The 112,521-nt window shown below is 66.8% G+C and carries 104 protein-coding genes, 1 tRNA gene and 2 pseudogenes (2 of these 107 running past the window's edge); 46 read left to right on the top strand and 61 right to left on the bottom strand.

Going from position 1 to position 112,521, the window contains the following annotated elements; all coding sequences use genetic code 11:
* Positions 1-106, top strand: partial view of a glycosyltransferase family 2 protein gene (locus WH5701_RS14820; RefSeq protein WP_006173322.1) — the end only. Its footprint begins 866 nt before the window's first position; 106 of the gene's 972 nt are visible here — the last part of the coding sequence; its start codon lies beyond the left edge, outside the window; its stop codon occupies positions 104-106.
* Here the strand turns inward: WH5701_RS14820 and WH5701_RS14815 are convergent.
* Positions 64-564 carry a hypothetical protein gene (locus WH5701_RS14815; protein WP_006173321.1) on the bottom strand — a complete coding sequence of 167 codons (501 nt, stop codon included), beginning with the start codon at positions 562-564 and terminating at the stop codon, positions 64-66. The genes WH5701_RS14820 and WH5701_RS14815 overlap by 43 nt on opposite strands.
* 92 nt (positions 565-656) lie before the next feature.
* Between WH5701_RS14815 and WH5701_RS14810 the strand changes: the two genes are divergently transcribed.
* The 3 genes from WH5701_RS14810 to WH5701_RS14800 all read left to right on the top strand — a co-directional run bounded on the left by WH5701_RS14810 (position 657) and on the right by WH5701_RS14800 (position 4,624).
* On the top strand, positions 657-773 hold the full coding sequence (locus WH5701_RS14810; protein ID WP_037981685.1) for a photosystem I reaction center subunit VIII: 117 nt from the start codon (positions 657-659) through the stop codon (positions 771-773).
* A 47-nt stretch (positions 774-820) separates the two neighbouring features.
* The gene (locus tag WH5701_RS14805) at positions 821-1,312 is read left to right on the top strand and encodes a photosystem I reaction center subunit XI (protein WP_006173319.1); all 492 of its coding nucleotides are present in this window, start codon (positions 821-823) and stop codon (positions 1,310-1,312) included.
* Positions 1,313-1,489: 177 nt separating this feature from the next.
* Entirely contained in the window at positions 1,490-4,624 is a 3,135-nt protein-coding gene (locus tag WH5701_RS14800; RefSeq protein ID WP_006173318.1) for an efflux RND transporter permease subunit, read from the top strand.
* A gap of 70 nt (positions 4,625-4,694) precedes the next feature.
* Here WH5701_RS14800 and psaB read toward each other — a convergent pair whose 3' ends face one another.
* Both psaB and psaA read right to left on the bottom strand, forming a co-directional pair.
* On the bottom strand, positions 4,695-6,914 hold the full coding sequence (gene psaB, locus WH5701_RS14795) for a photosystem I core protein PsaB (RefSeq protein WP_006173317.1): 2,220 nt from the start codon (positions 6,912-6,914) through the stop codon (positions 4,695-4,697).
* A gap of 21 nt (positions 6,915-6,935) precedes the next feature.
* On the bottom strand, positions 6,936-9,239 hold the full coding sequence (gene psaA, locus WH5701_RS14790) for a photosystem I core protein PsaA (protein ID WP_006173316.1): 2,304 nt from the start codon (positions 9,237-9,239) through the stop codon (positions 6,936-6,938).
* A 409-nt stretch (positions 9,240-9,648) separates the two neighbouring features.
* Between psaA and WH5701_RS14785 the strand changes: the two genes are divergently transcribed.
* Positions 9,649-11,046, top strand: coding sequence for a hypothetical protein (locus WH5701_RS14785; protein WP_156776777.1), 1,398 nt, complete (start codon positions 9,649-9,651; stop codon positions 11,044-11,046).
* Positions 11,043-12,842, top strand: a complete 1,800-nt coding sequence (cobJ, locus tag WH5701_RS14780; RefSeq protein WP_006173314.1) for a precorrin-3B C(17)-methyltransferase — start codon at positions 11,043-11,045, stop codon at positions 12,840-12,842. Before WH5701_RS14785 ends, cobJ begins: the two co-directional genes overlap by 4 nt.
* 37 nt (positions 12,843-12,879) lie before the next feature.
* Here cobJ and WH5701_RS14775 read toward each other — a convergent pair.
* A tRNA-Pro gene (locus WH5701_RS14775) sits at positions 12,880-12,953 on the bottom strand.
* Positions 12,954-13,037: 84 nt separating this feature from the next.
* Between WH5701_RS14775 and lipA the strand changes: the two genes are divergently transcribed.
* On the top strand, positions 13,038-13,907 hold the full coding sequence (lipA, locus tag WH5701_RS14770; RefSeq protein WP_037981680.1) for a lipoyl synthase: 870 nt from the start codon (positions 13,038-13,040) through the stop codon (positions 13,905-13,907).
* Between the two features lie 7 nt (positions 13,908-13,914).
* Here lipA and WH5701_RS14765 read toward each other — a convergent pair whose 3' ends face one another.
* Genes WH5701_RS14765 through WH5701_RS14755 form a run of 3 tightly spaced genes read right to left on the bottom strand, consistent with a single transcriptional unit; the run spans position 13,915 to position 16,249 of the window.
* Entirely contained in the window at positions 13,915-14,928 is a 1,014-nt protein-coding gene (locus WH5701_RS14765) for an RluA family pseudouridine synthase (protein WP_037981177.1), read from the bottom strand.
* On the bottom strand, positions 14,921-15,679 hold the full coding sequence (locus tag WH5701_RS14760) for a response regulator transcription factor (protein WP_006173311.1): 759 nt from the start codon (positions 15,677-15,679) through the stop codon (positions 14,921-14,923). The genes WH5701_RS14765 and WH5701_RS14760 overlap by 8 nt, the downstream gene beginning before the upstream one ends.
* 45 nt (positions 15,680-15,724) lie before the next feature.
* Positions 15,725-16,249 carry a hypothetical protein gene (locus WH5701_RS14755; RefSeq protein ID WP_037981674.1) on the bottom strand — a complete coding sequence of 175 codons (525 nt, stop codon included), beginning with the start codon at positions 16,247-16,249 and terminating at the stop codon, positions 15,725-15,727.
* Between the two features lie 63 nt (positions 16,250-16,312).
* On the opposite strand from WH5701_RS14755, the gene WH5701_RS14750 reads away from it, so the two are divergent.
* On the top strand, positions 16,313-17,443 hold the full coding sequence (locus tag WH5701_RS14750; protein ID WP_006173307.1) for a cysteine desulfurase family protein: 1,131 nt from the start codon (positions 16,313-16,315) through the stop codon (positions 17,441-17,443).
* A gap of 77 nt (positions 17,444-17,520) precedes the next feature.
* On the opposite strand, the gene WH5701_RS14745 is transcribed toward WH5701_RS14750, so the two are convergent.
* Positions 17,521-18,069, bottom strand: coding sequence for a DUF456 family protein (locus WH5701_RS14745; protein ID WP_006173306.1), 549 nt, complete (start codon positions 18,067-18,069; stop codon positions 17,521-17,523).
* Positions 18,069-18,968 carry a 16S rRNA (cytosine(1402)-N(4))-methyltransferase RsmH gene (rsmH, locus tag WH5701_RS14740; RefSeq protein ID WP_006173305.1) on the bottom strand — a complete coding sequence of 300 codons (900 nt, stop codon included), beginning with the start codon at positions 18,966-18,968 and terminating at the stop codon, positions 18,069-18,071. The genes WH5701_RS14745 and rsmH overlap by 1 nt, the downstream gene beginning before the upstream one ends.
* Positions 18,969-19,014: 46 nt before the next feature.
* On the opposite strand from rsmH, the gene WH5701_RS14735 reads away from it, so the two are divergent.
* Both WH5701_RS14735 and WH5701_RS14730 read left to right on the top strand, forming a co-directional pair.
* On the top strand, positions 19,015-20,199 hold the full coding sequence (locus tag WH5701_RS14735) for an NAD(P)H-quinone oxidoreductase subunit H (RefSeq protein WP_006173304.1): 1,185 nt from the start codon (positions 19,015-19,017) through the stop codon (positions 20,197-20,199).
* Entirely contained in the window at positions 20,196-20,636 is a 441-nt protein-coding gene (locus tag WH5701_RS14730) for a DUF2752 domain-containing protein (RefSeq protein WP_369791644.1), read from the top strand. Before WH5701_RS14735 ends, WH5701_RS14730 begins: the two co-directional genes overlap by 4 nt.
* An 18-nt stretch (positions 20,637-20,654) precedes the next feature.
* On the opposite strand, the gene WH5701_RS14725 is transcribed toward WH5701_RS14730, so the two are convergent.
* A complete protein-coding gene (locus WH5701_RS14725) occupies positions 20,655-21,794 on the bottom strand; it encodes a cyclopropane-fatty-acyl-phospholipid synthase family protein (RefSeq protein ID WP_006173302.1) in 1,140 nt (379 codons plus the stop codon).
* A 315-nt stretch (positions 21,795-22,109) separates the two neighbouring features.
* Here WH5701_RS14725 and WH5701_RS14720 point away from each other — a divergent pair, with 315 nt between their 5' ends.
* Positions 22,110-22,625, top strand: a complete 516-nt coding sequence (locus tag WH5701_RS14720; RefSeq protein WP_037981672.1) for an acyl-CoA thioesterase — start codon at positions 22,110-22,112, stop codon at positions 22,623-22,625.
* Here the strand turns inward: WH5701_RS14720 and WH5701_RS14715 are convergent.
* The 6 genes from WH5701_RS14715 to menA are packed head-to-tail and all read right to left on the bottom strand — an operon-like array spanning position 22,622 to position 26,837.
* On the bottom strand, positions 22,622-22,843 hold the full coding sequence (locus WH5701_RS14715; RefSeq protein WP_006173300.1) for a hypothetical protein: 222 nt from the start codon (positions 22,841-22,843) through the stop codon (positions 22,622-22,624). The two genes, WH5701_RS14720 and WH5701_RS14715, sit on opposite strands and share 4 nt — an antisense overlap.
* Positions 22,843-23,121 (bottom strand): TM2 domain-containing protein, encoded by a 279-nt coding sequence (locus WH5701_RS14710; RefSeq protein ID WP_006173299.1) that lies wholly within the window; start codon positions 23,119-23,121, stop codon positions 22,843-22,845. The genes WH5701_RS14715 and WH5701_RS14710 overlap by 1 nt, the downstream gene beginning before the upstream one ends.
* Positions 23,122-23,144: 23 nt before the next feature.
* The gene (locus WH5701_RS14705; protein WP_006173298.1) at positions 23,145-24,422 is read right to left on the bottom strand and encodes an AMP-binding protein; all 1,278 of its coding nucleotides are present in this window, start codon (positions 24,420-24,422) and stop codon (positions 23,145-23,147) included.
* A 17-nt stretch (positions 24,423-24,439) separates the two neighbouring features.
* Positions 24,440-24,745, bottom strand: a complete 306-nt coding sequence (locus WH5701_RS14700; protein ID WP_037981667.1) for a hypothetical protein — start codon at positions 24,743-24,745, stop codon at positions 24,440-24,442.
* A gap of 17 nt (positions 24,746-24,762) precedes the next feature.
* Positions 24,763-25,845, bottom strand: a complete 1,083-nt coding sequence (locus WH5701_RS14695; RefSeq protein ID WP_006173296.1) for an enolase C-terminal domain-like protein — start codon at positions 25,843-25,845, stop codon at positions 24,763-24,765.
* Positions 25,842-26,837 (bottom strand): 2-carboxy-1,4-naphthoquinone phytyltransferase, encoded by a 996-nt coding sequence (menA, locus tag WH5701_RS14690; RefSeq protein WP_006173295.1) that lies wholly within the window; start codon positions 26,835-26,837, stop codon positions 25,842-25,844. Before menA ends, WH5701_RS14695 begins: the two co-directional genes overlap by 4 nt.
* 75 nt (positions 26,838-26,912) lie before the next feature.
* On the opposite strand from menA, the gene WH5701_RS14685 reads away from it, so the two are divergent.
* Entirely contained in the window at positions 26,913-28,304 is a 1,392-nt protein-coding gene (locus WH5701_RS14685; RefSeq protein WP_006173294.1) for an isochorismate synthase MenF, read from the top strand.
* Between the two features lie 6 nt (positions 28,305-28,310).
* Positions 28,311-29,180 carry an ion transporter gene (locus WH5701_RS14680; RefSeq protein WP_006173293.1) on the top strand — a complete coding sequence of 290 codons (870 nt, stop codon included), beginning with the start codon at positions 28,311-28,313 and terminating at the stop codon, positions 29,178-29,180.
* A gap of 44 nt (positions 29,181-29,224) precedes the next feature.
* Here the strand turns inward: WH5701_RS14680 and gshB are convergent, their stop codons facing one another.
* Both gshB and grxC read right to left on the bottom strand, forming a co-directional pair.
* Entirely contained in the window at positions 29,225-30,238 is a 1,014-nt protein-coding gene (gene gshB, locus WH5701_RS14675) for a glutathione synthase (protein ID WP_006173292.1), read from the bottom strand.
* A gap of 2 nt (positions 30,239-30,240) precedes the next feature.
* Positions 30,241-30,510, bottom strand: a complete 270-nt coding sequence (grxC, locus tag WH5701_RS14670; RefSeq protein ID WP_006173291.1) for a glutaredoxin 3 — start codon at positions 30,508-30,510, stop codon at positions 30,241-30,243.
* A gap of 98 nt (positions 30,511-30,608) precedes the next feature.
* Here grxC and prfB point away from each other — a divergent pair.
* The 6 genes from prfB (at position 30,609) to WH5701_RS14640 (ending at position 34,606) form a co-directional block, all read left to right on the top strand.
* Positions 30,609-31,734 (top strand): peptide chain release factor 2 gene (gene prfB, locus WH5701_RS14665; protein ID WP_156776820.1). Its coding sequence is split into 2 segments (ribosomal slippage): positions 30,609-30,683 and positions 30,685-31,734, totalling 1,125 coding nucleotides; the frame shifts between segments, so codons are not numbered across the junction.
* A 17-nt stretch (positions 31,735-31,751) separates the two neighbouring features.
* Complete coding sequence (locus tag WH5701_RS14660; protein WP_006173288.1) at positions 31,752-31,973, top strand: DUF3285 domain-containing protein; 222 nt, start codon at positions 31,752-31,754, stop codon at positions 31,971-31,973.
* Between the two features lie 56 nt (positions 31,974-32,029).
* Positions 32,030-32,578, top strand: coding sequence for an rRNA maturation RNase YbeY (ybeY, locus tag WH5701_RS14655; RefSeq protein WP_369791643.1), 549 nt, complete (start codon positions 32,030-32,032; stop codon positions 32,576-32,578).
* Positions 32,579-32,676: 98 nt separating this feature from the next.
* The gene (locus tag WH5701_RS14650; RefSeq protein ID WP_232201995.1) at positions 32,677-33,099 is read left to right on the top strand and encodes a diacylglycerol kinase family protein; all 423 of its coding nucleotides are present in this window, start codon (positions 32,677-32,679) and stop codon (positions 33,097-33,099) included.
* A 23-nt stretch (positions 33,100-33,122) separates the two neighbouring features.
* Entirely contained in the window at positions 33,123-33,755 is a 633-nt protein-coding gene (locus tag WH5701_RS14645; RefSeq protein WP_037981169.1) for an aminodeoxychorismate/anthranilate synthase component II, read from the top strand.
* A gap of 65 nt (positions 33,756-33,820) precedes the next feature.
* Complete coding sequence (locus WH5701_RS14640) at positions 33,821-34,606, top strand: MBL fold metallo-hydrolase (RefSeq protein ID WP_006173284.1); 786 nt, start codon at positions 33,821-33,823, stop codon at positions 34,604-34,606.
* Here the strand turns inward: WH5701_RS14640 and WH5701_RS14635 are convergent.
* Positions 34,590-35,756: a histidinol-phosphate transaminase gene (locus tag WH5701_RS14635; RefSeq protein WP_006173283.1), complete on the bottom strand. Its 1,167-nt coding sequence runs from the start codon at positions 35,754-35,756 to the stop codon at positions 34,590-34,592. The genes WH5701_RS14640 and WH5701_RS14635 overlap by 17 nt on opposite strands.
* Positions 35,757-35,839: 83 nt before the next feature.
* Here WH5701_RS14635 and WH5701_RS14630 point away from each other — a divergent pair, with 83 nt between their 5' ends.
* The 5 genes and pseudogenes from WH5701_RS14630 (at position 35,840) to WH5701_RS17795 (ending at position 38,998) form a co-directional block, all read left to right on the top strand.
* On the top strand, positions 35,840-36,676 hold the full coding sequence (locus WH5701_RS14630) for an integron integrase (RefSeq protein ID WP_006173282.1): 837 nt from the start codon (positions 35,840-35,842) through the stop codon (positions 36,674-36,676).
* A gap of 173 nt (positions 36,677-36,849) precedes the next feature.
* Complete coding sequence (locus WH5701_RS18875) at positions 36,850-37,071, top strand: AbiJ-NTD4 domain-containing protein (protein WP_198005213.1); 222 nt, start codon at positions 36,850-36,852, stop codon at positions 37,069-37,071.
* A 109-nt stretch (positions 37,072-37,180) separates the two neighbouring features.
* Positions 37,181-37,297 (top strand): annotated as a pseudogene (locus WH5701_RS18870) (hypothetical protein); the annotation flags it as partial.
* A 110-nt stretch (positions 37,298-37,407) separates the two neighbouring features.
* On the top strand, positions 37,408-38,388 hold the full coding sequence (locus WH5701_RS14625) for an IS5 family transposase (RefSeq protein ID WP_006170153.1): 981 nt from the start codon (positions 37,408-37,410) through the stop codon (positions 38,386-38,388).
* Positions 38,389-38,542: 154 nt separating this feature from the next.
* Entirely contained in the window at positions 38,543-38,998 is a 456-nt protein-coding gene (locus WH5701_RS17795) for a hypothetical protein (RefSeq protein ID WP_156776776.1), read from the top strand.
* A 1,239-nt stretch (positions 38,999-40,237) separates the two neighbouring features.
* Here WH5701_RS17795 and WH5701_RS14615 read toward each other — a convergent pair.
* Positions 40,238-41,086 (bottom strand): NAD(P)H-binding protein, encoded by an 849-nt coding sequence (locus WH5701_RS14615; RefSeq protein WP_006173280.1) that lies wholly within the window; start codon positions 41,084-41,086, stop codon positions 40,238-40,240.
* Between the two features lie 106 nt (positions 41,087-41,192).
* Here WH5701_RS14615 and WH5701_RS14610 point away from each other — a divergent pair, with 106 nt between their 5' ends.
* The 3 genes from WH5701_RS14610 to WH5701_RS17005 all read left to right on the top strand — a co-directional run bounded on the left by WH5701_RS14610 (position 41,193) and on the right by WH5701_RS17005 (position 43,057).
* Positions 41,193-42,137, top strand: a complete 945-nt coding sequence (locus tag WH5701_RS14610) for an AraC family transcriptional regulator (RefSeq protein ID WP_006173279.1) — start codon at positions 41,193-41,195, stop codon at positions 42,135-42,137.
* A gap of 342 nt (positions 42,138-42,479) precedes the next feature.
* Positions 42,480-42,728 (top strand): AbrB/MazE/SpoVT family DNA-binding domain-containing protein, encoded by a 249-nt coding sequence (locus WH5701_RS18545; RefSeq protein WP_071934311.1) that lies wholly within the window; start codon positions 42,480-42,482, stop codon positions 42,726-42,728.
* On the top strand, positions 42,722-43,057 hold the full coding sequence (locus tag WH5701_RS17005) for a type II toxin-antitoxin system PemK/MazF family toxin (RefSeq protein ID WP_071934310.1): 336 nt from the start codon (positions 42,722-42,724) through the stop codon (positions 43,055-43,057). Before WH5701_RS18545 ends, WH5701_RS17005 begins: the two co-directional genes overlap by 7 nt.
* 324 nt (positions 43,058-43,381) lie before the next feature.
* On the opposite strand, the gene argS is transcribed toward WH5701_RS17005, so the two are convergent.
* The 7 genes from argS to grrP all read right to left on the bottom strand — a co-directional run bounded on the left by argS (position 43,382) and on the right by grrP (position 51,969).
* On the bottom strand, positions 43,382-45,214 hold the full coding sequence (argS, locus tag WH5701_RS14605) for an arginine--tRNA ligase (RefSeq protein WP_006173277.1): 1,833 nt from the start codon (positions 45,212-45,214) through the stop codon (positions 43,382-43,384).
* Positions 45,215-45,332: 118 nt separating this feature from the next.
* The gene (locus WH5701_RS14600) at positions 45,333-47,450 is read right to left on the bottom strand and encodes a protein kinase (protein WP_006173276.1); all 2,118 of its coding nucleotides are present in this window, start codon (positions 47,448-47,450) and stop codon (positions 45,333-45,335) included.
* Positions 47,447-48,376: a PhnD/SsuA/transferrin family substrate-binding protein gene (locus tag WH5701_RS14595; protein WP_006173275.1), complete on the bottom strand. Its 930-nt coding sequence runs from the start codon at positions 48,374-48,376 to the stop codon at positions 47,447-47,449. Before WH5701_RS14595 ends, WH5701_RS14600 begins: the two co-directional genes overlap by 4 nt.
* Positions 48,376-49,320 carry a DUF3365 domain-containing protein gene (locus tag WH5701_RS14590; protein ID WP_006173274.1) on the bottom strand — a complete coding sequence of 315 codons (945 nt, stop codon included), beginning with the start codon at positions 49,318-49,320 and terminating at the stop codon, positions 48,376-48,378. The genes WH5701_RS14595 and WH5701_RS14590 overlap by 1 nt, the downstream gene beginning before the upstream one ends.
* Positions 49,321-49,430: 110 nt before the next feature.
* The gene (grrM, locus tag WH5701_RS14585; protein WP_050751568.1) at positions 49,431-50,576 is read right to left on the bottom strand and encodes a cyclophane-forming radical SAM/SPASM peptide maturase GrrM/OscB; all 1,146 of its coding nucleotides are present in this window, start codon (positions 50,574-50,576) and stop codon (positions 49,431-49,433) included.
* 8 nt (positions 50,577-50,584) lie between these two features.
* On the bottom strand, positions 50,585-50,989 hold the full coding sequence (gene grrA / locus WH5701_RS14580) for a GrrA/OscA1 family cyclophane-containing rSAM-modified RiPP (protein ID WP_006173272.1): 405 nt from the start codon (positions 50,987-50,989) through the stop codon (positions 50,585-50,587).
* 65 nt (positions 50,990-51,054) lie between these two features.
* Positions 51,055-51,969 (bottom strand): extracellular substrate binding-like orphan protein GrrP, encoded by a 915-nt coding sequence (gene grrP, locus WH5701_RS14575; RefSeq protein WP_232201949.1) that lies wholly within the window; start codon positions 51,967-51,969, stop codon positions 51,055-51,057.
* Positions 51,970-52,351: 382 nt separating this feature from the next.
* Here grrP and ggpS point away from each other — a divergent pair, with 382 nt between their 5' ends.
* Both ggpS and WH5701_RS14565 read left to right on the top strand, forming a co-directional pair.
* Complete coding sequence (gene ggpS, locus WH5701_RS14570; RefSeq protein WP_006173270.1) at positions 52,352-53,830, top strand: glucosylglycerol-phosphate synthase; 1,479 nt, start codon at positions 52,352-52,354, stop codon at positions 53,828-53,830.
* Between the two features lie 13 nt (positions 53,831-53,843).
* The gene (locus WH5701_RS14565; protein WP_006173268.1) at positions 53,844-55,505 is read left to right on the top strand and encodes an alpha-amylase family protein; all 1,662 of its coding nucleotides are present in this window, start codon (positions 53,844-53,846) and stop codon (positions 55,503-55,505) included.
* Here the strand turns inward: WH5701_RS14565 and WH5701_RS14560 are convergent.
* The gene (locus WH5701_RS14560) at positions 55,451-57,031 is read right to left on the bottom strand and encodes a glycerol-3-phosphate dehydrogenase/oxidase (protein ID WP_006173267.1); all 1,581 of its coding nucleotides are present in this window, start codon (positions 57,029-57,031) and stop codon (positions 55,451-55,453) included. The two genes, WH5701_RS14565 and WH5701_RS14560, sit on opposite strands and share 55 nt — an antisense overlap.
* The gene (locus WH5701_RS14555; RefSeq protein WP_006173266.1) at positions 57,028-58,569 is read right to left on the bottom strand and encodes a glycerol kinase GlpK; all 1,542 of its coding nucleotides are present in this window, start codon (positions 58,567-58,569) and stop codon (positions 57,028-57,030) included. Before WH5701_RS14555 ends, WH5701_RS14560 begins: the two co-directional genes overlap by 4 nt.
* 55 nt (positions 58,570-58,624) lie before the next feature.
* Here WH5701_RS14555 and WH5701_RS14550 point away from each other — a divergent pair, with 55 nt between their 5' ends.
* Positions 58,625-60,088 carry a glycoside hydrolase family 13 protein gene (locus WH5701_RS14550; protein ID WP_037981645.1) on the top strand — a complete coding sequence of 488 codons (1,464 nt, stop codon included), beginning with the start codon at positions 58,625-58,627 and terminating at the stop codon, positions 60,086-60,088.
* The gene (stpA, locus tag WH5701_RS14545) at positions 60,085-61,353 is read left to right on the top strand and encodes a glucosylglycerol 3-phosphatase (protein WP_050751602.1); all 1,269 of its coding nucleotides are present in this window, start codon (positions 60,085-60,087) and stop codon (positions 61,351-61,353) included. Before WH5701_RS14550 ends, stpA begins: the two co-directional genes overlap by 4 nt.
* On the opposite strand, the gene nadC is transcribed toward stpA, so the two are convergent.
* Together nadC and mnmE are read right to left on the bottom strand one after the other, a co-directional pair.
* Positions 61,332-62,234, bottom strand: coding sequence for a carboxylating nicotinate-nucleotide diphosphorylase (gene nadC / locus WH5701_RS14540; RefSeq protein ID WP_006173263.1), 903 nt, complete (start codon positions 62,232-62,234; stop codon positions 61,332-61,334). The genes stpA and nadC overlap by 22 nt on opposite strands.
* 39 nt (positions 62,235-62,273) lie before the next feature.
* Positions 62,274-63,626: a tRNA uridine-5-carboxymethylaminomethyl(34) synthesis GTPase MnmE gene (gene mnmE / locus WH5701_RS14535; protein WP_037981163.1), complete on the bottom strand. Its 1,353-nt coding sequence runs from the start codon at positions 63,624-63,626 to the stop codon at positions 62,274-62,276.
* On the opposite strand from mnmE, the gene WH5701_RS14530 reads away from it, so the two are divergent.
* Positions 63,607-64,137, top strand: a complete 531-nt coding sequence (locus tag WH5701_RS14530) for a DUF2062 domain-containing protein (RefSeq protein WP_006173261.1) — start codon at positions 63,607-63,609, stop codon at positions 64,135-64,137. The genes mnmE and WH5701_RS14530 overlap by 20 nt on opposite strands.
* On the opposite strand, the gene WH5701_RS14525 is transcribed toward WH5701_RS14530, so the two are convergent.
* A complete protein-coding gene (locus tag WH5701_RS14525) occupies positions 64,098-64,283 on the bottom strand; it encodes a hypothetical protein (protein ID WP_006173260.1) in 186 nt (61 codons plus the stop codon). The two genes, WH5701_RS14530 and WH5701_RS14525, sit on opposite strands and share 40 nt — an antisense overlap.
* A gap of 290 nt (positions 64,284-64,573) precedes the next feature.
* A pseudogene (locus WH5701_RS18865) lies at positions 64,574-64,980 on the bottom strand (protein adenylyltransferase SelO family protein); the annotation flags it as partial.
* 40 nt (positions 64,981-65,020) lie between these two features.
* On the opposite strand from WH5701_RS18865, the gene WH5701_RS14515 reads away from it, so the two are divergent.
* Both WH5701_RS14515 and WH5701_RS14510 read left to right on the top strand, forming a co-directional pair.
* Positions 65,021-66,640: a hypothetical protein gene (locus WH5701_RS14515; protein WP_006173257.1), complete on the top strand. Its 1,620-nt coding sequence runs from the start codon at positions 65,021-65,023 to the stop codon at positions 66,638-66,640.
* 72 nt (positions 66,641-66,712) lie between these two features.
* Positions 66,713-68,311, top strand: a complete 1,599-nt coding sequence (locus tag WH5701_RS14510; RefSeq protein WP_156776775.1) for a hypothetical protein — start codon at positions 66,713-66,715, stop codon at positions 68,309-68,311.
* On the opposite strand, the gene WH5701_RS14505 is transcribed toward WH5701_RS14510, so the two are convergent.
* Positions 68,308-70,647 carry a bifunctional (p)ppGpp synthetase/guanosine-3',5'-bis(diphosphate) 3'-pyrophosphohydrolase gene (locus tag WH5701_RS14505; RefSeq protein ID WP_006173255.1) on the bottom strand — a complete coding sequence of 780 codons (2,340 nt, stop codon included), beginning with the start codon at positions 70,645-70,647 and terminating at the stop codon, positions 68,308-68,310. The two genes, WH5701_RS14510 and WH5701_RS14505, sit on opposite strands and share 4 nt — an antisense overlap.
* A gap of 105 nt (positions 70,648-70,752) precedes the next feature.
* Here WH5701_RS14505 and WH5701_RS14500 point away from each other — a divergent pair, with 105 nt between their 5' ends.
* Together WH5701_RS14500 and WH5701_RS14495 are read left to right on the top strand one after the other, a co-directional pair.
* Entirely contained in the window at positions 70,753-72,372 is a 1,620-nt protein-coding gene (locus WH5701_RS14500) for an ABC transporter ATP-binding protein (protein ID WP_006173254.1), read from the top strand.
* On the top strand, positions 72,345-73,694 hold the full coding sequence (locus tag WH5701_RS14495; RefSeq protein ID WP_006173253.1) for a chloride channel protein: 1,350 nt from the start codon (positions 72,345-72,347) through the stop codon (positions 73,692-73,694). The genes WH5701_RS14500 and WH5701_RS14495 overlap by 28 nt, the downstream gene beginning before the upstream one ends.
* 27 nt (positions 73,695-73,721) lie before the next feature.
* Here the strand turns inward: WH5701_RS14495 and WH5701_RS14490 are convergent, their stop codons facing one another.
* From WH5701_RS14490 to WH5701_RS14480, 3 genes are read right to left on the bottom strand one after another with little or no spacing between them, the layout of a single operon-like run.
* Positions 73,722-74,669: an RluA family pseudouridine synthase gene (locus WH5701_RS14490; RefSeq protein ID WP_006173252.1), complete on the bottom strand. Its 948-nt coding sequence runs from the start codon at positions 74,667-74,669 to the stop codon at positions 73,722-73,724.
* A complete protein-coding gene (ylqF, locus tag WH5701_RS14485) occupies positions 74,666-75,577 on the bottom strand; it encodes a ribosome biogenesis GTPase YlqF (RefSeq protein WP_006173251.1) in 912 nt (303 codons plus the stop codon). Before ylqF ends, WH5701_RS14490 begins: the two co-directional genes overlap by 4 nt.
* Positions 75,577-75,960 (bottom strand): universal stress protein, encoded by a 384-nt coding sequence (locus tag WH5701_RS14480; RefSeq protein ID WP_006173250.1) that lies wholly within the window; start codon positions 75,958-75,960, stop codon positions 75,577-75,579. Before WH5701_RS14480 ends, ylqF begins: the two co-directional genes overlap by 1 nt.
* A gap of 137 nt (positions 75,961-76,097) precedes the next feature.
* Between WH5701_RS14480 and pgk the strand changes: the two genes are divergently transcribed.
* Positions 76,098-77,303: a phosphoglycerate kinase gene (pgk, locus tag WH5701_RS14475; RefSeq protein ID WP_006173249.1), complete on the top strand. Its 1,206-nt coding sequence runs from the start codon at positions 76,098-76,100 to the stop codon at positions 77,301-77,303.
* Positions 77,304-77,309: 6 nt separating this feature from the next.
* On the opposite strand, the gene WH5701_RS14470 is transcribed toward pgk, so the two are convergent.
* Positions 77,310-77,759 (bottom strand): hypothetical protein, encoded by a 450-nt coding sequence (locus tag WH5701_RS14470; protein WP_006173248.1) that lies wholly within the window; start codon positions 77,757-77,759, stop codon positions 77,310-77,312.
* 71 nt (positions 77,760-77,830) lie between these two features.
* On the opposite strand from WH5701_RS14470, the gene WH5701_RS14465 reads away from it, so the two are divergent.
* Positions 77,831-78,733 carry an NAD(P)-dependent oxidoreductase gene (locus tag WH5701_RS14465; RefSeq protein WP_006173247.1) on the top strand — a complete coding sequence of 301 codons (903 nt, stop codon included), beginning with the start codon at positions 77,831-77,833 and terminating at the stop codon, positions 78,731-78,733.
* Here the strand turns inward: WH5701_RS14465 and WH5701_RS14460 are convergent.
* Complete coding sequence (locus tag WH5701_RS14460) at positions 78,723-79,472, bottom strand: hypothetical protein (RefSeq protein WP_006173246.1); 750 nt, start codon at positions 79,470-79,472, stop codon at positions 78,723-78,725. The two genes, WH5701_RS14465 and WH5701_RS14460, sit on opposite strands and share 11 nt — an antisense overlap.
* A gap of 72 nt (positions 79,473-79,544) precedes the next feature.
* On the opposite strand from WH5701_RS14460, the gene WH5701_RS14455 reads away from it, so the two are divergent.
* Complete coding sequence (locus tag WH5701_RS14455) at positions 79,545-80,624, top strand: glycosyltransferase (protein WP_006173245.1); 1,080 nt, start codon at positions 79,545-79,547, stop codon at positions 80,622-80,624.
* Here WH5701_RS14455 and WH5701_RS14450 read toward each other — a convergent pair.
* Complete coding sequence (locus WH5701_RS14450) at positions 80,614-81,735, bottom strand: histidinol-phosphate transaminase (protein WP_006173244.1); 1,122 nt, start codon at positions 81,733-81,735, stop codon at positions 80,614-80,616. The genes WH5701_RS14455 and WH5701_RS14450 overlap by 11 nt on opposite strands.
* Before the next feature lie 207 nt (positions 81,736-81,942).
* Here WH5701_RS14450 and WH5701_RS14445 point away from each other — a divergent pair, with 207 nt between their 5' ends.
* Positions 81,943-82,209 (top strand): hypothetical protein, encoded by a 267-nt coding sequence (locus WH5701_RS14445; protein WP_037981158.1) that lies wholly within the window; start codon positions 81,943-81,945, stop codon positions 82,207-82,209.
* A gap of 25 nt (positions 82,210-82,234) precedes the next feature.
* Entirely contained in the window at positions 82,235-83,056 is an 822-nt protein-coding gene (locus WH5701_RS14440) for a pentapeptide repeat-containing protein (protein ID WP_006173242.1), read from the top strand.
* A 12-nt stretch (positions 83,057-83,068) separates the two neighbouring features.
* Here the strand turns inward: WH5701_RS14440 and WH5701_RS18535 are convergent, their stop codons facing one another.
* The 6 genes from WH5701_RS18535 to WH5701_RS14410 form a co-directional block, all read right to left on the bottom strand.
* A complete protein-coding gene (locus tag WH5701_RS18535) occupies positions 83,069-85,792 on the bottom strand; it encodes a secretin N-terminal domain-containing protein (protein WP_232201946.1) in 2,724 nt (907 codons plus the stop codon).
* Between the two features lie 82 nt (positions 85,793-85,874).
* Complete coding sequence (locus WH5701_RS14430) at positions 85,875-86,678, bottom strand: hypothetical protein (RefSeq protein ID WP_006173240.1); 804 nt, start codon at positions 86,676-86,678, stop codon at positions 85,875-85,877.
* Positions 86,675-87,388, bottom strand: coding sequence for a PilN domain-containing protein (locus WH5701_RS14425; protein WP_050751567.1), 714 nt, complete (start codon positions 87,386-87,388; stop codon positions 86,675-86,677). Before WH5701_RS14425 ends, WH5701_RS14430 begins: the two co-directional genes overlap by 4 nt.
* Complete coding sequence (gene pilM / locus WH5701_RS14420) at positions 87,385-88,359, bottom strand: type IV pilus biogenesis protein PilM (protein WP_006173238.1); 975 nt, start codon at positions 88,357-88,359, stop codon at positions 87,385-87,387. Before pilM ends, WH5701_RS14425 begins: the two co-directional genes overlap by 4 nt.
* A gap of 95 nt (positions 88,360-88,454) precedes the next feature.
* Positions 88,455-89,654, bottom strand: a complete 1,200-nt coding sequence (locus tag WH5701_RS14415) for a quinone-dependent dihydroorotate dehydrogenase (protein WP_006173237.1) — start codon at positions 89,652-89,654, stop codon at positions 88,455-88,457.
* The gene (locus tag WH5701_RS14410; RefSeq protein ID WP_006173236.1) at positions 89,651-90,427 is read right to left on the bottom strand and encodes a ribonuclease H; all 777 of its coding nucleotides are present in this window, start codon (positions 90,425-90,427) and stop codon (positions 89,651-89,653) included. The genes WH5701_RS14415 and WH5701_RS14410 overlap by 4 nt, the downstream gene beginning before the upstream one ends.
* Before the next feature lie 77 nt (positions 90,428-90,504).
* On the opposite strand from WH5701_RS14410, the gene WH5701_RS14405 reads away from it, so the two are divergent.
* The gene (locus WH5701_RS14405) at positions 90,505-91,215 is read left to right on the top strand and encodes a DUF3747 domain-containing protein (RefSeq protein WP_006173235.1); all 711 of its coding nucleotides are present in this window, start codon (positions 90,505-90,507) and stop codon (positions 91,213-91,215) included.
* Positions 91,216-91,459: 244 nt separating this feature from the next.
* Here WH5701_RS14405 and rplL read toward each other — a convergent pair whose 3' ends face one another.
* The 8 genes from rplL to gloA form a co-directional block, all read right to left on the bottom strand.
* On the bottom strand, positions 91,460-91,843 hold the full coding sequence (rplL, locus tag WH5701_RS14400; protein ID WP_006173234.1) for a 50S ribosomal protein L7/L12: 384 nt from the start codon (positions 91,841-91,843) through the stop codon (positions 91,460-91,462).
* Between the two features lie 64 nt (positions 91,844-91,907).
* Positions 91,908-92,438, bottom strand: a complete 531-nt coding sequence (gene rplJ, locus WH5701_RS14395) for a 50S ribosomal protein L10 (protein ID WP_006173233.1) — start codon at positions 92,436-92,438, stop codon at positions 91,908-91,910.
* A 286-nt stretch (positions 92,439-92,724) separates the two neighbouring features.
* Positions 92,725-93,432: a 50S ribosomal protein L1 gene (rplA, locus tag WH5701_RS14390; protein WP_006173232.1), complete on the bottom strand. Its 708-nt coding sequence runs from the start codon at positions 93,430-93,432 to the stop codon at positions 92,725-92,727.
* Between the two features lie 129 nt (positions 93,433-93,561).
* Positions 93,562-93,987 (bottom strand): 50S ribosomal protein L11, encoded by a 426-nt coding sequence (rplK, locus tag WH5701_RS14385; RefSeq protein ID WP_006173231.1) that lies wholly within the window; start codon positions 93,985-93,987, stop codon positions 93,562-93,564.
* Between the two features lie 123 nt (positions 93,988-94,110).
* A complete protein-coding gene (gene nusG, locus WH5701_RS14380; protein WP_006173230.1) occupies positions 94,111-94,791 on the bottom strand; it encodes a transcription termination/antitermination protein NusG in 681 nt (226 codons plus the stop codon).
* 63 nt (positions 94,792-94,854) lie between these two features.
* Positions 94,855-95,103, bottom strand: a complete 249-nt coding sequence (gene secE / locus WH5701_RS14375) for a preprotein translocase subunit SecE (protein WP_006173229.1) — start codon at positions 95,101-95,103, stop codon at positions 94,855-94,857.
* Positions 95,104-95,171: 68 nt separating this feature from the next.
* A complete protein-coding gene (locus tag WH5701_RS14370) occupies positions 95,172-98,060 on the bottom strand; it encodes an ATP-dependent Clp protease ATP-binding subunit (protein WP_006173228.1) in 2,889 nt (962 codons plus the stop codon).
* Positions 98,047-98,451, bottom strand: coding sequence for a lactoylglutathione lyase (gloA, locus tag WH5701_RS14365; protein WP_006173227.1), 405 nt, complete (start codon positions 98,449-98,451; stop codon positions 98,047-98,049). Before gloA ends, WH5701_RS14370 begins: the two co-directional genes overlap by 14 nt.
* A gap of 139 nt (positions 98,452-98,590) precedes the next feature.
* Between gloA and eno the strand changes: the two genes are divergently transcribed.
* Entirely contained in the window at positions 98,591-99,886 is a 1,296-nt protein-coding gene (gene eno / locus WH5701_RS14360; RefSeq protein ID WP_006173226.1) for a phosphopyruvate hydratase, read from the top strand.
* Between the two features lie 44 nt (positions 99,887-99,930).
* On the opposite strand, the gene WH5701_RS14355 is transcribed toward eno, so the two are convergent.
* From WH5701_RS14355 to WH5701_RS14325, 6 genes are all read right to left on the bottom strand, one after another.
* Positions 99,931-101,349 (bottom strand): NAD(P)/FAD-dependent oxidoreductase, encoded by a 1,419-nt coding sequence (locus WH5701_RS14355; RefSeq protein ID WP_006173225.1) that lies wholly within the window; start codon positions 101,347-101,349, stop codon positions 99,931-99,933.
* Positions 101,350-101,609: 260 nt separating this feature from the next.
* On the bottom strand, positions 101,610-102,155 hold the full coding sequence (locus WH5701_RS15895) for a hypothetical protein (protein WP_232201944.1): 546 nt from the start codon (positions 102,153-102,155) through the stop codon (positions 101,610-101,612).
* 443 nt (positions 102,156-102,598) lie between these two features.
* Positions 102,599-104,272, bottom strand: coding sequence for an alpha/beta hydrolase (locus WH5701_RS14340; protein WP_156776772.1), 1,674 nt, complete (start codon positions 104,270-104,272; stop codon positions 102,599-102,601).
* A 9-nt stretch (positions 104,273-104,281) separates the two neighbouring features.
* The gene (locus WH5701_RS14335) at positions 104,282-104,947 is read right to left on the bottom strand and encodes a MarC family protein (RefSeq protein ID WP_006173220.1); all 666 of its coding nucleotides are present in this window, start codon (positions 104,945-104,947) and stop codon (positions 104,282-104,284) included.
* A 52-nt stretch (positions 104,948-104,999) separates the two neighbouring features.
* Positions 105,000-107,639 (bottom strand): arylsulfatase, encoded by a 2,640-nt coding sequence (locus WH5701_RS14330; protein ID WP_006173219.1) that lies wholly within the window; start codon positions 107,637-107,639, stop codon positions 105,000-105,002.
* Between the two features lie 3 nt (positions 107,640-107,642).
* Entirely contained in the window at positions 107,643-108,635 is a 993-nt protein-coding gene (locus tag WH5701_RS14325) for a formylglycine-generating enzyme family protein (protein WP_006173218.1), read from the bottom strand.
* Between the two features lie 122 nt (positions 108,636-108,757).
* On the opposite strand from WH5701_RS14325, the gene WH5701_RS15890 reads away from it, so the two are divergent.
* The 3 genes from WH5701_RS15890 (at position 108,758) to WH5701_RS14310 (ending at position 111,740) form a co-directional block, all read left to right on the top strand.
* Positions 108,758-109,801, top strand: a complete 1,044-nt coding sequence (locus WH5701_RS15890) for an AraC family transcriptional regulator (protein WP_006173217.1) — start codon at positions 108,758-108,760, stop codon at positions 109,799-109,801.
* 219 nt (positions 109,802-110,020) lie between these two features.
* Positions 110,021-110,983, top strand: a complete 963-nt coding sequence (locus tag WH5701_RS14315; RefSeq protein ID WP_006173216.1) for a hypothetical protein — start codon at positions 110,021-110,023, stop codon at positions 110,981-110,983.
* 277 nt (positions 110,984-111,260) lie between these two features.
* Complete coding sequence (locus tag WH5701_RS14310) at positions 111,261-111,740, top strand: hypothetical protein (RefSeq protein ID WP_006173215.1); 480 nt, start codon at positions 111,261-111,263, stop codon at positions 111,738-111,740.
* 28 nt (positions 111,741-111,768) lie between these two features.
* Here the strand turns inward: WH5701_RS14310 and WH5701_RS14305 are convergent, their stop codons facing one another.
* Positions 111,769-112,521, bottom strand: the 3' end of a protein-coding gene (locus tag WH5701_RS14305; protein ID WP_006173214.1) for an AarF/ABC1/UbiB kinase family protein. The gene runs 921 nt beyond the window's last position; 753 of the gene's 1,674 nt are visible here — the last part of the coding sequence; its start codon lies off the right edge, out of view — the gene reads right to left on this strand; its stop codon occupies positions 111,769-111,771.

The following is a 112,521-nucleotide window of genomic DNA, read 5'->3' as shown; positions in this document are numbered from 1 at the left end:
CTGCTTCGGGCTGCTGGCGGAGCTGCAGATGCGTACGTATCACGAAAGCCAGGGCCGCCCGATCTACCGGGTGCGGGCCACGTTGCGGGGCAGCCTGGCGGGCTGAGCGGCTGCCGCCGCCGTCCGCCCCCGGAACGCCGAGATCCCTTCGGCGGCCAGGGCCGCCACGCGTGGGTCGGGATCGAAGCGAGCCCTCTTCAGCAAGGGCAGACTGGCCCGATCGCCCCAGGCCAGGCAGGCGGCCACGGCCGCCAGACGCTCGCCAGCGCTGCCCGTTGCAGCGGTGCGAAGTTCGGCGCGGACCTGCCGCCGCCGGCGTGGATCCAGGCGCGCGCCGGACTCAGGGCCGGGCCGCCAGGCGAAGGCGGGGGCCGCCAGGGCCGGAACTGCCGAGGGGACGGCTGGGGCGGCTGGGGCGGCTGGTTGAACGAGCCGCTCGAGCTGGGCCCGGTTAACGGCGGCGACGGCACTGCCGTCATCGCCGGATGACAGGGGATTTTTACGGCGCCGCAGCAGCCAGAACACCAGCAGGAGGGCCGCGGCGGCGGGAATGGCCTGCTGCATGGGATTGAACTTTTATGTCGCAACAGCAGGCCGACAAGGCCTGCCCTGCAGTGATCTTTACAGTACCGGCGGTTGCTGTATTGGCCCTCGCCATGACTGGAGAATTCGCCGCCGCCTGGCTGCCATCGTTGTTAGTCCCCGTGGTGGGGATCCTCGGCCCTGCCGTGGCCATGGCCCTGCTGTTCAACGTGATCGAAGCGACCGACTGAGCGCCTCGCCCGTTCTTCTGCCTTTCGTTCCCACCACGAGCCCGCCCATGACCGTGCATCCCGTGGCCGACCCCACCGTCGGCAATCTCGCCACCCCCATTAACAGCAGCTACTTCACCAAGGCGTTCCTGAACGCTCTGCCCGCCTACCGACCGGCGCTGTCCCCCAACCGCCGAGGACTTGAAGTGGGAATGGCCCACGGGTTTTTCCTCTACGGGCCCTTCGCCCTCACCGGCCCCCTGCGGCACACGGAATACGCCACCACCGCAGGCCTGCTGGCCACGATCGGCCTAGTGACAATTCTCACGATCTGCCTGTCGATCTACGGCACCGCCGGCACTGGCCCCAACGTGCAGCCCCCCGACGCAACGATCGACAACCCGCCCGCTGATCTGTTCACCAAGGCCGGCTGGGCAGAATTCGCCAGCGGTTTCTGGCTTGGTGGCTGCGGTGGCGCCGCCTTCGCCTGGTTCCTGGCCAGCACGGCTCTGGTTTCCCCTCTGGTCGACCTTGTCGGTGGCGGCTGGAGCGGTGGCTGAGTCGCAGCCCAGAACGGTCTGATCTCACAACCTGGCAAGCACACTCTCTGGGTTGGCACTGGCCCCGCTTCAGCGGGGCTTTTTCATGGCCGCAGCCCCTGGTGATCGCTCCAGGGGGGCCCAGCTCCATTGGCAAAGCCGGCAGACTCCTCGGGCGTGTCCCGAGCAGACGTCTCGATGTCGGTCTCCGATCCTTTCCTGCGCCGGCCGGTGCTCACCCTGGTGGTGAGCCTGCTGATCGTGATGGCAGGCCTGCTCAGCCTGCCGGGCCTGCAGGTGGAAAACCTGCCCCCGATCGCGCCGGTGCGGGTGAACGTGCGCGCCACCTATCCAGGGGGCGGAGCCCTGGCAGTAGAGCAGGGGGTCACCACTCCACTGGAGCGGCAGCTGAACGGGCTGGATCGGCTGGAGAGCATCCGCTCCACCAGTTCCGCCAACGGCAGCTCGATCACCCTCACCTTTGAGGGGGGCAATCCCGAGCTCAACCAGATCAATGCCCAGAACGAAGCCGTTCTGGTGAACCGCCGGCTGCCACCCGAGGTGGCCCGCCTTGGCGTGCAGGTGCGCCGCAGCTCCGACGACCTGCTGATGGTGATCAGCTTCAGCACCCCGAAGGGGATGTACAGCGACGCCTTCCTCAGCGGCTGGCTCGACCAGCGCCTCAGAGATGAGCTGCAGCGGGTGCCCGGAGTCGGCAACGTGGCCGTCGCCGGCGGCAGTGAACTGGCGTTCCGCGTCTGGCTGGATCCGGTGGCCCTGGAGCAACGCAGCCTTACCATCACTGACATCGAGGACGCGCTGGAGGAACAGAACGTCCTCGCCGCCCTGGGCCAGGTGGGCGACGCCCCCAGCCCAGCCGGTCAGGAGATCACCCTGCCCCTGGAGATGGAGGGGCGGCTGCGCACCTCTGGCGAACTGGAGAGCCTGGTGGTGAGCCGGGCCAGTAATGGCGGAGTGGTGCAGCTCAAGGACGTGGGGCGGGTCGAGCTCGATGAGGAGAGTTTCGAGAGCACCGCCATGAACCTGGCCGGACAACCCACCCTGGCTGTGCTGATCTTCCAGCGTGACGGCAGCAACGCTCTGGAGGTGAGCAATGCCGTTAACGCTGCGCTGAGCCGGCTGGAGCCCGACTTCCCGCTGGGTGTGGAGCTGCAGCGCATCGTCGATGTGGCCGACAGTGTGCGCGAGAGCATCCAGCTCACCTGGGGCAGCCTGCGCGATGCCGTGCTGCTGGTGCTGCTGGTGCTGTTGCTGGCGCTTGGCAACAGCCGCCTGGCAGCCATCACTGCGGTGGCCGTGCCCGTGGCCCTGGTGGGCAGCTTCACGATCCTGCGCCTGACAGACAGCTCGATCAACACCCTCAGCCTGTTCGGCATGGTGCTGGCCACGGGCCTGGTGGTGGATGACGCCATCGTGGTCAGCGAAGACATCGGCCGCCGGCTCGAGCTGGGGGAACCACCCTGGCGGGCTGCCCATAACGCCATGCAGGAGCTGGGCAGTGCCGTGATCGCCACCTCCCTGGTGCTGGTGGTGGTGTTCCTGCCGGTTCTGGCAATGCCCGGCAGCGTGGGCCGGCTTTACCAGCCAATCGCGATCACGATCAGCGCCACGATCCTGTTCTCCACCATCAATGCCCTCACCTTCACGCCGGTGACCTCCAGCTGGCTGCTGCAGCACGGCTGGAAGGAACCGCACTGGCTGCGGAGGCTGCTGGATCGGCCCCAGCGCTGGATCCATCGGCTCGGGGATCAGTATGGCCAGGCCCTGGATCGCAGTTTTCGCTGGCGGCGGCGCATCCTGCTGGGGTTGCTGGGCGGCCTGATCCTGGCGGGCTGGGGCCTGGGCCAACTGCCCACTGCCTTCATTCCCCAGGAAGACGACAGTCAGATCCGCGGAGTGGTGGTGCTGCCTGGCGGGGCTTCGATCCAGCGCACCGAAGCGGTGATGGAGCAGGTGCGGGAGCTGGTGACCAGCGAGCCCCTGGTACGGGTGGGCAACTTCTACTCCGGCCGCTCCTTCGGCGACAGTGCCCCGAACCGGGGAATCTTCTTTCTGCGCTTGCAGCCGCTGCGCGAGCGCGGCTCCCGGGCCGAGGACAGCAGCGAAGCGGTGGCCGAGCGGCTCTCGAAACGGCTGCGCAGCACCATCAGCGACGCCACAGTGCTGGTGAGCGTTCCACCGGTGGTGAGGGGCTTCAGCAGTGAGGGGGGACTGGAGCTGGAGCTGCTGGATCTCAGCGGCGGGCGACTCAGCCTGAGCGAATTCGAGCAAGCCACCCGCGAATTCATCGCCGCCGCCAACGCCACGGGCGACTTCGAGCGGGTGGGCACACGCTTCAGTGCCGATTCCCCGCAACTGCGCCTGGAGCCCGACCGACTGCGCATGGCGTCGCTGGACGTGGACCTCGACACGGTGGTGAACACCATTGGTGCCAGCTTCGGCAGCAGCTATGTCAACGACACCTTCGAAGGCGAGCGGGTCAGGCGGGTGATCCTGCAACTGGATGGAGCGTTCCGGCGCACGGCCGAGGACGTGCTCGCCCTTGAGGTACGCAGTCGAGCAGGAAACCTGGTTCCCCTGCGTGAGCTGGTGTCGCTGCAACAGGACAGCGGCCCGACAGTGATCAACCACAGCCGGCTGGCCCGCTCGATCACCGTGCAGGCCCTGCCCAAACCAGGACTGAGTACGGGTCAGGCGATCCAGAAGCTGGAGGCTGTGAAACAGGAGCTGGCCAATCCCGTGATCGCCCTGGAGTGGGTGGGACTGGCCAAGGAGGAGCGCCAGGCGGGAGGGCGCACCTGGCAACTGTTCGCCCTGGGAATGGCGGTGGTGTTCCTGGTGCTGGCCGGTCTCTATGAGAGCTTTCTCGACCCACTGATCATCCTGATCACGGTGCCCCTGGCCCTGCTCGGCGCCCTGCTCGGCCTGGCTGGCCGAGGGCTCTTCCTGGATATCTACGCCCAGGTGGGCATGCTCGTTCTGGTGAGCCTGGCCGCCAAGAACGGCATCCTCATCGTTGAATTCGCCAACCAGCGCCTGAAGGAAGGCCAGGGCCTGCGCGAAGCGGTGGAAGAGGCCGCCATCAGCCGCCTTCGCCCGATTCTGCTCACGGCCCTCTCCTCCCTCGCCGGATTCCTGCCCCTGTTGCTGGCCACCGGCGCTGGTGCCGCCAGCCGAATCAGCATCGGCACGGTGGTGTTCTTCGGGCTGCTGGTGTCCACCGGCCTGACGTTGTTCGTGGTGCCGGTGGTGTACCTGGAGATGAAACTGCTGGAAGGACGCCACTGGTGGCCCCGGAACAAGGAGTCATGAAAAAACCCCCGGAGAATCTCCGGGGGTTGATTGTTGGAGGTGCGTCCCTCGGGGTAGCTGATCGCAGGGATCAGCCAAACTTGCCTGAGGTGGAAGCGATCAGGAAAGCACCGTAGGTGAGGATGTAGCCCACGGTGAAGTGAGCCAGACCGACCACACGGGCCTGCACGATCGACAGGGCCACGGGCTTGTCACGCCAGCCAACCAGGTTGGCAAGCGGGGTGCGCTGGTGAGCCCAGACGATGGTTTCAATCAGCTCCTGCCAGTAACCGCGCCAGGAGATGAGGAACATGAAACCGGTGGCCCACACCAGGTGACCGAACAGGAACATCCAGGCCCAGACGGCCAGGTTGTTCGAGCCGAACGGGTTGTAACCGTTGATCAGCTGGGAGCTGTTCAGCCAGAGGTAGTCACGGAACCAGCCCATCAGATAGGTGCTGGATTCGTTGAACTGAGCCACGTTGCCCTGCCAGATGGCGAGGTGCTTCCAGTGCCAGTAGAAGGTGACCCAACCCACGGTGTTCAGAGCCCAGAAGACCGACAGGTAGAAGGCGTCCCAGGCTGAGATGTCGCAGGTGCCGCCACGGCCGGGGCCGTCGCAGGGGAAGGAGTAGCCGAAGTCCTTTTTGTCGGGCATCAGCTTGGAACCCCGGGCATCCAGGGCACCCTTCACCAGGATCAAGGTGGTGGTGTGCAGTCCGAGTGCGATGGCGTGGTGGACCAGAAAGTCCCCGGGGCCGATCTGCAGGAACACATCCGTGCTGCCGTTGATGGCATCCAACCAGAAGTGATCTCCAGGAATGTTGGCCGAAGCCAGGCTGGCGGCACTGGCCGGGTTGGAGAGCAGCACGTCAAAGCCGTAGATGGCTTTGCCGCTCGCGGCCTGCACGAACTGGGCGAAGACGGGCTCCACCAGAATCTGCTTCTCGGGGGTACCGAAGGCCACGACCACATCGTTGTGGACGTAGAGACCAAGGGTGTGGAAACCAAGGAACAGGGAGACCCAGCTCAGGTGGCTGATGATCGCCTCTTTGTGCTCGAGCATCCGAGCCAGGACGTTGTCCTTGTTGGCTTCGGGGTCGTAGTCACGGATGAAGAAGATCGCACCGTGGGCGAAGGCACCGCACATCAGGAAGATGGCGATGTACTGGTGGTGGGTGTACAGAGCAGCCTGTGTCGTGTAGTCCTTGGCGATGAACGCATAGGACGGCAAGGCGTACATGTGTTGCGCCACCAGACTCGTGATCACCCCCAGGCTGGCCAGGGCCAGACCCAGTTGGAAGTGCAGGGAGTTGTTGATCGTGTCGTAGAGACCCTTGTGACCTGCACCGAGTGCACCTCCGAAAGGAGTTCCCTTCGGGGGGTTGTGAGCCTCGAGAATCTCCTTGATCGAGTGACCGATCCCGAAGTTGGTGCGGTACATGTGGCCGGCGATCACGAAGATGCAGCCAATCGCCAGGTGGTGGTGGGCGATGTCGGTCAGCCAGAGCGCCTCGGTCTGGGGGTGGAAACCGCCCAGGAAGGTGAGGATCGCAGTACCGGAACCCTCCGAGGTGCCGAACACCTGATTGAGAGTGTCGGGATTCTCGGCGTAAACGCCCCAGTTGCCGGTGAAGAACGGAGCCAGACCGGCGGGGTGAGGCAGCACATTCAGGAAGTTGTCCCAACCAACGTGCTGACCGCGGGCTTCAGGGATAGCCACGTGAACCAGGTGACCGGTCCAGGCGATGGAGCTGAAGCCGAAGAGAACGGCAAGGTGGTGGTTGAGGCGGGATTCAGCGTTCTTGAACCAGGCCAGGGAAGGCCGGAACTTGGGCTGAAGGTGGAGCCAACCGGCGAAGAGTGCCCAGGCTGACAGGATCATCATGAAGATGGAACCCTGATACAGCTCGGCGTTGGTCTTCATGCCGATGGTGTACCACCAGTGGTACAGACCGGAATACGCAATGTTGACGGGGGAGGTGGCTCCCGCCTGGGTGAAGGCGGTGATGGCCCCCTGGCCAAAGTGCGGATCCCAGATCGCGTGAGCGATGGGACGGACGTGCAGTGGATCGGCGACCCACTGCTCGAAGTTGCCCTGCCAGGCGATATGGAACAGGTTGCCCGAAACCCAGAGGCCGATGATCGCCAGATGACCGAAATGGGTGGAGAAGAGCTTTTGGTAAAGCTTCTCCTCCGTCATTCCGTCATGGCTCTCGAAGTCGTGAGCCGTGGCGATGCCGTACCAAATACGGCGGGTTGTCGGGTCCTGTGCCAGACCCTGGCTGAACGAAGGAAATTTCGTTGCCATTGGGAAAGGTCAGGTGTGAGGTCAGCCGACCGCTATGAGTCGGGAGAGGAAGAAGGCCCAGGTGGTAGCGATACCGCCCAGGAGATAGTGGGCAACGCCAACGGCGCGACCCTGGACGATGCTCAGCGCACGGGGCTGGATCGCCGGAGCCACCCTCAGCTTGTTGTGAGCCCAGACGATGGACTCGATCAGCTCCTGCCAGTAGCCGCGGCCACTGAAGAGGAACATCAGGCTGAAGGCCCAGACGAAGTGGGCGCCGAGGAACATCAGGCCATAGGCACTGGAGGACGAGCCGTAGCTGTTTATGACCTGTGCGGCCTGTGCCCAGAGGAAATCACGCAGCCAGCCATTGATGGTGATGGCGCTCTGAGCGAAGTTCCCATTCGTGATGTGCTGGACGCTGCCGTCCGCATTCACGGTTCCCCAGACATCGCTCTGCATCTTCCAGCTGAAGTGGAAAATCACGATGGACAGGGAGTTGTACATCCAGAAGAGGCCGAGGAACACGTGGTCCCAAGCCGAAACCTGGCAGGTACCGCCACGGCCGGGGCCGTCGCAGGGGAAGCGGAAGCCCAGGTTCGCCTTGTCGGGAACAAGCCTGGAACTGCGGCTGTAAAGGACACCCTTCAGCAGGATCAGCACGGTGACGTGGATCGTGAAGGCGTGGATGTGGTGGACCATGAAGTCGGCCGTTCCCAGGGGGATCGGACCGGCAGCCACCTTGCCGCCGACGGCGACAACGGCACCGTTGAACACTTCGCTCACTCCGGCCAGCGCATTGGGTGCGGTGGAACCGGCGGCGGCGGCATGCAGACCCTGGATCCATTGAGCGAAGACAGGCTTCAGCTGAATCGTGGTGTCGCTGAACATGTCCTGGGGACGTCCCAGGGCACGCATGGTGTCGTTGTGGATGTACAGGCCGAAGCTATGGAAGCCGAGGAAGATGCACACCCAGTTGAGGTGGCTGATCAGGGCATCACGGGCTTTGAGCACGCGATCCAGCACATTGTCCACATGCTGGGCGGGGTCGTAATCGCGGATGAGCGCGATGGCCGCGTGGGCACCGGCGCCAACGATGATGAAACCTCCGATCCACATGTGGTGGGTGAAGATCGACACCTGCGTTGGGTAGTCGATACCGATGTAGGGATAGGGCGGCATCGCATACATGTGATGCGCCACGATGATGCTCAGCGAACCGAGCAGTGCCAGGTTCACGGCCAACTGGGCATGCCAGGAGGTGGTCATGAACTCGAACAGGCCATCGTGACCCTTCGGAGCCGGGAACAGCAGGGGATCACCCTTCTGGCCTTCCAGGATCTCCTTGATGCTGTGACCAATACCCCAGTTGGTGCGGTATTGGTGGCCGGCGACGATGAACAGCACCGCGATCGCCAGATGGTGGTGGGCGATGTCGGTCATCCAGAGGCTGCCGGTGACAGGATTCAGTCCACCCTTGAAGGTGAGGAAGTCGCTGTAGGCGGCCCAGTTGCCGGTGAAGAAGGCGGAGAGGCCCGCGCCGAATCCTGGGTAGAGCTGGGTCAGCAGATCCAGGTTCAGGAATTCGTGGGGCAGGGGAATGTCCGCCACCGAGGCGATGGTCTTGCCGTCGAGCACCAGCGGCTTGCCGGCGTCGATGGCATCCATCAACTGGGTGGTGGGCAGGGACACGTGCAGCAGGTGCCCGGTCCAGGACAGGGAGCCCAGGCCCAGCAGGCCAGCCAGGTGGTGGTTGAGCATGGACTCAACGTTCTGGAACCACTCGAGCTTGGGAGCTGCCTTGTGATAGTGGAAGACGCCGGCATTCAGCATCAGGCCAGCCATCACCAGGGCACCGATGGCGGTGCAGAGCAGCTGGAACTCACTGGTGAAGCCCCAGGCTCTCCACACATGGAAGAGGCCTGAGGTGATCTGGATGCCGTGGAAGCCGGCACCCACATCGGCGTTGAGGATTTCCTGGCCGAAAATGGGCCAGACCACCTGGGCACTTGGTTTGACGTGCAGGGGGTCGGCCAGCCAGCCGGTGTAGTTGGAGAAGCGGGCACCGTGGTAGAAGGCGCCGCTCAGCCAGATGAAGATGACGGCCAGATGGCCGAAGTGAGCGCTGAAGATCTTCCGGGAGACCTCTTCGAGATCGCTCGTGTGGCTGTCGAAGTCGTGAGCGTTGGCGTGGAGGTTCCAAACCCAGGTGGTGGTTTTGGGACCTTTGGCGAGGGTGCGATCGAAATGCCCGGGCTTGCCGAACAGCTCGAAGGTGGCCGGGTTGTTCACCTGGTCGACCTGGGCCTTCGCCGTTTTCCCACGCTCTGGTGGGCTAATGGTCATCGAGACGTTCCTCGAGGGACGGAGTCGAGGTGGAGGTCCACCCCTCCGGACCGGGCCGAAAGGCCAGGCCGGTGGGCCTCACGGTTCCGTGGATCGAGATCCTTGGAACCATGGGCACCAGTGCGGAGTGGCTTCGGAAAAGACCGAAAGCCGCTGCCAGCACTGGAGCTGGGGCCCCGATGAGGGGACCGCTGGCGGAAGTATAAGGGCGAGTTTCAAGCCCCTTGGGGGGTAAGTAACAAAGGTTCAATCCGGCGCCACCCCTGTCTGGAACAGGGCTCTGACCCAAGCTCCCTATCACTCATCGGTGGCGCGATGCTGCGCTTTCTTTATCCAATTCCCGGCGGATTTGGGGATACATTCGGCATCATTTTTTACGGATCCGAGGCACGCTGGGCAAACTGTCCCCATGGTCCCCGGCACCAGGGCCGAGGACCGACATCGATCAGGAGCGATGCGCATGCTGGCGGCGGGGCTTCGAGGCCTGGGGGCAGTACTGCTCTGCCTGGTCGTGCTGCTGAGCGGGGGCTGGAGCCTGCGGCCCAGGCCCCAGGAGCCGCTGGTCACGAACAACAGTCCGGCCACGTCCGGACGACTGCGGGAAGTGTCCCCACCCAAGGGCAGCCAGGCCTTGCGGTTGCGCCTGGCGGAGCATCAGCCCCGTCTGCGGATCCTGGCTCCAGCCGACGACACCGTGCTCCCTCTGGCCCCCTGGTCGCTGGAGCTGGCCCTTGAAGACTGGCCATTGGCCGATGCCGGCTCCCTGGGTCTTGGCGCCCACCTGGTGGTGCAGCTCGATGACCAGGAGCCCCTGCGCCTCGGTCCCGACGTCGCCAAGGCGCCCCTTACTAAGGACAGCCGGCTGAGCCTGACGATGGCGCCACTTAGCCCGGGCAGTCACCGCCTCACCGTCTATGCGGCCCGGCCCTGGGGTGAAGCGGTGAAGGATCCGGGCGCCGCCGTGCAGATCCGCCTCCATGGCCTGGCCGCCAACCCCCTCAGCCAGCCTCGGCGAGGGACCCCCCAGCTGGTGAGCAGCACCCCCAGCGATCTGATCCATCACGAACCCGTGCTGATCGACTGGCTGCTGATTGACGCGCCTCTGCAGCGCCTCGACGGGGAAGGCTCGCACTGGAGGCTGCGGGTCACTCTCAATGGCGACAGTTTCCAGGTGGACCGGCAGGAGCCGCTCTGGCTCTCCGGTCTTCGCTCCGGCAGCAACCCCCTGCAGCTGGAGCTGCTCGACGGGCTGGGGGAACCGCTGAATCCACCCTTCAACAGCCTGGTTCAGAACCTGGAGATGCGTCCTGAAGCTCCCCGTCCCTGGCAGACGGCATCCATCTCCGCCGAGGATCTGGAGCGTCTGCTGGGCGAGCGGCCGAGCGAGCCTGCCGCTGAGATCACCCTGGTGCCGGAACCCAGAACGGAGCCGGACCTTCAGGGGGAGGGGATGGCCACCGAGAGCGCCGAAGCCGCCAGGCCATTGGGAGCCGTCAGCGCGCAGCTACCGCTTGAGGAAGCAGCAACGGTGCCAGAGGCAGCAGAAGACAACAGCTCCCAGGAGCCAGAGCCAGTCACGCTGGAGTCGGTGGAGTCGATGGCGCCTGTGGATGCCCCTGATTCACCAGAGCCGCTGGCTGCGCCCGAATCCACAGAACCGCCGGCCTCCGCCGAGACACCCCTGGGTTCAACCCCTCAGGGTGAGCCCTCCGAAGAGCCCTCCGAGGAGCTGGTGGCCGAGCCTGTGGTGGTTCCTGAAGCGGAGGCATCGGCACTGGAGCGGCTGCGTGCCAGGTTCGGTGGATGAGTGATTCCATCTGCTGGGGACTGGCCCTGAGCAGGGCCGGTGCCCCCGTGCTCGAGCGCCTGGATCAGGGCGGGCTGCTCAAGGCCAGGGCGGAACCTGGAGCCGGGGCCGCTGAGCTGCTCAGCCGTCACTGGGGTGACGCGTCGGCCTTCGTGGTGGTGGGGGCCTGCGGGGCGGTGACACGGCTGGTGGCCCCGCTGCTCCAGGGCAAGGAGCACGACCCGGCGGTGGTGGTGGTGGATCCCCAGGGGCGCTTCGCCATCCCCCTGCTGGGGGGGCATGGGGCTGGGGCCGAGCAGCTCAGCCAGCGGGTGGCCGCCCTGCTGGGGGGCGAAGCGGTGCTCACTGGCGCCAGCAGTGGTGGCGGCAGCCTGGCCCTCGACAGCTTCGGGCTGGCCTGGGGCTGGCGGAAAGGCCTGGGCGACTGGACTGCCCTGATGAAAGCCGCGGCCCGGGGCAAGCGGATCGCCGTGCAGCAGGAGAGCGGCTGCCCCGACTGGAAGGGCCTGCAGGCCGCCGCAACCCTGCTGCAGCCCCAGGCAGAACCGGCCAAGGAACCGCCCCCCGCCGAGAGCCCTCCGCTGCAGCTGGTGATCAGCCCACGCCGGGGTCCCGGCTGCCGCTGGCATCCCCCCAGCCTCTGGCTGGGCCTCGGCTGCGAGCGCGACACCAGCCTCAGCCTGTTGGAGCGACTGCTGGAGCAGGCCCTTGATGGCACCCAGCTGGCACCGGAAGCTGTCGCCGGGCTGGCAAGCATCGACCGCAAAGGCGATGAGCCGGCCCTGCTGGAGCTGGCCCGCAGCCATCAGTGGCCACTGCGGCTGTTCAGTGCCGAGGACCTGGCGGCGGTGCCGGTGCCCAGCCCATCACAGGCGGTGCTCAGGGAAATGGGAACCGCCAGCGTGGCGGAAGCGGCCGCTCTGCTGGCGTCATCCCCCCAGCCGGAGCTGCTGCTGAAGAAGCGCATCGAGCGGGCCCGGCCAGGGGAGCGCGGAGCCGCCACCCTGGCGGTGGCCCAGGCGACAGGGCAGTGGGCCCCGCAGCGCGGGCGGCTCCATCTGGTGGGCAGCGGCCCGGGCCAACTGGATCTGCTCACCCCAGACGCTCGCCTCGCCCTGGCCGAGAGCACGGTCTGGGTGGGCTACAGCCTTTACCTGGATCTGCTGGAGCCCCTGCGGCGACCTGACCAGCTGCGCCGCGACGGAAGACTGACCGAAGAGCGGGACCGCTGCCGGCTGGCGCTGGAGCTGGCCGACGCCGGGTTGAGCGTGGCCCTGGTGTCGTCGGGTGACAGCGGCATCTACGGCATGGCCGGGCTGGCCCTGGAGCTCTGGCTGGAGCGGGCGCCGGCCGAGAGGCCCGCGTTCACCGTGCATCCCGGCCTCTCGGCCCTGCAGGTGGCCGCAGCGAGGGCCGGGGCGCCACTGATGCACGATTTCTGCACCATCAGCCTGAGCGACCGGCTCACCCCCTGGCCAACGATCGAGAAACGGCTGCGGGCCGCCGCCAGCGGGGATTTCGTGGTGGCGCTCTACAACCCCCGCTCGCTGGGTCGCGACTGGCAGCTGGGCCGGGCCCGCGAGCTTCTGCTGGAGGGGCGCAGTACCGAAACCCCTGTGGTGCTGGCACGCCAGCTGGGCCGGGCTGAGGAGAGCGTGCAGCTGCACAGCCTCGGAGACCTGCCCCTGGATCAGGTGGACATGCTCAGTCTTGTCCTGGTGGGCAACAGCACCTCCCGCCGACAGGACGGGGTGATGGTGACCCCCCGCGGCTACCCCGGGGCCGAACTGAGCTGAATCGCTCCGGGCAGCCATCGCCCCCGGAGCTCAGCGATCGGGATGACAGGATTCGAACCTGCGGCCCCTTCGTCCCGAACGAAGTGCGCTACCAAGCTGCGCCACATCCCGCCGAAGGCAGTTTACGGGATCGCCCCCAGGCGGGGTTTCTAGACTTCTTGCCTCAGGATTCCGGCAGTGATGGCCCCCGACGCCCTGCTCAAGCCCGACTGGTTGCGTGTCAAGGCCCCCCAGCGGGAGCGGATCGGTGCGGTGGCCGACCTGCTGGTGGACCTGAAGCTCAACACCGTCTGCCAGGAGGCCAGCTGCCCGAACATCGGTGAGTGCTTCGCCGGCGGCACGGCCACCTTTCTGATCATGGGACCCGGCTGCACCCGAGCCTGCCCCTACTGCGACATCGACTTCGACAAGAGCGTGAGGGCCCTCGATCCCAGCGAACCGGAGCGGCTGGGAGAAGCGGTGGCCCGCATGGGTCTCTCCCATGTGGTGATCACCTCGGTGAACCGTGACGACCTCGACGACGGAGGCGCCAGCCAGTTCGTGGCCTGCATCGCCGAGGTGCGCCGCCGCTCACCCGGCACCACCATCGAGTTGCTGATCCCCGATTTCTGCGGCAACTGGCAGGCCCTGGCCGCCGTGATGGAAGGAGCTCCCGAGGTGTTGAACCACAACATCGAGACCGTGCCGCGGCTCTACCGGCAGGTGCGTCCCCAAGGGATTTACGGCCGCTCGCTGGAGTTGCTGCAGCGGGTTCGCCAGGGCTGGCCCCGCACCTACACCAAATCAGGGCTCATGGTGGGGCTGGGGGAAACCGACGCTGAGGTGGTGGCGGTGCTGGGGGACCTGCGGGCCCACCAGGTCGACATTGTGACCATCGGCCAATACCTCTCGCCAGGGCCGAAGCACCTGGCGGTGCAGCGCTTCGTGACCCCCGGGCAGTTCGACGGCTTCAGGGCCACCGGTGAAGGGGAGCTGGGCTTCCTGCAGGTGGTGAGCAGCCCCCTCACCCGCAGCAGCTACCACGCCGGTGAGGTGCAGCGACTGATGCGCCAACACCCCCGCTGAAGGGTGATCAGCTGAGCTCCGGGGGCACCGGGGCCTCCAGATCGAGCCAGCCCCCGGCCGGAAGCGGCAGGCGCAGGCGGTGGGCATGCAGCAGGTAGCCTCCATCACCCGGCAGGGCGCCGGGCCGGGGCTCCCCGCCCGGTCGATAGAGGGGGTCGCCCAGCAGGGGAACCCCCGCGCTGGCCAGATGGATGCGGATCTGGTGAGGCCGGCCCGTGTGGATGCTCACCTCCACCAGGTGTCCCTGAGGGCGGCGCTCCAGCAGACGCATCTCGCTCCAGGCGGGCAAGGCTCCAGGGTCATCGGGGCCGTCAGCAGCCCAGATCTGACCAAGCCCGGCATGGGGTCGCCGGCCGATCGGGGTGGTGATCGCCAGGCTCTCCCCCGGGGCCAGCTGCAGCGGGGCCGGCACGGTCAGGGCCCGGTACACCTTGCGGCAGGCGCCAGCCCTGGTGGCGGCAGAGCGGGCCTCGGACCCGGGCTGGTTGAGGAGCTGGGCGGTGCTCTCTCGAAGCCTGGCGCTCAGCCAGGCTCGGCTCTGGGGCCGGCGGGCACAGACCAGCAGCCCAGACGTGTGGCGCCCGAGCCGGTGCACAGGCCTCGGCAGCGCCTGAGCCGCGCAGGAGCGCTCCAGCAGACGCAGCAGGGTGTGCTCCAGAAAGCCCCCGGCCGGAAGAACGGGCAGGCCGCTGGGTTTGTCGATCACATAGAGATCCCCGTCGTCGTGGATCACCCGCCAGCGCGCCGGCACCGCCTCCTCCCGCCAGGGGGGACGCTGCCACTGGAGCCGGTCGCCGGCGTGGAGTGGCCCATCGCCATCGAGCCGGCGGCCATTCAGCAGAATTTCGCCCTCCTGAAGGCGCTGCCTCCAGAGGGGGGCCGCGGAATGGCGGTAGCGCTCAGCCAGAAACACGCTGATCAGAACCGGAACCTGGGCCTGGGCCTGGCTCACCCGGTCGCTGTAGGTCCAGCCCTGGTTGAACTGGGCCGGCAACCAGCCCGGCGGCTGCGGCTCAGTCAACCAGGCCGTTCTCGAGGGCGTAGCGCACCAGTTCGGTGCGACTGGTGGTGCCGGTCTTGGTGAACAGGCGGCTCACGTACTTCTCGACATTGCGGATCGAGGTCTCAAGGCGGCGGGCGATCTCCTTGTTCATGAGTCCTTCGGCCACCAACTGGAGCACGCTCGCCTCCCGGGGAGTGAAGGAATGGGTGGCCGGGGTGGCGCTCTTGTGGGATCCCGTCTGCTGCAGCAGGGAGCGGATCTCGGTGATCTGCCGCGCCATCTGGCCGATGTCGGCATCGGCGTAGCGGGCCGCCTCGGCCAGCAGCCGCTCCTGCCGGCGCACCACGTTGCGCACCCGCGCCACCAGCTCATCGGGATCGAAGGGCTTGGGGATGTAGTCGTCGACCCCGGCCTGGAAGCCCTCGATCCTGTCGGCCGTCATCCCCTTGGCGGTGAGGAAGATCACCGGAGTACCCCCCAGCCGCTCGTCGCCCCTCAGGCGCTTGAGCAGGCCATAGCCATCCAGACGCGGCATCATCACATCGCTGATCACCAGGTCGGGGATCAGCTCCTGGGCCGCGGTCCAACCCTCCTCGCCGTCGTTGGCGGTGGTGACATCGAAGCCTTCATCCTCCAGATAGGCCTGCACGGCCGTGCGCAGACCGGGCTCGTCATCGACCAGGAGCAGACGGGCCGGGGCCGGTGGGCTGATCGGCTCCTCGGCGCTGGTCTCCTCTTCCGGCCTGCTGGCGGACTCGTTCTGGCTCATGAACCGGCTGGCGTTGGCAGGAATCTATCCAGGCCTGCGCAGCGCTCAGAGGTTGGCGGCGGGCACCACCTGCTCCCGCTCCACCCGGTTGCCGCTGTAGCCCAGCTCACGGGCCAGGCTGCGCAGGCTGTTGGGGTCCTTGCCGGCCTGCTCGGGGAAACAGGTGGCCCACCAGACCAGATGGTCGACCCTGTTGGCATTCGTGACCACCCCACCGGGATTGAGTTCCCGCAGGATCAGGCTGCGGCCATCGTTGGTGACCCTCAGCGGCGCCGAGGGTGAGCACTGGACCGTCTCGGAGCGCACCTTGACGTCGTTGGGCAGCTCCTCCCACACCTTGATCCGCCAGACCTGCGGCTGGACGGGATCGGCGGTGATGCCGAACACCCCCAGGGCCTGCTTGCCATCGGCGATGTCCCGCTCCAGCAACAGGGCCATCCCGGCGGGGCGATTCTGATCCGGGCGCACGAACACGCTCTGGGCCAGGGCGGCAGGGCTCCAGGCGAGGGAGATCAGGGCACCCGCCAGAGCCAGCGGGCACCATCGCCGACATCGCGGGGGGGAAGCCATGGGCAGGATCGACAGGCCGGGAGTTGTCAGCATGGATCGGTTTCGTGGGGATGGGAAGCCGGGATGACCATCCCCTATCTGGACCACCAGGCCACCACCCCCTGTGATCCAGACGTTGTGGCGGCGATGGCGCCCTACTGGAGCGAGCTGTTTGCCAACCCCTCCAGCCGCTCCCATCGCTTGGGCCTGGAGGCGGCAGCGGCGGTGGATCTGGCCCGCAGCAGCCTGGCCCGGCCGCTGGGCGTGGCCCCGGAGCAGGTGGTGTTCACCAGTGGCGCCACGGAGGCCAACAACCTGGCGATCAAGGGGCTGGTGGAAGCCCGCCGCCAGCGGGGCCGTCACCTGATCACCCTGGCCACGGAGCACCGGGCGGTGCTTGAGCCCCTGCGCTACCTGGCAGGCCACGGCTACTCGCTCACCGTGCTGCCGGTTCAGCGTGATGGCCTGGTGGACCTGAACCGATTCAGCGAGGCCCTGCGCGACGACACGCTGCTGGTGAGCGTGATGGCCGCCAACAACGAGATCGGGGTGCTGCAGCCCCTCGCCGCGATCGGGACGCTCTGCCGCGAACGGGGCATCGCCCTGCACAGCGATGGAGCCCAGATCTTCGGGAACCGCCCCTTCAGTCCAGGCGAGCTGGGCCTCGACCTGTTCAGCCTCAGCGGGCACAAGATCTACGGCCCCAAGGGCATCGGTGCCCTGGTGCTCGCTGAGGGGATGATTCTGGCCCCCCAGCAGCACGGCGGTGGCCAGGAAGGGGGCCTGCGGGGTGGGACGCTGCCGGTTCCCCTGATCGTGGGGCTGCAGCGAGCGGCGGAGCTGGCCAGCCACGACTGGAAGGAGCGGCAACAACGCCTGGGCGGGCTGCGGGATCGCCTGCTGGCGGGTCTGCTGGAGCTGGGAGGGGTGCGGGTGAACGGCAGCCTCGAGCACCGTCTCGCCCACAACCTCAACGTTCATCTGGAGGGGGTGGATGGCACCCAGCTGCACCGGGCCCTGCGGAGGCAGCTGGCGGTGAGCGGAGGCTCGGCCTGCAGCAGCGGCAGCCCCTCACACGTGCTGGCGGCCCTGGGGCTGACCCCAGCCGAAGCGGCGGCCTCGATCCGGTTCGGGCTCGGACGCTCCACCACCACTTCGGAGATCGACCAGGCCGTTGAGGCAGTGGCAGGAGCGCTGCAAAAGCTGCGGCGCTGACCGGAAAGCCTTCCTTGCCAGGGCCACCAACGGGCTGCCGGGAGCCCCGGGCGCGAGCCTGCTGCGGTCGCACGGAGTCAACCCGGCAGCAGCAGCCTGCTGAGCAGCACGAACCCCGCCACGCCGGCCAGGGCCAGCAGGAACTGGGCCACCCGGCTCACGAGCATCCCGGTGACCACGGCCAGCCCCACCAGCAGGGAACGGCGCAGCCGCAGCAGGCCCAGGGGGCCGAGCGAGGTGGGGGCTGTGAGCAGTTCCCCCAGCGAGGCCCCCAGCAAAGGGCCGAGCAGGGCTCCCAGCAGTGGTCCCCCCACCGGCAGCGCCGGTAACAGCCCCAGCAGACCCACCAGCAAGCCCAGACCGGCCCCCACATAGGCCCAGCGGGTGGCCTGAAGCCTGGCCGCCCCGAGGGTCACGCCGAGCAGATCCGCTCCCCAGCCCAGCAGGAGGATCAGAGCAGCCAGAAGGAACTCCGGCCAGGTGCCGGCCCAGCCCTCGGCCCAGACCCAGACCGCCGCCCCCAGGGGCAGGAAGATCAGCCCGGGCAGGATGGGCAGCAGCGTGCCGGGGATGGCCATCAGCTGGATGCTGAACGCGATCCACCAGAACAGGTCACTGCGATCCATCAGCGCTTCCCCAGCGAGAAGTTCGCTGAACGCCTCCGGGCCAGCCTGAATTTCGCTGAACGGCTGCGGGGATTGCGCTCCGCCTCCTGCTCATCGGCCACCACGGGCTTGCGGGTCAGCCGCTCGAGGCGGTCATCGGCGAGGAACGCCGCCTTCACCCGCCGGTCTTCAAGTGAGTGGAAGCTGATCACGCCGAAGAGGCCTCCCGGCATCAGCCAGTCGGGGGCGTTGTGAAGCAGGCGCTCGAGAGCCCCGAGTTCGTCGTTCACAGCGATGCGCAGGGCCTGGAAGGTGCGGGTGGCGGCATGGATGCGGCCATGGCGGGCCTTGGGGGGATAGCAGCCGGCCACGAGGTAGGCCAGGGCGGCCGTGCCACGACTCGAGCCGTGCCAGGGACGGGCTTCGACGATACGGCGGGCGATCCGCCGCGACAGCCTCTCCTCGCCATAGGCATAGATGAGATCGGCCAGGTCCTTCTCCTCCACCCGGTCCATCAGCTCAGCGGCCGTCTCACCCTCAGCGCTGTTCATGCGCATGTCGAGGGGACCATCGAGGCGGAAGCTGAACCCCCGCTCGGGCCGGTCCAGCTGGGGGCTGCTCACCCCGAGATCGGCCAGCACCCCCACCAGGGGCTCGCTGGGGGCATAGTTCGCGAAGTTGCTGGGCACCAGGGTGACCCGATCAGCAAAGGGTTCCAAGCGCTCAGCGGCCGCCGCCAGGGCCGCTGGATCTTGATCCAGGCCGATCAGGCGCAAGCCCGGATGAGCCGCCAGCAACAGGGCGCTGTGACCACCGCCGCCCACGGTGACATCCAGCAACGTGCCCTCGCCCGGGAGGTCGGTAAAGCCGGCTACCACGGCAGCGGCCAGAACCGGCAGGTGATCGAACGTCTTCGGCATGGTTCCTTCCTAAGATCCGCACGTTCGCCTTCGAGTCCACGGGCCCATGACGCAACTGGAAACGCGTACGGAGCCGATGGTGGTCAACTTCGGGCCGCACCACCCCTCCATGCACGGGGTGTTGCGGCTCGTGGTGACTCTCGACGGGGAGGACGTGGTGGATTGCGAGCCGGTGATCGGCTACCTGCACCGCGGCATGGAGAAGATCGCCGAGAACCGTACGAACGTGATGTTCGTCCCCTACGTGAGCCGCTGGGACTACGCGGCCGGCATGTTCAACGAGGCGATCACGGTCAACGCTCCCGAGAAGCTGGCCAGCATCCAGGTGCCGAAACGCGCCAGCTACATCCGCGTGCTGATGCTGGAGCTGAACCGCATCGCCAACCATCTGCTCTGGCTTGGCCCATTCCTTGCTGATGTGGGCGCCCAGACCCCATTTTTCTACATCTTCCGCGAGCGGGAGATGATCTACGACCTCTGGGAAGCAGCCACCGGCCAGCGGCTGATCAACAACAACTATTTCCGCATTGGCGGTGTCGCCGCCGACCTCCCCTACGGCTGGCTGGAGAAATGCCTCGACTTCTGCGATTACTTCGGCCCGAAGATCGATGAATACGAGAAGCTGATCACCAACAATCCGATCTTCAAGCGCCGCATCGAGGGCCTGGGGGTGATCAGTCGCGAGATGGCGATCAACTGGAGTCTTTCGGGTCCGATGCTGCGCGCCTCAGGCGTGCCCTGGGATTTACGCAAGGTTGACAAGTACGAGTGCTACGACGATTTCGAGTGGGACGTGGCCTGGGAGAAGGAGGGCGACTGCTACGCCCGCTATCGGGTGCGGATCGAGGAGATGCGCCAGTCGCTGAAGATCCTGCGCCAGGCCTGCACAGCCATTCCCGGAGGCCCCACCGAAAACCTGGAGGCCCAGAGAATGAACGAGGGTAAGAAGAGCTCCTGGTATGACTTCGACTACCAGTACGTGGCCAAGAAGGTGGCACCCACCTTCAAGATCCCTGGCGGTGAGCTGTACGCCCGGGTGGAATCGGGCAAGGGAGAACTGGGTGTATTCATCATGGGCAATGATGATGTCACACCCTGGCGCTGGAAGATTCGGGCTGCCGATTTCAACAATCTGCAGATCCTGCCCCACATCCTCACCGGGGCCAAGGTGGCCGACATCATGGCGATCCTGGGCTCGATCGACGTGATCATGGGCTCGGTGGACCGCTGAGCGCACCCTCCAGCCGTGGGTGGGGGCAAAGGCGGCGCCGCCGCTGGCTCAATCAGCTGCACCGCTGCGGCATCGCTGGGCCTGCGCTGCTCACCGGCTACCTCTGGCTGAAGGGCTGGCATCCGGCCCTGCCTGGACTGAGTTGTCCCCTGCGGGCCCTCACGGGTCTGCCGTGTCCCACCTGCTTCCTGACCAGGGCCACGGCCGCTGCCCTGCATGGTCGGTTCGCGGAGTCGGTGGACCTGCACGCCTTCGGGCCGATCGCCGCTGCCGCCCTGCTGGCGTGGTCGGCGCAGGCCCTCTGGACCCGGCGGCTGGTGCCCCAGGGATTGAAGGACAGCCACCTGGGACTGGCGACACTGCTGCTTTTGCTCTACTGGGCTGGACGGATGGGCCTCACCTATGGAGCCGGCATCGCTGCCTTTCCAGACACCTGAAACCGACCCCAGCAGGGTTCAGGCATGGGTCAACAGATACTGGCCGTTGCCATTGAATTCACCATCACAGCTACTGAAGATTGTCCCGAGCAAGAGGAGATAAAAGCGCCATATCCGCCGAAATCTTGCATAGTCCATGCCATAGTCCAATTGGCTGACAACATCCTGGGAGGCGTCAAATCGATTCAGCCAGGCAGTGAGTGTCTGGTGGTAGTTGGCTCCATTCATGTACCATTTCTGAATGGTTTTCAGGTCGCGATCATGGCTGGGAATAGCGTCATGATTCCAGTAGCGCCCATGGGGGAAAATATACTTGTGGGTGAAGCCCGACGACATATTATTGGGAATCCGAACCGTGATGATATGAATCAATGCCTTCCCGCCGGGCACAAGCAGGCTGGCCAGCTTTCGGAAAGCCCGAGTCAGATTGCCGACATGGCAAAAGACGCCCACGGAGATGATCTTGGTAAACTTTTCGGGTAATTCCACTTCATTGAGGTCACCCTCAATCAGGGTGAATCTTCCCGAGCTCAATTGACTGCTCGGATCCTTCATCTTCCCACGCATGTATGCACACTGTTGCTGGCTCAGGTTGACTCCCGTGCAGCGCAGGTTCGGAAACTTTGAAAGGATGTAATTGGGAACGCAGCCCCACCCACAGCCAAAATCGAGGAGATTATCTCCATCCACTATGCCCAGGCGTTCAATCATCTGATCAATCATGTGCCGTTGAGATTCCTCCAGATTTTTGGCACCGTGCTCCCAGTATCCAGTGCTGTACTTTGGATAGATGGGCTCCCAGTCGCCCAGCATTCGATTCAACATCTCCTGGGGACGATCATACTGAATCTCCATCAGTTCCCTGGATGATTCCGCAATCCGATCAGATTCCTCCAGCACCCAATCATACGGAGCCAAGAGGCCAGGGAAGTGGCGAAACAGGACGGGCATGGAGGTGTGGATCATCCCTCGGAAGAGCGAGTCGGGGATTTCCAGACCATTGATGTAGGCCTCCGCCATGGCCATCTGGGCCTGGTTGAAGCCACCCGCCATCAGACGGGTACTTCTGTACCCCAGGGAGTGACTGGCTTCCCTGGACTGGGACTCGGTCTGAACCGCCGACAGAGTGCCAGCTGGATCAACAATCGAACGTGTCATCTGTGAACATCCAAAAAGCAGGACTGGACTAGCGACCTCTGCCCGGGAAAGCACGAGTTGCGCATCTGAAACTCCTTGCTGCCCCCGCCGCCGCTTACCGTCTGTTCAAAGCATTGCTCTCAAAAACCGCCTTGACCAGCAAGGCAAGAAAACGACATTTTCTGTCATCATCAGCCTGGTCACCAGGCGCGGCGGATACGTGGGATCATCTGTGTGAGCAGGGCATAACGGTAGACCCAAGTTCAAGACAAGCCAAGACTTGAATCGAGCGGCAACACCATGACCAACAACCTCATCGGCAGCGGGCCAGCCCCAATCGATCCCTCCCGTTGGTTGCTGCTCCACCGCAGCGTGCGCTTCGGTGATACCGATGCCGCCGGCGTGATGCATTTCCACCAACTGTTGCGCTGGTGCCATGAGGCCTATGAGGAGAGCCTCGAAGCCTTCGGAATCTCGGCTGCTGCGATCTTTCCCACCCCCAGCTGGACCACCCCCAGCTGGCCCCCTGAGACCCGTGACAAGGGCGACCCCAGCCAAGCGAAGGTGGCGCTTCCGATCGTGCATTGCCGTGCCGACTTTCTGGCACCCCTGGTTTGCGGCGATCCGCTGGCGATCGCCCTCGCACCACGACGGCTCACGTCCGGAAGTTTCGAGGTGAGTTACAGCTTCGCTTGCCTGGATGGGGCCAGCCGCCCTGTGGCCCGGGGGCTAACCCGGCATGTGGCCATCGACCCCCTCAGCCGCCTTCGCTGCAATCTGCCCTCCGCGATCGAGGGCTGGCTGGTGGCATCCGCCAACGGGGAACCTTCTCCTCCGTCAACCCAGGGTTAGCGGGGGATCGCCCAGAGCAAAGCGGCGAGTTGCAGTGGCAGCAGGCTGGCCACAAGGCTGAGCGGATGAAAGCCATCCTCCACCGCCACCCCCGCCAGGGAGAAGCTCACCGAAGCCGCCAGAGCGATCAGCAGGGTCAGACCGAGACGTCCGGAGAGCCCGGGTGCGCGCAGATTGAGGGTCCCGGCTTTCAGGGGAGTGGTGCCGCGGCCAGCCATCAGAACCACTCCTTCTTGGCGTCGATGTAGGTGGCCTTGAACTCTTCGGGGGTCTTCGTGAGATAGATGATTCCCTCGATCAGGCCAATCACCCCCATCACGAAGCTGGCAATGCCACAGGTGACCACACCTCCAGCAACGGACACCACCAGCATGATCACGCCCGAAGTGGTGTAGCCGAGCACGAACTTGTGGATCCCGAAGGCACCCAGAAAGATTCCCAGCAGCCCCGCGGCCAGCTTCTTGTTGGAGAGTTCCGGATCAGCGGATGAGGTCATCCAGAGGGCGCGACTGACCAGCTTTAGCGGACTTCAGCGGCAGCGTCATCCTCGCGGGCTCCTCCGTCACAGGTCTGGAGCAGCCAGCCGCTCCAGCGCCTCCGCTCCCACTTGCCAAGGCCGTTGGGGGCCAGATCAGGGCAGGCCAGCCAGTGTTGGGGGCGCTGGGCGGGGGGAAGCCGTTGAGCCAGCCGCTGGCAATCGGTGATCAGGGCCGCCGTGGTGGCGGTGTCCGCCTCAGGCCCTGGCGGCCCTGGGGCACCGCCGTGACGCACCAGGGCCACCAGGCGCTGGCCCCAGAGGGGATCGGGGCTGGGCAGCAGCAGCACCTGGGCCAGGGGTAGCCCCTCCGCCCGGGCCCAGCCCAGCAGCCGGGCCTCCACCTGCTCAGGGAAAACGGTTTCGCCGCCGCTGCTGATCGCCCCATCCAAGCGTCCCAGGATCTGGAGGCCGGCGGGGCCGACGCGGGCCCCATCACCACTGCGCCACCAGGCCCCCTGCCGCTCCAGCCGCTGCAGCTGCCCGGCCTCCAGACAGCCGGGACTGAGGCGTCCGGTGCGCACCAGCAGAGCGCCATCGGGGTCGAGCCGCAGCTGCACATCGGCCAAGGGCTGACCACAGCCATCTTCCCCCTCCAGGAAGCGCTCCGGGGGCAGGGCTGCCACCATCGCGGCCGTTTCGCTGGCGCCGTAACAGGGCGAAAGCCGGATCTCAGCCGCGCGGGCCCGGGCAGCCAACTCAGCAGAGAGCGCCGCACCTCCGACCCAGACCACGGCGCAGCTCCGCAGCCAGGCGCAGCCCTCCGCTGCGGCCAGCAGCCGCTCCAGCTGGGTGGGCACCAGGGAGAGCAGCGCCCCGCGGCCGGCTGGGAGGGGAAACGCCGCCGCCAGCTCCCGGGGCCGGCGCATCAGCTCCGGGGGCAACCAGCGCCAGGGTGTTCCCCAGACCCGGCTCCTCACCAGGGGCATCAGACCGCTGACGTGATGGAGCGGCAGGGGGTTGAGCTGCAGCGTCGCTGAAGGATCCAGCCCGATCGACTGCAACCACTGCCCAGTGGCGCCAGCTGAGGCCTCCAGGTGGGCCAGCGGCTGCAGACACCAGCGGCGGCGGCCGGCGCTGCCACCACTGCCCACCACCACACCGGCCCCGCTCAGGGCCGATCCAGCCAAGGCTGCGCCGAGCAGCTCCTGCTCCTGCTCGGCACAGAGGCCCACCAGGCGCTCCTCACGCCAGGCCTGCTCCAGGCGCGCCACCAGGGCCTCGGCCGGCGCGGCGCTGGTGAGCAGCAGAGGAGAACCCATCAGCGACGATCCAGGGCCTAGGCCTGCCGGGCGCGGCGGGCGGCGATCCCCGCCTCCACAGCCGTGACACCGGCCAGCAACAGCAGGCCGAGCAGACCCACCAACTGCTGACGCGGGTCAGCCTTGGCGCCCAGATCGGCCCCGCCCCCCTGGCCCAGCACCAGTCCCAACGCGAACCAGCCGGTGCTCACTGCCGAGGTGATCCAGTAGGCCCGCCAGCGCCGTTGATAGATGTAGCCGGTGCCCAGGCCCGGCACCAGGTTGAGGACCACGGCCACCCAGGGGGCCGAGGCCGCCAGGGTGTCTTGCTTGCTGAGGCTCATCGCGGTGGCGGTGTCGATCACGCCAACTCTGGCGACTCCACCCAGCGCCCGGCGGATGCGGCCCAGACCCGCTCGGGATCGGTACTGGCGAGATCACCGCTGGCGCCCCAGCCCGGGGCCAGCCCGGGCGCCGCGGGGGTGGGTCCCCCCGCCTGAAGAGCGGCCAGGTGGTGCAGCCAACGGCGGCCGATACCGGTCTCGAAGGCGGTGCTGAGCATCAGCTGGGGCACGCCTGCCTGCAGTTGTGCCAGAAGGGGCCTGGGGTCTCCCTCCTGGGAAGGCCGTCGCACCTGCCATCCGCCCCAGCTGTTGCGCAGGCCTGGATCCTGCGCCAGCGACTCATCCAGGGCCACCGGCAGAGCCGGGGGACCTGCGGCCAGGGCGACCAGACCGGCATGATCGGTGGGAGCCAGTGGTTGCTCCAGCCACTCCAGGCGGGGATCCGCCGCCAGCCTTGCCGCCCAGGCCGCAGCCATGGTGCGCCCCCAGCCCCCATTGGCATCGAGGCGGAGCCTGGCCCCGTTCGGCAAGCGCTCCAGCAGCTGCTCCAGCAGCTGGCGCTCCTGGAGGTCATCGGTGGCCGCCACCTTCCACTTCAACGTGAGGGGAAGACCGTCACCGTGCGGCTGAGCCGGCTTGCTGCTCTGTTGGGTGTCCAGGATCCGCTCCAGGGCCGGCAACAGCAGCGGACCTGCCGGCAGCAGCCATGCAGGAGCCGGCGGCGGCAGCCACCCCCCGGAGGCGGCCCCCACCAACCCCTGGATCTCGCCCAGGGCTGCTCCGAGGGCGAAGGCCAGGGCCGCCGGCAGGGCAGGCAGACGACCCTCCAGCTCCTGGTGATCGACCGTGGAGCCAAGGGCCTCGATGGCCCTGGCGATGCTGACCAGCTCAGGCTCATCAGCGCCTTGCTGGGCGCCCTGCGCCATCGGTGCCGCCTCCCCCCAGCCCTGATCGAGGACCGGCGCCGACTCGCCGTCCCCCCCGGCCAGCGTCTCGAGCCGCAACAACCAGCCGCGCTTGCTCCTCAGCCTGCCCCGGGCAGTGACCAGGGGCGTGGGCAGGGCCAGATCGAAGCGCCGCCAGTGAAGACGAAGCTTCACCGCAGCGGCAGCCAGGGGCCGATCGCCAGGCCCAGCGCCAAGCCCAGGCCGTTGAAGGCCTGAAAGCGCAGGGCCAGGAACTTGCTGCCGGCGATCCGCTCCGGTGCGTCGTGGTGCTCCCGCAGCAACTGGATCAGGGACCTGGCGGAAGGCAGGCCCACCATCCCCAGCAGGGCCGTGAGCGGCCAGCGGCCCAGCAACACCGGCGCCCACTGCAGGGCCAGGGCCAGGGCGATGAACCAGGGCACCAGGGCGGCGGCGGCGGCGGTGCCCAGCTTCACCACGGGCGAGAGCTTGCCGTGGCTGGCGTCCTGCTCCACCTGGTGGAAATGGGAGCAGAACAGCACCAGGGTGGTGGCCAGGGCCGGTCCGCTGCCCAGCAGCAGGGCGGCCCTCCAGGGGATACCTGCAGAAGCCGTGGGCGCCAGCGCCAGCAGGGCGGCGGCGGTGGCCAGCGGGCCAAAGGCCAGCCAGCACAGCGGTTCACCCAGGCCGCGGTAGCCCAGCCGCAGGGGAGGCCCCTGATAGGCGTAGCCGAGGGCGCAGCAGCCCAGAACCAGCGCCAGCACCAAGGGGGTGCTGCGGGCCGCCACCAGGGCGAACAGCGCCAGGCCGAGCAGCAGGCAGCCGTTGGCGAGCTGGGCCACCCGCTCGCGGCGGCCGGTGAGATTCACCAGGGAATGGGGCTTGCCCAGCCGGTCCACGCCGGTGTCGGCATCGAAGACATCGTTGGCCAGGTTTTCCCAGCCCAGCAGCAGCACCGCCGCCACCAGGAAGGCCAGCAACTGATCCAGGCGCGGCGCCTGGCCCTGGCCGGCCCACCAGCCCGCGGCCAGGAGCACCGGCATCACCGCCACGGAATACATCGGCCATTTGATCGCCGCCTTCCAGAGGCGGCGGCGGGCCGGATCGTGGGAGCGATCGGCGGGCGAGCGGCCACCGCTGGCATCCCCATCGGCGTAACGGCTTGCGACGACCTGGGGGTCGGACATGGGCAGCAGGGACGGCGGACCGGGAAGGGCCCATACATTTGAGCAGCTTCCCTGGCCACCGCCGCCATCGTCCTGGTGCAGGTCGTTCCCTCCTTCACCGAACTGCTCGCCGCCGCCGCCCAGGGGGCACGGCAGCTGGAGGAGGAGGGCGTGCTCAGCCTGGCGCTGCCCATGCCCTGCCGGGATCCCCTGGCGCTCCTCCCCCACCTCGACGACGGGGGACGCTTCCGCTTTCTCTGGGACGGCGCACCTGGGCTCTGCCTGGCGGCCAGCGGCACCACCCACCGCCTGGAACTGAGCGGACCGAGGCGCTTCGAGCTGGCCCAGCGCTTCAGCGCCATGAGCCTCAGCCGCCTGGGGCAACAGCCCCAGAACGTTCCGCCCCTGGCCAGGCCGCGGGTGCTGCTGGCCTTTTCTTTTTTCGACAGTCCCCTGCAGGAAAGCAGCGGAGCCGTTCCCGGCGTGCAAGCCGTGCTGCCCCGCTGGCAGCTGAGCCGCCAGGGACGCCACTGCTGGCTGAGGCTGCAGCGCTGCCTCGGCGGTGAGGTCACCCCCCGGGGCGTGGCCGAGGAGCTCTGGGAGCGGGCCCAGCTCCTGAGTCGCCTGCCGGCCGAGGGCGAAGGCGGGCTGCCAAGCACCACCGGGGTGGCCATCACCAGCCGTTCCTGCTGGGAGAGCGACTACCGCGAGGCGGTGCGTCAGGCCCTGGGACTGGTGGAAGGGGGTGCCCTGAGCAAGCTGGTGGTAGCGGTGCGCCAGCAGGTGGGGCTGGATCAACCGCTCGAGCCCCTGGAGCTGCTGGCCCGTCTGCGCCGCCACCAGCCGGGCAGCTGCCGCTTCCTCTGGCAGCAGCGTCCCGGCGACGCCCTGATCGGCGCCTCCCCCGAGCGGTTGCTGGCGGTTCGCCAGGGGCAGCTGCGCTGTGATGCCCTGGCTGGCACCGCCCCCCTTGGACCGCCGGCCGAGCAGCTCACCCAGTCGACCAAGGACCGCCACGAGCATGAGCTGGTGGTGGAGGCGATCACCCGGGTGCTCTCGGAGGCAGGGCTGACGCCCCGGCGGCCCCGTCATCCCCGCCTGGCCCGCCACGGCAAGCTGGTGCATCTGCACACCCCCATCACCGCCGAACTGACGGAGCACCAGCCCCTGGCTCTGGCCGAGGCCCTGCATCCCACCCCGGCGGTGGCCGGACTGCCGCGGCGAGAGGCGATGGCCTGGTTGCGCACCCTCGAACCATTCGAGCGGGGTCACTACGCCGCACCAATCGGCTGGATCGACAGCGCCGGCGATGCCGAGCTGCGGGTGGCGATCCGCAGCGGCCGCCTGCAGGGCGCTCAGCTGGAACTCACCGCCGGCGCCGGACTGGTGCGCGGCTCCGAGCCGGAGCGGGAACTCCAGGAAGTGGCCCTGAAGCTGGGGGTGCTGCAGCAGCAGCTCAACCTCAGCGCCCCCTGGCCGTTGCGCTGATCGCCGATGGCGCCAGCCGTGGTGATGGCGCTGATCCTGGCCTGCCTGGTGGGGCTGGCACTGCTGCTGCGCCGCCGCCTGGGCCGCGTTCGTTTGTATCGCATCATTTTCGAGGCCGACACCCCTGCCGGCAAGGCCTTCGATGTGGTGCTGCTGCTGGCGATCGTCGCCAGTGTTCTCTCCGTGATGCTGGAGAGCGATCCGCGACTGAGGGTGCTCTATCTGGCCCCCTTCGAGGTACTCGAGTGGGGCTTCACCCTGCTGTTCACCCTGGAATACGTGTTGCGGCTGCTCTGCGTGGTCCAGCCGATTCGCTACATCACCAGCTTCTATGGCGTGGTGGACCTGCTGGCGATCCTGCCCACGTTCCTGGGACTGATCCTGCCCGGCGCACAATCGTTCCTGGTGGTGCGCATCCTGAGACTGCTGCGCATCTTCCGGATCCTCAAGCTGGGGGAATACCTCAAGGAATCAGAACTGCTCTGGCAGGCTCTGGTGACCAGCCGGCGCAAGATCCTGGTGTTCCTGCTCACGATGATCACCCTGGTGATTGTGATCGGAGCCCTGATGTTTTTGATCGAGGGTGAAGCCGGCGGCTTCGTCAGTATCCCCGTGGGCATCTACTGGGCCGTGGTCACGATCACCACGGTGGGTTATGGCGATGTGGCGCCGGTGACGCCGCTGGGGCGCTTCGTGGCCTCCGCCGTGATGCTGCTCGGTTACAGCATCATCGCCGTGCCCACCGGCATCCTCAGCGTCGGCCTGCGGGACGCCCACCGCCAGCGGCGCCAGTCGGGCCGTGCCTGCCAGCGCTGCGGTTGCACCGGCCATGACAGCGATGCCCGCTATTGCAAACGCTGTGGAGCCGGACTCTGATCCGGGTCAGCGGCTGCCCTTGGGATCATTCTCGCCAGCGGGCCTCAACTGGCCAGCAGCGCCTCGATGGTGAGATCCGCCAAGGGCACTCCACCCAGTCGCTCGATCTCGCGCACGCCCGTGGGGCTGGTGACGTTGATCTCACTGAGGCGGTCGCCGATCACATCGATCCCCACGAAGAACAGTCCAGCGGCGCGCAGGGCCGGGGCCAGCTCGGCGCAGATGCGGCGCTCGGCATCGGTGAGGGCAGTGGCCTCAGGCTCCCCTCCCACCGCCAGATTGCTGCGGAACTCTCCGGGCGAGGGGCGGCGGTTCACGGCTCCCAGCGGTTCACCGTTCACCAGCAGGATGCGCTTGTCGCCCGCCACCACCTCGGGCAAGAAGGCCTGGGCCATCACCGGCAGCTGGCCCTGGTTGGTGACCAGCTCCAGAAGGGCCCGCAACCCCGGTGCCCGCGCTTCGCTGCGCACCACACCCTGGCCGGCACGTCCGCCGAGGGGTTTGAGCACCACCTCGCCGTGCTCGGCGACGAAGGCCGAGAGCTGCTCGATGTTGCCGCTCACCAGGGTGGGCGCCATCAGATGGCTGAAACGCATGGCGCCGAGCTTTTCGTTCCAGGCCCGCAGGGAGGCCGGCCGGTTGAGCACTCGCACTCCAGCCTGCTCCGCCAGCTCCAGGAGATGGGTGGCATAGAGGTAAGCCTCGTCCACAGGCGGATCCTTGCGCATCCACACCCAGGGGAAGGCGTCGAGCGGCCTCCGCTGGGGTTCCCCCAGCTCCACCCAGGGCTCAGGAATCTCCCAACCGGCCGGAGTGGGGCGGATCTCGGCGAGGCGGGCGGGCTGGGCCAGCACCGTGGGGCGGTGACCCGGCTGAGTGGCATCGGCTCGCTGCCCTTCGACCGCCAGATCGGCCAGGTTGCAGATCCAGACCTGATGGCCGGCGCGCTGGGCCGCCTGCATCAGGGCCACGCTCGAATCCTTCCCCGGACGCAGACGCTGGATCGGATCGACGAGAAAGAGGTGGGAACGGCTGGCGGCCTCGGCGCGGCTCGGCACCCTCAGGCCCCTTGCAGCAAAGGATCGAGCCGGCCGGCCCGCTCCAGGGAATGGAGTTCATCGCAACCGCCGATGCCCTGGTCGTTGATGAAAATCTGGGGCAGGCTGGAGCGGCCGTCAGCCCGCTGTGCCATGGCGCCCCGGGCCGCTTGATCACCATCGATGGCGTACTCCTCGTAAGCCACACCCTTGCGGTCGAGCAGGGCCTTGGCCCGGATGCAGAAGGGGCAGAACCGCCAGGTGTAGATCTCGACTTTCGCTGGTGTGTTCACCACAATCGTCCAGGTGGATGGCAGTGGTCGGATCCTAGAAGCCCCTCTGGGAACCCATCCCCGCTGATACGGTCGTGAAAACCGTTGGGCGGCAGCCGGTGCTCGAACTCACCGATTTCAAACGCGACCTCTCCGAGCTCACCGACCGCCTGGGCCATGCCCAGGACTGTCTTTGACGTACCGGCCCTGAACGCCCGCCAGCAGGACCTGGAGCAGCTGGCCTCCCAGCCCGACTTCTGGGACGACCAGCAGCAGGCCCAGAAGCAGATGCGTCAGCTCGATGAGGTGAAGGCGCAGCTTGAGCAGCTGCAGCAGTGGCGAACCGCTGTGGACGATGCCCGCGCCACCCTCGAGCTCTACGACCTCGAACCCGACGAGGAGCTGCTTTCCGAGGCCAATGGCGGCCTGCAGAGCCTCAAGGCGGCGCTGGATCGCTGGGAGCTGGAGCGGCTGCTGAGCGGCCCCTATGACAAGGAAGGTGCCGTGATCTCGATCAACGCCGGCGCCGGCGGCACCGATGCCCAGGACTGGGCCCTGATGCTGATGCGCATGTACACCCGCTGGGCCGAGGACCACGGCATGAAGGTGTCCGTCGATGAGCTCTCGGAAGGGGAGGAAGCGGGCATCAAGAGCTGCACGATCGAGATCGACGGCCGCTACGCCTACGGCTACCTGCGCAATGAGAAGGGAACCCACCGGCTGGTGCGGATCTCGCCGTTCAACGCCAACGACAAGCGCCAGACCAGCTTCGCCGGCGTGGAGGTGATGCCCAAACTGGAGGAAGACGTCAAGCTCGACATCCCCGACAAGGACCTGGAGGTCACCACCTCCCGCTCCGGCGGTGCCGGCGGTCAGAACGTGAACAAGGTGGAAACCGCGGTGCGCATCCTGCACGTGCCCACCGGCCTGGCGGTGCGCTGCACCCAGGAGCGCTCCCAGCTGCAGAACAAGGAGAAGGCGATGGCGCTCTTGATGGCCAAACTGCTGGTGATCGCCCAGGAGCAGCGGGCCTCGGAGATCGCCGACATCCGCGGCGACATCGTCGAGGCGGCCTGGGGCAACCAGATCCGCAACTACGTCTTCCACCCGTATCAGATGGTCAAGGATCTGCGCACAGCCGTGGAAACCACCGACGTGCAGGGGGTGATGGACGGCGACCTCGATCCCTTCATCCAGGCCCTGCTGCGCCAGGGTGTGGAGATCGGCGCCGATGTGGCCGCCTGAGCCCTGCCGATCCACCAATGACTGACAGCAGCAGCCCAACAGAGCCCAGCACGCCAACTGAGCCCAGCACAGCCACCGAGGCCCCGGCCAGCCCACCGCCCAGCTTCGTGAAGCTGGCCATGCGCAACATGGTGCTCAAGGGCCGCCAGAGCCTGCTGCATTTCGGCCTCACCGCCGTGGGCTTCAGCGCCGTGCTGCTGCTGCTCGCCTGGTTCGGCCGACCCAGCCTGCCCCAGTGACGCCGATTCGTCTTGGCCTCGACCTGGCCTTCAGCTGCGACGAGCAGCTGAGCCCCGTGCTGCTGAAGGCGGCTGGCCCCCTGGCTGACCCGGCCACGGCAGAAGGACCGTGGCGCGATCTGCTGGCGGCCTGGCTGGAGCAGATGCAACCCGAGTTGCCCCAGGCCCTGCGGGCGCCCGCCTACAGCCTGGGGCTGAGCCTGGTGGGCGACGGGGAGATGGCCGAGCTCAACGAAAGCTGGAGGAGCCAGCAAGGCCCCACCGATGTGCTGGCCTTCGCCGCCCAGGACGAAGGGCTGGAGGGAGCACCGGCCATGCCGAAGCCGCCGGAGCTGGCATCAGATCAGGAGTTACCGGAACAGGGGGAGCCCCTGGAGCTGGGCGACATCGTGATTTCCCTGGAGACAGCGGCCCGCCAGGCCGAGGCGGCGGGCGTGAGCCTGGCGCGGGAGCTGCGCTGGCTGGCCAGCCACGGTCTGCTCCACCTGCTGGGCTGGGACCACCCCGACGACGCCCGACTGGAGGCCATGCTGCGCCGCCAGGACCAGCTGCTGGTGTGCTGTGCCTGTAGCGACGGCAGCGAACCCCCTGGACGACAGCGGTAACGTTCAGCCTGGATGAGCGAAGCGGCAGAACGTCGGGAGGAGTCAGCATGGTCAATCCGGTCCCTCTCGAGCCGGTTCCTCTTGCGCTGGCGGATCCAATGGCCAACGACTCCTCCCGCCGGGCGAGAGGCCAACGCACCGGGGCGTGGCGGGTGGCCAGTGATCTCCCTCTCAGTTTCCGCTACGCCGCCCAGGGCCTGGCCTATGGCTTCACCAGCCAGCGCAACTTCCGCATCCATGCGATCACCGGCGGCTGCGTCTTTGCCCTGGGGGTGTGGCTGCAGCTGAGCCCAGAGCATCTGGCGCTGCTGGTGCTCACCGTGGCGGCGGTGCTGGTGCTGGAGCTGATCAACACGGCCATCGAGTCGGTGGTGGATCTGGCCATCGGCCGCCGGTTCCATCCCCTGGCCCGCATCGCCAAGGACTGTGCCGCTGCAGCCGTGCTGGTGGCCGCAGCGGCCTCGCTGCTGATCGCCGCGTTGCTGCTGCTGCCGCCCCTGCTGCTGCGCCTGGGCGTTTGAATGGAGGACTGGCGCCTGTCCTGATGCTCCTGGTTCTCGACAACTACGACAGCTTCACCTTCAACCTGGTGCAGTACCTCGGCGAGCTGGCGGCGGAGCATCGGATCGCCGCCGATCTGCGTGTGGAGCGCAACGACTCCCTGAACGTGGATCAGATCAGAGCCCTGCAGCCGGCAGCGATCCTGATCTCACCGGGCCCTGGCGACCCCGACCAGGCTGGGGTTTGCCTTGATGTGATGCGGGAGCTGGGACCGACGGTGCCGATCCTGGGGGTCTGCCTGGGTCACCAGTGCCTCGCCCAGGCATTCGGCGGCCGGGTGGTGCGAGCCGCTGAGCTGATGCACGGCAAGACATCCCCGGTCCTGCATCGGGGAGTGGGGGTGTTCGCCGGCCTGCCCAGCCCGCTCACGGCCACCCGTTACCACAGCCTGATCGCCGAGCGCTTCAGCCTGCCGGAGGAGCTCGAGATCAGCGCCTGGCTGGAGGACGGCACGATCATGGGCCTGCGACACCGCCACTTTCCGATCGAAGGCGTCCAGTTCCACCCCGAAAGCGTGCTCACCCAGAACGGCCACCAACTGCTGGCCAACTTCCTGCGCCAGGCGGCCCAGCACCGGGCCAGCGGCGCCAGACCGCTCACCGGAACCCCCTCCTGAACCCCCCCGGGGCAACGCTGCTAGGTTCGCGCCACGATCGGCGCCTGCGGGGCGCACCAGCAGGCATGGCCTCCGCATCAGGGCAACCGCACGACAGCCCCTCCAGCACTGTCAGCAGGCCCCTTCATCGCCGGGCCACGGCCCTGAGCGTGGCGGGACTGGTGGCTGGCGTCAGCCTGGGACTGCCTGGAGCCGGGCTGGCCGCCGGTGGCGTCACGGTCACCAGCTACGGCCACAGCGCTCTGCTGATCCAGGGCGGTGGTGCCACCGTGCTGGTGAACCCCTTCAAGGCCGTGGGCTGCGCCGCGGGCCTGGCCGAGCCGCGGGTGCGCGCCGATGTGATCCTGGCCAGCAGCCGGCTCCTGGATGAGGGAGCTCCGGTGGCCTCCGGTCGGATGCTGGTGACCCCCGGCTCCTACCGGGTGGCGGGCCTGAAGCTGGAGGGAGCGGCCATCCCCCACGACCGCATCGGCGGCCGGCGCTTCGGCCAGGCCACCCTCTGGCGCTGGAAGCAGGGCGGCCTGGAGATCGCCCATCTGGGCGGCACGGCCTCGGCCCTGCGCCCGGAAGACCGGGTGCTGATCGGCAAGCCCGATGTGCTGATCATCGGTGTGGGCGGTGGCGCCAAGGTCTACGACGGCGCTGAGGCGGCGGCCGTGGTGCGCGCGCTCGAGCCCCGGCGGGTGATCCCGGTGCAGTACGTGAGTGGCAGCGCCCCCAGTGACTGCGACCAGGGCAGCGTCGAGCCCTTCCTCGAAGCGATGAGCGGTACCCCGGTGCAGCGGGTGGGCCGCACGGTCAGTTTCAGCGCGCCGCTGAGTGACGGGCCCCAGATCAAGGTGATGCGCTGATCCGGCTCGTTTCGATGGCCTGGTAGGCCTCCCAAAAGCGCGCCATCTGCTCGCGGGTGCCCAGGCTCACCCGCAGAGACCCATCGATCAGGGGCTTGCCCTCCATGGAGCGCACCAGGATGCCCGCCTGTCGCAGCTCCGCCTCCACCGCCGCCTCCGGCCGGGAGGGCCAGATCAGCAGGTAGTTGCCTCCGGCGGCATGGTGGCGCACACCAGCGGCCCGCAACCGCTCCAGCAACCAGCTGCGGGCGCTCAGCACCTCGGCCACATAGCCATCCACATAGGCCTGATCGGCCAGGGCGGCGCGGGCGGCGACTACAGCAAAGCTGTTGATGTCGTAGGGGCCGGTGACGCGGCTGATCCGGTCCACCAGGGCCGGCGCGCCGATCGCGAAGCCGATGCGCAGACCCGCCAGACCGGCGGTCTTGGCCAGGGAGCGCAGCACCAGCAGGTTGGGATGGGCCGAAAAGGCATCAGCAGCCCCCAGGTTCAGCAGTGGTGGCAGCACGCTGTCGCCGGTGAAGGCCTCATAAAGCTCATCCACCACCACCAACGTGCGCGGCGCAGCGGCCGCCAGCTCGAGGATCCGCTCCGGCGCCAGGCGGGTGCCGGTGGGGTTGTTGGGGTTGCAGAGCAGCAGGATCCGCGGCGGCTGCCAGTTTCCGCTGGGTTCGCCGGCACCTCCAGGATCGTTCAGCGCCGCACGGATCTGCTCCAGCGGGAAAGCGAAATCGCCCCCCCGATAAGGGATCGCCTCGATCGCCATGCCCTGCATGCGGGCGCAGGGGCTGTAGTAGCCGAAGGTGGGGCTGGTGGTGAGCAACCGATCGCCCGGGGCGCCGTAGGCGTGGAACAGCGCATGCAGGGCAGCATCGACGCCGTTGAACAGGCCGATGTGGGCCGGGTTCAGACCCATCCCACCGAGAGAGGCCACCACCACTTCGCGCAGGCCGTCGTATTCGGGATAGATGGCGTAGTGGTCGGCGGGAATGGCGCGGATCGCTTCCACCACCTTCGGGCTGGGCCCCACAGTGTTCTCGTTGAAGTCGAGCCGCAGCAGGCCGCGGCGGCCTTCCAGCGGTGCGCTGTAAGCGTGCAGGCTCTCCACCTCCGGGCGGGCCTGGGGGCCGTCGGGCAGGCAAGGGGTCAAAGGGTGAGCCGGCAAGAACCATGGGCAGCGTAGAAAGCGGCCTGCGGCTGGGGAATGCTGAAGCAGAAGCAGCACCCAACGTCATGGAGCCCGCCCCACGCCCGCCAGGGCTGATCCAGCGCTACCGGAAAGAACGGCAGGTGCGCCATCCCCGGGAGATGGGCAGTGCCGAGGTGAATGCCTTTCTCAGCCATCTGGCCGTGGAGCGGCAGGTGAGCGCCTCCACCCAGAACCAGGCGCTGGCAGCGCTGCTGTTCCTCTACCGCGAACTGCTGGATCGCGATCTGGAGCTGGATGGGGTGGAAGCGCTGGTGGCTGGCCTGCTGTACGGCAGCGGAGTGCGGCTGATCGAAGCCCTGCGGCTGCGGGTGCACGATCTTGACTTCAGCCGACACGAGCTGATGGTGCGTGATGGCAAAGGTGGCAAGGATCGCCGCACCCTGCTGCCAGAGCGGCTTGGAGCCCAGCTCAGAGGGCATCTTGAGGAGGTGAGACAGGTCCATCGGCAGGATCTGGCCCAAGGCTGGGGCAGGGTGATGTTGCCCCATGCACTTGGCAGAAAGTATCCGAATGCTGGCGTGGAGTGGGGCTGGCAGTGGGTGTTTCCCCAGCATCAGCGGTGGCGCGACGCCTCCTCCGGACAACAGGGCCGACACCATCTCGACCCCAGCCTGATTCAGAGGGCGGTGCGCCGCGCCGTGCTGGCAGCTGGCCTGACCAAGCCAGCCACATGCCATACCTTCCGCCACTCATTCGCCACCCATCTGCTGGAGCGGGGGCAGGACATCCGAACGATCCAGGGGCTCCTGGGTCACAGTGATGTTAAAACCACCATGATCTATACCCAGGTGCTGAACAGAGGGCCGCTGGGGGGTAAGCAGCCCGGCAGATCTTCTGTAGCCAATCGAACAGATGGTTAACGGGTCCGCATAAACTGCCAAAGGCATGAAGGCCCAAACCCAGAAAGCAGTGATGGCACAGCTTCCTAGCCGTTGCGAGGAGCAGGCCAGTTACTTAGTCTGGTTAGGGCACCACCAAGGAGGCGGTTACTGGACCCGCCTAATCAGCGTTAGGCGGCAGTAAACTGATCAGCATGCGCTTCTCACAACGTGTCGGCCTCACTCCAGTAGGTAAGCTCGCGCAACGCGAGAGTATTGATGATGAACTGCGTGCCGGACTGTGGAGCCTTCTCAGCCTCTGCTATTGGGGCAGGGTACGAAACCAGTTTGGTGGGCCTCTTCAGCGGGGGACCAAGACACTCTCATCCACACTCTCTGAGCTAATCATCAGCCTAGGAACCTCTGATCAACCCTAAGACGGGAAATTGGGAGCCCTGCAGCGCAATTAGTCTCAACAGGGAGAGCCGTCCGTAAGGAGGCTATTCAGAGCTTCCCTTATGGCTTCACTACTTTAAGAAGCCCACCGATGAGATCGAGAACTACTGGGAAAGCTTCCTGCAGAAGCTGCGCAGCTACTATTTCAACGCGCAGTGGTTTGAAGTTTACGACTTCGTCGAGTTCATTGCGAAAATGGACCTATAGAAACACGGGGGCGTTTTATGAATATGTGCAATGAACTTCTAGGGAGACTCTGGAAAACCCGAGCCATCCGCGCGAAAATATCCCTGTAATCGCAGGCGCGGACTGGGTTCATGGGCAGCAAGCAGCTCGGATTCGGTGATTACGAGCAGACCACGGCCAAGAAGCGCACGAGGCGCGAGCGTTTTTTGGCCGAAATGGAGAAGGTGGTGCCGTGGAAAGCGCTGATTGATCTGATCGAGCCCTACTACCCCAAGACCAGCCCCAAGGGTGGTCGCCCGCCCTATCCGCTGGCAACCATGCTGCGAATCCATCTTCTGCAGCAGTGGTACGACCTCAGCGATCCAGCGATGGAGGATACGCTGATCGAGGTGCCGACGATGCGCCGGTTTGCAGGGATCGACATGATCAGCGACCGGATCCCTGATGAGACCACCATTCTCGCGTTCCGGCACTTGCTGGAGAAGAACGATCTCGGCAAACAGATCTTTGAGGTGGTCAAAGCCCACCTCAAGGCCAACGGCATGGCGATGAAGCAGGGCACGATCATTGATGCCACCTTGATCGCGGCGCCCAGCTCCACCAAAAATAAGAAGAAGGAGAGGGATCCGGAGATGCACCAGACCTGCAAGGGCAAGCAGTGGTACTTCGGGATGAAAGTCCACATCGGCGTGGATAGCGAGAACGGCCTCATCCACTCAGTGGAAACCACAGCTGCCAATGTGCACGACCTAACCCCAGCCTCTGATCTCCTGCACGGCGAGGAGACCCTGGTCTATGCAGATGCCGGCTACCAGGGAATCGAGAAGCGAGACGAGATGCAAGGCCGCGGGATCGGCTTCCGCGTCGCCATGCGACCCGGAAGGCGCCGAGTGCTGCCGGATACGCCGGAGGGTCGACTGGATGATCTGGTCGAAACTGCCAAAGCGCATATCCGCGCCAAAGGAGAGCATCCGTTTCGGGTGATCAAACAGCAGTTCGGCTTTCAGAAGACCCGGCTGCGGGGAATGCTCAAGAACCGCTGCAAAGTGAATGTGCTGGTAGCCCTCTCGAACCTGTTCATGGCACGTCGCAGGTTGCTATGCAGTACGTGATCAGGGGATCAGTGTGCCTGTCGAGGGAAAGAATCGGCCAACATGGGCACATTTTGGCACCCGAAAGGGGGATATCAGGCCAAGCCAACCTCAGATCCGCCAAAAATTGTTCATTCCGAGCAAATTGCATCCTTGGCCCCTCTTTCAGGGCTCGTTGCCCAGAGGCTCCCTAGCGCGGGAGAACTCTGCATACCGCTTCGTTGAAGGCCAAATTGCTGAAATTACTTCGAAGGCCGAAATCGAAGCGGTAGAAATGGCGATCGAGGCCGCCGGACCCTATGCAGGTGTGTCGAGTCACCTTACTTCGGCATTGGCATTGATGTCCGATCGCACGTCTCCCGACTATCGCAACTCAATAAAGGAGAGCATCTGCGCCGTGGAGTCTTTAGCAAAGCAGATTGCCAAGAAGCCCTCCGCAACGCTTGGGGTCGTACTGAACGAGCTTGAGAGGACACATGCTCTTCATCCGGCACTGAAGAGTGCGTTCTCGTCTCTCTACGGCTATACGAGCAATGCTCAAGGCATTCGTCACGCACCGCTTGATGAGCCTACTCTTTCGAAGTCGGACGCTCGCTTCATACTCGTTTGTTGCTCTGCGCTCGTAAACTAAGTTCTTGAAGTAACTCGGCCTTGCGCCACATAATTGAATTTGGCAGTTTGTTCTACATGGCCAAGTTAAATCGTTTAATCAAAGGGCAGGATCTTGCCTTTGACACCCATCAAGCTGGAGACGGAGAAAGCGCAAACTGGCCAGCCCTTCATATGGAGAAACGACTGCATGGAGGCCGCGGGAAACTAAGGTTTCCACTCGTTGGAGGGTTTACACCATCTAAGCCTTAGCGCATGAGTGTGATGACTATTTCTCGATTCTAAAAGAGGTCACTAAGGCACTTAGGAAGAATGATCGTCTTGTTCGTGATCTTGTTGACACGGTCATTGGTGAATTGAATCGATGGAGCAGCGGGGAAGCCACAGTTGGTACTGCTATTGAGGCGGCGAACAAGATAGCGAAGTATTTCGACCTTGGGGAAAGCTTGGATCAGGTAGTCGCCGAAAAGCTTGGAGTAATTTCTTCCTTGAAGACTTTGCATAAAGACGAGAAGGACAAGCTGCTTTATGAGATTTTCCAATCAGAGAAGAAGGTTATTGTTCAAGCCGCAAGAGGTCCTACAGTGCTAGCAAGACGAAGAACTGGTTAGAATAAGTGAGCGCCTAACATCAAGATACAGAAGACGGGAGCTAAGGCTGCTAGCTCTGCCAAGTTTGATTCCCGCTTCTGATCTTGGCGTTGGGCAGCGAGGTCATTCGCTCCTATTGCTGCTTCATCACTCATTCACGATGATGAGACAAGAATGGATGCTCACACACGGCCGACTCTTCGGGATCGAGGAATAGGGATGAAGGAGAAGGTTCCTTGAGCAGGTAAGAGTAGATGCCTTCTGGGGGATCACCGAGGCCAACGTCAGTGCTGCGGTCTTTTGGGATCGAGCGGATTTCTTCCTGAACTCTCCGTTGAGCAGGGCCTCAGGCGTGGGTTGGGCGTTGTGGAGACCTGGACCGGCCGGCACAAGCCCTGGCAGCAACGGTTCACCAGGCGATCAAGACAGTCAGGCCGTGAAAAGTGTGATCAGGCAAGGGAGAACCCGAGGAGCGCCGCCGAGGACAGCGGCGCGAGCGAGCGAAGGTGATTCATAGGGATCCACTGAGGCTGATCGATCTCCCAGTAGTCCGCCCCTGCGGCGCATTCGGGATCATCACGGTCCACACGATGGTTGCGTGGCACGTGGTGAGTGATCGAAGTGCATCCCGGCAAGGAGCCGCCCTGTTGATCCACTGATGATCCGGAGGGTCATGAAGCCAACGTCTCGAGGCGCCAGGCGCCTGTCATGGCGGTGTCCTTCGCGTAATCGGCGAAATCACGAGCTGGTCGTCCCAGCGCCCGCAAGACTCCATCAGCCGTGTAGGAACTGCGGCCATCGAGCACCTCGCTGAGCAACATGGCGAGGTGGGTGGCGTCCGCTGCAGGCATCCCGTGGGCTCCCAGCTCGGCGCCGAACTCCTCGGCGTTCAGCGGCACATAGCGCACCTCCCGGCCAATGGCGTCGCCCAGCTCCTGCGCAGCTTCGGCGAGCGTGAGCAGGCGAGGGCCTGTCAGTTCGTAGAGCTCGCCAATGTGACGGTCGTCTGTCAGTGCGGCAACGACGACGTCGGCGATGTCATCGGCGTCGACGAACGGTTCGGCGGTGTCCCCGGCCGGCATCCCGAGAATGCCGTGGCGCACGGAGTCGGCGAAGTTTTCGTCGAAGTTCTGGTTAAAGAACGCGCAGCGGACGATCGTCCAATCGGCCCCCGAGTTCTGCAGGTAGCGTTCGGCGCGCTGGGCCCCCGCCTCGCCGCGGCCGGAGAGCAGCACGAGGCGCCGAACACCGCGCGCGACGGCGAGTCGCGCGAACGCGTCCACGGTCTCGGCCGCGCCGGGCAGGGCCAGGTCTGGGAAGTAGGTGATGTACACGGCTGCGATGCCGTCGAGGCATGGCGACCAGGTGCTGGGGTCCTGCCAGTCGAAGCGTGGTTGCGTCGAGCGGGACACGGGACGAACCCGCCGACCCTGGGCGATGAGCCGATCCGTCACGCGGCGACCGGTCTTGCCGCTCGCTCCGATCACCAGGATCGTTTCGTTGTGGTTGGTGCTTGGCATCCGTTGGTTGAGAGGGTCGACTCAGATCCTCGGCAGGAACCTCCGATCGGGCCATCGCTGAGCTGCTCAGATCCATACGCGAGCGTCCAGCCTTAGCCTCGGGACGATGGACTTGTTTGGTGGCTTGCTGGACGGTCCGCGTGCGCGTGGAGCCTTTGCGCTGCGTACCGTGATGCGTCCGCCGTGGTCGCTGCGGATCCTCGCCGAGTCCCCGATCACGGTGCTGGCGATCGTGCGCGGCCACGCCTGGGTTGTGCCCGACGGAAGCGAGCCGGTGCGCCTCGGCGTGGGCGACGTTGCCGTGACCCGTGCGCCGGTGCACTACTCCGTGGCAGACAACCCGGCCACCGCACCTGAGATCGTGATTCACCCCGGTCAACGCTGCACCAACCTGGACGGGGAGTCGCTCGAGCAGGAGTTGATGCACGGAGTTCGGACCTGGGGTAACGATCCGAACGGTTCGACGCTGATGTTGGTGGGCGCCTATGAGTCGACCAGCGACATCAGTGATCGGTTGCTGCGTGTCCTGCCTCCGGTGCTGACGCTGTCCAACGACACCTGGGGCTCGCCGCTCGTCAGCTTGCTGTGCGAGGAAATGGAGAAGGAGTGTGCGGGCCAGGCGGCCGTGCTCGACCGGCTGATTGATCTCCTCCTGATCGCGATCCTGCGCGCCTGGTTCACAAGACCATCAGCTGACGCGCCCACGTGGTACCGGGCCCACAGCGACCCGTTGGTCAGCCGCACCCTGCAGGTGCTGCATCAGCAACCAGCGTTTCCATGGACGCTGGCGAAGCTCTCCCACGAAGTGGGGGCCTCACGCTCGGCGCTTTCAAAACGTTTCCGGGACGTCGTCGGGGAATCGCCGATGAAGTTCCTGACAAGCTGGCGACTGGCCCTCGCCGCCGACATGCTCTGCGACCCGGAGGCTACCGTCGGCACGGTTGCCAACGCCCTGGGCTACAGCACGCCGTTCGCACTGAGCACAGCCTTCAAGCGAGTCCGTGGCATCAGCCCGCAGGAACACCGGGTGCGTGCGATACGGCCCACTTGAGACACCTCTTGAGGCATAACCTGGATCTGAAATCAGCTGATTGCCGTGATGGCCAATCAACTCAGCCGACCACGATGCTGGATAGAAGGCCAAACCGCTGGGGAACAGCAGTCTGGGGGATAGCTTCTTCCTGCCGGTGATCGCCATCGCCTCCGCCTTCTGCTATCAAGCGTTCTGAGCCGCTGAAACGCTGAAAACCAGCCCCTCGAGTGGAGAGGCCACCATGCCCTCTCTGCTGATCCGCCCCTGGCTCCTTGCCTTTCACTCGGGGGCAGCGTTGCCGGAGCAGGGCCATGCCCAGTGGACTCCGGCGTGAATACAATGTGAGCACGCTTGCGAGAGATGGCCGTGGTTCGAGGGAGGCTGGTCAAAATCGGCAATTCGAGAGGGATACGGCTCGCTAAGCCGCTGTTGGAGGTTGCTGGGCTGACGGATGACGTCGAAATCGAGGCCGCTCCGGGTGTGGTGACCATCAGGCCTTCCACGCATCCAAGGGCTGGATGGGCAGAAGCAGCATCCACGTGGGAGCCAGAAGGACTTCTCGATGAAATGGCTGCCACGCGTTTTGATGACGAAGACTGGTCATGGTGACTGAAGAGCCTGTCTCAAGGGGGGACATCTTTCTTGTTGCCTTGAATCCAACGCGTGGATCCGAAATCAGGAAAACAAGGCCCTGCGTTGTTGTCTCGCCGGATGAGCTGAATGCTCACCTCCGCACATTCATTGTTGCGCCGCTCACAACAGGTGGCCATCCATACCCATTTCGTGTGCGCTGCAGATTCGACGGAAAGAATGGGCACGTGGTGGCTGATCAGCTGAGGGCAGTCGATAGAGATCGCCTCGTCAAACGCTTGGGAGGTCTGCCCGACACAACGCTGACTGAACTCCTGGGTGTTCTGCAGGCTATGCTTGCTGTGTAGCGGCCTGGCTAACACAGCCATGCACTTGTGCCGCCCCCTCGGATTCACAACTGCCTTTGGATCTGTTTTGCCTTCAGCTATGTGCGGGCAGGTGATGACCAGCGTTAGTTGACAGCCACCCCATGGAGACGCGCTACACCGTTGAGGTTGTTTAATATTTAGTCCCCAAAGACCGCGGAGGCAGTCCTGATACGACCCTCAAAGACGTCCCTGGGAATGGACGTGCCTGGTCATTCTGTCGCCATCGGTGCATGCCTCCAGGGTCCATGCGCTTGTCTGGGACCTTACGCGGCAGTGCGGTGATCCGGACGCGCCCTCACCCGGTCACATCCGCTCCAGCGTCGGGATGCCCAGTAGGCCTAACCCCAGCCGCAGCGTGTCGGCGGTGAGGCGGCAGAGCGCCAGACGTGAGCCCCGGGCCGGTTCATCAGCCTTGAGCACCGGAACCTGGTCGTAGAAGCGGTTGAACACCTGGGAGAGCTCGAACAGGTAGGAACAGAGCCGATTGGGCAGCAGCTCCTCCTCCACCTCGGCGATCACCGTATCCAGCGCCAGCAGCTGCCGCGCCAGGGCCCATTCCTGGGGTTCGCTGAACACCAGGGGATCAGGAAACACCCCGGCCGCATCTCCTTCTCCCGCACCCACGCCCCCCTTGCGGGCAATGCCGGCGATCCGCACCAGGGCATAGAGCAGGTAGGGGGCCGTGTTGCCGGAGAGGGCCAGCATGCGATCGAAGCTGAACTGGTAGTTGGTGTTCCGGTTGGTGCTCAGGTCGGCGTACTTCACCGCCGCAAGACCCACGGTGGTGGCCACATGGGTGATGAACTCCTCCTCCTCCTGGCGCTCCTCCTCCGCCAGGCGGCGGCGCAGATCAGCCTCGGCGCGCTCCACCGCTTCTTCCAGCAAATCTTTGAGGCGCACCGTGTCGCCGGAGCGGGTCTTGAGCTTCTTACCGTCATCCCCCTGCACCAGGCCGAAGGGCACGTGCTCCAGCCGGCCGCCCTCGGGCACCCAGCCGGCGCGGCGGGCCACCTGGAATACAGCGGCGAAGTGGCTGGCCTGGCCTGCATCGGTCACGTAGATCAGCCGGCGGGCGCCATCCCCCTCGGGTGGCGCCGCAAAGCGGTAGCGCAGGGCCGCCAGATCCGTGGTGGCGTAGTTGAAGCCGCCGTCGCTCTTGCGCACGATCAGCGGCAGCGGCTGGCCGTCCTTGCCGCTCACCCCCTCGAGGAACACGCACTGGGCACCGGCATCGGTGACCAGCAAGCCGCTGGCCTCCAGATCGGCCACCACCTGCTCCAGGTAGGGGTTGTAAAACGACTCCCCCCGCTCGCTCAGGCGGATGTCGAGACGGTCGTAGATCTGCTGGAATTCACGCCGCGACTGCTCACACAGCAACTGCCAGGCCCGGCGGCTCACGGGATCGCCGCTCTGCAGCTTCACCACCTCCTCGCGGGAGGTGGCCTGGAAGGCCTCATCAGCATCGAAACGTGCCTTGGCCTGGCGGTAGAAGGCCACCAGATCGCCCAGATCCACCGCATCGGCGGTGGTGAGTGCCTCAGGAGCCACCTGCTTGAGGTGGGTGATCAGCATGCCGAACTGGGTGCCCCAGTCGCCCACATGGTTGAGACGCAGCACCGGGTGGCCGCGGAACTCCAGCACCCGCGCAAGCGCGTCGCCGATGATCGTGGAGCGCAGGTGCCCCACGTGCATCTCCTTGGCGATGTTGGGGCTGGAGAAATCCACGATCACCGGGGCCGCTGCAGCACCGGTCGCAGCGCCGCTCACCTCAGGCACCCCCAGGCGCTGATCACCCAGGCGGCTGCGCAGCTCCGCCGCCAACTGCCGGGGGCGCAGGGTGAGGTTGATGAAGCCCGGTCCTGCAATCTGGGCGGGCTCGCACAGCTCGGTAAACGCCGTATCAACAGCCAGTTGCTCCACGATCGCGCCGGCGATGGCCCTCGGTGCCTGCTTCAGCCGCCGGGCCAGGGAGAGGGCTCCGTTGGCCTGGAAATCTCCGAATTCCGGCTGGCTGGCCGGCGCCAGTTGTGGATCGAGGGGAGCACCGGCCCGGTGCGCCGCCGCCACCTCCTCTGGGAAGGCCCGCTCCAAGGCCGCGCGCAGCTGGGCGTCGAGGGCGTGGGCGATGCGAAGCATGGCTGGTGGGTGCGGCGGGTCAGCCGCGAGGGGGGAACGACCGTTTCACGATCATCCCTCTCCGGGGTCGGGTGGCAGGCCGGAGTCGACAGCCCGACAGGGGCCATGAGCCACAGATTCAGGACAGACCCAAGCGTCGACGCAGCTGCTGAAGAGTCCCCGCCTCGACACCGAAGCCCTCCAGCGCAGCCATCACCGCCTTGAGTCGCTCCGCCGGCGGGAGGTCCCGCACCGAGGCGAGGACGGTGCTCGCGATCGGGCCGATGAACTCCACCAGCACCTCCTCAAGGTGCTGGGCCGACTCAGCCGCCCCTGGCCCCACCTCAGGGGCCAGGGGGGCGGGACCAGGGGTGGCGGGTGGAGCCGGCAGTGGCGAAGCGGGATGCTGACGCAGGGTCCGGGCCTGGTGGAGCAGCTCGTCGACCACCTCCGGCGGCACGGCCGACTGCAGCAGTAACCGGCGGGCCTCGGGCGGATCCACGGCTAAGGCCTGGCGCAGGGGATCGCTCCAGAGCAGATCAGCGATCGGTCCGATCCTCTCTCGCAGTACTGGAAGAAGCCCATCCTGCCAATCCCCTGGGGGGGTGTCCCCAGCAGAGCCAGGACTGCCGGGGGAGGGAAGGTTCCTCCCCTGGGGGATATCAGGGGCAGGCACCACCTCCTGGGCCTCCTGGAAGGCCGCGTCCACATCAGCCAGGGAGAGACCCGCGCCCACCAGCCGCTGACGCAGTGCCTCCACCTCCTGGCCGGCGACGATCGAAGCAGAGCTCTCCAGCAGCAGTTCCACCACGGGGCCGTAAGTAGCCGTGAGCGTCCTCTGCAACACGGCTTTGCGCAGCGGGCGGAGTTGATCCCCCAGCGGTGGCAGCCCGCCCGTATCCACGAACGCCCGTGGAGAGGACGCCCCGGCCCGGCTCGAGGGGCGATCGAGCCGCTGCAGGGCGTCGGTGGCGCTGCCAAGGCGCCGGGTAGGGGATTCATCCAGCAGAGGAGTGAGCCAATCGATCAATTCCGAATCCACCAGATCCTCGAGCAGCCACCGCCCTTCGGCCCTGTCATAGAGGTCGGAGGGGTCCTGACCGGTGTAAAGGCAGAGGGCCATCACCCCGAGGGCGTAGAGATCGCCACTGGGGCTGAGGCTGCCGAAACGCGCCCGCTCCGGGGGGCTGAAGAAGGGGCGGCAACTGAGGGGCTCTCCCGACAGGCTGCCCCCGGACGAGCGGGCCTTGAGCAAACCGAAGTCGACCAGGAACAGTGAACCGCCCGTTTCGGCGGGAATCAGGTTGGCGGGGTGGAGATCGCCATGGACAATCCCGGCGGCATGGATGGCCTCCAGCACGCCCAGCACCTGACGCAGCAACTCCGCCAACCGCTGCTTGCGGCGCAGGGAATCGAGCGAACCCTGCAGAGATGCTCCGGCGATGTACTCCTGGAGGAACAGGAAGGAGCCGCGATGCTCGAACGCATCCACGAAACGGGGCAGGCTGGGATGGCGCAGGCGGTCGAAGCAGGCCGCCTCCACCTGCAGGGCATCGAGGTTGGTGGCATCACAGGCGATCAGCTTGAGCACGGCAGGCCGATCGCGGCTCTGCTCTCGCACCAGATAAGTGCCACCACCAGGGGCTGCGCTCAGAGGCCGCTCGAGGCGGTAAGGGGTATCCGCCAAGAGAGCTTCAAGACCGAGTTCCGCCAGGGCCGCACCAGCCTGCTCACCGATCAGCGCGTCGGATTCGATGGCGTAGCAGATCACAGCGTTCGGCAGACCCTTGAGCTCCACGGGGCCCATAGGTACAGAGCGGCGCTGGAAGCGGGGATCAACCAACTCAAAGGTGGACTGGACAAAGGCCACGCCATTGACCGGTGCCGTGGTCTGGAGTCGTGAGGCCAGATGCACGCCCCGGCCAATGATATCGTCGCCGTTGACATAGATCTCGCCGGTGTGAAGCCCGAAGCGGTGCTGTAGCGATTGGCTACCGCGACGGGTGATGCGAATCACCACGTCCTCCACGAATTCCAGGGCCTGGGTCGGAGCATCAAAGGTGGCCAGGATGCCATCACCGAGGCTCTTCACCAGACAACCACCATGCCGTTGCACGGCCTCCCGGATCATCGCCAGATCTTCCTTGATGCGCTGAATGGCGATCAGTTCATCGGCGAAGATCTGCGCCGATGAATCCACCACATCGCTGAACACGATCACCTTGAGATGGCGTGCCTGGGAAGAATGCATCGTCATCCGGCCGCCTTGGCTCCATACACCCGATAAGGCTGTCCGTCGAGGGGAAGCTGCCAGGCCTCCACGCTCTCCACGATCGCCTTGAGCGGTTGTATCGCCTGCTGTTCCGGCAGCACACCGGCCGCATACCCCAGGCCGGTCGGCATCTGGGCCGCATTATCATCAAGGGCTCTGAGGAAAGCGATGTAGTCGGAGCTGGTCAGCGAACCGCTCAACACCAGTGCCCCCAGAGGCAGGACATGGGCATCCACGTGCAGGCGCCGCACCGCAAGAGAAGGCGGAGGCAAGGCCTCATCCCAGGCGATCGCCTCCACCTCGCCGTGATCCAACATGGCCAAAAGGGCGGCGTGATTGAGGGCATAGCTGACGCGAGCCAGATTCAGTCCGTGCAAGTTGTAAAGCGGCAGGTAGAACCCCGTGAGGGAACCGCGTGGCAGTAAGCCGATCCTGGCCTGTTGCAGATCCTGGAGGCTGCGGATTCGGCTCGACTCCCGCACCAGGATCGCCGAACGTGAGCGGCGGCTGGACCCGAGCGACCTCACAGAGGTGTAGCCAGCTGAGGAACCCATGGCATAGGCCGTGAGACCCGGGGGAAGGAAAGCCAGATCCCAGCGACGTTCGCTCAGGCTGGTGCGGGCCCGATCGACACTGTTGAGCGGCTCCAAAGCAACATCGCAGCGACTGGCCTGCAGCAGCAACGACTTGAGAGCCTGCAGCTCAGCGTCGGAGAAGGATTGGGCCGTATTGGTGCTGCCCTCACTGGGAGCCAGCAGCCCAACCCTCAGCACCCCAGTGGGGCCACACAAGGCTGAACTCGAACCGGGGCTGGAGCCACAGGCGCCGAGCACCAGCGCCAGCAGCAGCATCACGGGTGCTGTTGCTCCAGCCATCCAGCATTCGCACCAGCGCTGCCAGCTGCCAGGCATCAGGGCTTCTGTCGATCCTTGAGCATCTGCATCGAAATCGCCAGACTCTGCTTCATTCTCTCGAAACTTCTGGCCAGCAGGCCAATCTCGTCGGCACGACTCTTCTCATCAAAGCTCACACTGGCCGGGGTGACACTCGCCTCCTCAGCCTTCTGACTGATCTGGCGCATGGGCCTGAGGATCAACCGATTGAGTACGGAGTTGGCCGCCAGTCCGACAACCACGAACACCAAGGCCAGCAGCAGGGCGGTGGTGAGCAGCGACTGCCTTTTAGCCTTGAGGACGGCGTCCTGGGGGACCGTGACGATCTGAGCGCCGACCACCTCATTGAGCTGCCATCCATAACCATTGCTGTCGCCATAGGCCAGCAGCTGGCTGCGTGGCGCACGCTCGGGGGTGGAATGGCAGACCAGACAGCTGTCCTTGGAGATCTTGATCGGTCGGGCCACGTAGTGGAATCGCCCCAGGGGTGTGACCTTCTCGCCAGTGAGGGAGCCCGTGCTGGGCGCCTCCCTGAACGCCTGAATGATCGAGGCTTCGAACGTGTCGGCCTTGTCCTTGAGATTGGTTGGATTGAGCGCGGCTTCGCGGTAGGAATATTGTTTGTAATCAGGCTTAGCCTGCTTGAGGTACTCGAAAACGGAAGTGGCCGAATAGCTGGGCACGGCCTCTGGTCGGAACACGCCTGGGCCCTCATTGAGCGGCGCGACGATTGGATTGACGTCCTTGCTGGTGTACTCCCGAACCGCCAGCATGCTGTCCATGAAGAATCCTGAGCGCTGATCGATCAGCCCCCTGGCCTGCCAGGCGAACAGCTGATCCAGCAACAGCACCGCCACCAGGATCGACGCGGTGAACACCACGGCGAGGGTGATGGCCAATTGCTGCCTCAGGGGCCTGCTGCCATCCCCACTCAGCAGACCCAGGATCTGTGGAACCTTCAACGCCCATCATGTCCAGATCCGGCTCAGACTAAGGACGTTGGGCTTGTCTGCCCACAGCTCGTCATCAACGTGACACTGGCGATCCAGGCCAGGCTGATCTTCGGTTCGGCTCAGGCGCTCAGCCCCAGCTCCCGCTCCATCCCCGAGAGCACCACATCGGCCACCAACTGAATGCGGTAGCGGCAGTGCTCCGTGACGCTGCAGTCGAAGCGGCCGTGCTCCCAGTACTTGTTGCTGCCAGCACCACCACCACAGAGACCGAAGTAGGCGCAGTCGCGGCGGCACAGGTCGACTCCGGCCTTGATCTCGCGCCACACCCGCTGGAACTTCTCGGTGCTGAGCGCCGCTTCAAGGCTGCCCTGCAGCACGTTGCCGAAGATGAAATCGCCGTACTCGGCGGTGGCCACCGCCAGCAGTTCCGGATCGAAACTGGAGAAGTTGCCCTTCGCGTCCACGTTCACGATCGCGAAGGGGGTGTTCATGTCGGTGCTCTCCATCCGGGCCTCACCGCAGGCCAGGCTGGTGATGCCATCGAACTCGCGCAGGCGCAGCCGGCCGGGTTCAGCCCGCATCCGCTGCCAGAAACGCTCCAGAAAGGCGCTGTAGCGGCGCTCACCATCGGGGCGCTCAAGAGTGGAGCGCAGGTTCTCCCCCTCGGTTTCCTCCATGTTGAAGCCCACGTCGGTGATGCCGGCGCCGGTGAAGAAGTCGTAGAGAGCGTCGGCCTGATCGAGGGCATCGGCGGTGAGCACGCAGATCACCTGGAAAGGGATGGCGCGGCGCTGCAGGGCCGCGATGCCGCGCATCACTGCCCCATGGGTGGGGAGGCCGGTGCGGGTGCGGCGGTGGGCGTCGTGGAGGAAGGCCGGCCCATCCATGCTGACGCCCACATGGATGCCGTTGCGCTCGAAGCAGTCGCACCAGGCGTCGTCGATCACCACGGCGTTGGTCTGCAACGACTGCACGATTGTCTGGGGTGGCAGGTCGTGGCGCTCCAGGGCCAGGCGGATCCGCTCGGAGGCCGCGTCGTAGAAGGCGATCGGCATGGTGAGTGGCTCGCCCGCATGCCAGAGCAGAGTGAAGCCACCGTCGAGGAATGGGCTCTCGAGCACCCGCTCCAGGGCTGCGTCCAGGATCTCCAGGGGCAGCCGGCTGCGGTCATCCCGGCTGGGCAGGTAGCAGTAGTCGCAGTCGAGGTTGCAGAACGGAGTGGGCTGCACCACCAGCAGGCGCAGCGGGCCGACCTGGACCTGCATGGACTCGTTCACCAGTAATTGCGCCAGCCACCGTTGCGGAAGCCGCCATTGCCGAAGCCGCCATTGCGGAAGCCACCGTTGTAGAAGCCGCCATTACGGAAGCCACCGTTAAAGAAGCCGCCATTGCGAAAGCCTCCATTGCCCCAGCCGACCCTGGGTCCGTTGACGAACACCCGCGCCAGCCTGTCGTCAGCGGCGACCCCGTTCCCCCCGGCGTCCGCGTCGTCGTGCTCGCGAATGGCGGCGGCAATGCGGCGCAGGCGCCCCTCGATGGCATCGGCCTGGTGGGGCTGATCACCGGCCGGGGGAGCTGAGCCGGAAGCCGCCAGGGCTCGGGCCACCCCAGGGTCCAGGGGCAAGGAGGCAGCCAGCAACAGGATGCCGAAGAGCCGGGAGCGGGTGAAGAAGGCCATCGGAGCAGGGTGGAAGCGGGGGAGGGGCAGAGACAGCGACGCGCCGGGTGGGCCGCCTCAGGGCATCAGGGAGCAGTGGGCCTGGTGGGGGCAGAACCCGCCTGGGCCGGCAGAGGGCGCAGGGCCTCCACCCCCAGCAGCACCGCATCGAAGTAGTTGCGGATCTGATCCGGCGTGCGGTTGAGCGCACTGCCGGGTCCCACCCAGCGATCGATGGCGCTCACCGCCTCGGGCTGGCCATCGAGGTAACCCTGCAGCAGCCGTGCAATCGCCAGATTCACCAGGTTGCGGAAGGCGGAGTCGTTCTCATGAACCAGACAGGCCACGGCATAGCGCTCGTAGGGCTCCGAGGGGGTCTGAGCCAGCGCGGCACCCTTCCCTCCGGCGACAAGGCCTGCCAGGAGGGTGCTGTCACCGATCACCCCATCCACTGAGCCGCCCTGCAGGGCTGCCACCGCCTGGGAGAGATCCGCAAAACCGACGGGCTGGGCCTTCGGCTGGATGCCCTTCAGCTCTGTTTCCCCAAGAGAGTTGGCGACCACACCGATGCGCCTCCCGGCCAGCGACTGGGGCGATCCATCCAGACGACCAGCGGGCGCCAGCAGCCGCAGACCGGAGAGCCCGAAGGGCAGGGAATAGTCGAGTGTGATGTCCCGCTCCCAGGTGAAGGGCACGCCACAGGCGAGATCGGCCTGGCCGCCCACCAGCCGCTGGCCCAGATCAGCGGGGTCGGCCACAGGCTCGAAGCGGAGCCGCACCGGACGCCCCGCGGCCAGGGCCAGCTCAGCCGCGATCCGATTGGCCACCTCCATCGCGTAACCCACTGGCCGCCCCTGGACGTCCAGGGAGAGCATGGGCGCCTGATCGGGGTGCCCCACCAGCACCAGCTCACCGCTGCGGGCGACCCGGTCGACGACCCCCTCCGCGCGAGCGGCCGCCGCCGACAGGAGGCCGGTGAGCAGGGTCAGTCCAACCGGCAAGAACCAGCTGCCCAAACGGGAAGGAGACAACGTCAAAACCAGCTGAAGGGGGGAGGGAAGTCGCGGCACAGAGAACTGTCTCGGCACGGGAGGTCGCAAGGCAGACCTTCTGCAATCTGGACACGGCCGGCGGATTTGGCCAGCCTCAGGAGCTCAAGAGTTCGGCTTTGTGACAGGGGAGGAGGCGGGTCGCGCTCGTGATAGCAAAGCGGTTTCGTCTCATCGAGTATAGAATGGCATCAAACGAGAGGGTGGAGAAGCCTTGGCGCAAAAACTACAGCAAAAGCAGGGAGAAATTCAGACTTCATCGCTGGGCGAATCTGCAGCCCGCTCCAGCAGTTCTGACAAGAAAACAGCCGATCAGCCCAACTCCCCTGGCGCCATGAAGCGCGGAAGCAGCAATTTCGTCCTTGTTTACCACAGGTCTCCCTACGAAGAAACCTTCGACAGCGAAGGCAATCGCCAGTGGGTCGACCAGAAAAGCCCCAACGGTGTCATCCCAACTCTTCGGAATCTGTTTCTGGAGGAGCGATCAGGAACTTGGATCTCCTGGCGCCAGGATGCCAATTGTTCCGCCAATGCCGATGAACGGCTGAATCTCACATCACCAAGTCCATTCACCCTCAGAAGGCTTCCCTTAACCCCGGAGCAGATCTCCAGTTTTTATCACGTCACCTCCAAAGAGTCGTTCTGGCCAATCCTGCACAACTTCCCAGGGTTATTCAGCGTCGATAATTCCGACTGGGCCACCTTTGAAGAGGTCAACCGCTCCTTTGCGCGTGCCGCCTGTGAGGAAGCAGCCCCTGGTGCCACCATCTGGATTCACGATTACAACCTCTGGCTCACCCCGGCAATGATCCGCGAGCAGCGCCAGGATGTTCGCATCGCCTTCTTCCACCACACCCCGTTTCCCTCCAGCGACGTCTTCAGCATCCTTCCCTGGCGCGATGAGATCCTCGACAGCCTGCTCAGCTGCGACCTCGTCGGCTTTCACATTCCCTCCTACGCCAACAACTTCGCCCGCTGCGCCATCAACCTGCGCGGGGCTGAAGGGGCCGATCCCGTTCCCGTGGCCAAGAAATTCCGCCGCTATGGCAGTGCCCTCTCGGAACCCACGGTGGTGCCCTGGATCGATCACAACTGCCGCCGGGTTCACATCCAGGCCTCTCCTGTGGGCACCTCCCCTGAGCTCATCCGCGACCTGGTGGTCACACCAGCGGTGAAGGCCATGGCCAACACGATCGCCGAGCAGCACGAGGGCCGGAAACTGATTCTCTCCGCCTCCAGGGTCGACTACACCAAAGGGAACGAGGAAATGCTGCTGGCCTATGAGCGCCTGCTGGAGCAGCAGCCGCGCTGGCATGGCGGAGTCGAGCTGTTCCTGGGTTGTGTGGCGGCGGCCAGTGGCATGCGCATCTACGAAGACATCCAGCGTTCGGTGGAGGAGATTGTGGGCCGTATCAACGGCCGCTTCGGGCGCATCGACTGGACTCCTGTTCGGCTCTCCACCCACCGCACGTCCTACGAGGAGCTGATGGGCTGGTTCAGCCAGGCCGACGTCTGCTGGATCACCCCGTTGCGGGACGGCCTCAACCTGGTGGCCAAGGAATACGTGGCGGCCCGCCAGGGACTGGGGGGCGTGCTGGTGCTCTCGGAATTCACCGGCGCTTCGGTGGAGCTGGAGGATGCGGTGCTCACCAATCCCTACTCCCATCGCAGCATGGACCGGGCCATCAGCGACGCCCTCGACATGCCCCAGGAGGAGCAGGTGCAGCGGATGGCCTCGATGACCCAGGCCGTGGATGAATTCACGGTTCAGCACTGGGCCGAGCAGCAATTGGGCACGCTCAGGTCCCTCTAGGGCCCGGCCATCGATGTCGATCGAAAAGGACCACTGGTGGAACGGCTGCGTGATCTACCAGCTGATGCCGCGCTCCTTCGCCGATGCCAACGGCGATGGGATCGGTGATCTCGACGGGATCACCAGCCAGCTTCCCTACCTTCAATGGCTGGGGGTGGACGCGATCTGGCTGACGCCGATCTATCCCTCACCGCTGAGGGACGGTGGCTACGACATCACCGATTTCACGGCGATTCATCCCGATCTCGGCAACCTCGACGATCTGGCCCGGCTGCTGGATCAGGCCCATCGGCACGGCATCAGGGTGCTGCTCGATCTGGTGCTCAACCACACGAGCGTGCTGCATCCCTGGTTTCAGCGAGCCCGCTGGTCGCCCGCCGGCAGCAGCGAGCGGGACTTCTACGTGTGGCGCGACGACGACCGCGGCTACCCGGAGGCCCAGGTGCTGTTCCGCCACTTCGAATCCTCCAACTGGCAGTGGGATTCCGTGGCCCGCCAGTACTACCTGCACCGATTCCTGCATCACCAGCCAGACCTCAACTACGACAACCCCGCCGTTGCCGAGGCGATGCTGGAGGTGGTCGACTTCTGGGTGGAGCGCGGCGTTGATGGCTTCCGCCTGGATGCGGTGCCCTTCCTGCATGAGCGCGAAGGCACCCGCTGCGAAGGCCTGCCTGAAACCCATGCCTTCCTCAAGCGCTTGCGCGCCCGGGTGGACAGCTCCGGGCGCGACCTGCTGCTGATCGCCGAGGCCATCCAACCGGTGAAGGAGTCGGCGCCCTACCTGGCGGATGACGAACTGCACGCCGCCTTCGATTTCGCCCTCACCGCCCAGCTCTTTGCCGCCGTGGCCCGGGGGCGCTGCGACAAGCTCCGCAACTGTCTGCAGCACGCCCAGGAGATGGTGCCGGGCTGCCGCTGGGCCCTACCGCTGCGCAACCATGACGAACTCTGGCTCGGTGATGGCCACCTGGTGGAGGACGAGGTGGTGCAGGCCGTGATGACTGGCTTCCCCGAGGCCAGGGAGCACTGGTTGAACTGGGGCATCAACCGCCGCCTGGCACCCCTGCTCAACGGCGACCCGCGGCCGAACACCCTGCTGCACGGATTGCTCTACAGCCTGCCCGGCCTGCCCTGCCTCTATTACGGCGACGAACTCGGGATGGGCGACTGGCCGGGCCTGCGGGACCGGGATGCCAACCGCACGCCGATGGCCTGGACGAGTGAACGCAACGGCGGCTTTTCCACGGCCCCTGACCCCCTGTTGGTGCTGCCGCCGATCACCTCCCCCGGCTACGACTACCGGGTGGTGAATGTGGAGGTGCAGAAGCAGCTGTCCGGCTCCCTGCTGAACTGGCACCACCGCATGCTCACCAGCAGGCGGCTGCTTCCTGCCCTGCGCCAGGGAAGTTTCGAGCTGCTGGAGAGCGCGCACCCCAGCGTGCTCTGTTACGCCCGCCACAGCGATGGCATGACCGTGGTGGTGGCGGCGAATCTGGCGGCCACCGGTGCCTCGAGCCGCCTTGACCTGGGCCAGTGGCAGGGGAGCCGCATGCGCGACACCCTCTGGGGTTGCGAGTTTCCCCCCGCCAGCGAGGCCTGGTTCGTGTACCTGCCGGCCTACGGATTCTTCTGGTGGCTGGTGGGCGAGGACTCGAGCGACGCCAACTCCTGATCCAGCAGGGCCTGCACCACAGGCCGCAGTCGCTCGGCCTCGGCGCTGTCCACAAAGGCCAGGCGGCAACGCCGGGCCAGCAGATCATCGGCCGACCGGGCCCACTCGTGGCGCACGCCATGGCGCACCTCGGCAGCGGTGAGTGGGATCACCGCGCTGAGGGGTTCGAGCTCGGCCGGGCTGGCGGCACAGGCCAGCACCGCCTCCACCTCCAGCCCGTGGCACGCCAGCAGGTGCTCCAGCAGGGCCAGGTCGCCGCCGGGCAAGCGCTGGGACAGCTCCAGGCGCAGACGGTCAAGCCCAGCGATGGTGGCCGCGCCAGTGTCCGCCGCTCCGTGGATCGGGACAGCAGCGGCCTCGGCGGATGGAGCGGGCAGGGGGCCACCCAGCAGCTGTGCCACGGCCTGGAGTCCATCGAAGGCCATCGGCCGGCAGGTGGTCCACTTGCCGCCCATCACGCTGATCAGACCGCAGGGGAGCGTTTCCACCTGGTGCTCACGCACCACCGTGGCGGTCCCGGCGCTGGCTGAGTCGCCATTCCCCAGCAGCAAGGGGCGGCCGCCGGCCCAGCGGCTGCTCACAACCGGCTCCCCGTGGCCCGGGAACCAGCGGCGCACATAGTCGAGCAGGTAGGCCTCCTCCACCTCGCTGGGCCTCTCGGACTCGCTGGATGCGCAGGGGGTGTCCGTGGTGCCCACCAGGGTGCGGCCGTGAAACGGCAGCACGAACAGCACCCGGCCGTCGTCCGTGGAGGGGATCAGCAATCCGGTCCCCCCGGGGCAGAGGTCGGCGGCCAGCACCAGATGCACCCCGCGGCTCACCTGCAGGGTGGGAGGCAGGTCGGGCTGGGCCAGCTGACGGATCCGATCGGCGCCGATGCCCGTGGCATTGAGCACCACCCGGGCCTCCAGCCTGCGCCGCTGGCCCGTGGCCAGGTCGTGCAGCACGGCGCCGCTGAGCCGATCGCCCTGGCGCAGCAGCTCCACCACTTCGGTTCGCGTGAAAACCTCGGCCCCCAGGCGGGCGGCGGTGCGCACGATCAGCAGGTTCAGGCGCGCGTCATCGAACTGACCGTCGCCGTAGGCCACTCCGAGCTGGCCGGCCTTCAGCTCAGGCAGCAGCTCTTGCACCGCCTCACGGCAGAGCCAGCGGCTGGAGCCGATGCCGCGCCGCCCAGCCAGCAGGTCGTACACCGCCAGGCCAAGGCCGTAGTAGGCCTGCTGCAGCAGCCCCTCACTGGGCAGCAGCAACTCCAGCCGCCGAGCCAGGAAGGGCACCGCCTCCAGCCAGTGGCCCCGCTCAGAGAGGGCTTCGCGCACCAGCTGCAGCTGCCGCCAGTCGAGTCGGCGGAAGGCCAGCTCCAGGTAGCGGACCCCTCCATGCAGCAACTTCGTGCTGCGGCTGCTGGTGCCGCCAGCGATGTCGCCGGCTTCCACCAGGGCCACGCTCAGGCCCCGCCGTGCCGCTTCCAGGGCAATGGTGGCACCGGTTGCCCCAGCGCCGATCACGAGCAGATCCACACTCATCGCTCAGATTCGGCTGCGCCCACACTGGCGGGCTGTGAATGCCAGTGCAGGCTGCGCTCCACCGCCGAGTGCCATCGGGCCCGCCAACGCTGCCGCGACGGCCCGTCGATTCGAGGCGAGAAGCGCTCGGGTGCAGGCTCACCGGCCAGCCGGGACCAGCTCGCGAGATCGGGCAGCACGCCCGCCTGAACACCCGCCAGCAGGGCCACCCCACGGCTGGTGCTCTCCAGATCGGCGCGGCGCAGCACCGGCAACCCCGTGGCATCGGCCTGAGCCTGCAGCAGAAGGTCAGACGCCGCAGCTCCTCCATCGGCAGCCAGCTCCAGCAGGGGCTGGCCACGGGCCTCCTCCGCCAGCTGCACCAGGGTGGCCACCGCCAGGGCGATCCCCTCCAGGGCTGCCCTGGCGATCTGGGCCGGCCCGCTGTCGCGGGTGAGACCGATCAGCAGACCCCGGGCCGAGGGATCCCAGTGGGGCGTTCCCCAGCCTGTGAAGGCAGGCACCAGCATCACCCCACCGCTGTTGTCGCAGCGTGCCGCCAGCTCGTTCACCTGCTCGGAGCGCTCGATCAGCCCGAGGCCATCGCGCAACCACTGGATGGCGGTGCCGGCGTTGAACAGGCTGCCCTCCAGGCAATAGGTGGGCCGGCCGGCGGCATCGCTCCAGCCCACCGTGCTCAGCAGGCCCGCGCTGGAGCGATGGATCGTGGGCCCCGTGTTGATCACCAGGAAGGCGCCGGTGCCGTAGGTGCACTTGCCTTCACCGGCGGTCAGGCAGCCCTGCCCGAGGGTGGCCGCCTGCTGGTCGCCCAGCATGGCGGTGATCGGCACCCCCGCGAACGGCAAGCCGGGCGCGATGGTGCCGAAGGCGGCGCAACTGGGCAGCAGCTCCGGCAAGGCCGATGGGGGCACCCCAAGGGCCGCGCACAGCTCGGGATCCCAGCGCAGCTGCTCCAGATCCATTAGCAGGGTGCGGCTGGCGTTGCTGCATTCGCTGGCGTGGCGCCCAGAGGCACTGAGGTTCTGCAGCAACCAGCTGTCGACCGTGCCGAAGCAGAGCTGGCCAGCCGCTGCCGCTGCAGCGGCGGCGGGCATCTCTCGAAGCAGCCAGACGATTTTGCTGGCGCTGAAATAAGGATCCACCAGCAGGCCGGTGCGGGCCCGGATCAAGGGCTCCAGCCCGGCCTGTTTCCATTCGGCACAGAGGGCCGCCGTGCGGCCGTCCTGCCAGACAATCACCGGAGCCAGCGGTTCCCCGCTCCCGCGCCGCCAGAGCACAGTGGTTTCGCGCTGGTTGGCGATGCCGCAGGCGGCCACAGCGCGGCGTTGCTCAGGGCTCAGGGCCTGCTCCAGCTCACGGAGGGCCTGCAACTGGCTGAGCCAGATGGCGCCTGCCGACTGCTCCACCCAGCCATCGGCCGGGTAGCGGCTCTCGAGCGGCGCCGAGCGGCTCAGCAAGCGGTGGCCTTCCAGGTCGTAGACGGCGGCGCGGGAGCTGGTGGTGCCCTGGTCGATGCTCAACAACAGAGGGGAGAGCATGGAGCAACCGCTTTTGCTTGTGCTAGCGCTGGTTGAGGGATGCCTGGGCCAAGCGATGAGATTTGCAACGGGCGAGGCCTCGTCATCGGCATCGACGGCGGCGCCGGCCTGGGTGTCCGAGGCTGTGGTGTATCAGATCTTTCCTGACCGCTTCCGCCGCAGCGGGCGGGTGGCCGCCCAGGATGGGCTTGAGCTGATGCCCTGGGGCAGCGATCCGGCCCTCCAGGGGTTCCAGGGGGGTGATCTCTACGGGGTGATCGAGGCCCTCGACCACCTTCAGGGACTGGGAATCACCTGCCTGTCACTGAATCCGGTGTTCGCCTCAGCCGCCAATCACCGCTACCACGCCAACGACTACCTGCAGGTGGATCCCCTGCTGGGGGGCAACGATGCGCTGGAAGCCCTGATCGAGGCCGTGCACCAGCGCGGCATGCGACTGATCCTCGATGGGGTGTTCAACCATTGCGGCCGAGGCTTCTGGGCCTTTCACCATCTGCTGGAAAACGGGCAGACGTCTCCCTACCGCCACTGGTTCCACGTCGAGCGGTGGCCGCTGCAGCCTTATCCAGCTGCGGGGCAGAGCTGCGGCTATCACTGCTGGTGGAATGATCCGGCCCTGCCGAAATTCCGCCACGACCATCCGCCGGTGCGCCGGCACCTGCTGGACGTCGCACGCACCTGGATCGCCGCCGGTGCCGATGGCTGGCGGCTGGATGTCCCCGATGAAGTGCCGGGCGACTTCTGGGACGAGTTCCGGCAGACCGTGCGCGCTGAGAACCCGGAGGCCTGGATCGTGGGGGAGATCTGGGGCGATGCCCGCCCCTGGCTGGGGGGGGAGCGGTTCGACGGGGTGATGAATTACCCACTGACCTGGAGCATCCTCGGCTATTTCGGTGCCGAGAACGTGCCTGGCGAGTTGAAGCTGCCGGCCCTGCCTGAGCCTCCGTATCAGCCCCTCGACCGGGCTGGCTTCGAACAACGCATCAGTGAGGTTCTCGCTCGCTACAGGCCAGCGGTGAACCGCTGCATGCTCAACCTGCTCGACGGCCACGACACCCCCAGGGCCCTGCATGTGCTTGGCGGCGATGAGGCTGCCCTGCGTCTGTGCCAGCTGTTCCTCTTCCTGCTGCCAGGGGCCCCGTGCGTGTACTACGGCACCGAGATGGGCCTGGATGGAGGGCCGGAGCCGGGCTGCCGGGAGGCCTATCCCTGGGACGTCCCCAGCGGTGCGCTGGCCGACTGGCTGAGGGAGCTGGCCGCCCTGCGGCGGCGCCTGCCGGCATTGCGCTCGGACGCTCTGAGCTTTGCCGAGAGCCCCCACGACGACCTGGTGCTGCTCCGGCGTGGCGAGGGCCGGGAGCGGGTGTGGGTGGCGATCAACCGCGGTGATGAACCGCTGCCCCTGACACCCCCATCCCCGGCGATGACACCGCTGTGGGCGAGCGCTCCGGCAGCCGCTGGAAGCACCACGTCGCTGGCCGCGCGCTCGGCGTTGATCCTGGCGGACCCCACGCCATGAACGCCCAGGCGAGGCAACCGGCCCGGAGCAGGATCAGCCCCGATGCGCTGCTGGATGAGCTGAGCTCCGGCGGCCCATGGCTGCTGGTGCAGGACCTCGACGGGGTCTGCATGGAACTGGTGCACGATCCGCGCCTGCGCCGGTTGGATCCCGACTACGTGCAGGCCGCCCGGCAACTGGAGGGACGCTTCGCGGTGCTCACCAACGGCGAGCACGAAGGCAGCCGCGGCGTGAACCGGCTGGTGGAGCAGGCTCTGGCCGGCACGGCGGACCCAGCCGCCGAGGGGTTGTACCTGCCCGGGCTGGGAGCCGGCGGTGTGCAACTCCAGAGCCGGTATGGCCAGCTCACACACCCGGGGGTGAGTCAGGAGGAGGTGTCCTTCCTGGCCTCGGTACCGGCCTGGCTGCACGCCGCGCTGGGGAAGCGACTGCCGGCCCTGCTGCCGGCGGCGGCACAGGAACACAGGGCCGGCCTGATCGAGATGGCCGTGCTCGACAACCCCCTCTCCCCCAGCCTCAACCTCAATCCGCTGATGGCGGCGGTGGGGGATGAACCGGCCCGGCGGCGGGAGCTGCAGGCGCTGGCCCTGGAGCTGATGCAGGCCTTGCTGGAGCAAGCGGCTGCGGCCGGGCTGGAGGAGTCGTTCTTTCTGCATCTGGCCCCCAACCTGGGCCGCGACGGGAGCCTTGGCGGGGGCCAAGAACGGCTCAAACCCGCGGATCAGGGCAGCAGCGGCACCACGGATTTTCAGCTGATGCTGCGCGGCGGCCTCAAGGAGGTGGGTCTGCTGGTCCTGATCAATCAATGCATCCACCGCCGCACGGGCACGGCACCCCTTGGCCTGGAGTTCCATGGGCGCAATGCCCCCCACGACCACGCCGGCCTGCTGGACCTGTGCCGCAGCGCCATCGATCCAGCCCTGATGCCGAGGCTGGTGGGGGTGGGCGACACGATCACCTCACAGCCGGCGGGGGCTGGCGGGGGCTGGCTGCGCGGCGGCAGCGACCGGGGCTTCCTCACCCTCCTCCAGGAACTCGGTGACGCCTTCGGCACGGCGAACCGTGTGGTGCTGGTGGACAGCAGCGGCGGCGAAGTGGATCGTCCCTCTCTGGCCGATGGCCGCCTGGAAGGCCTCAGTGATCCCGAAGATTCCCTGCGGATCGACACCACCATGCCTGGCGGGCCAAGGGAGTACATCCGCTGGTTCCGCGCCCTGGCGGCACGCCAGCCAACCGATGCCCTTCAGGCCAGCACCGGTTCGTAGCGCATGCTCAGATCCAGCCAGGAACTTCGGGTGACCGCGGCGCTGGTGGAGATGAGATCGATACCTGTGGCAGCATAGGCCTTCAGGTGAGCTGGATCCACCCCGGACGCCTCCAGCACCACAGCCGAGCCCCGCTCCACCGCCTGCCGGCGCAGCTGCGGCACCAGCCCCAGCAGGGCCTCGGGGCTGAAGCCATCCAGCAGCACCCCGTCGGCACCGGCATCCACGGCCTGAGCCGCCTCGGCTGCACTTTCCGCTTCGACGATCACCCGCGCCGGCCAGGGCGCAGCGGAGCGCACCGCAGCAACGGCACGGGCCACTCCTCCAGCCCAGGCCAGGTGGTTTTCTTTGAGCATGGCGGCGTCATCGAGGCCGCAGCGGTGGTTGATGCCACCACCGCAGCGCACCGCATATTTCTCCATCAGGCGCAGCCCGGGGGTGGTCTTCCTGGTGTCGGCCAGCGCCACTCCCGTGCCGCTCAGCTCAGCCACCAGCGCCGATGTGGCGGTGGCAATGCCCGAGAGACGCATGGCCAGATTGAGGGCCGTGCGCTCACCCGCCACCAGGGCCGTCGCCGGACCGGCCAGCTCCAGCAGGCGCTGATCGGGCACCACCCGCTCCCCATCAGCCACCAGCAGCCTCACCTGCACCGTGGCGTCGAGCAGGCGGAACAGCGGCTCCACCAGCAGGCCGCCGCAGAAGATCCCTCCACGCCGGGCCGTCCAGCTGGCCCGGCCCGGCCGGCCCACCAGCGCGGCAGCGCTGAGATCCCCGCGGCCGATGTCTTCCGCCAGCCAGGACCGCAGCAGGGGCTCCAGCTGGGGCTGGCTGAGCAGGGAGGCGGCCGCGACGGCACTCACAGGGATGGCCAACGGCAGCACGGGTGGGCTTGGTTCACCATCCTGACGGCCAAGGCGGGCCTACTTGCCGATGCAGAAGCGGGAGAAGACCCGATCGAGCACCGCCTCGTTCACCTCTTCGCCTGTGATCTCACCGAGACTGCGGGCGGCCTGGCGCAGGTCGATGGTCCAGAAATCCCAGGGCAGCCCGGCGGCGGCCGCCTCCAGGGAGCCGTCCAGGCTCGTGGCGGCGGCCGCTGCCAGATCCCGCTGGCGAACGTTGAGCGCCACCTCCAGCCCCTGGCCCAGGCTGTGGCCGCAGCGGGACAGCAGGGCCTCGGCCAGCGCCTCGAGGCCGCTGCCCGTGAGGGCACTGATCACCACATCCACCTGGGCTGGGGGAGCTCCGGCGGCCCTGTCGGCTTTGTTGCCCACCACGAGCGACGGCACACCGGCGAGCACCTGGGCATGGAGCTCCGCGTCTGCTTGCGTCCAGCCCTCAGCGAGGTCCACCAGCAGCAGCACCGCGTCGGCGGCGGCCAGGGCCTGGCGGCTGCGCTCGATGCCCAGCCGCTCCACCGGGTCGTCTGTGGGGCGGATGCCCGCGGTGTCCAGCAGGGTGAGCGGCACCCCCTGCAGCACCAGTTCGCTCTCAAGCAGATCGCGGGTGGTGCCCGGCAGCTCGGTCACGATCGCCCGCTCCCGGCGGCTGAGGGCATTGAGCAGGCTGGATTTGCCCACATTGGGGCGCCCGATGATCGCCACCTTCAGTCCCTCGCGCAGCAGCTGGCCCACGCTCGCCTCCGCCACCAGGACCTGCAGCTCCAGGCGCACCGCCTCCAGCTCCGCCACCAGGGCCTCCGGATCGAGGGGTGGCAGATCCTCTTCGAAATCAACACGGGCCTCCAGCTCCGCCAGTTGATCGAGCAAGCGCTCCCGCAGGGCGCTGATCCGCCGCTGCAAGCCGCCATCAAGCCCCGCCAGCGCCAGCTGGGCCGCACGCCGGCTTCTGGCCGTGATCAGGTCGCTGATCGCTTCAGCACGGGTGAGGTCGAGACGACCATTGAGGAAGGCCCGCTGGCTGAACTCCCCCGGCCGCGCCCGGCGGGCACCGCTGAGCAGCACCAGCTCCAGCACCCGGGCCACGGCGATCAGACCGCCGTGGCAGTGCAGCTCCACCACATCCTCGCGGGTGAAGCTGCGGGGTGCCTTCATCAGCAGCAGCAGGGCCTCATCCAGCCGCTCACCACTGGCGGGATCGCACACATGGCCGTAAAGCACGCGATGGCTCCCCCAGGACTGATCCCCGGGGGCCTCGAAGAGCTTGCGACCGATCGTCTCCGCCTGGGGTCCGGAGATTCTTACGATCGCAATACTTCCCTCTCCGGGCGCCAGCGCCGTGGCAATCGCAGCAATGGTGTCGTCCGAATCCAAGCTGCCCGACGGTCAGGGTCCCCGCCAGTCTCGTTGGCGGCGTTGGTGGACCAGTGCCCTGGCCAGATTCCGTCTCTGGGTCCGCTGGCTGTGGGAGCAGGAGGGAAGCCACGGCCAGCGGGCCCGCGGGCTGGCGGCGGGGGTGTTCTGCGGCTGCTTCCCCTTCTTCGGCCTGCAGACCCTGCTGGGAGTGGCGCTGGCCAGCCTGGTGAAAGGCAACCACCTGTTGGCGGCTGCCGGCACCTGGATCAGCAACCCCCTCACCTACGTGCCGCTCTACTGGTTCAACTACCAGTTGGGCTGCTGGCTGCTGGGCCCCGGCCATGGCTGGCCCAGCATGACCGTGCTGAAGCGGGAGGGGATCTGGGAGCTGGGCTGGTCGTTCTCCAGCCGGCTGCTGCTGGGCTCGACGATCGTCGGAACCGTCAGCGCTTCAGTGCTGGGAGTGATCTACTGGCGCTGGTTGGAGCGTCAGCCGCCGAAACCAGGGCACAGCATCAGATCGATGTGACCGCCGCTGGGTTGGCGCCACTCGCGGAACTCCTCGGCCAGAGCCTTGTGCTCACTGCGCTTCTGGACTGCCTCAAGGGCCTGAAGCCGTTGATGCACCAGATCCAGGGTGTCGTCGATCAGTTGGGCTGCTTGTTCGGAAGTCATGGCAACACATGCCGGGGGGGAATCGGTAAAGGAATTCAGACAGAATCCTGCGGTGGAAGCTGTAGCGCCGAGCACCCGGATCCGGCGCTGTGGCTGGATCCGCACCGGTCCAGCCAGTCATGCAGGGGCTGCCAGTCATCACGCTCATCAATGGCCGCCCAGATCCGCTTGAGGCGATCGGCAAGGGCCGCGAAGAATTCGCCATAGGCGACCGGCCAGGCGGCCAACAGCTGCAGGGTCAAGGGAACAGGATCGGGCCGCTCTGGGTCCATGGCTGCCAGGGCAACGGCGTCGAAGTAGGCGGCGGTGAACCCCGGATCCCAGCCCTCGAGGAAGGCGAACGGGCCGTAGTCAAAGCTCTCCCCGACCAGCGACATGTTGTCGGTGTTGAGCACCCCGTGGGTGAAGCCGGCGGCCATCCACTCCGCCGCCAGCCGCGCCACCAGCTCCACCCGCTCCACCAGCTCGCCGTAGAAGGCCAGCAGCGCCGGTTCGCTGTTTCGCCCGGGCCTTCGGGATGGGCGGCGGCGATGTGGGGGTAGTAGATCGCCACCACGGGGCGCAACAGACGCTCCAGAGCTGCGGGCCATGCGCACCATCACCGAGCTGCGGGTCGGGGAGGGTTCGTCCCCCCGCCCTTGAGGGTGAGGCGGCCGTCGCCACCGCGGCTCCAGGGGGTGGTGCCGGAGCCCTTGGTTGGGCGCACCCTAGAAACGAGGCGCGACGCCAGATCCACCGTGTCGGAACCACCCTCCGGACCAACAGCTCGCAGGCCGATCGGGATCGTCCTCATCTGGCTCTGGCTGCTGATCGGCGCTGGACTGGTCCTGCGGCTCTGGCAGGCCCCGACGGCCGTGGGCCACTACGACCTGGATGTGGACACCTACCTCCACCTGGGCAGAAGGCTGCTGCACGGTCGACTGATGTACGAGGAGGGCTTCAACGCCAAATGGCCGATCATCCAGGTGCTCTATGCACCCTCGGCCTGGCTGGGATCGATCCGGGCCCATCGGATGCTGACGCTGCTGCTCAACATCGGCAGCGGCCTGCTGCTGGCCCTGGCGATCCGCCAGCTCGCCCACAACGGCTTGGTGCCGCTGCGGGATGGCTCCCTGGTGCCGCTCGGCAGCGCCGCTTTGTTCGTGACCATGAGCCAGAAGATGCTCGGCGGTCTCTCCGGCCATCTTCACCAGTTCGCCAATGCCTTCCTGCTGCTGGCTCTGGCCCTGCTGGCTCTGCAGGTGCCGAAGACTCGCCGGGTGGGGATGGCAGCCGCGGGGTTCTGCCTCTTCCTGTCGGTGGCCGTGCGTCCCAACCTGCTGCTGCCCCTGCTGCTGGTGACGCTGGCGCTGCTGCCCTGGCCAGGACCCTGGAGCCGGCGGCGGCGCTGGGGTGGCCTGGGCTGGGTGACCGCTGGCGCTGGGCTGGGGGCGCTGCTGATGGGGCTTCCCTACCTGTGGCTCAGCGATGGACCAGCCAGACTCTGGGCAGGAGCGGTGCTTCTGCCGCTGGAGTGGAGCGCCCAGCGCCCCGGGGACCACCAAGGCCTGGGTGAGCTGTTCAGGCAGGTGGCGGGAGCGTCGGTGGCGGGAGTGGAGCTCTGGATGCTGCTGGTGATCCCGCTGCTGGGCGTGGTGAGCCTGGCCCGTCAGGCCAGGCGAGGTCGGGGAGGATCCTCCACCCGGAGCCTGATGGTGCCGCTGCTGAGCCTGGTTTTTCTGGGGGGATTGATCCTCTCCTTCGCCTCCACCCACTTCTGGAGGCACTACGTGCTGATGGCGATCGTGCCGGTGGTGTTGATCGTGGCCAGCGGCATGGCCGCCCTGGAGCGGTCCTCCCGCCGTGGACTGCGGCGAACAGGCGCCACCTACGCCCTGGTTCTCTCGCTGATCCTGGTGAACAACGTGCTGGTGGCGGAGACCCTGGCCCTCGGGGCAGACGCCAGGGCACCGGATGCGGTGGAGCAAGATCGGGAGCGATTGATCCAGCAGCTGCGTAGCCTGCCGGGGGAAGCTGGCACCTTCACATCCCCCCAGGATTTCTCCCTGCACTGGCAACTGGATCAACCCTCCTCCACCGTGGGGGTACACCCCAGCTGGAGCCTGAATCCCTACGGCATGCGGCGTTCCTGGGCCACCGATCGGATCGGCCTGGCCATCAGCGATGAACAGGCCTGTGCCCAGCTCACCGACCCGCGCCACCGGCACCTGATCTGGACCCGCACCGGGAGGGGAGGTCGCCACAGCGAAGCCTTCCTTCTGGAGTGTCTGAGCCGCGACGAGCACACCTGGCAGGAGATGACCCAGGACCTGGGGCTCACCTCCGGGGCGATCAGAGTCTTCCGCAGAGACCCGTGAACCGGGGTGGCCCATGGCCGCTGCCAGGGGTGGCACCGCCATGCAGACTGGGTTTTCGGTCACCTTCAGCCCTTGAGCCGACCACGAATCGTGCTGACGGTGTTGTGGTGGCTCACCCTGGTTGGACTGGCGGTTCGTGTCTGGCGGGCCAGCACCATCGCCGGCAGCTACGACGGCGAGATCGATTCGCTCCTGGTCCTCGCCCAGCGCGGCCTGCACGGGACCCTGCTGTACCAGGAGAGCTACCTGCGCCAGTGGCCGATTGCCCAGTGGCTGTTCGCCCCGTCGGCCTGGCTGGGATCGATCCGGGCCCATCGCCTCCTCGTGCTGGGCCTCGACCTGCTGGCGGGCCTGCTGATGAGCCTGTCGGTTCGGAATTTCTCAGCCGCTGGCCTGATCCCCCTGAAGCCCCGCTCCCTGGTACCACTGGCCAGCGGGGTGCTGTTGGTGGTCCTGGCCCAGAAGCTGCCTGGAGGAATCGCCGGCAGCCTGCACCAGTTCGCCAATGTCTTTCTGGTGCTCGGCGTCTACCTGCTCAGCCTCGCTGCAGATGGCCAGGAACCGCCCGGCAGCCGCATTCATTGGCGACTGCTGGTGGCCGCCTCGACCTTCGCCCTGCTGGCGGTGGCCTGTTTCTTCACGCTGATCTATCCCCTCACCCTGGTGGCCGCCCTGGTGCTGGTGCACCACCGCCACCCCGCCGTTGTGGCCAGGGCCCTGATCACTGGAGTCGCCCTGGGCTGTGCCCTGCTGATCGTCCCCTACCTGTTCGTGGCCCATGGGCTTGCACTGCTGTGGGCGGGAGCGGTGGCCCTGCCCCTGGAATGGGCCAGCCAGCAGATCTGGTGGGGGGAAGACGTGGCCAGCCTGTTCAGCGAGCTGGCCCGCATGCCCCTGGCGGGTCTGCCCATCTGGAGCCTGATCCTGATGCCCGGCGCCGGCCTGCTGCTGATCGCCAGGCGTGCCTGGGGGTCCGAAACGAAGCACCTGGAGAGGCTGTTGCTGGTGCCCGGACTGGCCATCGTCTTTCTGCTGGAGCTGGTCTGGTCGTTCCAGCGCACCGATTTCAACAGCCATGACGGTCTGTTGATCGTGGTTCCCCTGGTGCTGGTCACGGCCGCGGGGATGGCTGAGCTGGAGCGGACCAGGCGCCGTTCGCTGCGCGTCGCCGCCTTCGCGGGCAGCTTGATCCTCTCGCTGATCCTGTTCAACAACATCGCCATTGCCGAGGTGTTCGGCTCACCGTCGCGCCCGGCCAAGCTGGTCACGGCTCTGGAGCAGGACCGCGCCGAACTGCGTCGTTACTTCAGCGGCCTTCCCGAAGCCGAGCGCGGCTTCACGGCGCCCCAGGACCCCGCCCTGCACTGGCAACTGCGAGTGCCGGCCACCACCGTGGGCATCGGTCCCAAGTGGAGCCTCAACCCCCAGGGCATCAGGGCGTCATGGGCCACCCGCACGATCGGCCTGCCGGTGGGCCAGGCCCAGATCTGCGCCCAGCTGCTTCAGCCCGCCAATCGCCACCTGGTCTGGACACGCACCGACCCCGAGGGCCCCAACACCGAGGCCTTCCTGCGGCAGTGCCTCAACCAGGACAAGGCTCGCTGGCAGGAGCTCACCGGGGAGCTGGGACTGCGCACCGGTGAGTTCAAGCTGTTCCGCCGCGAGGCCTAACCGATGCCGGTGCGGCAGAGGTCGAGCACGTCGGCCATGGAGCGGATCTGATCCATGGTGGTGCCCAGCTGACTGGCACTGGCGAGCTCCACCTTGAGGTCAATGCGAGCGGGTTTGCCGTAGGCCGTGCGGACCCGGGCGTCACTGACATTGATGCGGCTGTCGGAGAGGCGCGTGAGGATGTCCTTGAGCACTCCGACACGATCGAGCACCTCGATACGGATCTGGACCGGATAGCGGCGATGCTGCTGGTCGGCCGCCGGATTCCAGCGCACCGGCAACCGGCGCTCCACCGGCACAGCGGCCACATTGCTGCAGTCCTGACGGTGAATGGTGATGCCGTGGTTGCCCAGGGCGACACTGCCCACGATCGCCTCGCCGGGGAGGGGGCAGCAGCAGCCCCCAAGCCGGTACTCCAGGCCCTCGAGCCCGAGGATCGGGCTGCCGCCGGTCTCCGCAGCAGATGGCGGTGGCAGCATCGGCTGGTCTGAGACGCTGCGGGCCAGGTCTTCGTTGCTGAGCACCGGGGCCGCTGCCGCGGTGCTGAGGCGCACCTCCTCGCGCAGACGGTTGACCACCTGCTGCAGGGTGACGCCACCGAAGCCAAGGGCCGCCAGCAGATCCTCGGTGCCCACCAGATTGCAGCGGCGCGCCACCTTCGCGATCGCCTCGCCGTTGAGCAGCGCATCGAAGCCCTCGCGGCCCAGCTCCCGCTCGAGCATGGCGGTACCACGCTGGATGTTGTCCTGGCGGTGGCTGCGCTTGTACCACTGCCGGATGCGGTTGCGGGCGGTGGGTGTCGCCACGAAGTTAAGCCAGTCGAGGCTCGGATGGGCCGACTTCGCGGTGATGATCTGAACGAAATCACCGTTGCGCAGCGGTGTGGCCAACGGGCAGAGACGGTCATTGATGCGCACGCCCTGGCAGTGGTTCCCCACTTCCGAGTGGATGCGAAAGGCAAAATCCACGGCTGTGGATCCCTTGCGCAACCCCACCACATCCCCCTGGGGCGTGAACACGAAAACCTCCTCATCGAAGAGGTCTTCCTTGATTGAGGCGAGGTAGTCGCTGCTGTCCTCGCCGCCATCATCCTGCTGCCAATCGACCAGCTGGCGTAGCCAGTTGAAGCGCTCGGCAGCACCGGCAGAGGCCGGTGAGCCCCCCTCCTTGTATTTCCAGTGGGCCGCGATGCCGTACTCGGCCACCTGGTGCATCTCGGTGGTGCGGATCTGCACCTCGATCGGCCGGTGACGGCCGATCACGGCCGTGTGCAACGACTGATAGCCGTTGGGCTTGGGCAGTCCGATGTAGTCCTTGAAGCGGCCAGGGATCGGGCGGAAGGTGTCGTGAACCACCGCCAGGGCGCGATAACAACCCTCGAGGTTGGGCGTCAGGATGCGCAGGGCCGCCACATCGAAGATTTCGTGGAAGGCCTTCTGCTGCATCTGCATCTTGCTCCAGATGCCATAGAGATGCTTGGGCCTGCCGGTCACCTCACAGTCGTGCAGGCCTGCGCCTTGAAGACGTTGCATCAGCAGGGCCACCGTGGCGGCCAGGCGCTCCTCCCGGTCGCTGCGCTTGCTGGCCACCTGCTGCTTGATCTCGCCGTAGGCCTCGGGCTCGAGAATCTTGAAGGCGAGGTCTTCGAGTTCCCACTTGAATCGGCCGATGCCGAGACGGTTGGCGAGGGGGGCGTAGATCTCGCGGGTTTCACGGGCGATCCGCTGCTGCTTCTCGGGCTTGAGGGCCCCGAGGGTGCGCATGTTGTGCAGCCGGTCAGCGAGTTTCACCAGCACCACACGGATGTCGCTGGCCATGGCCAGGAACATCCGGCGCAGGTTCTCGGCCTGGGCTTCGGTGTGGTTGGTGAAATGAATGCCGCCCAGTTTGGTGACCCCCTCCACCAGAGCGCGAACCTCGGCGCCGAAATGGACCTCCAGTTCCTCGGGGGTGACGTCGGTGTCCTCGACCACGTCGTGCAGAAAACCGGCGGCGATCACCCCAGCGCTGGCGCCGATGTCGCGCAGCAGATCAGCGACGGCCACCGGATGAATGATGTAGGGCTCGCCAGTGGCTCTCACCTGGCCGTCGTGGAGCTGGAAGGCGAAATCAAAAGCTGACGCCAGCAGAGCTTCAGGATCAGTGGGGCAGGTCTCCCCTTCGCCGGGGGGCACGTGGACGATGCACTCCCTGAGCCACTCGGGCAGGTTCAACCCGTAGTCATCGGGGGTACGGATCGGCCTCCGTCGCAGGCCAGGGCTGAGCCCAGCGACCAGCCCGGCGCCCAGGCTCTCGCCCGCAACGTTGTCCTTGATTCCAACGGCGGTATCGAGCATCACCAGACGCTTCTGCTCCCATCGTATGCAGATCACGCAACAAAACCACGGCTGCGCCCGCAGCTCTCCCATGCTGTGCGAGCACGTCCTGATCCGCCGCGTCCCATGGCCGACACGCGTGCCGCCGAGCCGGTGCTGGAGATCAGCGACCTGATCGTGAGCTATCCGGGCGGCAGCGGGGCTCCCACCCTCAATGGCCTCAACCTGCGCCTCGGCTCCGGTGACACCCTCGCCCTGGTGGGTCCTTCCGGCTGCGGCAAGAGCACGGTGGCGCGGGCGGTGCTGCAGTTGCTCCCACCCGGCAGCCGCTGCAGCGGCTGTCTGCGGCTGGCGGGCGAGGACCCCCGCGTGCTGAAGCGTCCGGCCCTGCGCCGACTGCGGGGGGAAGCCGTGGGGTTGGTGTTCCAGGACCCGATGACACGGCTGAACCCGCTGCTGCGCATCGGGGAGCACCTCAGCGACACCCTCTCGGCCCATCGCCCCGCCTGGGATCGGGCCCAGGTGCGCCAGCGGGCCCAGCAGCTGCTGGCGCGGGTGGGCATCGGCCCGGATCGCTACGGCAGCTATCCCCATGAGTTCAGCGGCGGCATGCGCCAGCGGCTGGCGATCGCCCTGGCCATGGCCCTGGAGCCGGCGCTGGTGATCGCCGATGAGCCCACCACCAGCCTGGATGTGGCCGTGGCGGCCCAGGTGATGGCCGAGCTCACCGACCTCTGCCGCGAAAGCGGCAGTGCCCTGCTGCTGATCAGCCACGACCTGGCCATGGCGGGGCGTTGGTGCCAGCGCATCGCCGTGCTCGACCATGGACAGGTGGTGGAGGAGGCACCGGCGATCAGCCTGCTGAGCGCTCCCAGGGCTCCGCTCAGCCAGCGGCTGGTGGCCGCGGCCCGCGCCCGCGAAGGCAGCCACACCCCGCCCTCAGCCGAGGCAGCACCCCTGCTGGAGCTGGAGGAACTGCGCTGCTGGCATCCGCTGCCCTCACCACCCTGGCGTCGGCGCTGGCTGAAGGCCGTTGATGGGGTGAGCCTGCGCCTTGGGCCGGGTGAAACCCTCGGGGTGGTGGGAGCGTCAGGCTGCGGCAAGAGCACCCTCTGCCGTGCCCTGATGGGTCTGACGCCGGTGCGGGGCGGCCGCGTGAGCCTGGAGGGCCGGGACCTGCTCCGGATGGGCGGGGCGGAGCTGGCCCGGGCTCGCCGCAGCCTGCAGATGGTGTTTCAGGATCCGCTGGCCTGCCTCAATCCGAGCATGACGGTGGGGGAAGCGGTGGCTGATCCCCTGCTGATCCATGGTCTGGCCAGCCGCTCCGAAGCCCGAGCCAGGGCCCGCGAAGGGCTGGCCACCGTGGGGCTGGAGCCGCCCGAGCTCTACGAGAACCGCCTGCCGCGTCAGCTCTCCGGGGGCCAGCAGCAGCGGGTGGCCATCGCCCGCGCCCTGGTGCTGAAGCCGAAGGTGCTGCTCTGCGACGAGAGCGTGAGCATGCTCGATGCCGAAGTGCAGGCCGAGGTGCTGGCCCTGCTGCGGCAGCTGCAGGGCCGCCTGGGCCTGGGCCTGATCTTTGTGACCCACGACCTGGCGGTGGCCAGCGGCTTCTGCCAGCGCCTGATCGTGCTTGACGGGGGGCGAATCGTGGAGGAAGGACCCGCCGGACCGATGCTCGAGCATCCCCAGGCCGTGATCACGCGCCAGCTGGTGGAGGCTTGTCCGCGCCTACCCGCGGTGGCCTGACGGTGGAGGTGACTCCCAACCAGCGGCTCGTCAAGCTCCGCCGGCTGCTGATGCTGTTCCTGCTGGTGAACGCCATCGGCCTGGGGGTCGGGGTGGCGATCTGGGTCTATGCCCTCGAGATCGAGGCGGTGAACGGCCTGCGCCTGCAGCTGGCCTCCCGCCTGCCCCGCCTGCTGGTGCTGCCACTGATGGGGGCACTCGGGGGCGGCCTGGCCGGTGCGCTGATCAGCGGCGTCGAACCCGGCGCCAAGGGCTCGGGGATCATTCAGGTCATGGTCTGGCTGCGGGGACTGCCCGTGCCGATGGGCTGGAAGGTAGCCCTGGTGAAGCTGCTGGCCAGCGGCGTCGCCATCGGCGGTGGCCTGCCGGTGGGGCCCGAAGGACCCTCCATCCAGATCGGGGCCTCCATGGCCAAGGAATCGGCGGGAGTGGTGGGCGCCAAGGGGAGCACCCGCCGGTCGGCCGTGGCCATCGGCAGCGGTGCCGGCCTCGCCGCCATCTTCCACTCCCCCCTGGGGGGTCTGGCCTACACCCTCGAGGAACTGCTCAAGAAGGCAGACATCCGCGTCAACGCGATCGCCACCTTCGCCACCTTCGCCACGGTGGCCTGGACGCGCCTGCTCTCGGCCGCGCCGACATCGCCGGCCTGGATGCGCAACCTGACCCCGGTCGTGGTCGACCCCAGCCGCATCGACACCTTCCGCCTGGTGGACATCCCCTTCCTGCTGCTGCTCGGGGTGCTGGCCGGACTGCTGGCCATGCAGTATCAGCGCTGGGTGCTGCGCCTGCTGCTCCTCTTCCGGCGCTGGCGGTTACCCCCCTGGCAGCTGCTGCCCCTGGTGGGGCTGGTGATCGGCGCAGGGGCGGCGGCGCTGCCCTCCTCCTTCGACAGCCCGGACAAGCTGGGCTTCGACGCCCTGCTGGGCCTGACGACGCCGGTGCTGGCCCTGCTGGCCCTGGTGGTCCAGGCCATCGGCACGGCGGTGGCGGTGGCGGCGGAGGCCCCTGGGGGCATCCTCGCCCCGGCCCTGGTGGTAGGGGCCTCCCTGGGGACGCTGCTGAGGGAATTCAGCCTGGTGGTGGTCCACTACGCTCCCGCCTCCCTCCTGTTCGCCGGTGGGGCCGCCTTTCTGGGGGCGCTCACCCGCACACCTCTGACGGCGATCCTGCTCAGCTTCGAGCTGAGCAAGGATTACGCCCTGCTGCTGCCGATCGGCTTCGCCGTACTCGCCGCCATCGCCGTGGCTGATCTGTTCGAGCGTGACACCCTGTTCGATCTGATGCGCGAGGAGACGGAGGAGGAGCTGCGCCGGGCCGTCTGATGTGGGGGTTCGCTGCGGTGGACTGGATCAGCAGCGCTGGCGCAGCAGGTGGAGGAGGCGCTCGAACGGCTCCGGCAGGGGAGCCTCGAAGGCCAGCCGCTCACCGCTGATCGGATGATCCAGGCCGAGAGCCACCGCATGCAGGGCCTGGCCCGGGAGCTCAAGCGGCAGCTTGCGGCAGCGGCTATAGGTGACATCGCCCACGATCGGATGGCCGATGTGAGCGCAGTGGACGCGGATCTGATGCGTGCGGCCGGTGTCGAGCCGGAAGCGCAGCAGGGAGTAATCGCCGAGGCGCTCGATCAGGGTCCAGTGGGTGCAGGCGAAGCGACCCTTCTCCTCGGCCACCACGGCGTACTTCTTGCGATCGGCGGGATGACGGCCGATCGCCCCCACGATCGTGCCGCTGGAGGCCGCAGGCGCCCCATGCACCACCGCCAGGTATTCCCTTGAGGCCACCCGCTTCTGGATCTGCACCTGCAGCCGCACCAGAGCCTCCTGGCTCTTGGCGACCACGATGCAGCCGGTGGTGTCCTTGTCGAGGCGGTGCACGATGCCAGGGCGCATCTCACCGCCGATGCCGGGCAGATCGGGGCAGTGGTGCAGCAGACCGTTCACCAGCGTGCCGTCGCGGTTGCCCGGCGCCGGATGCACGGTGAGGCCGGCCGGCTTGTTGAGCACGATCAGGTGGGCGTCCTCGAAGAGGACATCGAGCGGGATCGGCTGGGGCAGCAGGTAGGGCAGTGGTTCGGGCGGCGGCATCCACAGCTGCACCTCGTCGTGGAGCCGCAGGGGAGTCTTGGCCCGGCCGGTGACGCCATTGACGCGCACGTAGCCGGCATCGATGAACTTCTGGATGCGGGCCCGGCTCTGCTCCGGGCGTTGCGCGACCAGCCAGCGGTCGAGCCGCATCGGCAGCGGCTTCGGGTACTGGAGCGTGAGCAGCTCCCCCTCTCCTTCGCCGAATCCAGTCATGCCGGATCAGGGGGCAGCTCCAGAGCAATCGGACCGAGAAGGGAGCGGCGGAAGTCGTCGAGCAGGCGCTGGGCCATGCGGGCCGTGTCGCCGCTGGTGTGGCGGGCGGCGGCGGCCTCCAGCCAGCTCCAGCCATCCATCGGGGAGGGCACCGGCACGCCGTAGCGCCCCAGCACACCGCCGGAAGAGATGCCCGCTGCCGGATGCTGCTGCAGCGTCTCGAGCAGGCGCAGAAACGCCACGGCCACCGCTTCGCCGTCATAGGCGGCCTGGCCGATGTCGTCGCAGAGGGCCAGCAGCAGGGCGGCGCGCTGGTCATCGAGGCGCGGCGGCAGCACCCCGGGGGCATCGAGCAGATCCAGCTCCTGGCCCAGGCGCACCCAGCGCAGGGTGCGGGTGACCCCGGCGCGGCGGGCGCTGTCGACCACCTTCTGGCGCACGAGGCGGTTGATCAGGGCTGATTTGCCCACGTTGGGGAAGCCGAGCATCAGGGCGCGCACCGGCCGCGGCCGCATGCCACGGCCCGCCCGGCGGGCGTTGAGCTGCGATCCGGCGCGGATCGCCGCCTCCTGCAACTGCTTCACGCCGGTACCCACCTTGGCGTCGCACCACCAGGGGGTCTCGCCCCGCTTGCGCAGCCAATGGTCCCAGGCCTGGCGCGCCGCCTCGTTGATCATGTCGCGGCGGTTGATCACCAGCAGGCGCGGCTTGGCCTTCATCCAGCGCTGCAGGCGTGGGTGGCCTGTGGCCCGGGGGATGCGGGCATCGCGCACCTCGATCACCAGATCCACCTTGGCGAGCTGGGTGAACAGCTGCCGCTCCGCCTTGGCGATGTGCCCCGGATACCACTGGATCGCGGGGGCCGACTGGCTGAGGCCCTCCGCGGCGGGCGTGGCGATCCCCTCCATCAAGGCACCACCAGCACGGGGCAGGGGGCCAGCTGGATCACCCGCGAGGCGGTGCTGGGCTGATCGGCCTCCAGGGAGAGGCCACGGGTGCCCATCACGATCAGGTCGGCATCGATCTCGTCGGCCACATCCCCGATCACGAAGGCGGGCCGCCCTTCCCGCTCAATCACCTCACAGGCCACACCAGCCTGCTCGAAATGGCTGCGGGCCTGCTCCAGCAGCCGCTCCACGGCGGCGGCGTCGTGCATCAGGCCCTCTTCGGCCTCCACCACGGAGAGCACCACCAGGCGGCTGCCGTGCTGCAGGGCCAGCTTCAGGGCAACGGCCGCCGTGTCCATGGTCTGGCGGCTCTGGTCGATCGGAAACAGAACAGTGTTGAACATGGGTTCGCCATCCAGTGGTCGCCATCCCGGCGCAAGGGTCGGACAGAACGTGCCGCCCCACTTGTCCTAGCGCCCGCCTGGAGCCTGGGCCGAGGGCTGCGGGTTAATCTCTCCCATCCTCGATCTCCCCAGACCCCATGGCGAAGCGATCCCTGACCAGCCTGTCCGCGGCCGATCTGCAAGGCAAGCGTGTTCTGGTGCGGGTCGACTTCAACGTACCTCTGGATGAGAGCGGTGCCATCACCGACGACACCCGCATCCGTGCGGCCCTGCCCACCATCCACGACCTCATCTCCAAGGGCGCCAAGGTGATCCTGGCCGCCCACTTCGGCCGACCCAAGGGCGAAGTGAACGAAGCGATGCGCCTCACCCCGGTGGCCGCCCGTCTGAGCGAGCTTCTGGGCAAACCGGTCGTGAAAACCGACAGCTGCATCGGCCCCGATGCCGAGGCCAAGGTGGCGGCCATGGCCGACGGTGATGTGGTGCTGCTGGAGAACGTGCGTTTCTTCGCCGAAGAAGAAAAGAACGACACCGAATTCGCCAAAAAGCTGGCGGCTCTGGCCGAGGTGTACGTGAACGACGCTTTCGGTGCGGCCCACCGGGCCCATGCCTCAACCGAAGGCGTGACGGAATACCTCAAGCCCAACGTGGCCGGTCACCTGATGGAGAAGGAACTCCAATACCTTCAGGGCGCCATCGATGAGCCCAAGCGTCCCCTGGCGGCGATCGTGGGCGGCTCCAAGGTGAGCAGCAAGATCGGCGTGCTCGAAGCCCTGATCGACAAGTGCGACAAGGTGCTGATCGGCGGCGGAATGATTTTCACCTTCTACAAGGCCCGTGGCCTGGCGGTGGGCAAGAGCCTGGTGGAGGAGGACAAGCTGGAGCTGGCCAAGGAGCTGGAGGCCAAGGCCAAGGCCAAGGGCGTTCAGCTGCTGCTGCCCACCGATGTGGTGCTGGCCGACTCCTTCTCACCCGACGCCAAGACCCTCACCACCTCGGTGAACGTGATCCCCGACGGCTGGATGGGTCTCGATATCGGCCCGGATTCGCTCAAGGCCTTCCAGGCCGCCCTGGCCGACTGCAAAACGGTGATCTGGAACGGCCCCATGGGCGTGTTCGAGTTCGACAAGTTCGCCGCCGGCACCAACGGTGTGGCCCACACCCTGGCCGAGCTGAGCGGCAAGGGCTGCTGCACGATCATCGGCGGCGGTGATTCCGTGGCAGCGGTGGAAAAGGTGGGCGTGGCCGAAAAGATGAGCCACATCTCCACCGGCGGTGGTGCCAGCCTCGAGCTGCTCGAGGGCAAGGTGCTCCCCGGCGTCGCCGCCCTCGACGACGCCTGAAGCCGCTCAGATCTGGTCAGCCGGATCCGACCAGGCCCCGGCCTTGCCGCCCTTGCCACGGGGGCCGTCACCGCGGCGGCCTTGGGGAACCGGTAGACCCAGCCGCTGATGCAGGGCCCGGGCCTCCTCCCGGTTCCTGTTCATCAGCTCGCGCCTGGCCTGGCGTTCCGTTTGGCGGCAGGCGCTGAGTGCCTCCAGGTCCTTGGCCTCATTCAGACAGCGCTCTCCTTTCTGGAGGATGCTGATCTGGTCGCTATGGGCCTTCAACGACAGACTGCGCTGCCCTTTGAACAGCTCACTTTTCTGGTTGGGGGTCAGCTGGATGCGCGTTGGTGCAGGCCGGACGCTGGGAGCGGCGCCGGTCTGGGCCTGGCTTGAGCCCACCTGCAGCAGCATCGCCAGGGCGGCGGCGGCGGGCGGGATCAGCACAAGCTGGGCCCTGCGGATGAAGGACATGGTGATGATGGTTCCAAAGGTCCATGCTCCTCTAGCCGGATCACCAGGTGCCAACTGAACGGGCAGGACTGATGACCAGATCTTTCCCGGCCGTGGCCTTCCTCGGGCTGGGGGCCCTTGGTGCGCCGATGGCGGAGAGGTTGCTGGCGGCTGGGTTTCCCCTCACCGTCCACAACCGCACCCGGGCGGCGGAAGAGCCCCTGGCCAGCTCAGGAGCCACCAGGGCAGCCACAGCGGCTGAAGCGGCGGCCTCAGCGGAGCTGATCGCCCTCTGCCTCAGCGATGACACCGCCGTTGAGGAGGTGCTCTTTGCCCCAGCCGGGGTGGCCGAGTCGGTGACTTCAGGCTCCCTGGTGATCGACTTCTCCACCATTGCGGCAGCCACCAGCCAGCGCCTGGCCGCCCGCCTGGGCGAGTTGGGGGTGGGCTATCTCGATGCCCCGGTCACCGGAGGGACCGAGGGGGCTCGTGCCGGCACGCTCTCCCTGCTGGTGGGAGGCGCCAGCGACCAGCTGGAGCGGGCCCGGCCCCTGATGGAGGTGGTGGGCGGCCGGATCAGCCACTTCGGCCCGGTGGGATCAGGCCAGCAGGTGAAGGCCGTCAACCAGATCCTGGTGGCCGGGAGCTATGCCGCCCTGGCGGAAGGTCTGGCTCTGGCCAGGGCCCTGGGGCTGCCGCTGCAGCAGGTCTGCGCCGCCCTCGAAGGGGGCGCCGCAGGCTCCTGGGCCCTGCAGCACCGTGCCGGCCAGATGATCGAGAACACCTACCCCCTTGGCTTCCGCCTGACCCTGCACCGCAAGGATCTGGCTATCGCTCTCGAAACGGCCGCCATGGCCGGAGTGACCCTGCCGATCAGCACCAGCGTGGCCGGGATCGAAGATGCCCTGATCGCCGCCGGACACGGCGACGAGGATGTGTCTGCGCTGGCCCGGTGGTTCCAGCCAGACCTGGGCCCCGACGCCCTCAGGGGGTGAGCGCGGCTTTGTCGGCCACCACCCGCACGCGCTTGGTGGTGCTGACGATGCCCTTGGGATGCACCAGCAGCACGGCCCAGGTCTGGCTGCCAGGCGTCAGGGGCGCCTGCACCGACTTGAACAGCCCTCCGCCACCGAGAGCGGCCAGCTCCAGGTCAGGGGTTTCCAGGGCGCTGATCTGCGCCGGGGTGATCGCGGCGATGCCACCGGCGGCGACCGCCCCATCGAGCGGTTCATCGAAGACCACATCCACGTCGTAGCGCTGACCGGTGAGCACCGCATCCGGAATCAGCACGCTGACCGGCAGGTTCGCCTCACCGCTGCGCAGGGTGGTGGTTTCGCGGATCAACTCCTGGCCGTTCAGCCGGGAGCCGGTGGCACTGAGGGCGAGGAGCTGCTCCGCCTGAAGGGTATAGCGGAATGGGCCTTCGGAGCGGCTGCCGCTCACCACAATCGCCACGGTGGGGCGGCCATCCCGCAAGGGGGTGCCTGGACTCACCTGCCAGCGGGCATCCGGGAAGCGGTCGCGCAGGATCTTGTAGCGGGCCTCCAGCCGGGCAGGATCCAGGCCAGGGCCAGACTCCACCAGGGCAGCCAGATTCGAGGACTGGCCGCTGTTGAGCGCTGCCTCCAGGCTCTGGAGCAGGGCCGGAGTCGGCGGAGCGGCCTTGGCCGCCGGCAGCGCGGCGACCACCGAGGCCGCGAGCAACGCGGCGAGGAACGGGCGGGACTGCGGCATCGGGGTCAGCCATGGCGGCCCTTTTAAGTTAGGCGCGCCCCGGTAGCGCTCCGCGCGCATCAGCGAAGCTCCATGTCCAGGCTCCTGATCGCGGCCAGCGGCACCGGCGGGCATCTCTTCCCCGCTCTGGCGGTGGCGGAGGCCCTGCCCGAAGACTGGCAGGTGCAGTGGCTGGGGGTGCCCAACCGCCTCGAGCGCGAGCTCGTGCCCAGCCGCTACCCCCTGCACACGATCCGGGCGGGGGGACTGCAGGGCAAGGGGTTGCGCAAGCTCTGGCAACTGCTGCGCCTGATCGGATCCAGCGTGGCGGTGAGGCGGCTGATCCGGCGGGAGGGCATCGGCCTGGTGTTCAGCACCGGTGGGTACATCGCCGCCCCCGCGATCCTGGCGGCCCGCTGGTGCGGCGTGCCGGTGGTGCTGCATGAATCCAACGCCATCCCAGGCCGGGTCACCCGCCTGCTCGGTCGCCACTGCAGCCGGGTGGCCGTGGGGCTGCGGGAAGCGGCGGAGCGGCTGCCCCACTGCCGGCCCCTCGTCACCGGCACGCCGGTGCGCGCTGAGTTCCTGCAGCCCACCCCCCTGCCCAGCTGGGTGCCAGCGGGCGATGGCCCGCTGGTGCTGGTGATGGGCGGCAGCCAGGGGGCCCTCGGCCTCAACCGCATGGTGCGGCCCCTGGCAGCGAAGTTGGTGGCCGCCGGCTGCCGCGTGGTGCACCTCACCGGCAGCAATGATCCCGACGCCGGCCTCCGGCAGATCCCCGGTTACATCGAGCGGCCCTTCAGCGACGAGCTGCCGGGCCTGCTGCAGAACGCCCAGCTGGCCATCAGCCGGGCGGGGGCCGGCAGCCTCAGCGAGCTGGCGGTCTGCGGCACGCCCACGATCCTGGTGCCGTTCCCCCAGGCCGCCGACCACCACCAGGACGCCAACGCCGAGGCCGCCGCCGCCGCGGGCGCCGCCGTGATCGTGTGGCAGCACGCCCCGGAGCACCATGCCCTGGAGCAGGCGGTGTGGCGGCTGCTGGGTCCGCGGCTGCGCGGCGCCAGCGGCTCCCTCGACCCCCTGGAGAGCCTGCGGGCGGGCATGGAGCGCCTGGCCGTGCGCGACGCCGATCAACGGCTGGCGGAGCTGCTGATCGAGCTGGCTAGCGGCTGATCTCCTGCCGCAGGGCCCGCAGCAGACGGCGGTTGTTGCGCCGGTCCTGCAGGGCGATCCGCAGCCAGCACTCCCCGAGGCCGTCAAAGGAGCGGCAGTCGCGCAGCAGCACCCTCTGGTGGCGCTCCAGCCGCTCACGCAGGGCCACCAGGGGGCTCTCAGAGCGCAGCAGCAGGAAGTTGGCAGCCGATGGCAGCGGCGTGAGGCCAGGGAGCTGCTGCAGGCGCTGCTGCAGCCAGGGGCCCTCCGAGGCCACCCAGCACTGCACGCGCTCCTGCCAGAGCCGATCCCCCACCAGCGCCTCACCCACCGCGGCCGCCAGACCATTCACCGGCCAGGGGTCGCGCCAGGCGGCCCAGCGCCGCAGCCGGGCAGGATCCGCCACGGCATAGCCCAGACGCAGGCCCGCGATCGCCAGCAACTTGGTGAGACTGCGGATCACCACCAGGCCGGGGTGACTGGCCACCAGCGGCAGCAGCGACTGGCTCTCCCCGCCGGGCACCAGCGGAAGGAAGGCCTCATCGACGATCACCAGCGCGAAGCGCTCCAGCAGGGGCTCAAGGGAGGCTCGGCTCCAGAGCTGGCCGGTGGGGTTGTGGGGATTGGTGACCCACAGCGCCTGAAGAGAACCGGCTGGAGCTGATGGCAGGGGCTGGGGCCAGACCACCGGGCCCGGACGGGGCAACGCCAGCGGCCAGGGGCTCCAGACACCGCCCCAGCAGGCCAGGGCCCGGGGATAGTCGGCGAAACCGGGTGTGGGCAGCAGGCTGGTGCCCGCAGCGGCCGCATCGCGGGCCAGCCAGGTGAACAGCTCGGCGGCCCCGTTGCCGGGCAGCACGGCGGCCGGATCGATCTGGTGGTGGGCGGCGATGGCCCGACGCAGCCGCAGCTGCTCGCGATCGGGGTAATCCCTCAGGGGCGAGGGCTTCCCGGCCGGCGTGCGCAGCACGGCCTGCAGCACCCGCCGCACGGAGGCGGAAGGCCCGAAGGGCACCAGGGAGGCGCTGGCATCGAGCAGATCAGCGGGTCGGCAGCCCAACCGCCGGGCCACGGCCTCCAGGTTGCCGCCATGGCGCTCGAGCGCCGCTGGCTCCGGCGGCCCACCGTCCATGCCAGCTCCAGCGGGTTCCCTAGCGTGAATGCCCATGGCCCCCAGCCTGGACGAGTCAGGATCCCCCCACAGGGCTGCGGCTGGCTGCAAGCGATCCACTGGTGTGGAGGTCGCCATACTCAGCTTCAGGAATTGGGCCGAGCAGTGACCGGGTGCCAGGGGCCAACAGGCGTGATGAGGCTCAGCTTGATGGCCGCGATAACCCTGATGGGAACAGGGGTCCAGGCTGCTCCCTACTGCCAGCAGGAGCAGCGGTTCTTCAGCCAGGGGCCGCAACCTCCCGACGCCTCGGTGGAGCGGGTGAACGGGCTCAACATCCAGACCTGCTCCAGCGGCCAGCCCTGCCTCAACCAGCTTGTCGCCGGAATGGTGGGCCTGGAGCCCTTGCCGGCGGCCTACGAATGGAAGACAGTTGGCCTTCGCCTGTGCATCGAGCCCAGCGATCTGAAGGCCGCCCCTGCGGCCGCCCGCTGAGTCCACCCCCCTTCCCCCCCCCGTCATGGCGCCACCGCTGCGATCCCATGGCCCTCTGCTGAGGGGGGCCCTGCTGCTGGCCACCGGCGCTCAGCTGCTGGGCGGAGCGGTGCAGGCCGCCGAGGCCGACGATGTGATGCGCCTGCTCGACAAGAAGGCCTGCGCCAGCTGCCGGCTGCAGGACGCGGATCTGGTCATGGCCGACCTGCGCGACGCCGACCTGAACAAGGCCCAACTGCAGCGGGCCAACCTCAGCCGCGCCCAGCTCGATGGCGCCAATCTCCAGGGCGCCAACCTCACCTTCACCTCGTTGCTGGGGGCCTCCCTGCGCGGCGCCGACCTGCGCGGCGCCCAGCTGGAGGGCACGGATCTGCGCGAAGCCGATCTCAGCGGCGCGCTTCTTGACGTGGACGGCCTGGCGCGAAGCCACTGGAAACGGGCCGTGGGGGTGAATCCAAGCGCCAGCAGCTACGCCGATCTGCACAATTCCGGTGTGGAAGCGGCCCTGCAGGGTCGGGCCAGCGAAGCCGAAACCTATTTCAACCAGGCCATCCTGAAACAGCCCGATGCGGCCCTGAGCTGGCTGGCGCGGGGGATCAGCCGGGCCGAGCAAGCCAAGCGCGAGCAGGCCGCCGCTGATTTCACCTACGCCGCCAGCCTGTTCGAACAACAGGGCAACCCGAAGGTGGCGGCGCAGGTGCTCAAGGGCGCTGAAGACCTGAAGAAGAATCCCGATGGCAACGCCTCCGGCAATGGTTGGGGCGGCCAGTTCCTGCAGAGCGCCACGGCGATCTTCCAGCAGCTGGCTCCACTGGCCATCAAATACTTCGCCCCCCTGGCCTTCTGAGGCGCAGGAGCTTCAGGGGCTGTAGATCAGGCGGCGGGCATCCCGGGCGGAGGGGGTGTAGCCATAGCCATAGGTGCCGCCCTGCTCATCATCGATGATGCGGGGGGTCACGAGGATCACCAGTTCGTTCTTGTTGCGCGACCCGCTGGTTTTGCGGAAGAACTGACCCAGCAGAGGCAGATCACCGAGGATCGGCCACTTGGAGACCACCTGGAAATCATCATCGGAGATCACGCCGGTGAGGATCAGAGTCTGGCCGTCGCGCACGCGCACGCTGCCGGTGTCGAGGCGGCGCAAGCGCAGGATGTCGATGAAGCCGCAGCCCGGCACCGGTTGGCGATCCACCACACCGGAGATGGCCGGGGAGAGGGTGAAGGTCACAAAGCCATTGTCGTCAATCTTCGACACGCGCGCCCCAAAAGTGAGGCCGGCGGTGCTGAACGTGGGCTCGCAGCTCACGCCCACGTTGGCGGTAGTTGTCACATCATAGGCCGACACCACCTGGCGGCCTACCGTCACGAAGGATTCATTGGCCCTGGTGCGGCCGATGGTGGCCGGGCTGAGACCGGAGCTGTCGCCGGCTTGACCGCCAAGGCCGCCACCGCCCACCTCGGCACCTCCAAAGATTTGTTCAGGGTTTTCGCTGAGAATCAAGGTGGGGCTGGCCAGCACCTTGGCGTTCTCCGAGACGATCTGAGCCTGCAGGAAGCTGAAGAACTCGTTGTCGGGATAGTTCAGGCCAGGGTTGCGGCGCCTGGAGCCTGAGTAGTTTTGGAAGGAATCAGAGGAAGAATCCGAAAAGGAATTGGAACCTGAGCTGGAATTGTTCGAACCCGTACTGCCCGAAGCAGAGCTGGAGGAGGAGCCGGAGTTGGTGAAGCCTCCCCGACTGCGGGCGATGTTCACGCCGCTGTTCACCTGCGAGGTGACGATCTGAGAGATTCTGGAGGTGAGGTCGTCGGTGATGGCCCTGGTGGTACGGCCGATGGGGACGATGCGATACTCGGTGTCGGTGACTTCAATGTTCGGGAGTTCACCTTCTACGCCTGCATTGGGGTTAGGAATAAACCTTGTTACTTCGAAGGGCTGAATCTCCGTACCCGTTTCCCGGAAAAGTTGCCGGTTCACGTTACTGATCTGACTTTGCTCAAGAGATCGGCCATTCGCAAGCGAAAGCGTGAGATCCTCGCTGTACGACGTATCACTACCTGAACCGGATGTGCTTCCAGATTGATTGTTGGAGGTGGAACCGGAGGCGGAGTTATTTGAAGCGCTGCTGGAGGAGTTCCTGGAAGAATTAGACGAGGAGCCAAAGAACTCCCGCGTGTTGGCGTCACTGAAATCCTGGGCATTGGCCGGGAGATTTCGCCCGAAGGCCGCCAGCAACCGCCCACCATCGTTCACGATGAAGTTGTTGCCGAAGCGGAAGGCGAAGCTGTTGTCGATCTCGGTGTCGTTCGTGAGGCTCACATCGAGGATCTTCACCGACAAAGCCACCTGGCGCTGACGCAGATCCAGCTGTTTGAGGTATTGCTCACCGATCGCCACCAGCGACGGTTCGCCCACGATCGTGATCGTGCCCAGGCGTGGATCAGTGGTGGCCCTCAACCCCACCAAGGGGCCCGATGATGCTCCGAAAGCTTCCACTGTCTGCTGGGTGGAGGTGGTGCTCTGGGACGTGGCGGTAAGCCCGGTTCCGGCAGGCTGAGCTCCCAGGGGCACGCCCTGGGACACAGCCGTGGTGATCGAGCTGGTCTTGGTGACCTGCGCCCCGAGGTTGGCCAGATAATCCGCTGCCGAGTTGGGAGCCACCTGGTTGAGGCGGTACACCTTCGACATCTGAGGGCCGATCGTCTTGCCCAGCACATCGGAGCCCACCAAAATGGTGTTGCCCTCTTTACGCGCTTGCAGGCCGGAGGAGAGCAGAACGAAGTTGAAGGCCCGCTCGTAGGGCTCGTTCTGGAACGCCACAGTGACCTGGGCGGGAGGCGCCGGCCTCATTCCCCCCTGACCATTGCTCCCCCCCGACATGGAGGCATCGGAGAAAGCGAAGCCGTACCCCCCCATCTGCGAGAGCACCATCAACACATCGCGCGGGTTGGCACTGCGGGTGGTCAGCGTCACAGGCGGACCGTAAAGGCTGAGATACCCGCGGTTGCGGATCGTCATCGTGCCCACCGCGATGTCGCCGGAAGGGGGTGCCACAGCACGGGGCCGCAGGGGAGGCACAAAGGACGAGGTGGGCACCCGAGTGGGGGCCCGCAGATCCACCTGGGCCGTCTGACTCACGGGCAGCTGGGGGGCGATGAAGCGCACGGTCAGGTCGCGGCCGTCGCTGCTCACCACCGGCGTGCCCAGGTTGCGCCCCGGCATCGGCGTCACCTTCAGCTGGAATTCCGTGCCGGTGCCGTCGAAGGTGATCGAATCCACGCCGGCATCGGTCATCGAGAGCGACTGGGGGCCGGCCTTGAGCCCACGGATCTGCGGGGTGCGCAGCTCACCCAGCCACACCTGACCCTGCATCTGCTGACGCAGGTCGCTGCCGGTGCCGACGTCCTGGATCAGCAGCTCCAGGGCATCGGGCAGACGGCGAAGTTTCAGTTGCAGGCCGTCGGAGCGAATGGCCGCCTGGGCCAGGGCTGGAGCGGGGGTCACCGCCAGGGACAATATCGCCAGCAGGGTGCTGCTGGCGCCCAGCCACAGCCCAGCACGGAATCCAAGACCAGCTGAGCCCATCAACGCATCCATCAAGTCGGAATGTTACGAGGAGTGTTCTTTAAGCACCAGATGACCAAATGCAACTGTGGCCCCTGACTCCTCATTGGGGTGGAGCCGGGGGCACCGGGGCAGCGGGACTGGCGGCTGGTGACGTGGCCGCAGGAGGTGGGGCGGCGGCGGGCTTGGCCCGTTTGCCGGAGGGCTTGACGGCTGGGCCTGCGCCGTAAATCGCCAGGTTCAGCTTCAGCACCACCTGGGGAATGCGCTGCGCCTGAGCTGCCGACCTGTTAGCGACAGGCTGAGCCTGGGCGCGGATGGCCTCCAGGTCGAGGTTGAGATCGCTCTGGGCCACCAGCAGACTGAGGCGCTCCAGGCGGCGCAGGAACACCAGCAGGTTCGGGTAGCGCCCGCGGGCGCTCAGCAGCAGGGTGGTCTTGCGCAGGCCATCGGCCTCGAGAGGGTCCGGTGGAGGTCCCGCTTCCTTCTCCTTGCCCCCAGAGGCCGGGGCGGCCGCTGCCGTGGGCGCCGCAGTGGGCGCCACAGGCTCGAACACATCGAGCTGCACGCCGGTGGCGGTGGCCTCGCGGTTCAGCTGGGCCAGGAAGGTACTGATCTGACCGCTACCGGCGATCAGCTTCAGCAGGCTGGAGCGCTGACCCTCCACGGTTTTGACCTGATCGAGCTGGCGCACCCGCTGGGCCCGCAGCAGAGGCAACCGTTCGTTCATGCCCCGCAGCTCATCGAGCTGGAGTTGATCCCGGCGCAGCTGACTCCAGGGCTGAAACACCCCCACCACGCCAACCAGACCGGCCAGCACCACACCAGCCGCCACGGGCAGACCGATCAACAGACCGTTGCGCAGGAGCAGGGACCGGGGCGGGGCGCCCTGCTGAAGGTTGGTCATCGCAGCAGGCCCTCCTTCTGCAACAGCTCCAGACGGCGGGCCATGCCACCGGCACCCAGCTCCTGCAACTGCTTCAGCTGGGCCGTGCTGGCCGGCGGGGGACGGAAGGCGGCACTGAGCTCGAACTCCACCAGACCGCTCTCCGGCCCCTTTTTCGGCTGGTTGGGATCGGTGTCGGTGCGGATCGCGCGGCTGAGGTTCACGCTGGCTGGATCGATCAGCTCAGACGTTTTGAGGCGCAGCACCATGGCGTTGATCCGCTCGAACGCACCGGGGTCAGCGGTGCGGCCCTTGAGCTGCAGATCGTCCTTGCCCACCACCACCGAGGTGAGCTGCAACTCGGCCGGGGTGCGGCCAGCCAGGTCGGTCATCAGGGCCGAGCCCGAGCGCACGGCCACCAGTCCATTCACCAACTGGTCATTGCCCTTGCTCTTGCGCTCCAGGTTGCCCTTATCGGCAGCCAGTTCGGCCTCGAGTGTCTCCACCTGGCCCCGCACCGGCGCCAGCCGGGTGAGCTCCTGCTCCAGCAGCAGGCCCTGCAGCTTCAGCAGCAGCGTCACGCCAATGGTGCACAGCACGATGGCGCCACCGATGGCCGATCCGATCAACAGCAGCCGCCTGTCGTCGGGCGGCCTGGGCGGTTCTGCGGGCAGACCCAGCTCAAGCCGCCGTTCCCGCAGCAGGTCAAGACCAGGAAACATCGGGCTCATCGCGCCGCCTCCGCTTGCATCAGTCCATGGAGGCTGGCCAGGGCAGAACCTGGCGGTGGCGGCTCATCGCCGTCGTCCGGGGGCAGGGCGATCCAGCCAAGGGCCACCGGATCGAGGATCTCCGCAGGCCAGTCGCCGCTGCCGTGCAGCTTGTTGGCGAGCAGGAGGAGGTCTGGACTGGAGCCCGTCAGCCAGAGGCGAACACCAGTCATGCCTGGATCCCAGCCACGCCAGTAGGCGATGCAACGCTCCAACTCGTCCTCGAGGTCGGACAACGACCCTTTCACCTCACGGCCGTACTCCGGCACGCCGTGGCGCAACAGGGTGAGCCGCGCACCGCGCTCATCCAGCACCACCAGCACCTCGAGCAGATCTGGCTCGGCGCCGTCGAGCAAGGGGGCCAGGGCCCGCAGCTCGCACACCTGAGCCGCTTCCAGCCGCTCCAACTGCACTCCGGCAATGTCGAATACCTCAATCCAGCTGAGCACCCGCTGGCGCGGGACACTCACCAGCAGTGAGGAGCAGGAGCCAGAGTCCTGCTGGTCAGCACCCTCCAGTGGCAGGAGGCTGATGTAGGCCTGGGAGAGGTCATAGGGAAGCCCCAGGGCGGGATCGATCTGGCGCAGGGCCTCGTCCGCTGACTCGGGCCAGTCGTCGAAGGGCCACTGCACCACCCTCCAGGCACAGGCGGCGGCAGGGAGCACCGCCAGCACCTCAGCGCCCACCAGGCCCAGTTCCACCAACAGATCCCCGATCAGGTCGCCGAGAGCCATCACCTGCTGAGGATCACCGGCGGAGCAGGCCCCGCGCGGCAGGGGCACCCGCCTGAGCAGGTCGAGTTGAACCGGCTGGCCAAGTCCCTTGGTGGTCACCACCGTGACCGCGTCGTCGTCAAGAGCAAGCCAGACCCGGCGAGGAAACAGCCGGGATGTAAAGGGCTGAAGCTGTTCCTGAACGCCGGCAAGAACCAATCGTCACGTCCAGGAATCCGGCCGAAGCGTATCGGCCATACGATGATTACGCATCTCACGCGACCACACGCCTGCAGAGCGGACTGGACCAGCGCTCAGCGCCAGGGCAGACCACTGCCCACCACCTCACTGAGATGGCTGCAGCCATGACGGTCCAGCTGATCGCCGAGGCCCTCGAGAATCGCCGGCACCAGGCCCGGACCCTGGTAAATCCAGCCCGTGTAGAGCTGAATCAGCGAAGCTCCGGCCGTGATCCGCTCCCAGGCGGCCTCAGGGGAATCAATTCCACCCACGCCGATCAGCGGCAGGGCTGGACCGGCCGTGGCCCGCAGGCGCCGGATCACCTCCAGAGCACGGCCGCGCAGGGGGACTCCGCTGAGCCCCCCTGCCTCCTCCGCAAGCGTCCTCCCGGTCTGGGGCAGGCGACGGTTCTCCAGGCCCAGCCGGTTGACGCTGGTGTTCACGGCGATCACCCCGGCAAGGCCCTCCTCGTAGGCCAGACGGGCAATCGTGTCGATGGCGTCGTCTTCGAGGTCGGGGGCGATCTTGACCAGCAGCGGCGGGCAGGCCGACAGGCGCCGCAGCCGCTCCACCAGCCGTCGCAGCTGCACCGCATCCTGCAGGTCGCGCAGACCGGGGGTATTGGGTGAACTGACATTGATGACCACGTAGTCGGCCAGCGGCGAGAGCAGCTCCAGGGAGGAGGCGTAGTCGTCGGGGGCCAGCTCCAGGGAGGTGATCTTCGACTTGCCCAGATTGAGGCCCAGCACCGCAGGCCGCTGGCCCGGCGGGGGCAGGTGCTGGCGCTCCAGGTTGCGCTTGACGGCCTGGGCGCCGTCGTTGTTGAAACCCATACGGTTGAGCGCGGCCCGCTCCTGGGCCAGGCGGAACAGCCGCGGCCGCGGATTGCCCGGCTGAGGGTGCCAGGTGATCGTGCCCAGCTCAGCGAAGCCGAACCCGAACAGGTGCCAGATTCCCGCCGCCACCGCGTTCTTGTCGAAACCCGCAGCCAGGCCCACCGGATTGGCGAAGCGGCAACCGAAGAGGGTCTGCTCGAGGCGATGGTCACGCCGTTGCAGCTCGGCCCCGAGGCCCGCCAGGCTGCCCGACACCAGGGGCCAGTCGCGGCGCAGGGAGGCCTGGGCCAGGGCGGCGAGAGTGAGGCTGCTGAGCTGCTCGGCATCGGCCCCCTCATCCCTCGCGAGCAGCGGGCCCACCCAGCGGCGGTAGAGCGAACCCGTGCTGGTGCCGGCCGTGGCGCCTGAGGAGGCGCGCTCTGGTCGCTCCAGAATCATGGGAACTCCTGCAGGACGGGCTCGGCGCGCTCCAGCCGCCAGCGGCCCTCGCTGGTGGGACTCACCCGCCAGTCGCGCCAGATCCAGGGGGCCTGCCGCTCCTGCAGACGGGCCAGGGGCTGCTCCACGAGGCGGGCCAGTTCGGCGGCCGTGAGGGCGTAACCGCCGCTGGCGAGGCGGTCAGCCACCTCAAGGCGGGTGAGCAGCTGGCCCAGAGCCGCGGGAGCCGGCTGATCGAGCGCATCCTCCTCCTCAGGCTGGGCTGGCTCAGGAGCGCTCCGAGGGCTGCCAGACCCGGGTCCCTGGGCCAGATCAGGGGAGCCGCCGCGGGAGAAGGCCACGGCGATCTCATCGCAGCGGTCGTTATCGGGATCACCGCTGTGCCCTTTCACATGGGCCAGGCTCAACCCCGGCAGGCGTGCCCGGTCCAGCTCCTCCCAGAGGTCGCGGTTGAGCACAGGTCCGCCGGAGGCGGTGCGCCAGCCCTTGCGCTTCCAGCCCGGCATCCACTTGGTCAGTCCATCGATCAAGTAGCGGCTGTCGGTGCGCAGGCGCAGATCGGGGTGAAGGGGCAGCTGCCGCAACTCCTCCATCAGGGCCAGGGCAGCGGTGAGCTCCATGCGGTTGTTGGTGGTCGCCGCGGCCGCACCCCCCAGCTCGCGCACGCTGCCGTCCTCGAAACGCAGCAGGCAGCCCCAGCCCCCCGGGCCCGGATTGCCGCGGCAGGCGCCATCACAGGCAGCCGCCACCACCCGCACCGGCTCAGCAGCCACTGGGCAACCCGGCCATTGTTCGGTAGACAGTGGTGCCGTAGACCGTGGCGACGATGTTGGGACGCAGGAAATCCACCATGCAGCGAACCTACCTGGCCCTTGCAGGGGCTGGCCTGGCAGCCACCACGCTCCAGGCCGTCACAACGCCCCTGGCGGAGGCCGCCGGAGTGTTCGACAGCCAGCCTGTGGAGGCGTCGCAGTTTGCGGTGCTGGCCAAGCCGGTCGGCTTCGCCGACTGGTCGCTGGTGCTGATCGAGCAGACCGCCAACGGCCAGCCCTGCTGGCAGGCCCGGCCCGACGGCCTGGTGGATGCCTCGATGAACCGCTTCGACTCCAAGGGGATCTGCACCAGTTACGCCGGCAGCAACGCCTATTCCCTGCGGGTGGCTGGCCAGGACCTGGCCAGCCGCTACCGCCTTCGCCTCAGCCAGGTGGGCAATGAGCTTCAGTTGCAGGCCATGAGCCCGGCGGACACCACCCTGCTGCTGGTGGGACGGGGCGAGGTGAGCCGCCGTGACCCTGAGGGATTTGTTCCGATCAAACTCGAGAGCGACTGGCAGCTGAACCGCCGCGTCTTCGGCCAGCAAACCCTGAACCACATCTATTTCGCCGCCAGCAGCCCCTTGGAGCAGCTGATCGCCCAGGCCGGCGGGGGCAGCCTCGAAAAGGCTCAGCCCATCAGCAGCGAGGGGCCGGGCAGCCTGGGACGTGTCCTCGGGAGCATGGCCCGAGGTGGCGAGCTGGAGACCGGTCCGATCGCTCTGCAGGTGATCCCCTTCCGGGAGTGACAGTGAACACAGCGGCCCTTGGCGCTGGCACCTAACGGATCCAGCCCATACACTTTTCTTGTGTGAGGAGTGCAGAACGCTCTCCTGGGGTCGAAACGAGGACAGACTCCCGGCATCGTTCCACCTCAAAAGCCTGCCTTCGGCGGGCTTTTTTTTTGGCCGTTTCAAGCCAGCAAAAAGCCGGCCCCGAGAGGCCGGCTTTGGTCGATGAAGTTGGCGGAGGACAAACCTCCGCCGGGGCTGATCACTTGATGGTGACCTTGCCGCCCACTTCTTCAATCGACTTCTTGAGAGCCTCGGCATCGCCTTTGGCGATGCCTTCCTTGACGGCCTTGGGGGCTGCCTCGACCAGGGCCTTGGCTTCGCCCAGACCGAGGCCGGTGGCCTCGCGGACGGCCTTGAGCACCTTGATCTTGGCGGCGGCGTCGAAGCTCTCGAGGATCACATCGAACTCGGTCTGCTCTTCGGCAGCCTCAGCGGCAGCGGCAGGCGCGGCGGCCATCACGACGCCAGCGGAAGCGGCGGCGGACACACCGAAGGCCTCTTCAATCTGCTTGACAAGCTCGGAAGCTTCCAGCAGGGAGAGGGTCTTCAGTGACTCGAGAATGTCGTCAGTTTTGGTGGTCATGGTTGAGAATCAGCAACAGATCTGTGAAAAATTGAACCGGCAGAGCCGGTGGATTTCGCTGGGCTCAGCTGGCGTCGCCGCTGTCGGCGTGCTGCTGGAGGGCCCGGGCGAGACCGGAGGGAACTTCGTTGATGCCAACAGCCAGCTTGGTGGCCACCGCATTGATCGCACCGGCGATCTGGGCGATGAGCACCTCCTTGGAGGGCAGCTCGGCAATGGCCTTGATGTCGTTCTGGGAAAGAAGTTTGCCTTCGTAGAGGCCTCCTTTCACATCCGACTTCTTGGTGTCCTTCTGGAAGGACTGAACGGCCTTGACGGCACCACCGACATCGCCCTTGATCAGGACGAAGGCGTTGGTGCCGGTGAGCAAGGAGTCGAGTTCCGACCAGGCGCTGTTTCCATCAATGGCACGGCGCATCAAGGTGTTCTTGGTCACCTTGCAAATGCCGCTGTTGGCCTGCAGACGAGTCCGCAGGTCAGACATCTCTTTGATGGACAAGCCCTTGTAATCAAGGACCAGCGCCATTTCGGCCTCACCGAGGAGCCCCTTGAGCTCTTCGATGATCTGTTGCTTGCTCTCCAGCGTGCGGCCCATGGATTTGGTACGGAGTTGGGGGAACAAGCCGGGACGCGGCCGCCGGCTCCACAGCCGGGGTGAACCGGCGGGATGCCTCGAGGCCGCTGAACGGTGATCCGCCCGGACAAGCCGAACCGGAAAAAAGTCGCGTGCACCTCGGCAGGGTTTACGGAACTGCGGACACCGGATGACCCACCGAAGCGGGGAGCCTGAAGCCGCAGCACTGACCTGCTGTCTTGGGCCGGGCGCGTGCCCGATCAATCAGCCTACACGGCAGGGCGGAAAATTACCCCGCACCGTGCGCTCAGCCGTCCAGCTTGATGTCCTGCAGGGCTGTGACGTCGACCGAGACGGAAGGGCCCATGGTGGAGGTGAGGTAGAGACTCCGCCAGTAGCGGCCCTTGGCACCACTGGGCTTCTGGCGGTCGATCGTTTCCTGCAGAGCCTTGAGGTTCTCCAGCAGGTCGTCCAATGAGAAGCTGGCCTTGCCGAATCGAACGTGCACGATGCCGGTGCGATCGGCACGGAATTCCAGTTTCCCCGCCTTGAATTCGTTGATGGCCCCTGCCAGATCGGTGGCCACGGTGCCGGCCTTCGGGTTCGGCATCAGACCGCGGGGACCGAGCACTCGACCCAGCTTGGCCACCTTCGGCATCATGTCCGGCGTGGCGATCAGCAGGTCGAAGTCGATCTGACCGCCGGCGATGGCCTCCACCAGCTCGTCGTCACCGGCGAGGTCGGCGCCGGCCGCCTTGGCTTCGGCCACCTTCTCGCCACGGGCGATCACGGCGATGCGAATGGTCTGGCCGGTGCCCTTGGGCAGGGCGACGGTGGTGCGCAGCTGCTGGTCGGTGTACTTGGGATCGATGCCGAGGCGCGCATGGGCTTCGATCGTTTCATCGAACTTGGCGTTGGCGTTGGCCTTCACCAGCTCGAGGGCCTCGAGCGGGGTGTACTCGCGATCCTCGATCGTCTCGAGCAGGGCGGTGAAACGCTTGGATTGTCTGGGCATGGGTTTCGGCGGGGTTCAGGCGACAGGCTGTCGGTGGCCAGGGCTGGGCCGGGGCCGGCGGTGACTGTCTCCCCCGGGTGGGGTGAAAGGTGGTTGAAGCGGGAGTAACGGAGCTGGGCTCCTGCGTGATCAGTCGCTGATGGCGACGCCCATGTTGCGGGCGGTGCCTTCGATGATGCGCATGGCCGACTCCAGACTGGAGCAGTTGAGGTCGGGCAGCTTGGTGCTGGCGATCTCCTGGAGCTGGGCACGGCTGATGGCGCCCACACGGCCCTTGGCCGAGGTGGCGGCACCCTTGTCGATACCAGCGGCCTTGGTGATCAGCACCGAAGCCGGCGGGGTCTTGGTGATGAAGGTGAAGCTGCGGTCTTCGAAGACCGAGATCTCCACCGGAATCACATAGCCGGCCTTGTCCTGGGTGCGGGCGTTGTACTCCTTGCAGAACGCCATGATGTTGACCCCGTGCTGGCCGAGGGCAGGACCCACCGGTGGTGCGGGGTTGGCTTTGCCGGCATTGAGCGCCAGCTTGATTACGGCAACGACTTTTTTGGCCATCGGCTGGTCTACGGAGGGAAGCGCTGCGGATCGCCTGACCCTTGGGTCGAGGCGTTGGGCGGCGGCGCCAGAACGGTGCCGCCGGGTTGGGCCGCCCTCCGCAGGGAGGCGGCCCCGTGAGCATCAGCTTTGCTTGCTGATCTGGGCGAATTCGAGTTCCACCGGGGTTTCCCGGCCGAAGATCGAGAGCAGGGCCTTGAGCTTGCTGCGCTCGCCCGACACCTCAATCACCTCGCCCTGGAAGTCCTTGAACGGACCAGCCGTGACCAGGATCTGATCGCCCTCGGCCAGATCGACCTTGACGACGGGCTTCTTCTCGGCGGCGCGCTTGAAGATCCGGTCGACCTCCTGGCGGCTGAGGGGCCTGGGCTTGATGTGACCACGGGCCCGGCCGGTGGAGCGGCGCTCCTCCTGGCCCACGAAGTTGATCACGTTGGGGGTGCTCCGCACCGCCATCATCGTGTCTTCATCAAGCATCATTCGCACCAGCACATAGCCGGGGAAGACCTTCTCCTCGGCGGCCTGGCGGCTGCCGTCTTTCTTGAGCTTCACCGCCGGGGTCTGGGGGATCTCGATCTCCAGGATGCGGCTGTCGACGCCCAGGGTGATGGCGCGCTGCTCCAGGGTGGCCTTCACTTTCTTCTCACAACTGGAAGCCACCTGCACGGCATACCAGCGGGCCACCATCGGCTTGCCTTCGCGCTCCGCCGGTGGGGGGGCCTCGAGGGCGAGCACGTCAACGGTGGCGGCGTCCTCAGGGGCGCCGTCGGGGCTGGCTGCGGTGACGAGATCGGCTTCGGACACGGGGACGGAGGAGTGCGTGCTCAGAACGAACGGGACAGAGAGGGCTGAGGAGCCGCCGGCGCCTCAGGGAAAGACCTGGGAGGAAGCCCAGCTGTAAAAGCGATCGACGGCAGCGATGGTGGCGGCCGAGAGGCTCACCATCAGGATCACCGCCACCGACTCGCTGAAGAGCTGCTGACGGCTGGGCCACACCACCTTGCGCAGCTCCTCCAGGGTGGAGGAGACGAAACCACCGACACCAGCAGGCTGGGCAGGCTTGACCTCCTGCTCAGAGATGTCGTCGGAGGTGGTGGTGCGGCTGGGAGAATCCACGGGCGCTGGCGCACCGGACGGCAAGGCGTACCGGCAAACGAACACCCTACCGGACACCCTTTCAGCGGTTACTCAAGGGGCAGGAAGCGCAGAGTGTCGGCTCCATCCGGGCCGGTGGGATCGCCGAGACACACACGCACGCCGCGGGCCGCGCGGAAGTGGTCCTCCAGCAACTCTGTGGCCAGGGGATTTTCGATGCGGCGGCGCAGCACCCGGCGCAGGGGCCGGGCGCCGAATTCCGGCTCATAGCCCAGCTCCGCCAGGCGGCTCACCACGGCCTCATCGATCTCCAGCTCCAGCCGCTGCTCCTTCAGCAGCGCCGCCAGTTCCGCCACCTGCAGGCGCACGATGCGTTGCAGGTCGCTCTGCGCCAGGGGCCGGAAGCGGATCACCTCGTCGATGCGGTTGAGGAACTCCGGCCGGAACTGCCCGGCCAGGGCACGCTCAACCGCCGCCTCCAGGCCAGAGTCGTCGCCGCTGCGAGCACTCTCGAGGATGGCCCGGCTGGCCAGGTTGCTGGTCATCACCACCACGGTGTGGCGGAAATCGACCGTGCGGCCCTGGGAATCCGTCAGGCGGCCGTCGTCAAGCACCTGCAGGAGCAGGTTGAACACCTCGGGGTGGGCCTTCTCAACCTCATCGAGCAGCAGCACCGCGTAGGGGCGGCGACGCACGGCCTCGGTGAGCTGGCCGCCCTCCTCGTAGCCCACATAGCCGGGGGGCGCTCCCACCAGCCGGGCCACGGCGTTGCGCTCCATGAATTCGCTCATGTCGAGCCGCACCAGGGCGTCCTCCTCATCAAAGAGGGCCGCGGCCAGGGCCTTGGCCAGCTCAGTCTTGCCCACGCCCGTGGGGCCCAGGAAAAGGAAGGAGCCCACGGGTCGGCGCGGGTCCTGCATGCCGGCCCGGGCCCGCCGGATCGAGGCGGCCACCGCCGCCACCGCCTCGGGCTGGCCGATCACCCGCTCCGCCAGCCGCTGCTCCAGCTCCAGCAGCTTCTGACGCTCCCCAGCCAGCAGACGCTGGATCGGAATGCCGGTCCAACGGGCCACCACATCGGCGATGTCGCCCTCCTCCACCTGCTCGCGCAGCAGGGAGAGACCGCCGCGCTGATCGTCGAGAAGTTCCTCCTCCAGGGCGGCGCGGCGCTGCTGCACCAGCTGCAGCTGATCCACCTGCAGGCGGGCCGCCTCCTCGAACTCGCCGTCACGCTCGGCCTCGGCGATCGCCAGCCGCAGCTCGTCGTCCTGCTGAAGCAGCTCCCTCAGCTCCGCCAGTTGGTCGCGCTCCGCCTGCCAGCGCCGCTGCAGATCCTGCAGGTGCTCCAGGGCGCTGCGCCGTTGCTCCTGCAGGGCCACCCGCTCGTCCTGGGAGGCCGCCTCAGCCCCGAGCAGAGCCAGTTCGATCCGGCGCAGGTCGAGTTCAGCGGCCTCCACCACTTGGGGCTTGGAGGTGACCTCCATGCGCAGCTGGGCGGCGGCCTCATCGATCAGATCGATCGCCTTGTCGGGCAGGCAGCGGTCGGCGATGTAGCGCTCAGCCAGACGCACTGCCGCCTGCAGGGCCCCATCGGTGATGGTGACGCCGTGGTGGAGCTCATAGCGCTCCTTGAGGCCGCGCAGGATCTCGAGGCTCACCTCCTTGCTGGGTTCACGGATCACCACCTGCTGAAAGCGGCGGTTGAGGGCAGGATCCTTCTCCACCGTGCGGCGGTAGTCCTCCGGGGTGGTGGCCCCGATGCAGCGCAGCTCCCCCCTGGCCAGGGCCGGCTTGAGGATGCTTCCGGCATCAGCACTGGAGCGGTCGGTGCTCACGACGGTGTGCAGCTCATCGATGAACAGCACCACCCCGGCATCGCTGCTGGCGACTGCCGCGGCGCCGCGGCCCGCCTCAGGCTCCTTCACCTCAGCCAGCACGCTGCGCAGGCGTTCCTCGAACTGACCGCGGAACTTGGCGCCAGCGATCAGGGCACCGAGGTCGAGGGCGATCAGGCGCAGGCCTTTGAGGGAGTCGGGCACTTCGCCGCTGGCGATGCGCTGGGCCAGGCGCTCGGCGATGGCCGTCTTACCGACGCCGGGCTCCCCAATCAGCACCGGATTGTTCTTGCCGCGGCGGGAGAGCACCTGGATCAACCGGCGGATCTCGGTGTCGCGGCCGATCACCGGATCAAGCAGGCCAGCACGGGCGGCTGCGGTGAGGTCGCGGCCGTACTGCTCCAGGGCGCTGGGCTCGCCCGCCTCAGCCTCCAGTGTCAGCTCCTGATCAGGGGCACGGACAGGCCTGATGGGACGTGGCACGGGGGCTGCTGCCGCGGGGGCGGTCAGCGGCGGCACCACGGCGGGCTCCCGGGTAGGGCTGTCGATCCAGTCGTCGGCTGGGGCCGGAGGCGCTGCGAAACGGCGGGGGCGCCCGGACCCGGCCACAGGATCTGTTCGGACGCCGGCCGGTCTGGTGACGGGGGCCGCGGCGGGCCGCAGCTGGCGCAGCAATTCCGGCTCGCTCAGCCCCTCCTCCGCCAGCAGCGCCGCCCCCAGGCGGGGTTCATCCAGCAGAGCCAGCAGGAGATGGGGAATATCGAGCAGGCGCGAACCCCAGCTGGAGCGGCGGCGATCGGCCTCCTCCAGCAGGTCTTCGAGGGCATCACCGATGTAGAGGTCGTCGCCGGGCGACGAGGGCTGCTCGGCGCAGAAGCCCTCCAGACGATCGAGCAGGCGCTCACGTTCGATCGACAAGGGATCCACCCAGGCCGCGAAGCGTGAATCCTGCAGAAGCGCCTGGAGCAGGTGCTCCACATCCATCTGGTCATGACGCCAGCGGCGGGCCTGGTCCTGGGAGGCCAGCAGCAGGTCCCAGGCGGCCTCACTGAAGAGGTCGGGCTCGCTGGTGAGGCTGCCCCGCGGCGTGTCGCCGCCGGCGGCCGCGACCGCGCTGGTATCGAAACGCTCAGGCTGCTGCATCGACCCTCGGGGCAAGCTGGATCAGCTCCACCTTGTATCCGTCCGGGTCCTCCACAAAGGCGATCACGGTGCTGCCGTGCTTCATCGGCCCCGGTGGGCGCACCACCCGTCCCCCCTTGCCGGCGATGGCATCACAGGTGCCAGCAATGTCGTCGACACCGATGGCGATGTGGCCATAACCCGTGCCGATCTCATAGGACGTGGTGTCCCAGTTGTGGGTGAGCTCGATCACGGTGCTGTCGCTTTCCTCGCCGTAGCCGAGGAAAGCCAGGGTGAAGCGTCCGGAGGGATACTCGCGGCGCCGCAGCAGACGCATGCCGAGCACCTCTGTGTAGAAGGCGAGGGAACGCTCCAGATCGCCGACCCGGAGCATGGTGTGCAGCAGACGCATCGCCATCGGCAGGGGATTGAACCCCGATTCTGGCGTCAGGACTGGAGTCGGCGACTCACCAGTCGGTACCGAGCGTCACAACAGGATGCCCCGGGGCGACCCATAGGATCCCCCCAAGCCCTGACTGCCTGCAGTTTTCGTGTTCGACTCCCTCGACCTCGTGATCGATTCCATCGTGGCTCGGGAGGTGCTCGACTCCCGCGGCACCCCCACGGTGGAAGCGGAAGTGCGACTGGAAGGGGGCGCCCAGGGCCACGCCATCGTGCCCAGCGGCGCCAGCACCGGCGCCCATGAGGCCCATGAGCTGCGCGATGGCGGCAGCCGCTACGCCGGCAAGGGGGTGCTTCAGGCGGTGGCCAACATCGAGGAGAAGATCGCCCCGGTTCTCTGCGGCCTCACCGCCATCGAGCAGGTGGCCGTCGACACCACGATGATCGAGCTCGACGGCAGCGACAACAAATCAGCCCTTGGGGCCAACGCCATCCTGGCCGTGAGCCTGGCGGTGGCGCGGGCGGCCGCCGATGGGGTGGGGCTGCCCCTCTACCGCTACCTGGGCGGACCGATGGCCACCCTGCTGCCGGTGCCGCTGATGAACGTGATCAACGGTGGGGCCCACGCCGCCAACAACCTGGATTTCCAGGAATTCATGCTGGTGCCCCACGGCGCCCCCAGCTTCCGCGAGGCCCTGCGGATGGGCACCGAGGTGTTTCACGTGCTCAAGGGGCTGCTGAGCGACCAGGGCCTCTCCACCGCCGTGGGTGATGAGGGCGGCTTTGCCCCCAACCTGGAGAGCAACGATGCGGCCGGCGCCCTGCTGGTGGCGGCGATCGAGAAGGCCGGCTACAAGCCCGGCGAGGAGATTTCCCTGGCTCTCGATGTGGCCAGCACCGAGTTCTATGCCGATGGTCGCTACGCCTTCGGTGGCGGCAGCTACAGCTCTGCCGAGATGGTGGATCAGCTCGATGCGCTGGTGAGCCGCTATCCGATCGTCTCGATCGAGGATGGCCTCGCCGAAGACGACTGGGAGGGCTGGGCGCTGATGACCGAGCGCATGGGCAGCCGGCTCCAGCTCGTGGGCGACGACCTGTTCGTGACCAACACCAGCCGCCTGCAGCGGGGGATCGACGCCGGCACCGCCAACTCGATCCTGATCAAGGTGAACCAGATCGGCTCCCTCACGGAAACCCTGCAGGCGATTGATCTGGCCGGCCGTGCCGGCTACACCAGCGTGATCAGCCACCGCAGCGGCGAAACCGAGGACACCACCATCGCCGACCTGGCGGTGGCCACCCGCGCCGGCCAGATCAAGACGGGCTCCCTCAGCCGCAGCGAGCGGGTGGCCAAGTACAACCGGCTGCTGCGCATCGAGGACGAACTGGGCAGCCAGGCCCTCTATGCCGGCGCCGAAGGACGGGGCCCCCAGGGCAAGCTCTGAGGTCACAACACCAGGGTTGAGCGGAGACCATGCGCAGGAATCACCTAGGCCGCCAGGGGCTCTGACTCCTGCTGCGAGGCCGTGGCGTCGGCCTCGGGGTGGAGCTGGGCCCGGAAAAGCCCGACGTCCACGCCCAGGTGCTGATCAGGCCGGCCCGTGATCAGCAGGGCCGTGCGCTGGCGGGTGGCGATCTGCCACATCCACTTAGTGAACAGGGTGATGCGGTTCTCCGTGTCGGGGATGAAGGCCAGATGCGCCAGGGCCCAGAGCACCCAGCCCGCCAGCCCCGTGACATGAAGACCCCGCAGATCGGCAACGGCGTACCAGGGGCCGATCACGGCCATGCTGCCCAGGTCGGTGAAGCGGAAGGGCGCCACCGAGCTGCCGCCCCTGCGGGCCAGGATGTGGGCCGCCACCCAACCGCCCATCTGCACCGCCGGTCCGGCCATGCCGGGCAGGGACTTTCCGTCGCTGGTGTGAAGGTAGGCGCAGAGGTCACCGATGGCATGGATGTCGGGATGGCCCGGCACCGAAAAGTCGGGCTCCACCAGCAGCCGCCCGCCACGATCAACCGGGCAGCCGGTGCGTTCAGCCAGCAGGGCGCCGAGCCGGGAGGCCCGCACGCCAGCGGTCCAGCAGATGGTGGCGGCCTGCAGCTCCTGGGGGCCATCGGTGCCCTCCAGCGACACCCGGCCGGGGGCTATGCCCTTCACCATCGAGCGCATCATCAGGGTCACACCGGCGCCCTGGAGGTGAGTGGCCGCGGCGGTCGAGAGATTTGGGTGCATGGTGGGCAGCACCCGCTCCACCGCATCCACCAGGACCACCTTGCAGCGGTCGTGCTGAAGCTGCTTGAAATCACAGCGGATGGCGCGGTGCATCAGCTCGATCAGGGAGCCCGCCAGCTCACAGCCCGCCGGGCCTGCGCCCACCACCACCACGGTCTGGAGGAAGCCACGGCGCTCGGGGTCGCGGGTCTGCTCGGCCTCCTCGAGAGCCATCAGCAACCGGCGGCGGATCTCATCGGCGTGCTCGAGAATCTTCATCGGCGGCGCCAGGGGCCGCCATTCCTCGTGACCGAAGTAGGTGCTGCCGGAGCCGCTTGCCAGGATCAGGTGGTCGTAGCCATAGCTGTGGTCGTTGAACGCCACCTGCTTCGCCTGCGGGTCGATATCGACCACCTCCCCCAGCAAGACCTGGATGTTCGGGGCCTGGCCCACCATCTGGCGCAGGGGAGAGGCCACATCGGCCTCCGACACCAGCCCCGAGGCCACTTGATAAAGGAGAGGCTGGAAGAGGTTGAAGTTGCGCTTGTCGATCAGGGTCACCCGTACGGGCTTGCCGGCCAGGGCATGGCAGGCCTTGAGGCCAGCAAAGCCGCCGCCCACGATCACCACGTGGGGCCAGTCCCGCATCAGAGCCTCGGGAGGATCAAGCTCCAGGAAGAAACGTTCCGGTGGCATCCACCGCCTCCAGGGTCCTTCAACGTATCCAGATCCTCGGGGCGGGGTCGGTAGTCGTGGAAGCGGTTAGGCCTGGATCGGTGGGTTGTTGCAGAAACGCTGACCCTGGCGATCGGGGTCAGGCCCGGAACGAGGGTGACCAGTGAGGAGCTTCCGTCACCCCCTCAGGCGGGAGCCTGCGATCGGCTGGCGTTTGGCTGATCACTGAACGAACTGGTTCAGCAACTCCTGGGAGGCTTTTCGGTACTGGGCCGGGGTGATCAGGTCCTCCTGCAACATCGCCTTGAGCTGAGAGATCTTCTGGGCAGGGCTGGGGGCGGAACCATGGTCGCTGCAGGAGGAGTGGCCGAGGCTTCAGCTGCTGTGGCTTCCGAAGCGGAAACCGCAGCGGAGGCGGCTATGGCCGTGGACGTGCCCACGATTGCGACTCGACGGACATTGCGACGCCAGAAACCAAGCACGTCGATGAACAGAACAGCTGCATCACCGGACGCAGGCAGGACACCCTCGACAAGCTTGATGTCGTAAAGGAGGTTGTTGCCGTTGAGCCGCGGATTGCGCAACTGCACCACCACATTGAGCAGGTCTGGCTTACCGGGCTCCAGGATCGAAAGGGTGGCGATGGGAGGATTGCGGGAGAAGCTGTCGGGTCCTTCAAACCAGAGCTTCAGAAACTCCTCCTTGGTGTGGCAGTGGCCCGCCATCCTGGCGGGACGGTCGGTGAAGAACAGGGTGCTCGGCGCAACATTCCTCCAGGTGAGAAGTCCCTTGGTGGCATCGATCTCCACACCGGCCGAATTCTGCACAAACAACATTCAACCTTTGTGGCCATCGCCGGTTTTGACGGAGCCGCTCAAAGAGGCTGGGCAACCGCCACCAGAACAGGGCCGTGATCACACCGATCGCCACTGCCGCCTGAGTGCCGATGCTCTTCTGTTCGGCCCGGCTGCGTCCTTGGGCGAGAGCCAGGAACAGGGGGTAATCAGCCAGGGGATTCAGCAAGCCACCATGGAGGTGACTAACTGGATCATGTAGTGGTGCGGAATGATGGGTTGAGGCATCAGCGAGGCTCGGAAGGGATCAACAAAGGAGTCATCAGCGCGGGGTTCGATCTCACCTGGCCGCTCCCGGCTCTCTCCCCTGGTTCGTGGGCGGGGGCGATGGTTCGGAGCGCCGCCACGACGCTGTGGAAGACCATGGAAAGTCTGCTCATCCTTGCTTTTCCAGCACGCAGAGCGTGGAGCGTGGTTCATCGCCCGAAGGATGAGGGTTCGGCTTCCAGCTCCAGGTTGGGATCGATGCCCTGGATCAACGAGGGGGGCAGTTCACGCCGGAGCAGAAACTGCATCGGCTGGCCCGTGCGTTGCAGGGCGGCCTGCGAGGGCAGAAGGGTTCGCATCGCGTTCCCACCCAGCAGTTCCTGATCGAAGAATGCCAGCGACAGCGCCTTGAGATCCTCCCGGGCCTTCTCTGGCTTGGGTCCGATCAGCCAGTCGGGCAGTGGACCGCTTCCATCCAGAAAGGAAAGATGGGTGGCTGCGTCAAACAGGGCCAGCACACTGCCGGTTGCCCCCACGCTGGCGTAGGGAACCAGTTGCTGCGAAATCGGGGGGGCGAAGATGTCAGCGGTGCCGGAGACGATCAGGACCGGAGCCTTCAGCTTGCGCATGGATGGGGCTGTGAAGATCGGAGTACTCACCGGATTCACGGCGATCACAGCCTTGACGCGGGGATCGGCGAAGCTGGCGCGCTTCACCACCTGGCCCGGGGCCTGGCACTGCCAGAGGATGGCCGGATTGAACTCCACCTCGGCGGGGTCATTGATCACGGCACAGGCGCGCTCGAGGTGGGGCCAGTCCAGTTGTGCTCCCCCCAGCGCCAGCACGGTGTACCCCCCCAGCGACTGGCCGAGCGCCCCGACGCGGCTGGTGTCGATCCGTCCGGGAAACCGGCGGGCCACCTGATCGATCAGCCAGCTCACATCCAGGGGTTGGTGGTACCAGGCGTTCGGAGCGGGGATGCTGGCGAGTCCCTGGATCGTGGCCTTCACCCGGTTGGCACTGGTGGCCGGAAAGTTGACTGCCGCCACCCCATACCCGTGCGAGGCCAGGTGTTCGCCCACGTAGAGCAGGGCGTTGTAATCGGTGTTGAGCCCCGGGGCCAGCACGATCAGGGGCGGGGCGGGAGGCTGTGGCGAGCCGGGCGGCCGTGCGGCTCCCGCGGGCTTCGGAGTGGGCACCAGGGCGATGACCTCGATGGTGTTGCCGTCCGGCCCGGTGAAGGAGAAGCGTTCCCGCCTGTAGGGGTGGTCCCCTGGCTTGGCGTACCCGCTCAGGGTGGGGCTGGGCAGAGGGTTGGCAGGATCCTTCGTGGCCAGTCGCGGAAAAATCTGCTCCTGCAGATCGAATTGATCCCTGAGGCGGCGGGCCAGGTTCATCACCTTCGGCACGCCGATGATCAGATTCTCGAGGGGATACTTCTCCAGCACATCCATCAGCCTCAACCCTTTGCCGGAGGAGACGCCGAGGATCAGGGCACCCGACAGGGCAGGCACCACTTCCGCAGGGGGCCGTTCGAACAGTTTGGCGAACTGGCGCACCACCACACCGCCCATGGGGGTCTGCAGGAAGTCGGCCACTTCCAGGCTGGTGGTGGGGAAGGGATGGCTAAGGGCGAAACGCAACGCCTGACGATCACGCGGCTTGAGCGGATCAATCAGGAAGGAGATGTTGTTACTGATCGTTCCAGTGCGCACAAAATCGGACAGGTCGGCCACGGGGACCGAGCGTTGCAGTTCACCCAGCCGGAACGTGACCTGCTGGGCCGCCAGCACGGGGGTGGCACCCAGCTGCAGCAGCAGGCCGGAGAGGAGCGATGGGATCCAACGGGCCTTGTTTCCCGCAACCCGGGCTTGCCTGTGCATGAGCTGCACCTATGACGGGGGGATGAACATTGGAGCAGCGCTCTTCAAGCCATTCAGCACCATCTGGGAGGCGATCGCCGTAACGATCAGTCCCATGATTTGGGTGGTGATCTGCATACCCGAGGGGCCCATCAGCCTGCCGAGGGCCGGGGCATACCAGAACACCACGGCCATCATCCCCGCCATCACCACACTGGCGACCGACAGGGCCAGCAGGCCGGGAATCCCTGCCTCATTGCTGTGGGAGGCCACAAGCAGGGCCGTGATCACACCAGGCCCGGCAGAGATCGGGATCGCCAGGGGAACCACCGCCGGTGAGGTTTTCATCCGACCCGCATCGATGTTGTCCTGATTGGATTCTGTCTTTGAGGAGTCACCGGATTTGCTGTTCAACATGCCAAGGCCGATGCCGAACAGCACAATGCCTCCCGCAATCGAGAACGCGCCGATGCTGATACCGATGCCGCCCAGAATGGCTCTGCCCAACCAGAGGGAGGTGAGCATGATCACGCCGATCGCCACAGCCGCCTGATTGCCGATGCTCTTCTGCTCGGCGCGGCTGCGTCCCTGGGTGAGGGCCAGGAACAGGGCGAAATCGCCCAGGGGATTCAGCAACGCCACCATGGAGGTGACGAACTGAACCATGAAGTGGTGGGGAATGATCGGTGGCGGCATCAGATCGTCTGGGACTTTCAGTCAGTCTGGCAAGAGATTAACGTATGCAGGGTCATTGGATCCCGAGAGCAGCTGTCTTCATGCCCGCTTCCAGCTTCTTGATGTCTTGAGGAGAGAGTTGCGGACGATTGATCTTGATGGTCAGTTTGTTGAGTTTGGCGGTGAGGGGGAAGGGAGGCAGATAATCGCTGTCGTCGATGCCGGTGATGGTGTCGGAGCCGATGTCGAAGCTCTCATCCCACTGCAGGATGATCGGGATGGTCTTCTCCATGCGTTTGGTGGCCACCACCTGGCCGTCCACCTTCAGGGTTCCGGTACCGCCCTTGCCCACACCGGCAAAACTGTTGAACTTGATGGTGCCGAGCCCCAGGCCGTCGTACTTGAAGTCGAACTCCACCCTGTGGCGGCCCGGTGAGAGGGCCTCGGGGCCTTCCCACTTCACCCAGTCCAGATTCAGCAGGTTCCAGTTGAACACCGGCTTCCCTTTGAGCAGGTAGAAACCCCAGCCGGCGAAGCGGCCGCCGGAGGTGGCGATCATGCCCTCGGCACCCTGCTGGGGAACCGTGATGTCGGCGGTGAGGGTGTAGGAGGCGTTGAGCAGGTAGGGCGCATCGCCCTGGGGCACGCCGGTCATCGGCCGGGTGTACACCAGCTCGTCGAGCCCGGAAGTGAGGCTGGGCCGCGCGGCGGCCACCCTGGCGGCCACCGAGGCGTTGAGCGGGAACACCTGATGCTTCTTGGCCTCTTCCACGAACATCCTGCGCAGCTCCGCCACCTTGTCCGGATGCTGCGCGGCGATGTCTTCCGACTGGTTGAAGTTCTTGGAGAGGTCGTAGAGCTGGAACACCTGGTTGTTGAGCGGATCAGGATTCGCCGGCCCGAAGGCGTCCCAGGGGGCCCGGTCCACCTTGGTGCTCAACAGCCAGCCATCGTGATATAGAGCCCACTGGCCCATCATCTCGAAGTACTGCGTCGTGTGCCGCGAAGGGGCTTTGGCGTTGGCCTGATCAAAGGTGTAAAGGAAGCTGGTGCCTTCGATCGGTTTCTGCTGGATGCCGTCCACCGTCTGGGGAGCCGGGATCCCGCTGGCCTCCAGGATCGTGGGCAGCACATCGATCACGTGGAGAAACTGATCGCGCAAGCCGCCCTTGTCCTTGATCCGCTTGGGCCAGGAGATCACCATGTTCTGGTTCACGCCCCCCAGCCGGGAGGCGTTCTGCTTGAACCAGTCGAAGGGGGTGTCGAACGCCCACGACCACCCCGCCGACATGTGGTTGTAGGCGAATTCCGTGCCCCAGGCGTCGTAGTACTTCATCTGCACATCCACCGGCGGACGCACGTCGTTGAAGAAGGCCACCTCGCTGAAGGTGCCCTCCGGGCCTCCCTCGGCGCTGGTGCCGTTGTCGCCGTTGATGTAGACGATCAACGTGTTGTCCAGCTTGCCCAGATCGTCGAAGGCCTGGATCACCCGGCCGATCTCATGGTCGTTGTAGGCCACGAAGGCCGCGAACACTTCCACCTGGCGGATGTAGAGCTTTTTGGCCTCCTCACTGAGCTGATCCCAGGGGGTGAGGATGTCGGCCGGCCAGGGGGTGAGCTCCTCATCGGCCGGAATCACCCCGAGTTTCTTCTGGTTCTCGAAGATCCGCTCGCGCAGCTTTTCGTAGCCGTCGTCGAACAGGTGCAGCTCATGAACCTTGTCGACCCATTCCTTGGTGGGGTGGTGCGGGGCGTGGGAGGAGCCCGGCACGTAGTGCAGGAAGACCGGCTGGTCCGGGTTGGTCTGGTGGATGCGGGTCATCCAGTCGATGGCGTCGTCGGCCATCGCGGTGATCAGGTTCCAGGAAGGCTCTTCACCCGTGACGGGCCACACTTTCGCCGCCGGATCGGAGCGATCCAGCTTCAGGCTGCCTTCCTGGCCCTTCCAGGGGTAGATCTGGGTGGTGTTGCGGAACAGGTTCGGGCCCCACTGGTTGGCGTCCCCACCCACGAATCCGTAGAAGTAATCGAAGCCCATGCCGGTGGGCCACTGGGTGAACGGCCCGGCCTGGCTGGCCTGGTAGGTGGGGGTGTTGTGGTCCTTGCCGAACCAGCTGGTGGCGTAGCCGTTGTCGCGCAGGATCCGGCCGATGGTGGCGTTCTCGACGCCGATGATGCTGTCGTAGCCAGGGAAGCCGGTGGCCTGCTCGGCGATCACCCCGAAGCCCACAGAGTGATGGTTGCGTCCGGTGATCAGGGCCGCCCGTGTGGGCGAACACAGGGCCGTGGACATGACGCGGTTGTAGCGGAGCCCCTGGCTGGCGATCCGCTCCATCGCCGGAGTGGGAATCACGCCACCGAACACGCTGTTGACGGCGAACCCGGCGTCGTCGGTCATGATCAGCAGCACGTTCGGTGCGTCCTTCGGGGGCACCACGGTGGGCGGCCACCAGGGCTTGGAGTCGAGGGCGTTCTCCTTGATCACACCCCCGAAGGGCAGAGGGGGAGCCGGCAGCTGGTTCCCGGCGATCGTGGCCTTCGCGGCCGGACTGCCCAGCACCCCGCTCACCATCCGCTGGGCGGCGGCGGGCGACCAGCCCAGCTGCCACCCCACCAGCAGCAGGACCGCCGAGAAGGCCGCCACCCGGCGCCCCCAGCCGAAGCGAAGGGGGCCCAGGGCGATGCGCAGGCGGTGCAGAGGGGCGTCAGCCATGGGTCAGAGGGAGGCGTTGAGGAGCGGGGAAGCGAGGCGGAAGCCGATGTGGGAGGTGCCCGTGTCCGGGCTCTCCGCTTCCCGGGCGGCGGGCCGGTAGCGGCTGCAGTAGTTGGGGGCGCACAGGAAGGAGCCGCCCTTGATCACGTGCTTGGCCACCCCCGGCTCGCGGGGATCGCTGCTGGCGGCGGGATCCTCCAGGTGTGGATCCTGCTGGCCGTCGATCGGGTCATGGCCGCTCTGATACCAGTCGGATGTCCACTCCCAGACGTTGCCCGTCATGTCGAAGAGGCCGTAGCCGTTGGCGGGGAAGTGGCCCACCGGGGCGGTGCCCGGGTAGCCGTCCTCGGCCGTGTTGTTCACGGGGAACGTCCCCTGCCAGGTGTTGGCCAGGCCGGGCTTCCAGGTGTCGCCCCAGCTGAAGACCTGATCCTTGAGGCCGCCACGGGCGGCGAACTCCCACTGGGCCTCGCTGGGCAAGGCCGCCCCGGCCCAGGCGGCGTAGGCCTGGACATCCGCCACTGACACCTGGACCACCGGGTGATCCAGCCGCTCGTCGATGGCGCTGCCGGGCCCTTCCGGATGGCGCCAGTCGGCTCCGGGCATCCAGTGCCACCAGCTCAGCTCCTGCACCGGCTCCCCTGGGGAGGGGGGGCGGAACACGACCGAACCCGGGCGACGCTCGGCGGCGGAGAGGCCTGGGAACTGCTCGGTGCTGAGAGGCTGCTCCGCCTGGGTCGTGTAGCCCGTGGCCTCCACGAACGAGGCGAACTCCCGGTTGGTCACCTCCGTGCGCCCCAGGCAGAAGGGCCGCAAGCGCACCGTGGCCTCCGCTTCCTCCGGCAAGCGCCCGGCGGCGCCGATCCGGAAGCGGCCGGCGGGGATCGCCACCATGTCCGCCGGACACTCCTGGGACGTCGCCAGGGATGGGCCCGGCTGAACCAGCAGCAGCGTGACCACGACCAGGGCGATCCAGATCAGTTCAGGTCGAGGCATTCCCCGCACGACAGGTCTGGGTGAGGGGAGTGTACGGCGGCCGAACCTTTCTCCAGGGTCTTCTCAAACTGGTTTCGGCGGATTTGTTGTCTGAGAATGAACTAACGGGCAGGATTGGTGCGATGGAAACGCATAATCAGGGCGGCAGCGCAGTTTCTGACCACCTCCCCCTGGTGGTCCTCAACGATCGTGCCTTGGTGCTGACCGATGCAACAGCCCTGGCGGAGAGGATCCATGCCGCCACCCCCCTGCGGGGCCTGGTGCGGATGGGCGAACGCCAGGGTTTCTTCCACCGCAATGCCGTTCTTCGCCTCGGAGGCCTCAGCCTGTCCAGCAGCGTGCATTCCCCGTTGGTGCTGGAGGCTGAAGATACCGGCTGCGCCATGGTCGCTCTCGCCTATGCCGGATCGGCCCAGGTGACCCTCCAGCAGCAACGCTTCGATCTCTGGCCGCAACAGGGTTTGCTGTATCTCCCCGGCGCGGCCTTCGAGGCCCAGACCGGGTTCCTCCAGGAAGTGCTGATCCACCTGGATCCGGCGCAGCTGGCCCTCAGTGCCGCCGCGATCGCTGGAGGCGCCCATGGACCGAGACCCTTCCTGCGCCGGCTCCGCCAACCCAGGCTGGTGCATCCCCGCAGCACCTTGGAGCAGGATCTGCTGACCACCCTGCGGCGGACCCTGACGACACTGGATGCGCCTGATCTGGAGGCCGCCGGGGGCTTCGCCGCTCTTGGGATCGAGGATCTCCTGCTTCGGCTCCTGGCCTTGCTGCTGTTTCCGGAGCTGCTGAGGGCTCAACCCTCTAGCAGTCCCCACCCAGTTCCCCAGCCGCGGGAGCAGGCGTTCACCGACTTGCTGGAGTGGATGAAGGCCCACCTGCACACCCCGATCACCCTCACCCAGATGGAACTGCGCAGCGCCTACTCCCGCCGGAGTCTTCAGATCCTGTTCCAGGAAAGGTTCGGCTGCAGCCCGATGCAATGGCTCAAGGCTCAGCGCCTCGAAGCGGCCCGTCAGGCCCTGCTCCATCCTGAAGCGGATGACACGGTGGCGTCGATCGCCCGCCGCCACGGCTTCGCTGATCTCTCCGGCTTCGCCATGGGGTTTCGGCGTCGCTACGGCCTGCTGCCCTCGGGTGTGTTGCGCCTGGGGCGTTCTCCGGACTGAGCAGAGTACTCAAGAATGCCGCATTGGCGCAGGTCAATCTCCAACTGGGGAGAGGCAGGAATTGAGACGGTGTGGAAGAGTTTATCTACCTTGTTCGATGCCGCCGGCTGGCGCGCCCGAGTAGGTGGATTCACTTCTTGTCTCGATCACGTGGCCTGGTTCCTTCATCTTGCTCCAGTACGCCGTTCATGGGCTCGGCTCCTGCCAATCAGCGCGAGTTTGCTGACTGGCCTTCTGGCTTCGGCCATTGCCCTGGAACCCTTTGCCGCCAGGGCTGCCGAACCATCCTCAGCAGAGCCCACCCCACTGGAGCCCGGCGCCAGCGAACCCCAGCCATCGCCGACGCCCTGGGCCGCCACCTTGGAGCTCTACGGCTTCGCGCCGCTGCGCACCTCCGGGACCACCACCGTCAGAGGCTTCACAACCGACCTGGATCTGGACCTCGGCCAGGTGCTCAGACCGCTGACGTCCGCGGCCTACTTCCGGGGCAGCGTCGAGTACGGCCGGGTCGGACTCCTCACCGACATCAGCTACGTCTCCGTCAAGGGGGAAGAGGGAACACTCAGGAACATCAAGACGCGCTCCATCGAAGGCCCTCTTGGCAAGCGCAGCCTCACCTTCACTCCTGACGGCCAGCGCAGCATCGACGCCAGTATCGGAAATATCCAGGGGATCTATGACCTGGCCCTGCGCTATCGCTTCGGAGACCGCGAATCAGCCGTGGCGCGTGCCGGCAGTTTCACGATTATTCCCTATGCCGGGGTGCGGTTCGTCGACATGCAATACGACCTGGACGTGCAGAGCCAGGGGTCTGGCGGAACCCTGACATTCAAGGGGCCGCGCCTGGAGAAGTCGAGGACGTTGCAGGGATTGAATCTGCAGCGGCAGCAGTCGTTCGGGAGCACCGTGGCCCAGCCCCTGATCGGGACCCAGGCCATGGTGTTTCTCTCCCCCCGCCTGAGGCTCTTCGCCCGCGCCGACCTCGGTGGCTTCGGCGTGAACAACTCCAATGACTACTCCTGGAATGCCCAGGCTGGCCTCGGCTATGCCATCGGCAACTCCACCCAGCTCAATCTGTCGTGGCGCTATCTGCACCTGGGGGGAAGCAATGATCAGATCCCCGAAAATGCCTACAACATTGATCAGAACGGGATTGAAGCCGGTGTGAAGTTCTTCTTCTGAGCGCCAGGGGGTGCGCCAGGCCCCAGGCTTGGCCTCAGCCGGAATCAGGAGGCGGCCAGTTGGTGACCGTGGAGATGGGGCTCTCCTCTCAGTGGCTCGGACAGCTGCTTCCACCTCGGTGGCTTGGTGGCCCTTCAGGAACTGACCGTCTCATGCAGCTTCAGCCCTGTGATCAACTCCCTGGGGAGACGAACTGGGCAGCCAGGCGCTCTATGCCGGAGCCGAAGGACGGGGACCTCAGGGGATCTACGATCCGGCCACAAGCCTTGGGCACTTCATGATCGCTTCCACCCCAGTGCGTCTGTCCCAGGCCTTGGCGATGCTGACGATTGGTGTGATGACAGCTGGGCCAGCGCTGGCCCAGCCCGCAGCCAACTGCACCTTCCTGATGCCCATCGGCGGCTCCGAGCCGGTGGTGAGCAAGCGGATCGGGCGGGGGCGCCTGCTGGGTCGCAACAACTGGAACACCGATTTCATCGTGGACCAGCCCTTCAGCAGCTACCGCTTCTTCTTCACTGCCACCTCCACCGACGAGGCCAGCTATCCGGTGCAGGGATTCATGCGCTTCACCGACGGCAGCAGCCTGCGGTTGTTCAACGAAACGCTGACGCCCCCCCAGGGCACCGGCCGGACGTGGGGCCCCTTCGCCTCTGTGCCGGGCAAGCGCACCAGTCTGATGAACTTCCGGATCGGCTCCTCCAGCCAGCCTGGAGCGCTCGGCTTCAGCTACCGCATCTCTGTTCAGGGCTGCAACTGAGTCCAGTAGCTGGACCCTGCTGCATCGTTCAGCCCCCAGTTCCCGGCAACTTCTCCAGACGTGCATCCCGCCGCTGGCGCCCCTGGAGCTTGATCCAGCTCAAACCCACCGGCAGCCCGGCCACCAGCGGGATCGCGGCCAGGGCCGGCTGACTGCCGGACCCCAACACCGCGGCAGCCACAGCAAAGGCTCCCAGCAGGATCGCCTGGCTTGTGCTCTGCTGAGCGAGAGCCAGGCGGCGCAGCAGCCGATCGGTTTCACCGGCGCGGATCTGCACCTGCAGGTCGCCCTGCTCGATGCGTACGAGGCTGTCCTCCAGCCGGCGCGGCAGCCCTAGGGCACGGCTGCCCACTTCAGCCGCCTGACGGCTGAGTTCACCGAGGAAATCGTTGGGGCCGTTCCCGCTCGCGGTCATCAGTGGAAGGAGGTAGGGGCGGGCAATCGCCATCAGGCTAAAGCCGGGGTCGAGGCTGCGGCCCACCCCCTCGAAGGTGGAGAGGGCCCGCATCACGAAGATCAGCTCGGCGGGAAGACGAAATGGCTGGCCATAGACCAGGTCGTAGAGGTCGCCGGAGAGCTTCTCGATCACGTTCGTGGAGAAGGGCGGCGTGAGCGCCTCGGTGAGCATCACCCGCACCAGCCGTCGCACTGGCCCGGGATCCACATCCCTGGCGATCACCCCGGCCCCCTGCAGCTCCTCCACCAGGCCGGAGGCATCGCGGGCCGCCGCGGCCCGCACCATCCGCCCCAGCCGGCTGCGCAGCCGCGGCGAGAGCTGGCC

The sequence above is a fragment of the Synechococcus sp. WH 5701 genome (genome assembly GCF_000153045.1).
Taxonomy (GTDB): domain Bacteria; phylum Cyanobacteriota; class Cyanobacteriia; order PCC-6307; family Cyanobiaceae; genus Regnicoccus_A; species Regnicoccus_A antarcticus.
This window is presented reverse-complemented; position numbering and strand designations above follow the sequence as displayed.

Bases quoted from the DNA above. Each gene is read 5' to 3' on its own strand.
- WH5701_RS14815 (WP_006173321.1), bottom strand. From the start codon at position 564: ATGCAGCAGGCCATTCCCGCCGCCGCGGCCCTCCTGCTGGTGTTCTGG.
- WH5701_RS14810 (WP_037981685.1), top strand. From the start codon at position 657: ATGACTGGAGAATTCGCCGCCGCCTGGCTGCCATCGTTGTTAGTCCCC.
- WH5701_RS14805 (WP_006173319.1), top strand. From the start codon at position 821: ATGACCGTGCATCCCGTGGCCGACCCCACCGTCGGCAATCTCGCCACC.
- WH5701_RS14800 (WP_006173318.1), top strand. From the start codon at position 1,490: ATGTCGGTCTCCGATCCTTTCCTGCGCCGGCCGGTGCTCACCCTGGTG.
- psaB (WP_006173317.1), bottom strand. From the start codon at position 6,914: ATGGCAACGAAATTTCCTTCGTTCAGCCAGGGTCTGGCACAGGACCCG.
- psaA (WP_006173316.1), bottom strand. From the start codon at position 9,239: ATGACCATTAGCCCACCAGAGCGTGGGAAAACGGCGAAGGCCCAGGTC.
- WH5701_RS14785 (WP_156776777.1), top strand. From the start codon at position 9,649: ATGGTCCCCGGCACCAGGGCCGAGGACCGACATCGATCAGGAGCGATG.
- cobJ (WP_006173314.1), top strand. From the start codon at position 11,043: ATGAGTGATTCCATCTGCTGGGGACTGGCCCTGAGCAGGGCCGGTGCC.
- WH5701_RS14760 (WP_006173311.1), bottom strand. From the start codon at position 15,679: ATGAGCCAGAACGAGTCCGCCAGCAGGCCGGAAGAGGAGACCAGCGCC.
- WH5701_RS14755 (WP_037981674.1), bottom strand. From the start codon at position 16,249: ATGGCTTCCCCCCCGCGATGTCGGCGATGGTGCCCGCTGGCTCTGGCG.
- WH5701_RS14750 (WP_006173307.1), top strand. From the start codon at position 16,313: ATGACCATCCCCTATCTGGACCACCAGGCCACCACCCCCTGTGATCCA.
- WH5701_RS14745 (WP_006173306.1), bottom strand. From the start codon at position 18,069: ATGGATCGCAGTGACCTGTTCTGGTGGATCGCGTTCAGCATCCAGCTG.
- rsmH (WP_006173305.1), bottom strand. From the start codon at position 18,968: ATGCCGAAGACGTTCGATCACCTGCCGGTTCTGGCCGCTGCCGTGGTA.
- WH5701_RS14735 (WP_006173304.1), top strand. From the start codon at position 19,015: ATGACGCAACTGGAAACGCGTACGGAGCCGATGGTGGTCAACTTCGGG.
- WH5701_RS14725 (WP_006173302.1), bottom strand. From the start codon at position 21,794: ATGACACGTTCGATTGTTGATCCAGCTGGCACTCTGTCGGCGGTTCAG.
- WH5701_RS14715 (WP_006173300.1), bottom strand. From the start codon at position 22,843: ATGGCTGGCCGCGGCACCACTCCCCTGAAAGCCGGGACCCTCAATCTG.
- WH5701_RS14710 (WP_006173299.1), bottom strand. From the start codon at position 23,121: ATGACCTCATCCGCTGATCCGGAACTCTCCAACAAGAAGCTGGCCGCG.
- WH5701_RS14705 (WP_006173298.1), bottom strand. From the start codon at position 24,422: ATGGGTTCTCCTCTGCTGCTCACCAGCGCCGCGCCGGCCGAGGCCCTG.
- WH5701_RS14700 (WP_037981667.1), bottom strand. From the start codon at position 24,745: ATGAGCCTCAGCAAGCAAGACACCCTGGCGGCCTCGGCCCCCTGGGTG.
- menA (WP_006173295.1), bottom strand. From the start codon at position 26,837: ATGTCCGACCCCCAGGTCGTCGCAAGCCGTTACGCCGATGGGGATGCC.
- WH5701_RS14680 (WP_006173293.1), top strand. From the start codon at position 28,311: ATGGCGCCAGCCGTGGTGATGGCGCTGATCCTGGCCTGCCTGGTGGGG.
- WH5701_RS14660 (WP_006173288.1), top strand. From the start codon at position 31,752: ATGACTGACAGCAGCAGCCCAACAGAGCCCAGCACGCCAACTGAGCCC.
- WH5701_RS14650 (WP_232201995.1), top strand. From the start codon at position 32,677: ATGGCCAACGACTCCTCCCGCCGGGCGAGAGGCCAACGCACCGGGGCG.
- WH5701_RS14645 (WP_037981169.1), top strand. From the start codon at position 33,123: ATGCTCCTGGTTCTCGACAACTACGACAGCTTCACCTTCAACCTGGTG.
- WH5701_RS14640 (WP_006173284.1), top strand. From the start codon at position 33,821: ATGGCCTCCGCATCAGGGCAACCGCACGACAGCCCCTCCAGCACTGTC.
- WH5701_RS14630 (WP_006173282.1), top strand. From the start codon at position 35,840: ATGGAGCCCGCCCCACGCCCGCCAGGGCTGATCCAGCGCTACCGGAAA.
- WH5701_RS18875 (WP_198005213.1), top strand. From the start codon at position 36,850: ATGCGCTTCTCACAACGTGTCGGCCTCACTCCAGTAGGTAAGCTCGCG.
- WH5701_RS14625 (WP_006170153.1), top strand. From the start codon at position 37,408: ATGGGCAGCAAGCAGCTCGGATTCGGTGATTACGAGCAGACCACGGCC.
- WH5701_RS14615 (WP_006173280.1), bottom strand. From the start codon at position 41,086: ATGCCAAGCACCAACCACAACGAAACGATCCTGGTGATCGGAGCGAGC.
- WH5701_RS14610 (WP_006173279.1), top strand. From the start codon at position 41,193: ATGGACTTGTTTGGTGGCTTGCTGGACGGTCCGCGTGCGCGTGGAGCC.
- WH5701_RS18545 (WP_071934311.1), top strand. From the start codon at position 42,480: ATGGCCGTGGTTCGAGGGAGGCTGGTCAAAATCGGCAATTCGAGAGGG.
- WH5701_RS17005 (WP_071934310.1), top strand. From the start codon at position 42,722: ATGGTGACTGAAGAGCCTGTCTCAAGGGGGGACATCTTTCTTGTTGCC.
- argS (WP_006173277.1), bottom strand. From the start codon at position 45,214: ATGCTTCGCATCGCCCACGCCCTCGACGCCCAGCTGCGCGCGGCCTTG.
- WH5701_RS14600 (WP_006173276.1), bottom strand. From the start codon at position 47,450: ATGACGATGCATTCTTCCCAGGCACGCCATCTCAAGGTGATCGTGTTC.
- WH5701_RS14595 (WP_006173275.1), bottom strand. From the start codon at position 48,376: ATGCCTGGCAGCTGGCAGCGCTGGTGCGAATGCTGGATGGCTGGAGCA.
- grrM (WP_050751568.1), bottom strand. From the start codon at position 50,576: ATGCAGGTCCAGGTCGGCCCGCTGCGCCTGCTGGTGGTGCAGCCCACT.
- grrA (WP_006173272.1), bottom strand. From the start codon at position 50,989: ATGGCCTTCTTCACCCGCTCCCGGCTCTTCGGCATCCTGTTGCTGGCT.
- ggpS (WP_006173270.1), top strand. From the start codon at position 52,352: ATGAAGCGCGGAAGCAGCAATTTCGTCCTTGTTTACCACAGGTCTCCC.
- WH5701_RS14565 (WP_006173268.1), top strand. From the start codon at position 53,844: ATGTCGATCGAAAAGGACCACTGGTGGAACGGCTGCGTGATCTACCAG.
- WH5701_RS14560 (WP_006173267.1), bottom strand. From the start codon at position 57,031: ATGAGTGTGGATCTGCTCGTGATCGGCGCTGGGGCAACCGGTGCCACC.
- WH5701_RS14555 (WP_006173266.1), bottom strand. From the start codon at position 58,569: ATGCTCTCCCCTCTGTTGTTGAGCATCGACCAGGGCACCACCAGCTCC.
- WH5701_RS14550 (WP_037981645.1), top strand. From the start codon at position 58,625: ATGAGATTTGCAACGGGCGAGGCCTCGTCATCGGCATCGACGGCGGCG.
- stpA (WP_050751602.1), top strand. From the start codon at position 60,085: ATGAACGCCCAGGCGAGGCAACCGGCCCGGAGCAGGATCAGCCCCGAT.
- WH5701_RS14530 (WP_006173261.1), top strand. From the start codon at position 63,607: ATGGTGTCGTCCGAATCCAAGCTGCCCGACGGTCAGGGTCCCCGCCAG.
- WH5701_RS14525 (WP_006173260.1), bottom strand. From the start codon at position 64,283: ATGACTTCCGAACAAGCAGCCCAACTGATCGACGACACCCTGGATCTG.
- WH5701_RS14505 (WP_006173255.1), bottom strand. From the start codon at position 70,647: ATGCTCGATACCGCCGTTGGAATCAAGGACAACGTTGCGGGCGAGAGC.
- WH5701_RS14500 (WP_006173254.1), top strand. From the start codon at position 70,753: ATGGCCGACACGCGTGCCGCCGAGCCGGTGCTGGAGATCAGCGACCTG.
- WH5701_RS14490 (WP_006173252.1), bottom strand. From the start codon at position 74,669: ATGACTGGATTCGGCGAAGGAGAGGGGGAGCTGCTCACGCTCCAGTAC.
- ylqF (WP_006173251.1), bottom strand. From the start codon at position 75,577: ATGGAGGGGATCGCCACGCCCGCCGCGGAGGGCCTCAGCCAGTCGGCC.
- WH5701_RS14480 (WP_006173250.1), bottom strand. From the start codon at position 75,960: ATGTTCAACACTGTTCTGTTTCCGATCGACCAGAGCCGCCAGACCATG.
- pgk (WP_006173249.1), top strand. From the start codon at position 76,098: ATGGCGAAGCGATCCCTGACCAGCCTGTCCGCGGCCGATCTGCAAGGC.
- WH5701_RS14470 (WP_006173248.1), bottom strand. From the start codon at position 77,759: ATGTCCTTCATCCGCAGGGCCCAGCTTGTGCTGATCCCGCCCGCCGCC.
- WH5701_RS14465 (WP_006173247.1), top strand. From the start codon at position 77,831: ATGACCAGATCTTTCCCGGCCGTGGCCTTCCTCGGGCTGGGGGCCCTT.
- WH5701_RS14460 (WP_006173246.1), bottom strand. From the start codon at position 79,472: ATGCCGCAGTCCCGCCCGTTCCTCGCCGCGTTGCTCGCGGCCTCGGTG.
- WH5701_RS14455 (WP_006173245.1), top strand. From the start codon at position 79,545: ATGTCCAGGCTCCTGATCGCGGCCAGCGGCACCGGCGGGCATCTCTTC.
- WH5701_RS14450 (WP_006173244.1), bottom strand. From the start codon at position 81,735: ATGGACGGTGGGCCGCCGGAGCCAGCGGCGCTCGAGCGCCATGGCGGC.
- WH5701_RS14445 (WP_037981158.1), top strand. From the start codon at position 81,943: ATGGGAACAGGGGTCCAGGCTGCTCCCTACTGCCAGCAGGAGCAGCGG.
- WH5701_RS14440 (WP_006173242.1), top strand. From the start codon at position 82,235: ATGGCGCCACCGCTGCGATCCCATGGCCCTCTGCTGAGGGGGGCCCTG.
- WH5701_RS18535 (WP_232201946.1), bottom strand. From the start codon at position 85,792: ATGGGCTCAGCTGGTCTTGGATTCCGTGCTGGGCTGTGGCTGGGCGCC.
- WH5701_RS14430 (WP_006173240.1), bottom strand. From the start codon at position 86,678: ATGACCAACCTTCAGCAGGGCGCCCCGCCCCGGTCCCTGCTCCTGCGC.
- WH5701_RS14425 (WP_050751567.1), bottom strand. From the start codon at position 87,388: ATGAGCCCGATGTTTCCTGGTCTTGACCTGCTGCGGGAACGGCGGCTT.
- WH5701_RS14415 (WP_006173237.1), bottom strand. From the start codon at position 89,654: ATGATTCTGGAGCGACCAGAGCGCGCCTCCTCAGGCGCCACGGCCGGC.
- WH5701_RS14405 (WP_006173235.1), top strand. From the start codon at position 90,505: ATGCAGCGAACCTACCTGGCCCTTGCAGGGGCTGGCCTGGCAGCCACC.
- rplL (WP_006173234.1), bottom strand. From the start codon at position 91,843: ATGACCACCAAAACTGACGACATTCTCGAGTCACTGAAGACCCTCTCC.
- rplJ (WP_006173233.1), bottom strand. From the start codon at position 92,438: ATGGGCCGCACGCTGGAGAGCAAGCAACAGATCATCGAAGAGCTCAAG.
- rplA (WP_006173232.1), bottom strand. From the start codon at position 93,432: ATGCCCAGACAATCCAAGCGTTTCACCGCCCTGCTCGAGACGATCGAG.
- rplK (WP_006173231.1), bottom strand. From the start codon at position 93,987: ATGGCCAAAAAAGTCGTTGCCGTAATCAAGCTGGCGCTCAATGCCGGC.
- WH5701_RS14370 (WP_006173228.1), bottom strand. From the start codon at position 98,060: ATGCAGCAGCCTGAGCGTTTCGATACCAGCGCGGTCGCGGCCGCCGGC.
- gloA (WP_006173227.1), bottom strand. From the start codon at position 98,451: ATGCGTCTGCTGCACACCATGCTCCGGGTCGGCGATCTGGAGCGTTCC.
- WH5701_RS14355 (WP_006173225.1), bottom strand. From the start codon at position 101,349: ATGCCACCGGAACGTTTCTTCCTGGAGCTTGATCCTCCCGAGGCTCTG.
- WH5701_RS14340 (WP_156776772.1), bottom strand. From the start codon at position 104,272: ATGCACAGGCAAGCCCGGGTTGCGGGAAACAAGGCCCGTTGGATCCCA.
- WH5701_RS14335 (WP_006173220.1), bottom strand. From the start codon at position 104,947: ATGCCGCCACCGATCATTCCCCACCACTTCATGGTTCAGTTCGTCACC.
- WH5701_RS14330 (WP_006173219.1), bottom strand. From the start codon at position 107,639: ATGGCTGACGCCCCTCTGCACCGCCTGCGCATCGCCCTGGGCCCCCTT.
- WH5701_RS14325 (WP_006173218.1), bottom strand. From the start codon at position 108,635: ATGCCTCGACCTGAACTGATCTGGATCGCCCTGGTCGTGGTCACGCTG.
- WH5701_RS15890 (WP_006173217.1), top strand. From the start codon at position 108,758: ATGGAAACGCATAATCAGGGCGGCAGCGCAGTTTCTGACCACCTCCCC.
- WH5701_RS14310 (WP_006173215.1), top strand. From the start codon at position 111,261: ATGATCGCTTCCACCCCAGTGCGTCTGTCCCAGGCCTTGGCGATGCTG.